This window comes from Microbacterium sp. 10L49 (assembly GCF_056395125.1).
This window is the reverse complement of sequence record NZ_JBFTIW010000002.1, coordinates 515,141-630,483: the sequence shown is the minus strand read 5'-3', so window position 1 is coordinate 630,483 and position 115,343 is coordinate 515,141. Positions and strand designations below refer to the sequence as shown.

98 protein-coding genes (2 of these 98 running past the window's edge) are annotated in these 115,343 nt (G+C 70.2%); 67 read left to right on the top strand and 31 right to left on the bottom strand.

Annotated elements, in window-relative coordinates:
• Positions 1-348: the 5' end (the start) of a hypothetical protein gene (locus tag AC1DCT_RS07420; protein ID WP_477428332.1), read on the bottom strand. 792 nt of this gene lie to the left of the window's left edge; only the first 348 of its 1,140 coding nucleotides appear in the window; its start codon is at positions 346-348; its stop codon lies beyond the left edge, outside the window.
• 84 nt (positions 349-432) lie between these two features.
• On the opposite strand from AC1DCT_RS07420, the gene AC1DCT_RS07415 reads away from it, so the two are divergent.
• From AC1DCT_RS07415 to AC1DCT_RS07400, 4 genes are all read left to right on the top strand, one after another.
• Positions 433-1,725, top strand: a complete 1,293-nt coding sequence (locus AC1DCT_RS07415) for a nucleotide sugar dehydrogenase (RefSeq protein ID WP_477428330.1) — start codon at positions 433-435, stop codon at positions 1,723-1,725.
• Positions 1,726-1,838: 113 nt separating this feature from the next.
• Positions 1,839-2,936, top strand: a complete 1,098-nt coding sequence (locus AC1DCT_RS07410; RefSeq protein ID WP_477428328.1) for a DegT/DnrJ/EryC1/StrS family aminotransferase — start codon at positions 1,839-1,841, stop codon at positions 2,934-2,936.
• A complete protein-coding gene (locus AC1DCT_RS07405) occupies positions 2,933-3,922 on the top strand; it encodes a Gfo/Idh/MocA family oxidoreductase (RefSeq protein WP_477428447.1) in 990 nt (329 codons plus the stop codon). Before AC1DCT_RS07410 ends, AC1DCT_RS07405 begins: the two co-directional genes overlap by 4 nt.
• A gap of 213 nt (positions 3,923-4,135) precedes the next feature.
• Positions 4,136-5,836 (top strand): DUF4012 domain-containing protein, encoded by a 1,701-nt coding sequence (locus AC1DCT_RS07400; RefSeq protein ID WP_477428326.1) that lies wholly within the window; start codon positions 4,136-4,138, stop codon positions 5,834-5,836.
• Positions 5,837-5,845: 9 nt separating this feature from the next.
• Here AC1DCT_RS07400 and AC1DCT_RS07395 read toward each other — a convergent pair whose 3' ends face one another.
• The 6 genes from AC1DCT_RS07395 to rplM form a co-directional block, all read right to left on the bottom strand.
• Positions 5,846-6,949: a glycosyltransferase gene (locus tag AC1DCT_RS07395; protein ID WP_477428324.1), complete on the bottom strand. Its 1,104-nt coding sequence runs from the start codon at positions 6,947-6,949 to the stop codon at positions 5,846-5,848.
• Positions 6,950-6,966: 17 nt separating this feature from the next.
• A complete protein-coding gene (locus tag AC1DCT_RS07390) occupies positions 6,967-8,403 on the bottom strand; it encodes a sugar transferase (protein WP_477428322.1) in 1,437 nt (478 codons plus the stop codon).
• A 245-nt stretch (positions 8,404-8,648) separates the two neighbouring features.
• Positions 8,649-9,095, bottom strand: coding sequence for a VanZ family protein (locus tag AC1DCT_RS07385; RefSeq protein WP_477428320.1), 447 nt, complete (start codon positions 9,093-9,095; stop codon positions 8,649-8,651).
• 95 nt (positions 9,096-9,190) lie between these two features.
• The gene (gene glmM / locus AC1DCT_RS07380; protein ID WP_477229645.1) at positions 9,191-10,546 is read right to left on the bottom strand and encodes a phosphoglucosamine mutase; all 1,356 of its coding nucleotides are present in this window, start codon (positions 10,544-10,546) and stop codon (positions 9,191-9,193) included.
• A gap of 15 nt (positions 10,547-10,561) precedes the next feature.
• Positions 10,562-11,044 (bottom strand): 30S ribosomal protein S9, encoded by a 483-nt coding sequence (gene rpsI, locus AC1DCT_RS07375; protein WP_477428318.1) that lies wholly within the window; start codon positions 11,042-11,044, stop codon positions 10,562-10,564.
• 26 nt (positions 11,045-11,070) lie between these two features.
• Positions 11,071-11,517, bottom strand: a complete 447-nt coding sequence (rplM, locus tag AC1DCT_RS07370; protein WP_441977615.1) for a 50S ribosomal protein L13 — start codon at positions 11,515-11,517, stop codon at positions 11,071-11,073.
• Positions 11,518-11,872: 355 nt separating this feature from the next.
• Between rplM and AC1DCT_RS07365 the strand changes: the two genes are divergently transcribed.
• The 5 genes from AC1DCT_RS07365 to AC1DCT_RS07345 all read left to right on the top strand — a co-directional run bounded on the left by AC1DCT_RS07365 (position 11,873) and on the right by AC1DCT_RS07345 (position 18,645).
• Complete coding sequence (locus AC1DCT_RS07365) at positions 11,873-13,093, top strand: glycosyltransferase (RefSeq protein WP_477428316.1); 1,221 nt, start codon at positions 11,873-11,875, stop codon at positions 13,091-13,093.
• Positions 13,094-13,279: 186 nt separating this feature from the next.
• Positions 13,280-14,728: an O-antigen ligase family protein gene (locus tag AC1DCT_RS07360; protein ID WP_477428315.1), complete on the top strand. Its 1,449-nt coding sequence runs from the start codon at positions 13,280-13,282 to the stop codon at positions 14,726-14,728.
• A gap of 1 nt (position 14,729) precedes the next feature.
• Positions 14,730-16,532 (top strand): tyrosine-protein kinase domain-containing protein, encoded by a 1,803-nt coding sequence (locus tag AC1DCT_RS07355; protein ID WP_477428313.1) that lies wholly within the window; start codon positions 14,730-14,732, stop codon positions 16,530-16,532.
• Complete coding sequence (locus AC1DCT_RS07350; RefSeq protein ID WP_477428311.1) at positions 16,529-17,761, top strand: glycosyltransferase family 4 protein; 1,233 nt, start codon at positions 16,529-16,531, stop codon at positions 17,759-17,761. Before AC1DCT_RS07355 ends, AC1DCT_RS07350 begins: the two co-directional genes overlap by 4 nt.
• Positions 17,758-18,645 carry a glycosyltransferase family protein gene (locus AC1DCT_RS07345; RefSeq protein ID WP_477428309.1) on the top strand — a complete coding sequence of 296 codons (888 nt, stop codon included), beginning with the start codon at positions 17,758-17,760 and terminating at the stop codon, positions 18,643-18,645. The genes AC1DCT_RS07350 and AC1DCT_RS07345 overlap by 4 nt, the downstream gene beginning before the upstream one ends.
• A gap of 229 nt (positions 18,646-18,874) precedes the next feature.
• On the opposite strand, the gene AC1DCT_RS07340 is transcribed toward AC1DCT_RS07345, so the two are convergent.
• Positions 18,875-19,936, bottom strand: a complete 1,062-nt coding sequence (locus tag AC1DCT_RS07340) for a glycosyltransferase family 4 protein (RefSeq protein WP_477428308.1) — start codon at positions 19,934-19,936, stop codon at positions 18,875-18,877.
• Positions 19,933-21,243 (bottom strand): glycosyltransferase family 4 protein, encoded by a 1,311-nt coding sequence (locus AC1DCT_RS07335; protein WP_477428306.1) that lies wholly within the window; start codon positions 21,241-21,243, stop codon positions 19,933-19,935. Before AC1DCT_RS07335 ends, AC1DCT_RS07340 begins: the two co-directional genes overlap by 4 nt.
• Before the next feature lie 255 nt (positions 21,244-21,498).
• Between AC1DCT_RS07335 and AC1DCT_RS07330 the strand changes: the two genes are divergently transcribed.
• Positions 21,499-22,461 (top strand): glycosyltransferase family 2 protein, encoded by a 963-nt coding sequence (locus AC1DCT_RS07330; protein ID WP_477428304.1) that lies wholly within the window; start codon positions 21,499-21,501, stop codon positions 22,459-22,461.
• A gap of 120 nt (positions 22,462-22,581) precedes the next feature.
• Here the strand turns inward: AC1DCT_RS07330 and AC1DCT_RS07325 are convergent, their stop codons facing one another.
• Entirely contained in the window at positions 22,582-23,733 is a 1,152-nt protein-coding gene (locus AC1DCT_RS07325) for a glycosyltransferase family 4 protein (protein WP_477428302.1), read from the bottom strand.
• A gap of 317 nt (positions 23,734-24,050) precedes the next feature.
• On the opposite strand from AC1DCT_RS07325, the gene AC1DCT_RS07320 reads away from it, so the two are divergent.
• Positions 24,051-25,385: an HNH endonuclease gene (locus tag AC1DCT_RS07320; RefSeq protein ID WP_477428300.1), complete on the top strand. Its 1,335-nt coding sequence runs from the start codon at positions 24,051-24,053 to the stop codon at positions 25,383-25,385.
• A gap of 160 nt (positions 25,386-25,545) precedes the next feature.
• Here AC1DCT_RS07320 and AC1DCT_RS07315 read toward each other — a convergent pair whose 3' ends face one another.
• Positions 25,546-26,892: a glycosyltransferase gene (locus tag AC1DCT_RS07315; RefSeq protein WP_477428298.1), complete on the bottom strand. Its 1,347-nt coding sequence runs from the start codon at positions 26,890-26,892 to the stop codon at positions 25,546-25,548.
• A gap of 107 nt (positions 26,893-26,999) precedes the next feature.
• Between AC1DCT_RS07315 and AC1DCT_RS07310 the strand changes: the two genes are divergently transcribed.
• Positions 27,000-28,349: a polysaccharide pyruvyl transferase family protein gene (locus tag AC1DCT_RS07310; RefSeq protein WP_477428297.1), complete on the top strand. Its 1,350-nt coding sequence runs from the start codon at positions 27,000-27,002 to the stop codon at positions 28,347-28,349.
• A 27-nt stretch (positions 28,350-28,376) separates the two neighbouring features.
• Here AC1DCT_RS07310 and AC1DCT_RS07305 read toward each other — a convergent pair whose 3' ends face one another.
• Entirely contained in the window at positions 28,377-30,200 is a 1,824-nt protein-coding gene (locus AC1DCT_RS07305) for an ABC transporter ATP-binding protein (protein WP_477428295.1), read from the bottom strand.
• Positions 30,201-30,333: 133 nt separating this feature from the next.
• Here AC1DCT_RS07305 and AC1DCT_RS07300 point away from each other — a divergent pair, with 133 nt between their 5' ends.
• Both AC1DCT_RS07300 and AC1DCT_RS07295 read left to right on the top strand, forming a co-directional pair.
• On the top strand, positions 30,334-30,891 hold the full coding sequence (locus AC1DCT_RS07300; protein ID WP_477428293.1) for a hypothetical protein: 558 nt from the start codon (positions 30,334-30,336) through the stop codon (positions 30,889-30,891).
• Positions 30,892-30,977: 86 nt separating this feature from the next.
• Positions 30,978-32,060, top strand: coding sequence for a MauE/DoxX family redox-associated membrane protein (locus AC1DCT_RS07295; protein ID WP_477428291.1), 1,083 nt, complete (start codon positions 30,978-30,980; stop codon positions 32,058-32,060).
• Positions 32,061-32,094: 34 nt separating this feature from the next.
• On the opposite strand, the gene AC1DCT_RS07290 is transcribed toward AC1DCT_RS07295, so the two are convergent.
• The 4 genes from AC1DCT_RS07290 to AC1DCT_RS07275 all read right to left on the bottom strand — a co-directional run bounded on the left by AC1DCT_RS07290 (position 32,095) and on the right by AC1DCT_RS07275 (position 39,163).
• Positions 32,095-33,357, bottom strand: a complete 1,263-nt coding sequence (locus AC1DCT_RS07290) for a glycosyltransferase family 39 protein (protein WP_477428289.1) — start codon at positions 33,355-33,357, stop codon at positions 32,095-32,097.
• Positions 33,354-34,580: a glycosyltransferase gene (locus AC1DCT_RS07285; RefSeq protein WP_477428287.1), complete on the bottom strand. Its 1,227-nt coding sequence runs from the start codon at positions 34,578-34,580 to the stop codon at positions 33,354-33,356. The genes AC1DCT_RS07290 and AC1DCT_RS07285 overlap by 4 nt, the downstream gene beginning before the upstream one ends.
• Positions 34,577-36,982 (bottom strand): glycosyltransferase, encoded by a 2,406-nt coding sequence (locus AC1DCT_RS07280; RefSeq protein ID WP_477428285.1) that lies wholly within the window; start codon positions 36,980-36,982, stop codon positions 34,577-34,579. The genes AC1DCT_RS07285 and AC1DCT_RS07280 overlap by 4 nt, the downstream gene beginning before the upstream one ends.
• 72 nt (positions 36,983-37,054) lie before the next feature.
• Complete coding sequence (locus tag AC1DCT_RS07275) at positions 37,055-39,163, bottom strand: glycosyltransferase (protein ID WP_477428284.1); 2,109 nt, start codon at positions 39,161-39,163, stop codon at positions 37,055-37,057.
• A 176-nt stretch (positions 39,164-39,339) separates the two neighbouring features.
• Here AC1DCT_RS07275 and AC1DCT_RS07270 point away from each other — a divergent pair, with 176 nt between their 5' ends.
• Positions 39,340-40,461: a glycosyltransferase family 4 protein gene (locus AC1DCT_RS07270; RefSeq protein WP_477428282.1), complete on the top strand. Its 1,122-nt coding sequence runs from the start codon at positions 39,340-39,342 to the stop codon at positions 40,459-40,461.
• A gap of 280 nt (positions 40,462-40,741) precedes the next feature.
• Here AC1DCT_RS07270 and AC1DCT_RS07265 read toward each other — a convergent pair whose 3' ends face one another.
• Both AC1DCT_RS07265 and AC1DCT_RS07260 read right to left on the bottom strand, forming a co-directional pair.
• Entirely contained in the window at positions 40,742-42,547 is a 1,806-nt protein-coding gene (locus tag AC1DCT_RS07265) for a sigma-70 family RNA polymerase sigma factor (protein ID WP_477428280.1), read from the bottom strand.
• A 195-nt stretch (positions 42,548-42,742) separates the two neighbouring features.
• On the bottom strand, positions 42,743-43,786 hold the full coding sequence (locus tag AC1DCT_RS07260; protein WP_477428278.1) for a Cys-Gln thioester bond-forming surface protein: 1,044 nt from the start codon (positions 43,784-43,786) through the stop codon (positions 42,743-42,745).
• A 236-nt stretch (positions 43,787-44,022) separates the two neighbouring features.
• On the opposite strand from AC1DCT_RS07260, the gene AC1DCT_RS07255 reads away from it, so the two are divergent.
• The 5 genes from AC1DCT_RS07255 (at position 44,023) to AC1DCT_RS07235 (ending at position 48,462) form a co-directional block, all read left to right on the top strand.
• Complete coding sequence (locus AC1DCT_RS07255; protein WP_477229623.1) at positions 44,023-44,976, top strand: nucleotidyltransferase family protein; 954 nt, start codon at positions 44,023-44,025, stop codon at positions 44,974-44,976.
• Complete coding sequence (locus tag AC1DCT_RS07250; RefSeq protein WP_477229622.1) at positions 44,973-45,299, top strand: hypothetical protein; 327 nt, start codon at positions 44,973-44,975, stop codon at positions 45,297-45,299. Before AC1DCT_RS07255 ends, AC1DCT_RS07250 begins: the two co-directional genes overlap by 4 nt.
• Positions 45,300-45,376: 77 nt before the next feature.
• On the top strand, positions 45,377-46,876 hold the full coding sequence (locus AC1DCT_RS07245; protein WP_477428276.1) for a helix-turn-helix transcriptional regulator: 1,500 nt from the start codon (positions 45,377-45,379) through the stop codon (positions 46,874-46,876).
• Between the two features lie 209 nt (positions 46,877-47,085).
• A complete protein-coding gene (locus tag AC1DCT_RS07240; protein ID WP_440733963.1) occupies positions 47,086-47,316 on the top strand; it encodes a hypothetical protein in 231 nt (76 codons plus the stop codon).
• 87 nt (positions 47,317-47,403) lie between these two features.
• On the top strand, positions 47,404-48,462 hold the full coding sequence (locus AC1DCT_RS07235) for a DUF418 domain-containing protein (protein WP_477428274.1): 1,059 nt from the start codon (positions 47,404-47,406) through the stop codon (positions 48,460-48,462).
• Here AC1DCT_RS07235 and lepB read toward each other — a convergent pair.
• Positions 48,440-49,183 carry a signal peptidase I gene (gene lepB, locus AC1DCT_RS07230; RefSeq protein WP_477428272.1) on the bottom strand — a complete coding sequence of 248 codons (744 nt, stop codon included), beginning with the start codon at positions 49,181-49,183 and terminating at the stop codon, positions 48,440-48,442. The genes AC1DCT_RS07235 and lepB overlap by 23 nt on opposite strands.
• A gap of 220 nt (positions 49,184-49,403) precedes the next feature.
• On the opposite strand from lepB, the gene AC1DCT_RS07225 reads away from it, so the two are divergent.
• The 4 genes from AC1DCT_RS07225 (at position 49,404) to AC1DCT_RS07210 (ending at position 53,335) form a co-directional block, all read left to right on the top strand.
• Positions 49,404-50,189: a hypothetical protein gene (locus AC1DCT_RS07225; RefSeq protein WP_477428270.1), complete on the top strand. Its 786-nt coding sequence runs from the start codon at positions 49,404-49,406 to the stop codon at positions 50,187-50,189.
• A gap of 23 nt (positions 50,190-50,212) precedes the next feature.
• The gene (locus tag AC1DCT_RS07220) at positions 50,213-50,659 is read left to right on the top strand and encodes a TlpA family protein disulfide reductase (protein WP_477428268.1); all 447 of its coding nucleotides are present in this window, start codon (positions 50,213-50,215) and stop codon (positions 50,657-50,659) included.
• 112 nt (positions 50,660-50,771) lie between these two features.
• Entirely contained in the window at positions 50,772-52,250 is a 1,479-nt protein-coding gene (locus AC1DCT_RS07215) for a tyrosine-protein kinase domain-containing protein (protein ID WP_477428266.1), read from the top strand.
• Positions 52,247-53,335 carry a hypothetical protein gene (locus AC1DCT_RS07210; RefSeq protein ID WP_477428264.1) on the top strand — a complete coding sequence of 363 codons (1,089 nt, stop codon included), beginning with the start codon at positions 52,247-52,249 and terminating at the stop codon, positions 53,333-53,335. The genes AC1DCT_RS07215 and AC1DCT_RS07210 overlap by 4 nt, the downstream gene beginning before the upstream one ends.
• 20 nt (positions 53,336-53,355) lie before the next feature.
• On the opposite strand, the gene AC1DCT_RS07205 is transcribed toward AC1DCT_RS07210, so the two are convergent.
• Positions 53,356-54,192 carry a helix-turn-helix domain-containing protein gene (locus AC1DCT_RS07205; protein WP_477428262.1) on the bottom strand — a complete coding sequence of 279 codons (837 nt, stop codon included), beginning with the start codon at positions 54,190-54,192 and terminating at the stop codon, positions 53,356-53,358.
• A 238-nt stretch (positions 54,193-54,430) separates the two neighbouring features.
• Between AC1DCT_RS07205 and AC1DCT_RS07200 the strand changes: the two genes are divergently transcribed.
• Positions 54,431-55,216, top strand: coding sequence for a hypothetical protein (locus tag AC1DCT_RS07200; RefSeq protein WP_477428260.1), 786 nt, complete (start codon positions 54,431-54,433; stop codon positions 55,214-55,216).
• 63 nt (positions 55,217-55,279) lie between these two features.
• Here AC1DCT_RS07200 and AC1DCT_RS07195 read toward each other — a convergent pair whose 3' ends face one another.
• From AC1DCT_RS07195 to AC1DCT_RS07185, 3 genes are all read right to left on the bottom strand, one after another.
• Positions 55,280-56,155, bottom strand: a complete 876-nt coding sequence (locus AC1DCT_RS07195; protein ID WP_477428258.1) for an arsenate reductase/protein-tyrosine-phosphatase family protein — start codon at positions 56,153-56,155, stop codon at positions 55,280-55,282.
• A 43-nt stretch (positions 56,156-56,198) separates the two neighbouring features.
• The gene (locus AC1DCT_RS07190; protein WP_477428256.1) at positions 56,199-57,140 is read right to left on the bottom strand and encodes a Ppx/GppA phosphatase family protein; all 942 of its coding nucleotides are present in this window, start codon (positions 57,138-57,140) and stop codon (positions 56,199-56,201) included.
• A 121-nt stretch (positions 57,141-57,261) separates the two neighbouring features.
• Positions 57,262-57,768 (bottom strand): hypothetical protein, encoded by a 507-nt coding sequence (locus AC1DCT_RS07185; protein WP_477428254.1) that lies wholly within the window; start codon positions 57,766-57,768, stop codon positions 57,262-57,264.
• Between the two features lie 249 nt (positions 57,769-58,017).
• On the opposite strand from AC1DCT_RS07185, the gene coaA reads away from it, so the two are divergent.
• From coaA to AC1DCT_RS07160, 5 genes are all read left to right on the top strand, one after another.
• Positions 58,018-58,983, top strand: coding sequence for a type I pantothenate kinase (gene coaA / locus AC1DCT_RS07180; RefSeq protein ID WP_477428252.1), 966 nt, complete (start codon positions 58,018-58,020; stop codon positions 58,981-58,983).
• 39 nt (positions 58,984-59,022) lie between these two features.
• Positions 59,023-60,054: a MauE/DoxX family redox-associated membrane protein gene (locus AC1DCT_RS07175; RefSeq protein ID WP_477428250.1), complete on the top strand. Its 1,032-nt coding sequence runs from the start codon at positions 59,023-59,025 to the stop codon at positions 60,052-60,054.
• A gap of 175 nt (positions 60,055-60,229) precedes the next feature.
• Positions 60,230-61,075 (top strand): helix-turn-helix domain-containing protein, encoded by an 846-nt coding sequence (locus AC1DCT_RS07170; RefSeq protein WP_477428248.1) that lies wholly within the window; start codon positions 60,230-60,232, stop codon positions 61,073-61,075.
• A gap of 215 nt (positions 61,076-61,290) precedes the next feature.
• Positions 61,291-61,863, top strand: coding sequence for a hypothetical protein (locus tag AC1DCT_RS07165; protein WP_477229609.1), 573 nt, complete (start codon positions 61,291-61,293; stop codon positions 61,861-61,863).
• Between the two features lie 206 nt (positions 61,864-62,069).
• Positions 62,070-62,942 (top strand): helix-turn-helix domain-containing protein, encoded by an 873-nt coding sequence (locus AC1DCT_RS07160; protein WP_477428246.1) that lies wholly within the window; start codon positions 62,070-62,072, stop codon positions 62,940-62,942.
• Positions 62,943-62,967: 25 nt separating this feature from the next.
• Here the strand turns inward: AC1DCT_RS07160 and AC1DCT_RS07155 are convergent, their stop codons facing one another.
• Complete coding sequence (locus AC1DCT_RS07155) at positions 62,968-63,114, bottom strand: hypothetical protein (protein ID WP_440733947.1); 147 nt, start codon at positions 63,112-63,114, stop codon at positions 62,968-62,970.
• A gap of 171 nt (positions 63,115-63,285) precedes the next feature.
• Between AC1DCT_RS07155 and glmS the strand changes: the two genes are divergently transcribed.
• Positions 63,286-65,136: a glutamine--fructose-6-phosphate transaminase (isomerizing) gene (gene glmS / locus AC1DCT_RS07150; RefSeq protein ID WP_477428244.1), complete on the top strand. Its 1,851-nt coding sequence runs from the start codon at positions 63,286-63,288 to the stop codon at positions 65,134-65,136.
• 164 nt (positions 65,137-65,300) lie between these two features.
• Here the strand turns inward: glmS and AC1DCT_RS07145 are convergent, their stop codons facing one another.
• Complete coding sequence (locus AC1DCT_RS07145; protein WP_477428242.1) at positions 65,301-66,128, bottom strand: endonuclease domain-containing protein; 828 nt, start codon at positions 66,126-66,128, stop codon at positions 65,301-65,303.
• Positions 66,129-66,472: 344 nt separating this feature from the next.
• Between AC1DCT_RS07145 and AC1DCT_RS07140 the strand changes: the two genes are divergently transcribed.
• The 4 genes from AC1DCT_RS07140 (at position 66,473) to AC1DCT_RS07125 (ending at position 69,463) form a co-directional block, all read left to right on the top strand.
• On the top strand, positions 66,473-66,847 hold the full coding sequence (locus tag AC1DCT_RS07140; protein ID WP_440733944.1) for a holo-ACP synthase: 375 nt from the start codon (positions 66,473-66,475) through the stop codon (positions 66,845-66,847).
• Positions 66,844-67,953, top strand: a complete 1,110-nt coding sequence (alr, locus tag AC1DCT_RS07135) for an alanine racemase (RefSeq protein WP_477428240.1) — start codon at positions 66,844-66,846, stop codon at positions 67,951-67,953. Before AC1DCT_RS07140 ends, alr begins: the two co-directional genes overlap by 4 nt.
• Positions 67,950-68,438 (top strand): tRNA (adenosine(37)-N6)-threonylcarbamoyltransferase complex ATPase subunit type 1 TsaE, encoded by a 489-nt coding sequence (gene tsaE / locus AC1DCT_RS07130; protein WP_477384057.1) that lies wholly within the window; start codon positions 67,950-67,952, stop codon positions 68,436-68,438. Before alr ends, tsaE begins: the two co-directional genes overlap by 4 nt.
• A gap of 122 nt (positions 68,439-68,560) precedes the next feature.
• The gene (locus tag AC1DCT_RS07125) at positions 68,561-69,463 is read left to right on the top strand and encodes a response regulator transcription factor (RefSeq protein ID WP_477428238.1); all 903 of its coding nucleotides are present in this window, start codon (positions 68,561-68,563) and stop codon (positions 69,461-69,463) included.
• Between the two features lie 293 nt (positions 69,464-69,756).
• On the opposite strand, the gene AC1DCT_RS07120 is transcribed toward AC1DCT_RS07125, so the two are convergent.
• Positions 69,757-70,974 carry a chitinase gene (locus AC1DCT_RS07120; RefSeq protein WP_477428236.1) on the bottom strand — a complete coding sequence of 406 codons (1,218 nt, stop codon included), beginning with the start codon at positions 70,972-70,974 and terminating at the stop codon, positions 69,757-69,759.
• 237 nt (positions 70,975-71,211) lie between these two features.
• Here AC1DCT_RS07120 and AC1DCT_RS07115 point away from each other — a divergent pair, with 237 nt between their 5' ends.
• The 7 genes from AC1DCT_RS07115 to AC1DCT_RS07085 all read left to right on the top strand — a co-directional run bounded on the left by AC1DCT_RS07115 (position 71,212) and on the right by AC1DCT_RS07085 (position 77,893).
• On the top strand, positions 71,212-72,807 hold the full coding sequence (locus AC1DCT_RS07115) for a sensor histidine kinase (RefSeq protein WP_441977739.1): 1,596 nt from the start codon (positions 71,212-71,214) through the stop codon (positions 72,805-72,807).
• A complete protein-coding gene (locus tag AC1DCT_RS07110) occupies positions 72,804-73,961 on the top strand; it encodes a hypothetical protein (RefSeq protein WP_477428234.1) in 1,158 nt (385 codons plus the stop codon). The genes AC1DCT_RS07115 and AC1DCT_RS07110 overlap by 4 nt, the downstream gene beginning before the upstream one ends.
• Positions 73,962-74,026: 65 nt before the next feature.
• The gene (gene tsaB / locus AC1DCT_RS07105; RefSeq protein ID WP_441977737.1) at positions 74,027-74,674 is read left to right on the top strand and encodes a tRNA (adenosine(37)-N6)-threonylcarbamoyltransferase complex dimerization subunit type 1 TsaB; all 648 of its coding nucleotides are present in this window, start codon (positions 74,027-74,029) and stop codon (positions 74,672-74,674) included.
• A gap of 35 nt (positions 74,675-74,709) precedes the next feature.
• The gene (gene rimI, locus AC1DCT_RS07100) at positions 74,710-75,153 is read left to right on the top strand and encodes a ribosomal protein S18-alanine N-acetyltransferase (RefSeq protein WP_477428445.1); all 444 of its coding nucleotides are present in this window, start codon (positions 74,710-74,712) and stop codon (positions 75,151-75,153) included.
• Positions 75,146-76,252, top strand: a complete 1,107-nt coding sequence (gene tsaD / locus AC1DCT_RS07095) for a tRNA (adenosine(37)-N6)-threonylcarbamoyltransferase complex transferase subunit TsaD (protein WP_441977736.1) — start codon at positions 75,146-75,148, stop codon at positions 76,250-76,252. The genes rimI and tsaD overlap by 8 nt, the downstream gene beginning before the upstream one ends.
• Entirely contained in the window at positions 76,252-76,695 is a 444-nt protein-coding gene (locus tag AC1DCT_RS07090) for a hypothetical protein (RefSeq protein WP_440733935.1), read from the top strand. The genes tsaD and AC1DCT_RS07090 overlap by 1 nt, the downstream gene beginning before the upstream one ends.
• A gap of 244 nt (positions 76,696-76,939) precedes the next feature.
• On the top strand, positions 76,940-77,893 hold the full coding sequence (locus tag AC1DCT_RS07085; protein WP_477428232.1) for a hypothetical protein: 954 nt from the start codon (positions 76,940-76,942) through the stop codon (positions 77,891-77,893).
• 6 nt (positions 77,894-77,899) lie between these two features.
• Here the strand turns inward: AC1DCT_RS07085 and AC1DCT_RS07080 are convergent, their stop codons facing one another.
• A complete protein-coding gene (locus AC1DCT_RS07080; protein WP_477428230.1) occupies positions 77,900-79,150 on the bottom strand; it encodes a class I SAM-dependent methyltransferase in 1,251 nt (416 codons plus the stop codon).
• 250 nt (positions 79,151-79,400) lie between these two features.
• Here AC1DCT_RS07080 and groES point away from each other — a divergent pair, with 250 nt between their 5' ends.
• The 5 genes from groES (at position 79,401) to guaB (ending at position 84,439) form a co-directional block, all read left to right on the top strand.
• A complete protein-coding gene (groES, locus tag AC1DCT_RS07075; RefSeq protein WP_440733932.1) occupies positions 79,401-79,697 on the top strand; it encodes a co-chaperone GroES in 297 nt (98 codons plus the stop codon).
• A gap of 138 nt (positions 79,698-79,835) precedes the next feature.
• Positions 79,836-80,795, top strand: coding sequence for an EamA family transporter RarD (gene rarD / locus AC1DCT_RS07070; protein ID WP_441977733.1), 960 nt, complete (start codon positions 79,836-79,838; stop codon positions 80,793-80,795).
• A 370-nt stretch (positions 80,796-81,165) separates the two neighbouring features.
• Positions 81,166-82,101 carry a helix-turn-helix domain-containing protein gene (locus AC1DCT_RS07065; protein ID WP_477428228.1) on the top strand — a complete coding sequence of 312 codons (936 nt, stop codon included), beginning with the start codon at positions 81,166-81,168 and terminating at the stop codon, positions 82,099-82,101.
• A 157-nt stretch (positions 82,102-82,258) separates the two neighbouring features.
• The gene (locus AC1DCT_RS07060; RefSeq protein WP_477428226.1) at positions 82,259-82,738 is read left to right on the top strand and encodes a hypothetical protein; all 480 of its coding nucleotides are present in this window, start codon (positions 82,259-82,261) and stop codon (positions 82,736-82,738) included.
• 198 nt (positions 82,739-82,936) lie between these two features.
• Positions 82,937-84,439, top strand: a complete 1,503-nt coding sequence (gene guaB, locus AC1DCT_RS07055; protein ID WP_477428224.1) for an IMP dehydrogenase — start codon at positions 82,937-82,939, stop codon at positions 84,437-84,439.
• Between the two features lie 135 nt (positions 84,440-84,574).
• Here guaB and AC1DCT_RS07050 read toward each other — a convergent pair whose 3' ends face one another.
• Positions 84,575-86,065 (bottom strand): DHA2 family efflux MFS transporter permease subunit, encoded by a 1,491-nt coding sequence (locus AC1DCT_RS07050; RefSeq protein WP_477428222.1) that lies wholly within the window; start codon positions 86,063-86,065, stop codon positions 84,575-84,577.
• A gap of 97 nt (positions 86,066-86,162) precedes the next feature.
• Between AC1DCT_RS07050 and AC1DCT_RS07045 the strand changes: the two genes are divergently transcribed.
• From AC1DCT_RS07045 to AC1DCT_RS07025, 5 genes are all read left to right on the top strand, one after another.
• Positions 86,163-86,807 (top strand): TetR/AcrR family transcriptional regulator, encoded by a 645-nt coding sequence (locus AC1DCT_RS07045; RefSeq protein WP_441977730.1) that lies wholly within the window; start codon positions 86,163-86,165, stop codon positions 86,805-86,807.
• A 71-nt stretch (positions 86,808-86,878) separates the two neighbouring features.
• Entirely contained in the window at positions 86,879-88,567 is a 1,689-nt protein-coding gene (locus tag AC1DCT_RS07040; protein WP_477428220.1) for an ABC-F family ATP-binding cassette domain-containing protein, read from the top strand.
• 33 nt (positions 88,568-88,600) lie between these two features.
• Positions 88,601-89,722 carry a GuaB3 family IMP dehydrogenase-related protein gene (locus AC1DCT_RS07035; RefSeq protein WP_477428218.1) on the top strand — a complete coding sequence of 374 codons (1,122 nt, stop codon included), beginning with the start codon at positions 88,601-88,603 and terminating at the stop codon, positions 89,720-89,722.
• A gap of 88 nt (positions 89,723-89,810) precedes the next feature.
• Positions 89,811-90,581 carry an SURF1 family protein gene (locus tag AC1DCT_RS07030; RefSeq protein ID WP_477428443.1) on the top strand — a complete coding sequence of 257 codons (771 nt, stop codon included), beginning with the start codon at positions 89,811-89,813 and terminating at the stop codon, positions 90,579-90,581.
• A gap of 368 nt (positions 90,582-90,949) precedes the next feature.
• Positions 90,950-95,653 carry an ExeM/NucH family extracellular endonuclease gene (locus tag AC1DCT_RS07025; RefSeq protein WP_477428216.1) on the top strand — a complete coding sequence of 1,568 codons (4,704 nt, stop codon included), beginning with the start codon at positions 90,950-90,952 and terminating at the stop codon, positions 95,651-95,653.
• 107 nt (positions 95,654-95,760) lie between these two features.
• Here the strand turns inward: AC1DCT_RS07025 and AC1DCT_RS07020 are convergent, their stop codons facing one another.
• Entirely contained in the window at positions 95,761-96,756 is a 996-nt protein-coding gene (locus tag AC1DCT_RS07020) for a LacI family DNA-binding transcriptional regulator (RefSeq protein WP_440733922.1), read from the bottom strand.
• Between the two features lie 153 nt (positions 96,757-96,909).
• Between AC1DCT_RS07020 and AC1DCT_RS07015 the strand changes: the two genes are divergently transcribed.
• The 6 genes from AC1DCT_RS07015 (at position 96,910) to guaA (ending at position 103,380) form a co-directional block, all read left to right on the top strand.
• On the top strand, positions 96,910-98,196 hold the full coding sequence (locus tag AC1DCT_RS07015; protein ID WP_477428214.1) for an extracellular solute-binding protein: 1,287 nt from the start codon (positions 96,910-96,912) through the stop codon (positions 98,194-98,196).
• A complete protein-coding gene (locus tag AC1DCT_RS07010) occupies positions 98,193-99,113 on the top strand; it encodes a carbohydrate ABC transporter permease (RefSeq protein ID WP_477428212.1) in 921 nt (306 codons plus the stop codon). Before AC1DCT_RS07015 ends, AC1DCT_RS07010 begins: the two co-directional genes overlap by 4 nt.
• Positions 99,114-99,115: 2 nt before the next feature.
• Positions 99,116-99,967 (top strand): carbohydrate ABC transporter permease, encoded by an 852-nt coding sequence (locus tag AC1DCT_RS07005; RefSeq protein ID WP_441977726.1) that lies wholly within the window; start codon positions 99,116-99,118, stop codon positions 99,965-99,967.
• Positions 99,968-100,007: 40 nt separating this feature from the next.
• A complete protein-coding gene (locus AC1DCT_RS07000) occupies positions 100,008-101,201 on the top strand; it encodes a glycoside hydrolase family 1 protein (RefSeq protein ID WP_477428210.1) in 1,194 nt (397 codons plus the stop codon).
• A gap of 107 nt (positions 101,202-101,308) precedes the next feature.
• Positions 101,309-101,797 (top strand): DUF3817 domain-containing protein, encoded by a 489-nt coding sequence (locus AC1DCT_RS06995; RefSeq protein WP_477428208.1) that lies wholly within the window; start codon positions 101,309-101,311, stop codon positions 101,795-101,797.
• 5 nt (positions 101,798-101,802) lie between these two features.
• Complete coding sequence (guaA, locus tag AC1DCT_RS06990) at positions 101,803-103,380, top strand: glutamine-hydrolyzing GMP synthase (protein WP_477428442.1); 1,578 nt, start codon at positions 101,803-101,805, stop codon at positions 103,378-103,380.
• A 236-nt stretch (positions 103,381-103,616) separates the two neighbouring features.
• On the opposite strand, the gene AC1DCT_RS06985 is transcribed toward guaA, so the two are convergent.
• Complete coding sequence (locus AC1DCT_RS06985) at positions 103,617-104,258, bottom strand: DNA alkylation repair protein (protein WP_477428206.1); 642 nt, start codon at positions 104,256-104,258, stop codon at positions 103,617-103,619.
• Between the two features lie 117 nt (positions 104,259-104,375).
• Here AC1DCT_RS06985 and AC1DCT_RS06980 point away from each other — a divergent pair, with 117 nt between their 5' ends.
• Together AC1DCT_RS06980 and AC1DCT_RS06975 are read left to right on the top strand one after the other, a co-directional pair.
• Positions 104,376-104,801: a YciI family protein gene (locus AC1DCT_RS06980; RefSeq protein WP_477428204.1), complete on the top strand. Its 426-nt coding sequence runs from the start codon at positions 104,376-104,378 to the stop codon at positions 104,799-104,801.
• A gap of 5 nt (positions 104,802-104,806) precedes the next feature.
• A complete protein-coding gene (locus AC1DCT_RS06975; RefSeq protein WP_441977721.1) occupies positions 104,807-106,081 on the top strand; it encodes an RNA polymerase sigma factor in 1,275 nt (424 codons plus the stop codon).
• A gap of 54 nt (positions 106,082-106,135) precedes the next feature.
• On the opposite strand, the gene AC1DCT_RS06970 is transcribed toward AC1DCT_RS06975, so the two are convergent.
• Positions 106,136-107,095 carry a Bax inhibitor-1/YccA family protein gene (locus tag AC1DCT_RS06970; RefSeq protein ID WP_477428202.1) on the bottom strand — a complete coding sequence of 320 codons (960 nt, stop codon included), beginning with the start codon at positions 107,093-107,095 and terminating at the stop codon, positions 106,136-106,138.
• A gap of 87 nt (positions 107,096-107,182) precedes the next feature.
• Between AC1DCT_RS06970 and AC1DCT_RS06965 the strand changes: the two genes are divergently transcribed.
• The 7 genes from AC1DCT_RS06965 to AC1DCT_RS06935 all read left to right on the top strand — a co-directional run.
• Positions 107,183-108,184, top strand: coding sequence for a glycerophosphodiester phosphodiesterase family protein (locus tag AC1DCT_RS06965; RefSeq protein WP_441977720.1), 1,002 nt, complete (start codon positions 107,183-107,185; stop codon positions 108,182-108,184).
• A 101-nt stretch (positions 108,185-108,285) separates the two neighbouring features.
• Entirely contained in the window at positions 108,286-109,275 is a 990-nt protein-coding gene (locus AC1DCT_RS06960) for an ABC transporter ATP-binding protein (RefSeq protein WP_477428200.1), read from the top strand.
• A complete protein-coding gene (locus AC1DCT_RS06955) occupies positions 109,272-110,297 on the top strand; it encodes an ABC transporter permease (RefSeq protein WP_477428198.1) in 1,026 nt (341 codons plus the stop codon). Before AC1DCT_RS06960 ends, AC1DCT_RS06955 begins: the two co-directional genes overlap by 4 nt.
• Before the next feature lie 77 nt (positions 110,298-110,374).
• The gene (locus AC1DCT_RS06950; RefSeq protein ID WP_477428196.1) at positions 110,375-112,870 is read left to right on the top strand and encodes an ATP-dependent helicase; all 2,496 of its coding nucleotides are present in this window, start codon (positions 110,375-110,377) and stop codon (positions 112,868-112,870) included.
• A 66-nt stretch (positions 112,871-112,936) separates the two neighbouring features.
• Positions 112,937-114,073 carry an SseB family protein gene (locus AC1DCT_RS06945; RefSeq protein WP_477428194.1) on the top strand — a complete coding sequence of 379 codons (1,137 nt, stop codon included), beginning with the start codon at positions 112,937-112,939 and terminating at the stop codon, positions 114,071-114,073.
• A 162-nt stretch (positions 114,074-114,235) separates the two neighbouring features.
• Positions 114,236-114,859 carry a SipW-dependent-type signal peptide-containing protein gene (locus AC1DCT_RS06940; protein ID WP_477428192.1) on the top strand — a complete coding sequence of 208 codons (624 nt, stop codon included), beginning with the start codon at positions 114,236-114,238 and terminating at the stop codon, positions 114,857-114,859.
• Positions 114,860-114,869: 10 nt separating this feature from the next.
• Positions 114,870-115,343 carry the 5' portion of a SipW-dependent-type signal peptide-containing protein gene (locus tag AC1DCT_RS06935; RefSeq protein ID WP_441977714.1) on the top strand. It continues 150 nt past the right edge of the window, so 474 of the gene's 624 nt are visible here — the first part of the coding sequence; the start codon lies at positions 114,870-114,872; its stop codon lies beyond the right edge, outside the window.

Sequence of the window (115,343 nt, the reverse complement as noted above, 5' to 3'; positions counted from 1 at the left end):
GATGTCGCTTTGTTCGGCGACGTGCGCGAGCAGTGCGTAGACGAGTTCATGATGCGCGGAGATCAACCAGGGTTCTGTCACCTTGTGGATCCGAGCGGGATGCCTCAGATCGCTCGATGCCAGCCCAAGCTCTTCCATCTCGCGAACAACTCTTCGGCGGTCCATAGTAAGGGAGTCGTCGGGGACTGGTCCGTTCAACAACTGCTGCCACAACGCCGCACCCTCGCCGAACAGAATGCGCGGGGAAGACGGAAGCACCGGCGTGATCACGTACTCGGAGTCGGCGGTGCTGACGTCGTCGCCGGGCACGGTCAAGGCGCCAAAGCCGACGGCGACCCAAGAAGTCATGCTCATATTCTGTCAGCAGAGGCTCGTCCCGGACCGCGATTGTCACGCGATTCAAGCTTCTCCCTATGCGCCTAGAGTTGACCCATGCGTATCGCCGTCGTGGCCCTGGGAAAGATCGGGCTTCCCCTCGCTGTCCAGTTCGCGTCGTCCGGCCACGACGTGATCGGCGTCGATGTCAACCAGAAGACCGTCGACACGATCAACGCGGGGCTGGAGCCGTTTCCCGGTGAGGCGCACTTGCAGGAGAAGCTCGCCGGACTGATCCAGTCGGGTCGTCTGCACGCGACCACGGACTACTCCGAAGCGATCCCCGGTGCGGACGCTGTCGTCCTCGTGGCCCCGGTCCTCGTGAATGATGAGACATGGGAGCCCGACTTCAGATACATGGATATGGCGACCGCGTCTCTGGCTGAGCACCTCACGGCGGGCACGCTCGTCTCATATGAGACGACCTTGCCCGTCGGCACCACGCGCAATCGGTGGAAGCCCATGCTCGAGGATGGCTCCGGTCTGACGGAGAGTGTCGACTTCCACCTGGCGTACTCGCCGGAGCGAGTACTGACCGGGCGCGTGTTCGAGGACCTGCGAAAGTACCCCAAGCTGATCGGCGCGCTCTCGCCGGAGGGCAACCGACGTGCGCGCGAGTTCTACGAGGCGGTGCTCCAGTTCGACGAGCGCCCTGACCTCCCGCGTCCCAACGGGGTGTGGGATCTCGGGACGACGGAAGCGTCCGAGATGGCGAAGCTCGCCGAGACGACCTATCGCGATGTGAACATCGGCCTGGCGAACCAGTTCGGGCTCTTCGCCGCAGCCAACGGGATCGACGTCTACAAGGTGATCGAGGCGTGCAACTCGCAGCCGTACAGCCACATCCATCGTCCCGGCATCGCTGTGGGTGGGCACTGCATCCCGGTGTACCCGCGGCTCTACCTGACGACTGACCCCGGGGCAGACATCATTCGCGCGTCGAGACAGCTCAATGCCTCGATGCCGGAGCGGCTCATCGCACAGGCCGAGACGTTGCTGGGGTCGTTGTCGGGCTTGACGGCCGTTGTATTGGGGGCGGCGTACCGCGGCGGCGTGAAGGAGACGGCGTTCTCCGGAGTGTTCCCCACCGTCCAAGCGCTGCGCCAGCGCGGTGCAGACGTGCGGGTGCACGACCCGCTCTACACGGACGACGAGTTGCGCGGGCTTGGGTTCGAGCCGTTCGCGATCGGCGAAGCGGCGGATGTCGCCGTGCTGCAGACGGATCATGCGGACTACCGGACGCTCGCTCCCGAGCAGATTCCAGGTGTACGACTTCTGGTCGATGGGCGCGCCGCGAGTGATGCCGCACTCTGGGCGGGAACACCTCGAATCGTCGTCGGGTCGGCGTGACCTCTGTCATCGCTCCGCAGCGCGATCGGACCCGTTGACTGCTCGGCGAGCCGGAATCCCGCAGCGCAACACAATCTACTGTGAACAGAAAGCACCTTGACGAAGGAGAACGCGTGAGCGACTTCATTCCCCCCGCCAAGCCGATCATCGGCGACGACGAGCGTGAAGCCGTCGATCGAGTCCTCCGCAGCGGCATGGTCGCGCAGGGGCCCGAGGTCGCGGCTTTCGAGGCCGAGTTCTCTGCGCACTTCGTGCAGGGCCGTCCGGCCGTTGCCGTGAACTCCGGAACGGCGGGCCTTCACCTCGGTCTGCTCGCTGCCGGGGTTGGTCCCGGCGACGAGGTCATCGTGCCGTCCTTCACCTTCGCCGCGACGGGCAATTCCGTCGCGCTCACCGGGGCGACTCCGGTCTTCGTCGACATCGAGCCCGACACGTTCACGCTCGACCCGGATGCGGTTGCCGCGGCGGTCACGTCGAAGACGAAGGGTGTGCTGCCGGTTCATCTCTACGGACACCCCGCCCGCATGCGTGAGCTGGAGGCGCTTGCTGCCGAGAGCGGCATCGCGTTGTACGAGGACGCGGCACAGGCACATGGCGCTGCACTCGATGGACGGCCCGTCGGGACCTTTGGCGAGTTCGCGATGTTCAGCCTCTACCCGACCAAGAATATGACCAGCGGTGAGGGCGGGATGGTCTCGACCGCGACCGATGAGATCGCACGTATGGTCAAGCTGCTGCGGAACCAGGGTATGGAGCGTCAGTACGAGAACGAGGTCATCGGGTTCAACGCGCGCATGACCGACATCCACGCGGCGATCGGTCGCGTGCAGCTGACGAAGGTCGGCGCCTGGACGAAGACGCGCCAGGAGAACGCCGCGTACCTCGACGCCAACTTGCAGGGCGTGGTCGTTCCACCTGTGGCCGAAGGTGCGGTGCACGTGTATCACCAGTACACGGTTCGCGTTCCGGAGGACCGGGACGGGTTTGTGAAAGCGCTCAAGGAGGAGCACGGGGTAGGCGCGGGGGTCTATTACCCGATCCCGAACCACCGTCTGCCGTCGCTGACGCGTTTCGCGCCGGGGCTGGAGTTGCCCGAGACCGAGCGCGCGGCGCGCGAAGTCGTCTCCTTGCCGGTCCATCCGTCGCTGTCGCAGAACGACCTCGAGCGCATCGTGGCCGCGGTGAACGCCGTCGCAGGGGCGGGCGCCTGATGGCGCTGCGCGCCGGCCTGCTCGGCGTCGGCATGATGGGACGGCACCACGCCCGCGTGTTGCGCGAGATCGACGGTGTCGAGCTCGTCGCGATCGCGGACCCGGGCGGGGATCCGCACGGAGTGGCCGGTGATCTGGAGATCCTGCCTGATATCGACGCCCTGATCGACGCGGGTCTCGACACCGCCGTCGTGGCGGTGCCGACTCGATTCCACGAGGAGGCGGCGCTCAAGCTCGCGGCAGCCGGCGTACACGCTCTCGTCGAGAAGCCGATTGCGCACACCATCGACGCCGGGCGTCGCATGGTCGATGCGTTCTCGCAGGCCGGTCTGGTCGGGGCAGTGGGGCACATCGAGCGCTTCAACCCCGCTTTGCAGGAGCTGCGCCGGCGGCTCGAAGCGGGCGAGCTGGGTGCGGTCTACCAGGTGGTCACGCGGCGTCAGGGCCCCTTCCCGTCTCGGATCGCGGACGTCGGCGTTGCCAAGGACCTCGCGTCGCACGACGTGGACCTGACGGCATGGGTCGTGCAGTCCGACTATGAGCGCGTGTTCGCGCAGACCGCGTTCAAGAGCGGTCGTGAGCACGAGGACATGATCACCATCACGGGCCGCACCGAGAGCGGTGTGATCGTGAACAACATCGTGAACTGGCTGAGTCCCATGAAGGAGCGCGTGACGGTTGTCACGGGGGAGAAGGGCGCGTTCGTCGCGGACACCGCGACCGGCGACCTCACGTTCTTCGCGAACGGGACCATTCCGCTCGAGTGGGAGTCGGTGTCGAGCTTCCGCGGCGTCTCCGAAGGAGACGTCGTCCGGTATGCGTTCACCAAGCGGGAGCCGCTTCGGGTGGAGCATGAGGCCTTCCGGGATGCGGTGCTGGGTGAGCGTTCCGACGTGGTGACCATGGAGCAGGGGCTCCGCACGCTCGCCGTTGTGGAGGCGGCGTTGGAGTCGGCCAGGCTGATGGAGACTGTCAAGATCGGCTAGTTCGCATCGTCGTGGGTCTCGTCATCGAGAGGAAAGCGAAAGCACGCGGTCCTGCTTGCTGTGAATCCGTGGCCAAAGCGCTTCTGCTCGTGATGGTTGGATGTAGTCATGAGTAGCACGCCTTCCTCGCGCCGTGAGCTCCGCGATCGCAAGGCGGAACGCCGCGAGGCCAAGCCCCGACGCCGTCGGATCTGGCCCTGGATCGTGGGCGGTGTGTTCCTCGTCGTCGTCGTGATGGCGGTCGTCGGCGGGATCATCGGCAAGCAGGTCTACGACAAGGCGATGTCCGCTCGCAGCCACCTCGAAGCGGCGATGACCGGCGTGCAGCAGGTGCAGAAATCGGTGCTCGCCGGTGACCTCGACGCCGCGGCGAAGAGCTCAGCAACCGTGTCGTCCCAGACTGCAGCCGCGGTCGCGGCGACGAAGGGCTGGCAGTGGAGCTTCGCAGAGAAGCTCCCCGTCATCGGTTCCAACCTCTCGGCGGTCCGCACCGTCGCTGAGGTGACGGACGGGTTGGCGACCGACGTCGTCCGGCCCGCGGCGAGCGTGAAGCTGAGCGATCTGAACATCGCCAACGGGCGCATCGACCCCGCGTCGATCACCGCGCTCGCGAAGACCTTCGATTCGGTCGACGCGGGGATCCAGAAGGCGACCACGGATCTGCGCAAAGTCGACAAGGCCCAGCTTGTCGGTCCTGTCGCCGACGGCGTCGCCAAGCTCGATTCCGAGCTGACGAAGCTGAAGCCGACCATGAGCACCGCGCGAGAGGTGCTGAGCGTTCTGCCGGATGCCCTCGGGGCGAAGGGCCCCCGCACCTACCTGCTGATGTTCCAGGGCAACTCCGAAGCGCGGAGCCTCGGCGGGAATGCCGCGCAGTTCCTGCCGATCACCGTCGACAACGGTACGATCACCCGCGGCACCGTCGTGAGCAGTGCGGACTTCAAGCAAAGGCGCCCTGATCCTGTCACGGCGCTGGACCCTCAGGCCGCCAATATCTTCGGTGACAAGATCGGCCGCTACACGCCAGACTTCACGATGGTGCCGAATCTCCCCGATGCGGTCCGGATCCTGCGTGCCTGGTGGGCCGAGGGCGTTGGGACCAACTTCGATGCGGTGCTGTCGATCGACCCGGTCACGCTCTCTTACATCCTTGAGGCGACAGGTCCGGTGACTCTGGCAACTGGCGATCAGCTGAACGCGCAAAACGCAGTGCCGCTGCTTCTCAATGAGGTGTACTTCAGATATCCGACAGGACCCGAACAGGATGCGTTCTTCGCGTCCGCCGCGGACACCATCTTCAGCGCTGTCACGTCGGGCAAGGCGTCGCCGGTGAAGCTGATCCAGGCCCTGTTCCGCGCATCCGACGAAGGCCGGCTGCTCTACTTGAGCAACGACCCGCAACAGACCCAGCTGGTCGATAACTCGCGGATGAGCGGCATCATGCCGACGGACGACAAGGAACAGAGCGTTCTTGGTGTCTACCTGAACGACAACACCGGGTCGAAGAAGAGCTACTACCTCGACATGAAGATCGACGCGTGCCGCACCGATCAGGTCGTCAAAGGCTCGATGACGCTGACATCGAGCCTGACCGAGGATGCAGCCGCCGGTCTGCCCTATTACATCAAGGGCCCGTACTTCGCAGCGGGTGACATCAGCAGCTATGTCGTGTTCTACGGTCCGGCCGGCGGCTCGCTCGCGAGTATCACCGTCGACGGCCAGCCCGTGACGCCGATGAGCCAGGGCGAACACCTCGGGCGGCCTGCAGTGAAGATCGAGGTCCTCAGTCACTTCGCCGACACGCACACGGTGAACGTCGAGTTCACCGCACCGGGTCCGGGCGGCCCGATCAAGGTCTGGACGACACCGATGTCTCGCGCGACGCCGACAACTGTCGAGCCGACCTGCAAGTAGCGCGCACGCTCAGGCCTGGACGAACTCCCGAAGCTCGCGTGCGAACCGATCGGGGCCGAACCGCTCACTCAGGATTCGCGAGTCGAACGGCGCGAGGTGCAGCGCGGCCTCGATGCCGGCGGCCAGATCGTTCGGATCCGCGGACGCGGCGATCACCCCGGAGACGCCCGGGACGATCGTCTCGATCTGACCGCCGACCGGTCCCGTGACGACGGGAGTGCCGGCCGCCTGGGCTTCGACCGGCACGATCCCGAAATCCTCGATGGGAGGGAAGACCAGTACCGAGCTCTGCTGCATCAGGGCGTACATGAGGGCATCCGAGGGCCCGATCACGAACTCGACGGGGACCCGGGCTTCTGCGGCGCGCGCCCGCAGACGCAGCTCATCCGGCCCGCGCCCGACGATGACCGCGGGCAGTCCGACCCGGTCGGCCGCGTCGATGACGAGATCCAGCGCCTTGTACGGGGTGAATCGAGACGCCCCCATGACGAAGGTCTGCGGCAGTCGCTCGAGGATCCGACGTTCGTCGGCATCGACGACCTGCGTGCGCCAGTCAGGCTGTGCGCGGATCGCTTCGACGGCGACGGGCGGGTGGATCACCACGGCGTCGCGATTCCACGCCCGGGCGATCCTGTCCCGCACGAACCGGCTGTTCGCGGCGATCGTCGTGGCCTCCTGCGCCCGACGGCGATCGATCCCGCGGAACAGGGGCGAGACCGCGCGGACGAGCGCATGCCGGCCGCGTTCGTCCGACTCCGGGTCCCAGAGGTACCGGGCGGGACTATGCGCGTAGACGAACTTCGGCACGGACGGATCCGGCACCCGCACGTGATGGGCGAAGACGTACGAACTGGCCAGGACCCAGTCGAGATCGTCCCGCACGGCGACGCGACGCCACGTCGCATCCAACAGCGGGAGCGCCGCCGCCTTGTGCTTGCGGAACGGCGTCCGCGAGAGCCACGACTGCGAGACACGCCCCTTCGCGAAGCGTTCGGGGGCGTCGTCCCACAGGCAGAAGATCTCCGAGTCGGGAAAGACCTCGCCCATGGCGTCCAGAACCCGCTCCGCCCCACCGGAGGGTTCGATCCACTCGGTGACGATCAACCCCGACACGTCGCGCGCCTCGGCATTCAGTAGGCGCCGACGCCCGACGACACCACTCGCAGCGTCCGCCACAGGATGATCAGGTCGCCCGTGAGCGACCAGTTCTCGACATAGAACAGGTCGAGTCGCACGCTGTCATCCCAGGAGAGGTCGGAGCGGCCGTTCACCTGCCAGAGGCCGGTGAGGCCGGGGCGCACCAGGAAGCGGCGCTGCATCCGGTAGTCGTAGTGCTCGACCTCGCTCGCCAGCGGCGGACGGGGGCCGACCAGCGACATGTTGCCACGCAGCACGTTGACCAGCTGCGGAAGCTCGTCGAGGCTGTGCCGGCGCAGCAAGCGTCCCAGAGGAGTCACCCGCGGATCGTGCCGCATCTTGAAGAGCACGCCATTGCCGTCGGTGTGATCGAGCAGCGTCGGCAGCCGGTCCTCCGCGTCGACGACCATGGTGCGGAACTTCAGCATCTCGAAGCGCCGGCCGTCGACGCCGATGCGCTGCTGCCGGAACAGCGCACTGCCGCCGTCCTGACGCACCAGCAGGGCGATGATCGCGAACAGCGGGCTCAGCACGACCAGAGCGAGGCTGGACGCGACGATGTCGAGCGTGCGCTTGGCCACGTACTTCATGCCCTCGAAGGTCGGATAGTCGACCTGGATGAGCGGCAGACCCGGCGTCGGGTTCGAGTGCAGGCGCGGGCCCGCGACGCCCGTGAGGGCAGGGGCGACCAGCAGCTCGATCTTCGCCTCCTCGAGCTCCCAGCCGAGCTCCTGCAGCGCTTCGGGACTGATCCGATCGGACCCGCTGTATACGACGGTGTCGGCGCCCGACGCACGGATCGCGTCGATCGCGTGGTCGAACCCGCCGAGCACCGGCACGTCGGGGAGCAGGTCCCGATCGCTTCCGTTCTCGGTGATGGCCCCCAGCAGCCGCACCCCCAGGCCCGGCTCGCGCAGGATCGATGCCCCGACGTGCCGCGACTTCTCGCGCTCACCGAGCAGCACCGCATGGTGAGCGTACTGGCCGGCGGTGCGCTGCCGCAGAAGCCAGCGGCGCCATTGCCAGCGGCCGAGGAACAGCAGTCCCAGCCCGATCGGGAACGCGACCAGCACGTAGCCGCGCGCGATCTGCAGCTGGAATCCGAACGCGAGGATCGCGAGCACGCCGAACAGGCGCACGCTGGCGTCCATGACGCGCTTGTACTCCAGTGATCCGCCGCCGACGAGCTTCGGATTGCGCGATCCAGTCAGCCGCAACGACAGCATCCAGGCGAGGGCGAGCCCGATCGAGAACATCGAGTATCCGAGCTCGGTGTCGAGAAGATTCAGTCCGACGACCTGCGAGTCACCGAATCCGAATCTCACGACCTGCGCGATCATCACGGACGCGAACACGACGACCGTGTCCGTGATGGCGAGACGTGTGGCGTACGAGCGACGCCACTGCGCGACGGTATGAGCCGTCGCCACAAGTTCAATTTTTTCGAACACTCCCCAGAACTCCCCAGAACCGTTCCCACAACGGTGGATGGCGCTCGCCATCCTCCCCAGAGCATCGGCTTCCCAGGGCCGACGTCGCTCACCGACTCAAGGCTGATCTTTCGGGTCGAACAGCCGCGGAGCCGCCGCTCGCACCCTCCCAAAGGGTGCGGACGTGGCTTCATGCTAACCCGGAGTCGGCGGAGAATCCAGACCGTGGAATATCGGAAGTCCGCTCAGGCGCGGTCGGGCCGCACAATTCTGCGGGATCGGCGCCGGGACGCGTCGATCAGCTCGACGATGAGGAGTCCGAAGGCCGTGCCCGCGGTGTTGGCCAGGATGTCGAGCACGGAGTCGCTGCGGGACATCAGAAAGAGGCCCTGAACGGTCTCGATCGTCACGGTGGTGACGAAGCCGATCGGGAGCACGAGGTATCGGCGTCGCGGGAGGAACACGGACAGGAAGATGCCGAACGGCACGAACATCGCGATGTTCGCGATGAACTCGGCGCGGACCGGCGTGAGTCCGGGGATCACCGCTCCGATCCTGTGGATCAGCGGATCGAACACGGAGAGGAACGGATACGGGGAGAACACGATGACGGCGACGACGGCGCCGTAGACCAGGGCCCACGTGGTCAGCCGATGCCAGAACGGCACCGCGGTCGGCGGGGAGTCGCTCACGCCTTCACCCCCAGGATCCTCAACGCGGCAGAACGTTCATTGTGCCAGAACGGCCGCACGGGAATCCTGTGCGGCCGTTCTGGATGGTGCGGGTGTCAGAGCGCGAGGCGCTCGCGCACGACCTCGGCGAGCTGGTGCGCGTACTCGTGGGCCGACTTCTCGTCGGCGGCCTCGACCATCACACGCACGAGCTGCTCGGTGCCCGAGGGACGCAGCAGCACGCGGCCGCTGTCGCCGAGCTCGGCCTCGACGGCCTTGACGGCCTTCTGCACGTGCTCGTCATCGGTCCTGGTGCGGTCGACGCCCTTGACGTTCACGAGCTTCTGCGGGTAGACGGTCATGATCGACGCGAGCTCGGCCAGGGTCTTCTTCTGGCGCGCCATCTCGGCGACCAGGTGCAGACCCGTGAGCACTCCGTCGCCCGTGGTGGCGAAGTCGCTCATGATGACGTGGCCCGACTGCTCTCCGCCCAGGGAGTAGCCGCCGGCGTTCATGTCCTCGAGCACGTAGCGATCGCCGACTGCGGTCTGGCGCAGGGTGATGCCGTGCTCGCGCATGGCGACGTGCAGGCCGAGGTTGCTCATCACCGTGGCGACGAGGGTGTTCTCGGCGAGGCGCCCGCGGTCCTTCATCGCGACCGCGAGGATCGCCATGATCTGGTCGCCGTCGACGATGGTGCCGTCGGCGTCGACCGCGAGGCAGCGGTCCGCGTCGCCGTCGTGCGCGATGCCCACGTCGGCCCCGACGCGCACGACCTCGGCGGCCAGCTTGTCGAGATGCGTGGATCCGACGCCGTCGTTGATGTTGATGCCGTCGGGATCCGCACCGATCACGGTGACCCTCGCGCCGGCGTTGCGGAACACCTCGGGGGAGGCCCCGCTCGCGGCGCCGTGCGCGCAGTCGAGCACCACGTGGATGCCGTCGAGCCGGTGCGGCAGCGACGCCAGCAGGTGCATGACGTAGCGGTCCTCGGCGTCGGAGAAACGGCTGACCCGCCCGACGTCGGCGCCGGTGGGTCGCAGCTTCTCGCCGGCCATGGCCTCTTCGATGCGCTGCTCGACCACGTCGGGCAGCTTCACACCACCGCGGGCGAAGATCTTGATGCCGTTGTCGGGCGCCGGGTTGTGCGACGCCGAGATCATCACGCCGAAGTCGGCGTCGATGTCGGCGATGAGGAACGCCGCGGCCGGGGTCGGCAACGTGCCCGCATCGAGCACGTCCACACCGGAGGAGGCGAGACCCGCCTCGACGGCGGCGCTGAGGAAGTGCCCGGAGATGCGCGGGTCGCGGGCGACCACGGCGGTGAGGCGCTTGCCTGCGGCCTTGCGAGCTGCGGCAATACGGCCCTGGCCCAGGACGACAGCAGTCGCCTGGGCCAGGGTGAGCGCGATATCGGCGGTGAGGGGGCCGTTGGCCAGCCCCCGCACCCCGTCCGTACCGAACAGAGCCATAGAGGACTGTAAGGTTTAGCGCTTCGAGTACTGAGGCGCCTTGCGGGCCTTCTTGAGACCAGCCTTCTTGCGCTCCTTGACGCGAGCGTCGCGCGAGAGGAAGCCGGCCTTCTTCAGGGTCGGGCGGTTGTTCTCGGCGTCGATCTCGTTCAGCGAACGTGCGATGCCCAGGCGCAGCGCACCGGCCTGGCCCGAGGGGCCACCGCCGGAGATGCGGGCGATCACGTCGTACGCACCCGCGAGGTTCAGCACCGTGAACGGGTCGTTGATCAGCTGCTGGTGCAGCTTGTTCGGGAAGTAGTCCTCGATCGTGCGGCCGTTCACCGTGATGGTGCCGGAGCCGGGGACGAGGCGCACGCGGGCGATGGCCTGCTTGCGACGACCCACGGCAGCGCCGGGGACGTTGAGAACGGGGCGCGGAGCGGTCTCGACGGCGGCGGCCTCAGGGGTCTCCGTCGAGAAGTTCTGCGGGAATTCGGTGGTTTCGGTGTCAGCCACGAGTATGTCCTTATTCGTAACGGCGCTTACTGGGCGACCTGGTCGAGGGTGTACGTCTTGGGCTGCTGAGCGGCGTGCGGGTGCTCGGAGCCCGTGTAGACCTTGAGCTTCGTCAGCTGCTGGCGGCCGAGGCTGTTCTTCGGGAGCATGCCGCGGATGGCCTTCTCCACAGCGCGGACCGGGTTCTTCTCGAGCAGCTCGGAGTAGGCGACGGCCTTGAGCCCGCCCGGGTAACCCGAGTGGCGGTAGGCGATCTTCTTCTGGAGCTTCTGACCCGTGAGCGCGACCTTGTCGGCGTTCACGATGATGACGAAGTCACCCGAGTCGAGGTGGTTGACGAAGGTGGCCTTGTGCTTGCCGCGCAGGAGCGCTGCGGCGTGCGAGGCGAGGCGGCCGAGAACGACGTCGGTGGCGTCGATGACGACCCAGTCACGCTGGATCTCGCCGGCCTTCGGGGTGTAAGTGCGCGTCACAATAGTGCTGCTTTCTTGATCGAACGGAGAGGTTCGTGAATCCCACTCCGGGGTGGTTCCCTCCCGAGGGAGAGGAACACGCCAGTGGAGGGCTCACGTTCGCGGGTGCGACCAGCAGTGATCGCACACCAAAGAGAAAGCTTACGGCATCGAGTCGGATCCGCCAAAACGGCAAAGGTCCCGGGGCTCGTTGACGCGATGGGCTCCGGCTGCGGTCGCGTCGTGATCGTGTCATCTGCGGCTTTGCTGAAGACGCTTTCGGACGCCTGCGTTCTGACGTATCGTGCGGAGTGCAGCCCACCCGAGGCTGCGGTGCCTGTGGGAGGCATCTTCTGTGCCACTTGGGGAGGCACCGATGAGTGACGCTGCACGACCGCTTCACACGGTCGGAACACCGGGGATCGACGAGCCGGTCGAGGAGCGCGGCCGCGCGATCCTCACGCCGCTGCTCGAGCCCGCCGACACCTGGGCGCTCGCCGAAGGCGCGAGCTGGGCTGTGCGCCGGGATCCGGCCCGCTTCGAGCGGGTCTTCCTCGCCGCGGACAGCGGCGACCTCGGCGGGGCGGAGGTCATGCTGCTGCGCATGGCCGATGCGCTGCGCGAGCTCGGCGTCGATGTCACCGTGGTGGTGCCCGCGCCGTCGCCCCTGCTGGACGAGGCCGTGCGCCGGAGGCTGCCCGTGATCGGGCTCGCCGCCCGCAACCGGTACCTGTGGATGTGGGCGCTGCGCCGATGGGACCGCGAGCGTCCCGACGGCCTGCTCTGGTGCAACGGCCTGGTGCCGTCGCTGGCCACAGTCCGTCGCGCCAGACGGCTGGTGCACCTGCATCAGGAGCCGACCGGCATCCGGTGGATCCTGTCGCCGCTGGCCCGTCGCGGCGCCGTCGCGACCCTCGTGCCGTCGCGGGCGATGCTGGAGGCCGTGCCCGACGCGCGCGTGCTGCCGAACTGGACGGATCGGATCCGCCGGGCGAAGCCGGATCCCGACACGAACGGACGGATCCGCATCGGCTTCCTCGGGCAACTCGGACTGGAGAAGGGCGTGCATGTGCTCGCCGACGCCGTAGCCCTGCTCGAGGAGCGCATGCCGGACCGGTTCCGGCTCGTGCTCGCGGGGGAGCCGGAAGCCGTGCGCGAGGAGGACCTCGTGGTGATGGAGGACGCGCTCGGAGCGGTCGCCCGACTCACGCATCGCGCAGGCTGGGTCGACGCGGCCGACTTCTTCGACACGATCGACCTGCTCGTGGTGCCGTCGGTGGTCCCGGAGTCGTTCGGGTTGGTCGCTGCCGAGGCGATGGCGGCCAGGGTTCCGCTGATCGTCAGCGATGCGGGCGCGCTGCCCGAGGTGGTCGGCGGCGCTGCGCAGGTCGTGCCCGCCGGCGACGCCGCGGCGCTGGCCGACCGCATCGCCGACGTGGTGACGGGGGCGATCTCTCCGCACCGGGGGCCGCTGTTCGAGCGCTGGTTCGCGGAGTTCTCGCCGGTCGCGGGCGAGGCGCGGATGCGGGAGCTGGTGGACGCGCTGGGCGTGCGCCGGGGCGAGCGGGCGCGTGTAGACGCACAGATAACCGTGTAGACGCACAGATAGCAATGTGCGGCCGGGCTCTTCTCGTCGCGAGCCCGGCGCCCGTCGGCATGCCGGATCGATGTCGCGCACCGGGGGGCCTGCTTCGGGGGAGGTCTCTTCAGGAGCTTCAGGGTCCGCAGGCCTGGGGCCGGCGGGGTGTGCGTGGGATAATGTGCGGCTACGGAGGTGCGGGTCATGGGGACAGGCGCGAAGGTCGTATCGCGCCTTCGTGACGCCCTCCCCGGAGCATGGGCAGCCACCTGGCGCTGGGTGGTCATCGCCGTCGGCGTGGTGATCGCGGCCTATCTGTTGCTGGAGCACGCGACCACCGGATCCGTGCTGACGGCCGCGGCACTCGCGGCGCTCGTCGTCGGCGCCGTGCTCACGTGGTCGACGCCGCTCGCCATCGCGCTGATGGCCGCGCCGGTCGCGTTCGTCACCGAGCGGCTCGCGGTCGGCGGGGCGGATCTGACGGTGTCGGATGCGGCGATCGCGGCGGGTTTCGGGGCTGTCGTGCTGCTGGGCAGCCGGGACTTCAGCCCGCCGATGCGGGCGATGCTGTGGCTGAACGCGATCTATCAGTTCAGCACGGTCTTCACGGTGATCGTGAACCCGTTCCCGCAGAACACGGTGGAGTGGTTCCACGCGTGGCTGCTGATCTCCGCGGCCCTCGTGCTGGGCTGGGGGCTGGGGCGTGCGGGATACGCCTGGCTGTCGGTGATCCTGCTGCTGGGCATGCTGGTGCTGATCGCCGCCGGCACCTACCTCACGGCCGCGATCAACGCCGTGCAGGGCCAACTGTTCGATGCCGTCTATCCGCTCTGGCCATGGGCGATGCACAAGAACGCCGCGGGCGGCGCCCTCGCGCTCGGCGTCTTCCTGGCGTACGCGAGACCGGACTGGCTCGGGCTCACCCGCCGCTGGACCGTGCCGCTCGTGTTCGTCTTCGGTGCGGCGCTGCTGCTCACGCAGTCGCGGCAGGCGGTCGCGGGACTGCTCGCCGCCCTGTTCGTCCTGATCATCCGCCGCGGCGCGGCCGGGCATGCGGTCTTCATCACACTGCTCGCCATCCCGGCGGTGCTGCTCATCGTGCAGAGCGTGATCGAGCAGTTCGCATCGGGCAATCAGTTCAACTCGGCCTACGCCCGGCTGGACTGGATGCGCGAGGTGTACGCGCTGTGGAAGCTGTCGCCGATCTTCGGCCACGGCCTGCGGTACTGGTACGTGCATCCGTGGGCGCACTTCCAGCCGCCGCAGGCCGAGCTCGAGGTCGCCGCCTCGGCCGGCGTGGTCGGGCTCCTCGGGTTCGGGATCATGTGGCTCGGCTTCATCATCGTGCTGTGGCGGACGGCCCCCCGCTACGGCGCCATCGCGCTGGGCGCGGTCGTGCTGCGCATCACGGCGGCACAGTTCGATCTGTTCTGGGTCGCCGCCCAGGTGTCCGTCCCGTTCCTGGTCGCGGGGATCTGCCTGGGAGCCCAGGCGCTCGCGATCTCGAAGGGCGAGGGACAGTACTGGGCGCCCCCGAAGGACGCGAGGCAGACTTCGGCGGAACGCCGTGCCGCCGAACGTCGTACCGAGGCCCGCAGCCCGCGGGACCCCCGTTTGTATGATCGTGCTTACTCCTCCACCCCGAAGGGCTGACATGGACATCCGCGACTATCTCCGGGCGCTGCGGCGCAACTGGATCGCGATCATCCTGATGACCGTCGTCGGCCTCGGCGCAGCCTACGGGTGGGTCAAGATCCAGACACCGGTGTATGAGGCCTCCGTGAGCGGGCTGGTGAAGAGCCGGACGACGCCGACGGACCCGGAGCAGCAGCTCGCGCAGTCGGGCGACACCTACGGGCGTGCCAAGGTGCCGACCTACCTGGTGATGGCCGGCTGGCGCAACGTCGGCGTGAACGCGGCGGCCACGCTCCACCTCTCCGACAGCCCGGAAGCGCTCGTGAAGCGCATCACGGTGACCAACCCGGAGAACACCAACATCATCAACGTCGCTGCCACGGCGTCGTCGCCGAAGGCCGCGCAGGAGCTCGCCGACGCCTGGATGCAGGGGCTCATCTCGGTGATCGATGACACGGACGGCATCGATCGCAAGCCCGGCACCTCGCCGGTCATGATCTACGTCGCCCAGACCGCGGCGCTGCCGGAGGCGCCGATCTTCCCGAGCGTTCCCACGGCGCTGCTGGTCGGTGGGCTGCTGGGACTCGGCGGAGGGATCGCGTTCGCGATGATCCGCGCCATCTCGGATCGCCGGGTGCGCGGCACGGACGACGTGGAGCAGCGTCTGGGGGTGCCCGTCGTCGGCACCATCCCGAAGGTCGACGCCGTGGCCGCCGAACGCCGGATCGTCGCCGAGGACGAGACGCGCGCCGACTCGCGTACGGATTTCGCGGTGCGTGAGTCGCTGCGCGCGCTGCGCACCAACCTGCAGTTCATGGATGTGGACCACCCGCCGCGCACGATCGTGGTGACGAGCGCGCTGCCCGGGGAGGGCAAGTCGACGGTCGCGGCGAATCTCGCGATGACACTGGCGGCGGCCGGCACGAATGTGGTGCTCGTGGACGGCGATCTGCGCCGCCCGACGGTCGCCTCGACGCTCGGCCTCGTCGCCGGAGCCGGGCTCACCGACGTGCTCGCGGGCAGGGCCAAGCTCACCGACGTGGCGCAGACCGCGCCCGACTTCCCCAACCTGGCGGTGCTGACGGCCGGCACGATCCCGCCGAACCCGAGCGAGGTGCTCGGATCCGAGCGCATGCGCCAGCTCGTGAAGGACCTCACCAAGCACGCGACCGTCATCATCGACGCACCCCCCGTGCTCGCCGTCACCGACGGCGCCGTGCTCACGAATCAGGCCGACGGAGCCCTCATCGTGGTGGCGGCGGGCAAGACCACGTACGAGGTGGTGGACAAGGCGCTGAACACGCTCGAGAAGGCGCGCGGTCGCGTGCTCGGCGTGGTGATGAACCGCGTGCCCGTGACCGGACGGCAGGCGGGCTACGCCTACGACTACCGGGAGAAGGTGGAGCCCGCGCCGAAGTCGGGCAGTACCAAATCCGGTGGGGCGAAGTCCGGTGCGAAGTCGGGTGGTGCGGAGCCGGAGGACGCCACCCCGGCTGGACCGAAGCGCACAGGGATCTCCTCCGCGCCCGTCCACCTGCCGATGCCGATCGTGCCGGCGAACCAGGACGCGGCGGAATCCGCCGCGGGGCCGCTGCCGGAGGACCCCGAGACGACGGCGACCCCCATCGCGAAACCGCGCAGGGCCTCGGCGTCCGCACGATCCGCGGCTCGCGCCGCCACGGCCGCTGCCGCACCCGCCGAGGGGCGTGAGGAATCGGACGACTCCGCGGATCCGGAGGTCAGCGACTTCGACTCCCTGCTCGGCGACTTCATCGCCGACGACGCCACCGGCGGACCGCGCCGCCAGCGCGGACGGTCGTGAGCACGCGGCGCGTCGCACTGATCACCTCGTCGTACGCGCCGCACGTCGGCGGCGTCGAGACGCACGTCGCCGAGGTCGCCCGGGCGCTGACCGCGCAGGGCGTCCTGGTCGAGGTGTGGACCGTCGACCGCGGCGCCCGTGTCGGCGACGCCGGGGTGGAGCCCGCCCACGCTGACGGGTTCGCGGTGCGGTATCTGCCGACGCCACTGCCGGCCCGGCACGCGGCCTCGCTCGCCCGGTTCGCCTGGCGCGCGCCCGGCGCCTGGTCGCAGTGGACGCGTGCGCACCGCCGGTTCCGGCCCGACGAGCTGCACGTGCATTGCTTCGGCCCGAACGGCCTGTACGCGCTCGCCTTGCATCGCCGGTTCGGCACCCCGCTGGTCGTCACCTCGCATGGCGAGACCACAGGCGATGACGACAACGTGTTCGCCCAGTCCGCGCTGCTGCGGCGCGGCCTTCGCGACGCGCTTGCCCGAGCTGCGGCGGTCACCGCACCCTCGGAGTACGTGCTGCGCGACCTGCGCGCCAGGTTCGGGCTGAACGGCGGGGTGGTCGTCCCGAACGGGGTCGCGCTCGACGTGCCGCAGGACGACGGGATCCGCGACCGGCTCCCGCGCGGTCCGTACCTCGCCGCGGTCGGACGGCTCGGCCGGATGAAGGGCTTCGATCTCCTCCTCGATGCGTTCGCGCGCGTGCGGGACGGGGAGGGGGCGGCATTGGAGGTGGATCCGGCACTTGAGGCGGATCCGAAAGGTGCGGCGGGCCCGGCCGGTGCGGAGGCGCGGCTGGTGATCGCCGGCGACGGTCCCGAACGGGCGGCACTGCAGGAGCAGGTCGCCGCGCGCGGGCTCGAGGGCGTCGTCGACTTCCTCGGCTGGTGCTCGCCTGCCCAGGTCGCGACCGTGCTGGCCGGATCCGAGGCGCTCGTGGTGCCGAGCCGTTCCGAGGCGTTCGGCATCGCCGCGCTCGAGGCGTGGCGGGCGGCGACCGCCCTGGTGATGACGAACCGCGGCGGCGCGGGGGAGTTCGTGCGCGACGGAGGGGACGGCATCCTCGTCGATCCGGAGGACGTGGACGCGCTCGCGGCGGCGATCGCGCGCGTGTTGGCGGATCCGCCCCTGCGCGAGAGGCTGGCGACGGCGGGCTCAGAGCGCGTCGCCGAGTTCACGTGGGAGCGCGTGGTCGAGCGGTATCTGCAGGTCTACGCGCAGGCGGAGGCCGTGGGGTGACCGAGGTGTGGCGGTACGAGGGCCCGCTGCGGCGTCGCCTGCGACAGGCGCGCCGACTGGCGGGAGCCGCGCCGGCCGTCGGTGCCCATGGTGTGGTCGTGCCGGCGTTCTGGTGGGACGGTCATCCGAACTTCGGCGACGCGCTGACGCCGTTGCTGCTGCCGCGGTACGGCATCGTGCCGCAGCATCGCGAACCCGACCGGGCGCGGCTCGTCGGCGTCGGCAGCCTCATCCAGTTCCTGCCCGCCGACTTCGACGGCGCGATCTGGGGATCCGGATCGATCGACGACGCCGAGCGACCGCTTCCCGATGCTCGAGTGCTCGCCGTGCGCGGTCCGCTCACCGCGGAGCGGATCGGATCCGGCGAGGTCGCGTACGGGGATCCGGGATTGCTGGTCGCGCGTCACCTGCGGCGTCCCGGATCCGATGGACGCGTCGCGCTCGTCGCGCACGGACACCATCGCGGCGATGAGGAGTTCCGCGCGCTGGCCGGGCTGGACGGCGTGCGCGCCGTCAACGTGCACCGCGCCGCGCCCCCCGTCGTGCGGGAGATCGCCTCGGCGGGCGCGGTGCTGACGACGTCGCTGCACGGGCTTGTCACGGCGGATGCGTACGGCATCCCGGCGGTATGGACGACGCGCGAGCCCGCCCTCATCGGCGGCGACTTCAAGTTCCGCGACTACGAGGCCGCGGTCACCCCCGGGCGCAGCCGCTTCGCGCACTTCGACGACGTGCGCACCCCCGACGACGTGGTGCGCCGCGCGAGCCGTGCGGACGCGGGCCGGGTGGCGGAGCTGTGCGACGGGCTGGAGGCGGCGCTGCGGCGTCTTCCCGCGGTGCTGGGCCCGCTGCCACGGTATCCGGCGGGACTGCTGCGGCGCTGACGCTGCAGGCGGACCGCTTCGGGGTGCGGCGGTCCCTGGCTGGTGTGCCCTCGCCGGCGTTCGCTGGCTGGTGTGCCCTCGCCGGCGTTCGCTGGTCGCAGATTGCGGGTATTCGGGCGGCAGAGCCGCAATTCGCGACCAGTGAGCGGGGCAGGGCGGGGGCAGGGCAGGGCGGAGCGGGAGAACTCTCAGGCGGATCCGGCTGGAGCGCGCTGTCACCGCGCTCAGATCACCGCAGGGCAGCCCAGACTTTCGCGTGCCCCTGTGCGGAGCGCTCCCAGGTGAACTCCGCGGCGCGGGCGCGGCCGGCCGCGATCAGCCCGTCGACGGCGGGGTCGCCCGAGGTCGCTGCCAGCACCCCGTCGGCCACGCAGTCGGCGGTGGGCTCGACGATCAGGGCCGCTCCGCCGGCCACCTCGGGCAGGCTGCTCGTGTTCGCCGCGACCACGGGCACGCGCGCCGCCATCGCCTCGAGCACGGGCAACCCGAAACCCTCGTAGAGCGAGGGCACGACCACGGTCCGGGCTGCGGCGACGAGGCCCGGCATGAGCTCGTCCGGCAGACGTCCGAGCAGGCGCACCCCTGGCATGCCGGAGAACAGCTCGGTGCGGCGGGGGTGCGGCGGACCGGCGAGCGCCAGTAGCAGGTCGGGGCGTTCGCGATGGATCCGCGGCCAGGCGGCGGCCAGCGCCTCGAGGTTCTTGCGTCGTGCCGCGCCGCCCGCGTGCAGCACGTACGGCCGGTCGAGGCCGAGAGCCGCACGCGCCTCGGCGGACAGGGGCGCGGCGTCGAAGTAACGCGGATCCACTCCGTTCGGGACGACGTGCGGATCCGTCACGCCGAGGAAGTCCACGGCCTCGGAGGCGGTGAACGCCGACACGCAGATCACAGCGGCGGCCCGCCGCGCCTCGGCTGCGGCCGCGGCGACGGGCGCCGATTCGTCGGGGAAGCGCCAGGACACCACGTCGTGCAGGGTGATCACGTCGGCATGCGGGGAGGGCGGCAGCTCCAGCGCCATCCGGTGCGACACGGTGTCGCCGGCGTACAGCGCGCGGCCCAGCGCAGCGCGCGCGGCCTCCGACGCCTGCGCCACGCGACCGAGCGGAAGGCGACGGTTGCCGGCGAGCGGCGAGCGCAGCGAGCGGAACACCAGGGGGCGAACTGTCCACGGCTCGGGTGAGGCCTGCGCCAGCGCCGCCGGCGCGCGCTCGCCGATCTGCTGCTGGTAGGCCTGAGCGCCCATCGGAACCTCTGTCGCGATGGTCGCCAAGGACAGCCGCGGGCGCGTCATGCCGTCTCCTGCTCGGCAGTCGGCGCGACGGTTCCGTGACCAGCGACAAAGCCGGGCTCCTCGCCGGGCTGCGCGCCGGGCGCCGGGCTGACCGATCTGCCGTCCGGGGTGGAAGCCGAGGCGGAGCCGGGCACTGCGCCGGGCTCCTCGCCGCGCACCGCCCGGGCGTGCGTCCGCAGCCAGTCCTCGATCGGGGCGACGCATTCCGCCCAGGTCCGTTCCGCGAGCACCTGCGCCCGCTCAGGGGCAGGCGTGGGGTCCGCGTCCCGGCGCGCGAGACGCTCCGCGATCCACCCCGCCCATGCCTCCGGATCCGCCGAGACCTGCGCGAGCGAGCTGGGGAAGGCGCTGGCGGCATCGGGGGTCGCGATCACGGCCGCGCCCGTGGCCAGCGCCTCGGCGAACTTCATGGCCGCGCCGACGCCGTCGATCACGGGCACCGCGACGACCGTCGCCTCCGCCGTGAAGTCGACGAGGCTCGGCACCTTTCCGACGAACTCCACGCCCGAGGGCAGGGCCACCGCGGCGTCGAGCCCGGTGCCGGCGATCCGGCACTGCGCATCGGGAGCCAGCGCGGCGAGCCGCGGCCAGACCTCGCCGAGGAACCAGTCCAGGCCGCGCCGGTTCGGCTCCCATCCCCAGCCCCCGAAGAGCGCGACCAGCGGAGCGCTGCGGGAGTACTCCCGCTCGGGCCACTCCTCGGGGTCGATGCCGAGGGGAGCGGTGAAGGTGCGGGACGCCGCGTCCGGGTGCTGCTCGATCAGCCGGATCCGCTCCGTGTCGGAGCATGTGCTCACGCCGTCCGCGCGCGCGATCGCCCGCTCCTCCAGCCGCCGATGCTGGGCGGCCTGCTCGGGGAGGCCGCGGGAGAGGAGCCAGGCGCTCATCGCGTTGTGCACGTCGAGCAGCACAGGGGCGCCGACGCCCTCCGGTAGCAGCCAGACCGAGTCCTGGTGCGACAGGACGATCGCCTCCCAGCGGGGACTGCGCACGAGGCGCGCGAGTCGTCGGGCCGCGCCTGGCACGGCCTTCCCCTTGAGGTGCAGCCGTGGCCGGACGACCTCGGTGAGCGCCGCGATCGAGGAGTCGTCCTGAGGCCCGGCGGGGCTGACCACGACGATCCGGCGGCCGAGCTCGCGCAGGGCGGCGATCTGGTGGTACTGCCGGCGCTGCCCGCCCTGTCCGAACAGGTCGGGCACCTCGACGCTCAGCCAGAGGACGGCGCCCTGCACCGGCGGCGCGGATGCCGCCGGGGCGTGCGTCGCCCGGCGACCGACCGATCCGCGCGGGGCTCGGGCTCGCGCCATCTCGCCTCCTGTCCGTGTGCGGTTCCAGTATGCCCGCGCGGGATCCGGCTCGTCCCGCACTGCGGGAGGTCCGCGCGGATCCGGCTCGCCCATACGCAGACGGCCGCGCGCGGATCCCGCAGGCTGCCGCCATCGGACGAACATCGCGCGGATCCCGCCGGCCCCCATGGCCGAACGCGCACCCGTGGATCGCGCTGGCTATCATCGAGTCGAGGTGGCACATCCGAGTCGTGGGCGACCGACACAGGAGCGCACGTGACCGCAGGGCGAGACGGCGAGGCGACGATCGGGGTCATCATCCCGCTCTACAACGGCGCCCGCCACATCACCGAGACGCTGCGGTCGGTGCTGACGCAGACCCATACCGCGCTGCAGGTCGTCGTGCTCGACGACGGATCCTCCGACGACGGCGCCGAGATCGTCCGCCCGATGCTCCACGATCCGCGACTGACGCTCGTGCAGAAGAGCAACGAGGGCATCGCCCGCACCCGCAACGCCGGTCTCGCGCTGCTCGGTGCCGACGTCGCCTACGTGGTCTTCATGGATCACGACGACCTCGTGGCTCCCGACCTGTATGAGCGGCTGCTGCGCGTGCTCGCCCGGCGACCCGACGCAGTCGGCGCGTATGCGGTCGCGGACTGGATCGACGCCGACTCCGCCCCGCTCGGAGAAGGGGAGTTCGCCCGCTTCATGCGGGACCGCCAGGCGGTGCGCGGAGGGCGAGTGGTGCCGCTCGCGCCCGACGTGGATGCCACGCTGCCCGAGCTGTTCCTCGCCAACCACCTCTACCCGCCGAGCGGGATCCTGCTGCGCCGCAAGGCGGTCGACGCGATCGGCGGATTCGACCCGTCGTACCGGGTCGCCGACGACTGGGACGCATTGGTCCGCCTGTCCCGGCGTGGTCCGATCGTGCCCCTCGACGAGATCCTGGTCGGATATCGCCGCCACGGCGCAAACGCCTCAGGCAACGCTGCGCTGAACGTGCGCGAGAGCCGGGCGGTGTGGGCGCGTACATACTTCTCCGCCGACAACTCCGCCGCCGATCGGCAGGCGCTGCGGGTTGCATGGCGAGGCATGCAGCGGCACAAGTTCCGGATCAAGTCGGCGGCCGCGCGCCGCGCACTGCGCGCACGACGTGTGGGCGACGCGTTCCGGTGCCAGCTGGACGCCCTTGCGCACCTTGCCCTGGTGCGCCCGCTGCGGCGCTGGAGTCGCTGAGTGGGATCACAGCCGCGGGGCCGCTGAACGGATCAGCGCTGCCTGGTCGCTGGCAGCGATGGGCTCCTGCGGGCACTGATCCCGTTCAGCGCCGCTGAGCCGCTGGGCTGCGGCACGGGATCAGAGCCGATCGAGCAGTGCGCGCAGCTGCGTCCACGCCCACTCAGGATCCCGCTGTCTTGCCCGGCGCAAGCCGGCCTCGCCGCGCCGGATCCTCTCCGCGGGATCCGCGATGAGGTCGCGAAGGGCGGCGGCCAGGGCGTCGGGGTCGTTCGGCGGCACGAGCACGGCGACGTCGCCGACCACGCTCGGGATGCCGCCGGTGCGGGAGGCGACGATCGGCAGGCCGCTCGCCATGCCCTCGCCGAGGATCAGCCCGCTGGGTTCGGCCCACACCGAGGGCACCACGAGCACGTCGGCGTCGCGGTAGAGGGCGGGGAGCGCATCCCGGTCGGCGAACGGCAGGAAGGTCGCGGTGGCGCGACTCGCCCTGGCGAGCTCGCGCACCTCCCGTTCGTACGCGGTGGCAGGCGCGTTCGGATCGAACTCGTGACTGCCCACGAACACGAACTCGGCCTCGTCCGGCCCGAACGCCTGTGCCGCCCTGGCCAGCACGGCGGGGCCCTTCGAGGGGATCATCCGCCCGACATACAGCACACGGACCGGGCGGAGGTCGGCGGACCGCGGCTCGGGCGGGGTGAACCGGAAGGTGTCGACCGGGTTCTCCACGACCGCCACCTTCGATCGCTGCGCACGCGGAAGCAGGCCCCTGGTCTCGTCGGCCAGCGCCTCACTCACGCAGATGACCGCTGCGGCCTCTCCGACGATGCGGTCCGCCTCGCGGCGCCCATACGTGCGGAACAGCTGGTTGTGCGCATAGATCGACACCCGGTGCCCGCTGCCGCGGAGCAGCCGGGGCAGGATCGGCGCGTTGTGCGCGAGCACATCGGCCGCGGGCAATCCGCGCACCGCATCCGCGAGCGGGGCGAACCACCGCGCGACCCGCGGCCGCATCAGGCCGAGGCGCCCCACCGCCGCATCGAGGTACTGACCGCTGCGCGTCACACCGGGCGCGCGGTCGTACTCGATCAGGTCGACGCCCTCGTAGCGAGGGGACATGGTGGTGCGGTCCAGGATCACGCCGTGCCGGGCGTCTCCCGCGCGCACGGCAGCATCGGCGAGCAGATGCACCACGGTCGGAACCGCGGATCCGGTGCGAGGGGAGAAATGGTCGCCCGGCGTGATGGCGTGGATGACGCGGCGCTCGCCCATGGGGTCAGCTTAGAGCGGCCGGTGGGGGAGCCCGTTGAGGTGGCGCGGTGACGGGATGCGGACTGGCGGTCGGAGGTTGCGGCGGGCCGCGCGGGTTGTGTCGGGTGATGGATCCACTGAGCACGAGGGGTCGATCGCGGGCGATGGTGCGGGGTGTCTGTGGATCGCTCGCCTTCGTTCGACCGACCCCATGCGCGACGCCCCGACTATCGAAGCTTGACCTTCTTCTTCTTCTTCCAGGGAATTCGCAGGTCAGGAGCGGGAATTGGTTGTGGGAAAGTCTAGAACATAGCTTCGATTCTTGGTAGGATCGGGGCATGACCAGCACCCTTGATCCGCTCTTGGAAGCCACTCGGCTTCTGGTAGATGCGTGGGGTGACGCCGCCTCCGGTATGGACCTGTCACGGGCGCAGCTGGTGGCCGTGAACGATGCGATCGGGCTGGTGAAACGAACCGCGGACGCGGTGCATGCCGAGGTCGCGGCGGGCATCGCCCGGGAGTCGCGGCGAGAGCTCGGGCCGGACAGTCTGGCGAAGCAGCAGGGGTATCGGAACTCGGCGCAGTTGATCGCCACGACCACGGGGACCTCGACCGGGGATGCGGCCCGGCTGGTTAAGGTCGGGGAAGCCACGGCGCCGCGCGCGAACCTGCTCGGGGAGGCGCTGCCGGCGAAGTTCCCCGCCATCCGGGAAGCACTGGCTGCGGGGCGGATCGGTGCCGCCGCAGCGGGCATGCTCGTGACGTTCCTCGACCGGATGATCGTGAAAGTCGGGCGCGCGAGGGCAGCCGAGGCTGAGACCGCTCTGGTCGGTCTCACACCGGGCCTATCGCTGGACGAGATCCGCCGGGCGATGACCCGGTTGGAGGCGTATCTGGATCCGGACGGTGTCGCACCCCGCGAAGACGAGTTGCGGGCGCGGGCATCGCTGAGCATGTTCGAGCGGGACGGGATGCTGCACCTGAACGCGGTCCTGGACCCGGAACGAGCAGCGTCCGTGAAGACCGCGATCGAAGGGTACGTGTCCGCGCAGTTCGCCGCCCGCCGCGATCGCGACCCGGCCCTCGGGGACGCGGACCGGCGCACCGTCGGACAGATCCAGGCCGACGCGCTCGCGCACTTCGCCGAGCACGCGTTGACCTGTCTGCGGAACAAGAGCCTGAACGGGGCGACGGTGATCGTCCGTGTGGACGCCACCGACCTCGCGAACAGCACCGGATACGGCCTCATCGACGGGCTCGACCAGCCCATCAGCATCCACACCGTCCGCCGCATCGCCGGCAGCGGCATCGTGCAGGACTGGCTCTGCGGACGAGACGGGGAGATCCTGCACTGGGGCCGCAAGAAACGGCTGTTCACCGAAGCCCAGAAACTCGCTCTCCGGGAACGCGACGGCGGCTGCGCATTCTGCGGACTCCCACCCGGAATGACCAAAGCCCACCACCTGAAGTGGTGGAAACGCGACCACGGCACCACCGACATGAACAACGGTGTACTGCTGTGCGAGACCTGCCACCACCTCATCCACGACAACCACTGGACCATCCGCATCGACGGCACCGGAACCCGAGCCAACGTCTGGTTCCTGCCCCCAACCGGCATCGGCGGACCACCCCGCCTCGGAGGACGCGCCCGCACCGAACTCATCGCGTGAGCCGCCGCGAGAGCGCGCGCGTGTCGTCTGGGTCGCGCTGCGCGCTCCTCGCTCAACGACCCGAGGTGACGACGGCTCGGGCGCCCGCTGCGCTCGCTCGATGCGGGCTGGGGAGAGGAGACGTGTGCCCGGAGGACCGCGTCTTCGCCGCAGAGTGAGCTCAGTGCGGGGAGCGCGCGCCCAGCCCAGCGATCAGCTCGGCCAACTGGCGCGCGTAGCGGTCCGCGCCGTATTTCGAGCGTGCCCATTCGGTCAGCGCGGGATCCTGTGCTGACGAGGCTCCGAGCACGGCGACCACTGCTGCGGCGAACTCGCGCGGATCGTCGGTCACGGGGAACGGGAATCGGCCGTCGTCGTTCGTGATCCCTTCCGCGCCGACCCTGGTGGTGACCACCGGGAGGCCGCGCAGCAGTGCGTCGACCGTCTTGAACTTCACGCCCGCTCCCGAATGCAGCGGGACGAGCGCAGCCGAGGCTGTGCGGTACACCTCGTCGAGGTCGTCCACATAGCCCGTGACGGTCACTCCCGAGGTCAGCGCGGCGCGGGCGTACAGCGACTCCGGGGGATGGACGCCGACGAGCGACAGCGCGGCCTCGGGCAGCACTGCGCGCACGGAGGGCCACACCTCGTCCAGCAGCCAGACGGCCGCCTCCACGTTCTCGCGCCGGTCGAACGCCGCGACGAACACCGCAGGTCCGCCACGCGGCACGGTCGCTCCGCCGCTCGGCGTGGACGATCCGCCAAGCAGCGGGGCCGAGTCGCTGCCCGGTGCGGCCGATCCGACAAGCGGCACGGCCGATCCACCAGGCGATGCGGCCTCTCCACCAGGCGATGCAGCCGATCCGCCGACGGAGGGGACCGGATGCTCGGCCGGATCCCACAGCGGCGGGTCGATCGCGACCACGCGGGGATGGCGGCCGGCCCCACGCACCTGGCGGGCGTCCTTGTCGCTCAGCACGATCACGACATCGGCACTGCGGAACGACGCCGGCTGCGTGACAGCGACCACGAGCGCACGCCACGACCGCCACACGACCTTCCTGGTGGCGCTCTGCGCACGGGCGGACCGCAGCCATCTCAGTTCGCGCTGCAGCGACACATCGTGGGCGACCAGCGCGGTCGGTCGAGACCTTGCCGCACCGCGCAGCAGGAACGCCGTCTCCTCCCACTGCGCCTCCACGAACTCCGCCCGTCGCAGCGCCTCGCGCACGACGGGGCTGCGCCGCAGCGCCCTGCGGCGGCTGGGCGCGAGCCAGTGCGGCACCACGATCGCCGCGAGATGATCGAGGACCTTCATCCCGGGGGAGTCGTCACCCGCGACCAGGATCACGCGGTCGGGATCCGGCGTACGCGCGAGGCCGATCCGATTGAGCTCGGTGTCGGGGGCGACGACGGTGACCTCGTGGCCGAGGGCGTTCAGAACTCCGAGATGGCGGCGGTAGTACTCGCCGCCCGCATGCGGAATGCCCGGGTAGGGCACGACGAGGGAGAAGCTGACGATCCTCATGCCCGGGGGCCGGATCCGCCGCGTGACGACGGGGTCGGGTGAACCACGACCCAGGTATATCATCGCGCGGTCACAGGCAATAGCATCGCGGCGGAGGACCCATGCCGATGACGAAGGCTGGCGAGTCGGCGCCCACCGACGCCCGCGTGCAGCCGCCCACCGCCGCGCGCGTGAAGCGCGCAACGCAGCTCAGGCGCGGTCTGTACGCGCGCGCCAGGCGGGCGCTTCTCTCCGACACCGGACTGCGCCTGGCGCATGCCGTGGAGCGAACGCGGGTCCTGGCACACCTCCGGCGCAGCGGCTCCCGCCCCGGTCCGCGTCCCGCTCCCGGTGAGCTGGACGCGGTAATGCTCCCGGCGGGCGGCGGCAACATCGGGGATCAGGCGATGTTCGAGGCGTATCTCGTGAACACTCCGGGCGAGGTCCTGGCCGTGATGCGCGACGCCGGCGCCTACATCGTCCCCGATGAGGACCAAGCCCGGGTACGGGTGCTGAGCGCGCCGCTGCTCAGCGGCGGCACCCTGCGCGGACGCTGGGGCGAGGTCCGTGCGCTCGCCGACGAGCTTCGGGTGGCGCGGTCGTTCGCCGTGATCGGCGCCGACATCATGGACGGCGGATACAACCGCGCGGAGGCGGTGACCCGCGCCGAGATGCTCCGGCTGGCGCGGCGGCTCGGCGCCGGCGCTCGCGTGCTGGGCTTCAGCTGGGGCGAGCACGTCGACGCCGCCGCATCCCGAGCGCTGGCACGAGCAGCGTGCAAGGCGCGGCTGTTCGTGCGCGATCCGATCTCGGCCGAGCGTCTGGACCGTGCGGGGATCCCAGCGCTCGAGTCCGCCGACCTTGTGTTCACGGCCGACGGCGAGCGGGAGCCGGCGGACCTCGCGGCCTGGGTGACGCGGCTTCCGGATCCGGTCGTCATCGTCAATCTCAGCGGCCTCATCGAACGCAGGACGGACCTCGTGCCCGAGTTCGTCGCGCTCATCGATCGGCTGACGGCGGATGGCATGCGCGTGGTGCTGCTCCCGCACTGCCTGCGCGACGGCGACGACGACCTGGCGGTGTGCCGGCGCGCGGGGGAGGCGGCCGCTCGGCCGGACAGAGTGCTGCTGGTGGAGCGGGCGCTGCGCCCCGCCGAGGTGCGCTGGCTCACGGCGCGCGCGGCGGCGGTCGTCACCGGCCGTATGCACCTGTCGATCCTCGCTCTGACGCAGGGCACCCCGGTCGCCGTGCTGCGCACGCGCGGCAAGGTCGACGGCCTGGCGCGGATGTTCGATCTGGAGCGGTACGCCCTCGACCCCGTGCCGGGCATCGGCGGCGAGGTCGGACGAGCGCTCGCCGACCTGTTCGCCGACACGACGCTGCGCGAGCGGATCGAGGCGCGGCTGCCGCACGTACGCGCGCTCGCGCAGCGGCAGTTCGTGCAGGAAGGGCCGGAGCCCACCGCCACTCCGCGCTGATCGGAGGCGCTCAGGCTCGGAGTCGAGTCACTCCAGCCGGCCGAGCTGCACGAGGCGTGCGAACTCGGGATCCTGCTCCCGCACCTCGTCGAACGTGCCCTGTGCGGCGATGCCGCCGTCGCGCAGGTGCACCAGGTGATCGACGCTCCGGACCGTCGAGAGCCGGTGCGCGACGATGACGATGGTCATGGTGCCCTGCAAGGACTGCAGCGTCTGCGCGATCTCGTGCTCGGTGGCATTGTCGAGCGCGCTGGTCGCCTCGTCGAGCACGAGCACCCGCGGGCGCAGGTACAGGGCGCGCGCCAGGCCGACGCGCTGGCGCTGACCTCCGGAGAGGCGGGTGCCGCGCTCTCCGACGATGGTGTCGATGCCGTCCGGCAGATCCGTCACGAGGTCACTGAGCTGCGCCTGAGCGAGAGCGGTGAGCACGCGATCCCGGTCGATGTCGGCGGCTTCCACGCCGAAGGCGACGTTGCGCGCGATCGTCCCGCTGAGCAGGTACACGTCCTGAGGCACGACGCCGATCTCCGAGTACCACGTGGCCAGGTCGTCGGAGATGGAACGACCGCCGCAGCGCACGACGCCGGACGTGGGCGAGAACAGCCCGAGGATCAGGTCGACCACGGTGGTCTTGCCGGCACCGCTGCCGCCGGTGAACGCGACCGTGCGGTTCTCCCCGATGGTGAGCGAGAGCCCGTTCAGCACCGTCGCATCCGAGTCCGGGTACCGGAATGTGACGTCGTCGAGCACGATGTCGCCGCGATACGGCTCATCGCTGCGCGGCTGTTCGTCGTACAGCTCGGTCGGATCCAGCTCGGCCAGCGCATCGACCATGATGTTCAGTCCCACGCCGCCGACCCGGCTCGTCGCGAGGTTCGCCGAGACTCTGGTCAGGGTCGGCAGGGCGCGCAGCGCGGCCGTCGCGAACAGTCCCAGCACCGGGATCACCTGAGCGGCGGATCCGACCGCGAACATGAGGACCGAGATGCCCACGATCGCGATGATGAACGCGATCTCGAGGATGTGGCGCGGCACGTCGCTCATGAAGCTCAGCTCGCGACCGGCGCGGGCGCTGCGCAGCCGGGACTCGCGGAAGTCTCGGACGAAGGCCGAGCCCCGCGAGCTCAGCCGGGTCTCGCGGAAGCCCTCGAGTCCGGGCATGAGCGCCTGCCAGGCCTCCAGGCCCGACTGCGCGATCGTCTCGCCGATGCGCAGCTGGCGCCGGCGCAGGGCGAACTGCACCCCGCCGACGATGCCGCCGAACAGCACGATGGTGAACAGCGTGGCACCGGGTGCGGCGAGGGCGAGCACGGCCATGATCGCGACCAGCACGAGCACGTCCGAGCACATCGTGACCACGGCCATGAGCACGCTCGCCGCCTGATTGGTCGCGTCGTTGATGTTGCGGTAGACGACGCTGAGCGTGCGTGCGCGATGGGCCGCATACGGCGCCTGCACGTAGCGCTTCATGAGCTCGGTCGCGGCGAGCGCGGTGATCCGCGTCGTGCGGCCCAGCAGCCACCATCGGAACAGCAGCGACCCTGCGGTCTTGATCAGGAACACGAGCGCGATGAAGCCGCCCAGGAGCGGGATCAGCACGGACAGCGCCGAGCTTCCCGCCGTCGCGGCGACCCACTCCAGGACGGAGCCCTGAGGTTTCCCGGTGGTGATCAGGCTCATGAGGGGCAGCATCGCGGCGACGCCCGCCATGTCGAGCAGTGCGAGCACGACCGAGGCGGCCACCGTGGTCAGGATCCACTGGCGCGGACGGGCGCCCGTGACGCGGAGCAGGGTGCCGAGTTGCGGCAGCAGCGCCCGCGGCGTGGTCGTGCGGGCTGCATCCCGTGCCATTGCGCGTGTCCTCCCGCGAAATCATCGCAAATCCCGTATCGGAATATTGGGTCATACGCTAACATCGGTCTTGTCCGCGTTATGCCGTCATCTGGGGTCGCATAACGTCTTGCATTCGACTGGGGAAACGCATATGTCTGAGAACGACGAGTCGGCCGGCATCAGCCGCCGCACTGTGACCAAAGCCATGGCCTGGGTCGTGCCCGCCGTGGCTGTCGCCGCGACCGTGCCGATCGTGGCCGCGAGCGCCTGTAACGACTTCAATCCGGAGAATCCGTGTCCGATCACGCTGTCGGGCACGGGCTGCAAGCTCCCGGGCAACTCCAATTCCATCTACAAGGGTTATGCGTTCCGGCTTGTGATCGCGAACCCGACCGGTGCGACGATCACCGTCAACGTGACCTCCGCGACGCTGGACGGCAACAGCTTGGGCGGCATCCGCGTGGTGAACCTCAGCAACGGCTCGAGCCAGGGCAACCCGTTCACGGTGCCGCCGCACACGACGTACACCGCCGCCCTGCTGACGCAGAACGCGCCGAACAGCTCGAACGGCGCGCTGAGCATCACCTACACGGTCAACGGCGGCGCGCCCATGGTGGCGAACGCGACCATCCCGTCGGCTCCGCCGATCAACGGCAACTCGTGCTCGACCTTCAACTCCACCGAGAAGGGCTACATCACGGCGCAGTGATGCCCGGTGAATCTCTGACGAAGGCCCTGCTTCGGCGGGGTCTTCCTCGTATCCCGGACTGGCCGCCCGCTGGATAGCATCGCACCATGCCCGTTCCGTTCGCCGTCACGCTGCCGCTGCTGCTCGCCGGGGTGCTCCTGGCCAGCGCCGTGGCGAAGCTGCGCACGCCCGGCGACCTGCGCGAATGGGAAACGCTCGGCGTGCCCCCGGCGTTGCGGCGCACCGCGCTGCTGCGGCTGCACCCGTGGGCGGAAGGTGCTCTCGGCATCGCCGTGGCCGCGCTCGGCGGATGGGTCGGCGCCGTCGCCGGCATCGTCGCCGTGGTGCTGATGCTCGGCTACACCGCGCTGGTCGCGCGCGCGGCCTCTGGCGGGGGAGCATCCTGCACCTGCTTCGGCGCTCCGGCCCCGGTGACCGGCGCGACCGTGGTGCGCAACGCCTGGCTGACCGCGCTCGCCGCCGGCGCCACGGTCGGCGCCGCGAGCACGCCGCTCCTGGGCGGCGCGCTGGCCGCAGGGATCGCGCACCTGCCCTGGCTGCTCGCGGCGGCGATCACCGTGGTCACGACTGCGCTCGTGCTGTGGCGGGCGCCCGAACGCCGGGTGCCTGCGGCGGCGCCCGGGGTGCCGGTGGTGCGTGGTTCCGCGGCGGCTTCGCACGATGGCTCGCCGGACGAGCCGGACGCACTGGAGGGATCCGCGAGCGGTGACGAGGTCGAGTACGTGCGGCGCCGCACGCCGGCGGTGCCCGTGACGTTCGCGGACGGCACCGAGGTGAATCTGCGTGCGCTCGCGACGAAGAAGCCGCTCCTGCTGCTCGCGCTGTCGTCGATGTGCGGACCGTGCGAGATGATCCGGGATCGGCGGGCGCACTACCGCGCTCTGCTGCCCGAGGTCGACGTGCGACTGCTGCTGGTGGAACCGACATCGAGCCGCTGGGCCGAGCTCGAGGAGCCGCAGTCGCTGCACGACCTCGGCGACTACGTCGCGGGCTCGATCGAGGAATGGGCGACGCCGTCGGCCGTGCTGCTCGGCGCCGACGGCCTGCTCGCGGGCGGACCGGTCACCGGCGACCTCGCCGTCGAGGCCTTCGTCGGCGACGTGTACGAAGCCCTGCACGGGCAGCGGCCGCCGACGGACCCGTTCGCGGGTTCCGCGGCAGCCGGGTGAGGGCGGCCGGCACCAGTCCTGGATCGCGTGCGGGTCAGAGCCGCAGCATCACACGGTCACCGACAGCGGCGACCTGCACGCCCGTCCACGCGCACAGCACCAGCAGCATCAGCACGAGCACCGCGCACAGGGCCCACCCCGTGCGGCGTCCGCGGAACCACATCGTCGCGGATCCGAACGCCAGTGCGGCCAGGGGCAGCATGCCGTACGCGGTGCGGAACGCGACGTGCCAGCCCAGCCCGACCTGCAGCAGCCAGGCGGCGACGCTCGCGACACCGGTGACCAGGAGCAGCGCGAGGGGCACCGGTCGCACGCGGTCGCGGGCGACGGTGAGCAGAGCGACCGCGCCGACCAGGAGCACCGCTCCCGCCAGTACGGCGAGCGCATCGACCCACCCGGGGGCCGTGAACACGTTGCGGAGGTACTCGTTCGGCAGGCTCAGGTAGGTGAGCACCTCGCGGGCGAGCGCGAACGGCGAGGTCGTGCCGGACTGGAAGTGGTAGCCGGCGGCGTCCACGCCGGCCTGACCGGTGAGATCGCCGTAGAGCGCGAGATTGCGCAGCACCCACCAGGCGCAGCCCGCCACGACGACGATCGACGCCACCAGGGCTTCGCGCCAGCGGCGGCGCGCGAGCAGCATGAGGAGCAGTCCGATCACCAGCGGGGCGATGCTGATCTTCACCATGATCGCCACCGCGCAGAGCGCACCGATCATCAGCCCCCGCAGCCAGGGCCTCGCGCCGGGACCGCCGAGTGCGACGAGGACGGCCGCGAACCCGGCCACGAGCGACCAGGTGTCGTTCTGCACCGAGGCCGACATCACGATCAGCATCGGGTTCAGCGCCACGAACGCCGTACCGCTCACGACGGCCGCGGCCTGCCCGGGAATCGTACGGAGCAGGATCCGGGCGACCAGCCAGGCGAGCAGGATCGCGCCCAGCACGCCGAGCAGCCGCACGCCGAGGAAGCCGGTCTCGCCGGATCCGAGCAGGCGGATGATCCCGGCCGCGGCGAGATAGAAGAGCGGCGCCTGCTGCCCCTCGTAGGTCACGCCCGGTTCGCCGAGTACGGGGAGGGTTCCGTGCTCCGCGACGGAGACGGCGTTCGCCCAGTGCGCGGGCTCGTCGTAGGGCAGGCCCGCGGGCACGGCGAACGCGGCGATCGTGCCGAGGGCCGCGGTCGCGACGCACAGGGCGGCGGTGAGGGCGACGGCTTGCGCGTCGGCGCTCCCCGCGAGCCTTTGCGGTGCGACCCGCCGTTCGTCCCGAGCGGCGGGGACCTGGCGCGAGGCGCTCATGACCCCGAGGCCGCGGTCAGCACGGCCTGCATCTCGGCGACCCGCAGCGACCAGTCGGCGGAGAGGGCCGGATCCGGATCAGGCTGTGTCGCAGGCGATTCGTCGGCCGTCCGCGGCAGCCCTTCGGCCTCGGCCAGTGTCTGCCGCACGGCCTCGGGGAAGTCCTCGGCATCCGCGATCCGGATCAGCGGGTCGTCCGCATCCCGGAATCCCGCCACCGGCGTGGACACGACCGGACGCCCCACGGCCTGGTACTCGTAGAGCTTGAGCGGATCCAGGCTCTCGGTGAACGCGGTCACGACGTGCGGGACCAGCAGCGCATCGGCGTTCTGCAGATAGCCGATCACCGCCTCGCGCGGGCGGGCGCCGAGCACCACCACGCCGGCGTCGCGGAGCCGGGCGGTGTCGGCCTCGTCGAGCGCATTCGGGCCCACGAGTACGACCGTGCCGGCGGTGCCTTGGTCGCCGGCGCTCACAGTGGTCTTGCCCGCGACGCTCGTACTGACGTTGCCCTGGTCTCCGGCTCGGTCGCCGGCGCTCAGCGCGACAGCGGTCTGCACGCACAGTGCCACGTCGAGGCGGTCGCGGTGCAGGGTGCCAAGGTAGAGCGCGACGGGTCCGGACGGTAGGTCCGCCGGGCGCGGCTGCGGGGCACGGTAGGCGTCGACGTCGACCCCGTTGCGCACCAGGGAGATGTCGGGGCGCTGGGGGCTCTTGCGCCGCACCAGCTCGGGGGAGCAGGCCACCACAGCGGCGGCGTGGGCGAGCAGCCACGCCTCGCCCTCGCCGATACGGCGCATCTCGGCGGCGGGCCGGTCGGCGGCCATCCAGTCGTCGGTGAGGTCATAGAGCGCCCGCCACCCGGTGCGCCGCGCGAGCCCGGCCAAGCGCGGGTCGTTGACCCACAACAGCGGATCCATCATGTCCAGCCGCGCCGCGGCGCCGACGATCGCGCGCTCGATCCGCGCGTCCGCGCCCGGGTCGATCCGGCGCGGCAGCCACTTCACCGGGCGGACCGCGTGCAGCCGCTCGGCGATCGGACGCACGCCCTGCCCGAACTGCGGTCGGGCGCCTCGCCGCAGGGCATGCAGCGGGTCGTCCGGAGGCTCGACGAAGAGCACGCGGAGGTCTGGATCCTGCTGCAGCAGGCCCGAGACCAGGTGCTGATTGCGTCGCCACACCTCGTCCCAGCGCTCCAGGGAGAGCACGACCAGATCGCTCATCGCCGGGTCTCGCCCTCGCGCGCCCCGCGCGTGCCGGCGTGCCGGGCGATCGCCTCGCGATACACGGCATCCGTTCCGGCGGCCTGCGCGTCCAGCGAGAACTCGGCGCGCTGGCGCTGCTGCGCGGCAGTCGCAAGCCGTTCCCGTGCCTCCGGATCCGCGGCGAGCAGGCGCAGGCGCGTTCCCGCTGTCGCGGTGTCGCCCGGCGGGAAGAGCGCGTGCGGCTCCAGCCCCTCGAGCAGATCGAGGTGCCCGCCTGCCCCGGCGGCGACCACGGGGAGCCCCGTCTGCATCGCCTCCAGGACGGTCAGCCCGAGGCCCTCGCGCGGACAGGGCGCGAGCAAGAGCCCCGCCTGCGCCATCAGTGCGGCGACATCGGACCGGTATCCGAGGAAACGTGCGTTGCCGGTGAGGCCGAGCCGGGCGACCTGGACTTCGAGGTCCTCGCGGCGGGCGCCCTCGCCGGCGATCCACAGCTGCCAGCCCTCGGCGGCCAGGCCGGATGCCGCGAACGCATCGATCGCCACGTCGGTCGCCTTCTCCGCCTCGAGGCGCTGCGCGACGAGCACGACCCGCTCCCGCGACGGCGGCGATGCGTCGGGCTCCGACGGGCGCAGCCCCGAGTGCACGACCGTGGAGGCGACGCCGATCTCGGCGGCCACGGCCCGGCTGATCGCGATCTCCGCATCGACGACGCGTGCGGCGACCGTGTTCATGTGCACCGTGGCATGGCGCCGCCGCGGCTGTGCGAAATGCCGGGTCGCCACGACCGCGGGCCGGCGGCGGCGCCCGAACGCGAGCGCGGCGGCGGCCTCGGCCGCGGTCATGTGCACGTTCACCACGTCGGCGTCGGCGCGCACAGCCCGCAGCGCGCGGCGCACGCCGAGGTTGCCGCGAGCGGGGATGAACCCGACACCGGTGCCGGCGAGCGCGGCCGACATGCGTGCAGGGTCGCCGCCGATCACGCGCACCCGTGCGCCGGCGGCGCACTGGGCGCCGGCGAGCCGCACGATGAAGCGCTCCACGCCGGCGAAGCCATCCGAGCTGACCGCGTGCACGATGTCGAGAGGCTCGAGGCGGGCGGTGCCGTCGTCGGCGGGATCCGGATCCGTGACCTCCTGACCGCGAGACTGCATCTCCGTACCGAGACTGCGTGAATTTTCTGCAGTCTCGGTACGGAGATGCAGTCTTGCGGGCGTGGGGGCGGGTTCGGGTGTGGGTGCGGGTGCGGGAGTAGGGGCGGGTGTAGGGCCCGGCGACGACGGTCCTGCCGCGTCCGGGAATCCCCCCACGTCCGGGCGCACGGACGCCAGCAGCGCGAGGTAGCGGGCTGCGATCCGGTCCCAGCCGAGGTGCTCGACGCTGCGACGGCATGCGTCCCGCCAGGCGGCGACATCGGTGGCCGCGACCTGCTCGAGCCGGGTGGCGATGTCCCTCGGATCCGGATCCACGAGGTAACCGTTCACGCCGTCCTCGACCAGATCGACGGCACACCCTTGTCGTGTCGCGATCACGGGCAGGCCTGAGGCCAGGGCCTCGGAGATCACCATCCCGTAGGGCTCGTAGAGGGTGGGGAAGACGAACATGTCCGCCGCCGCGAACACCGCGGACAGGTCGGTCTTCACTCCGGCGAAGTGCACGCGGTCGACGACTCCCGCCCGCTCCGCCCGGCGCAGCATCAGGGGGATCGTCTCGGAGTCGCCGCCGATCACCAGCAGCATCACGGTCGGCGCGTGCACGAGGGCGTCGATGGCGAGCGGCACTCCCTTCCAGCGCAGCTCGTGCCCGACGAACAGGGCGACCCGATGTTCGTCGTCGAGGCCGAGGGCGGCCCGCGCGGACTCCCGTTCGGCCGTCGTGGGAGGGTGGAACCGTTCGAGATCCACGCCGTTGGGGATCACCTGCACCGGAGGAGCCACCACGCCGTAGCAGCGCTCCAGCTCGGCGACCTCGGCCGAGGTGAGTGCGACGATCGCGCGGTGCGTGCGACCGCGATAGCGGATCCGGTCCACGACGTGGGCGAACGGGACCATCGGATTGCGCAGCACCCGCCACAGCCCTCGCCCGCGGGCGCGGACCGCCGCGATCGTGATCACGTGGTTCACGAACACGTCGCCGGCCAGCACCATCCCGTGGCAGAGCGCGACCGCATCCGGCCGTTCGGCGAGATACCGTCGAGCGCGGGCGCTGCCGCGCACGACGAGGCGGAACTGGGCGCTGACCATCGACAGTCGGCGGCGCCAGGCAGCGCGCTGGGTGCGCGGCGGCACCCTCACCAGCTGCGGCGTGGTGAGGGATTCCACGGTGTGCCCGGCGGCACGGAACGCGCGTTCGAGCTCCCACGCGACACCCGAGATGCCGGCGCCGGGTGCGACGCTCGGTGCGATCTGCACGATCCTCATCACGGTCTGATCCCCTACGCAGCCCATCGGCGCGTGGACCCGGCGCGCCGCTGACTCAGCGTAGCGCGCGGGTCACGCCGGCAGGGCGCGAGAATCGGCCTCCGCCTCGGCGCGCACCGGCCCGCGGCGGTACAGCGCGGCACGTCGCGCGGCGGCCCGTCCGCGTTCGCCCGGCAGCGCGATGCCGCGGACGGTGGCGCCGACCAGCTGCGCGGTGCGGGCGAGCGCCCAGCCCCCCGCGCCGAAGTGCTTGCGGTAATACCGTTCCTGGCTGGCGTGGAAATGCCGTTCGCGGCGGCTCGGATCCGTGCTGGTCCCGGCGCCTGCGTGCGTCGCGACCGCCTCGGGCACCACGGCGTGCCGCCAGCCGAGCAGATGCGCGCGGTATGCCCAATCGGTCTCCTCGGCATACAGGAAGAAGCGTTCATCGAAGCCGCCGACGTGGTCCAGCGCCTCCGCGCGCAGCAGCAGCACGGATCCGATCACGAAGTGCGGCCCGCGGATGAGGCGGCCGAGCCCCACTGCTTCCAGCCACGCGCGGCCGGGAGAGGGGAACACCCACTCGGCCTGAGCGGCGACGCCCTGTTCGTCGTGCTGGGCCGGCCCCACACTCGCGAGCGCCGGATCGGCGGCGAGGCCGCGCTGCAGCGCGCGGATGCCCTCCGGGGCGATCACCGCGTCGGGGTTCAGCAGCAGCACGTCGGCCTCTGGAAGCAAGCGGTCTTCGAGCGCGCGATTCACCCCGGCGCCGAAGCCGAGGTTGGCTCCCGGATCCAGGTATCGCACACCGAACTCGGTGCACAGCGCGGCGATCTCCGGCATCGAGGAGTTGTCGACCACGGTGACGACCAGATGCCGCACCGGCTCCAGCGCGCGCCGCAGCATGTCGGGTGCGCCGTACGCCACGACCACGATCTCGGGGTCGTCGAGTTCTCCCGGCTCCCCGGCCTCGGTGGCCCCGCGAGGCGTGCCGAACTCAGTCGATTCGCCCTGGTGCGCCGGGTTTGCGGGGGTTCGGCCTTCGGATCGACTGAGTCCGGAACGCCGGGGCGCGAGCACCGTGTCGTACATCCGCTGGTACTGCTCCGCGACGGCGGGCCAGGAGCACTCGGCGGCGCGCACCAGGCCCGCCGCGACGAGCTCGTCGCGGCGGGGGCCGGCCGCCTCCCGCACGGCGGCGGCGAGGGCGTGCGCGTCGCCGCGGGGTACGACGATGCCGGCGCCGCCGACGACGTCGGGAAGCGCGCCCGCATCGCTCGACACCACGGGCACGCCCGCGGCCATCGCCTCCACCGCGACGCGGCCGAACTGCTCGGTCCAGCGGGGCGTGGGCAGCGAGGGCACGGCGAGCACGTCGATCGACGCGTAGAACCCGGCGACCGCATCGGGATCCACCCCGCCGAGGAACACGACCCGGTCCGCGACTCCGCGTCGCGCCGCCTCCTCGTGGATCGTGGCGGCCAGAGGGCCGGTGCCCGCGATCCGGGCGTACAGCGAGGGGGCTTCGACGAGGGCGTCGAGCAGCAGCGGCACGCCCTTCTCCGGCACGAGCCGGCCGAGCAGCCCGACGACGACGTGATCGCCGGATCCGTCGGCCGGATCCATCCCGGCGGGGGTCACCGGATCCACCCCGACCGGGGGCACCGGATCCACACCGAGGGGGGTCACCGGATCCACGCCGAGGGGGATCACCCGCGCGCGCCCCGGGAAGCCCTTGAGCTCGGCGATCGCGGCGGCCGCGGCGTTGCAGGCGGAGATCCCTCCGGCGTGGCGCAGGGACAGGCGCTCGAACCATCCGAACGGGAAGGGGTACCGCTTGTGCAGGTTCTGCGCGGTGTACAGCGTGTAGGGGGCGCGCTGACGGCGCAGCGCCCGCAGCAGGAGCGTCTCCGCGGTGCTGAGCGCGAACGGCTCCTCATGGATGTCGACGAGATCCCAGCGCTCGCCCAGAGCACGCCAGAGCGGTCGCGGGTCGTAGACGAAGAGAGCCGGATGCGTGCCCCACGTCCCCACGCCGACGACATCCTCGTCCGGGGCGGCATCGAGTGCGACGGGCACGCCGCCGGCGTCGCTGCGGTTCGCGGTCAGCAGGCGCACATCGAGTCCGCGCTCTCGCAGTGCCCTTTCACGCCCCCGCCACGCGCGCACGGTCGCGCTGTGCGAGATCCGCAGCACCCGCATGGCACCCCCTGTATCGTGGTCAGCTAACGATAGCCCGCGAGCGTCGCCGCCAGCGGGGTCGCCCTGGCTGCGTCGCTGCGCACGGGATCCGCCTTCAGGAGGGGAGTGATCCGCTGTCCGTTCCCGAGGGTCCGATCACATCCGCACCGCGGGTCGCCCACCTGGCGCACACGACGGTGGCGGGGGGCGCCGAGCTGGGGCTCGCGCGCATGCTGCGTGCGGATCCGCCCTGGTCGGCAAGCGTGCTGCTCCCGCCGGATCCGGCAGAGGACGGAGCCTTCGCTGGCCTCCCGGTATCCATCCCGATCCATCGGATCGGCGTCGCGCAGCCGTACGGCGCCAGCGGTGCGTCCCCGACCAGCGCGTTCGCGGTGGGGGCGCGGCTCCTGGCGCAGGCGGTGGCGACGCGGAGGCATCGGTCCTTCCGTGACGCGGATCTCGTGGTCGCGAACAGCACCCGTGCCGCCGCATACGGAGCGCTCGCCGTGACCGGTTCGCGCAAGCCGTTCCTCGTCTACCTGCACGACATCATGGACCGGGAGACCCTCGGCGGCTTCGGGCTGCGGATGATGACTACGGTGGTGCTCCCGCGGGCGGATGGCGTCATCGCGAACTCGCAGGCGACACTGGCCAGCGCCGAACCTCATCTTCGTCGGGGCGCAGTCCGCGAGGTGATGGCGGGAGCGTCCGGCCTGACCGGCCGCCGGCGCGGCGCGCGGGATCCGGGACCGCTGCGCGTGGGCATGCTCGCGCGCATCGACCCGTGGAAGGGCCAGCTGCTGCTGCTGGACGCCTTCGCGCGCGCGTTCGGTGACGGCGACGAGATCCTCGAATTCGCCGGGGGCGCGCCGTTCGGGCACGCGGACTACGCCGATGCGGTGCGCGATCGTGCCGCGGCGCTGGGGCTCTCCGACCGGGTGCGCCTGCTCGGTCACGTCGACGACGTCGCGTCGCTGCTGCGCCGGTGGGACGTGGGCGTGCAGGCGTCGATGCGTGCGGAGCCGCTCGGCTTCAACGTGCTCGAGTATCTCGATTCGGGTCTGGCCACGGTGGTCGCGGCGGAGGGCGGACCCGTCGAGTGGGTGCGCGACGGCGTCAACGGGCTCGCGGTCGCCCCGCGTGACGCCGAGGCGCTCGCCGCGGCGCTGCGCCGACTCGGCGCCGATGACGCGCTGCGTGCGCGCCTGAGCGAGGCCGCGCAGAAGACGCCGGGGCTCGCCACCGACCATGCGGTCGCCGAGTCGCATGCGGGGGCGTACCGCCGGGTGATCGCGCACCGTCTCGGCCACCGCGGCTGAGGTCGGCGCGGGTCGCAGGATCCGCCTCGGCAGCCGCGCCAGGGCCATGACGCACGGGGCGGAGGACCGGGCGCACCACCCCGTCGCTCGGGTGCGTCGGCACGAGGGCGGTGCGGTCCGGGCCACGGGCCCAATGAGCGCGCAGGTCCCCAGTCCTGACTCTCCTCCGTAGCCGGACCACACCGGTTCGGGATGCTGAAGACGGGGAGGGCCTCAGCATCCTCACTGACAAAGGAGTCGTGGCAGAGCGGGAAGTGACGCGGTCATCGCTGCCGTGGGCTCAGGGGACCACGAACTGGAAGGTCATGTCCTCCGGCGCGGGACCCATCGGGTCGTACGCGGCGGTCGGGTCGTAGACGTCCAGGTTGTGCTCCCAGAGCGGGCCCCAGTAGCCGTCGTCATCGATGTAGCGCATGGTGAACCAATACCAGCCGTACGAGTTCACGAGCATCCGCCGCTGGGCATAGCCGTTGGCGTCGAGCGCGACGAAGCCGGTGTTGCCCTCCATCGTGGTGACGTAGATGATTCCATCGGCGGGGCCATGGAACTCCACGAGGAGTCCGGTCGTCTTGGCGTCGGCCGCGGTGATGTCTTCGAATCCGGTGACGTCTTCGAACCCGTGCACCTCGATGGGCAGCACCGTGAATGCGCCCTCGACTGCCGGCGAAGATGCCGCGTCGGTGTAGGCCCATACCTCGTAGGTGTAGTCGCCGGCGTTGAGCTCGATTCCTCGGGCGTCGAAGGTCCAGGATCCATCGGGCGCGACCGCGGGAGTGTAGCGCTCTGTGCCGAGCTGTACGGCGACGTTGCTGCCCGGGGTCGCGTTCCCGGTGATCGCCGGGGCGAGGTAGCCCGTGGTGCTCGTCGGGCCGGTGACGCCGGGGGAGAGCGCAGGGGTGCTGGGCTCCGTGCGTGTCGGCGTGGGGCCGGGGGTGGGAGTCGGGCCAGTAGGAGAACCGGGGCCCGAAGCGGGGGCGGGGTCGGGGACGCCGTTCGCGGGGGCGGGCCGAGGCTGATACTCCAGCGTGTAGCGGTCGGTGATGCCCTGATCGGCCGGATCGACCTGCCCGGGGACCGCGATCGGCTCGGCGGGCCCGGGAGGCCCCGACGAGTCACTGGCCTCGACGGGAACGGACGCCGCCGGTGTCGGGGGCGGCGTCTGCACCTGGGGCACGTCCGGCGCCGCTTCAGCGGGGCCGACCGTGAAGAATGAGGTGATCACGAGACTGCCCGCGGTGACGGCGGCCACTCCTCCGCCGATGAGCCACGTGGCGACTCCCGCGCCTGCAGCGATGGCGATCGCCGTTGCGGTCGTGGCCGACGACAAGGTGGCCGTGGCGGTGCCGATGCCCGCGGTGCCCAGCAGTACGGCCAGCGTGCTGCCGCCCATCCGAGCCGCAGCCCCGCGCGTCTCGTGCAACAGCGTCCGGCAGGGCGTGCAGTCGGCGATGTGCAGATTCACCTCGGTCGAGACCGCGACGTTGGCGGGCTCGGTCAGATACTGCGGGAAGAGGCGCGCGGCGTGGGCCTGATCGTCACGGAGGGCGGGCGGCACCTGCAGGGTGAGCCATTGGTACTTCAGCCCGGTCCGTGCCCGGCGCTGCAGAGCCGACACCGCGTTGGGCTTGATCTTCAGCTCACGCGCGATCTCAGGGCGCCCTGCCTCGGCCACCTCGGCGAGCCATAGCACGCGCTGCCAGCGTTCCGGCAAGGCCTGCAGAGCCGCGAGGACGTCGCCGGCGTCGCTGTCGGACTCGGCGATTGTCAGGGCATCGCGATCGTCGACCGCATCGATCTCTTCCGCAAGCATGAGCTGGTCCGCATCTTTGGACCAGCGGATCGCCGTGTTGCGCAGCACGGTCTTCAGATAAGACCGGAAGGCGAACTGCGGCCCCGCGTCGGTCGTGGTCACCTGCTGGTAGATCGCGAGGAACGACTCCGAAACCAGGTCATCGGCGCGTGAAGGCGCGAGGCGGTGCGCATAGCGCCGTGCGGCGGGGGAGTGGCGTTGCCAGAGCGCGGCGTAGGCGCGCTTGTCCCCGGAGCGGAGTGCGCGCAGCAACTCGGCATCAGTGCGTGCGTCCACGCGCCCCTCCTAAAGGAACCTGCCTCGACCGGCGCCGGTCCCGAGGCACTGGTGGCGGATCTGCGCGTCGAGTGAGCGCATGATCTGGCCAGGCTATCGAATCGATCCGGGTGGGCACCCGGAGCACGAGAGAACCGCTGGTCCGGGGAGCTCTGCTGCTCCCAGGACCAGCGGCGGGTCCGATTCGCGCGTCGATCAGGCCGGCACCACCAGGATCTGGCACTGCGCGTGGTCGCCACCGGTCGGTATGCCGCAGACCGTCCTCGCTTCCGACGTGATCAGTCCCGTGATGCCGCTCTGCGTGCCGCGCTGGCCGGCGTTGATCTGGCCGATCAGATACCAGTACGCCGCCGCGCTGTTGGGCGTCTGGAAGTTCCAGTTCGCGTCGAAGGTCAGGTCGGTGTAGCGCCAGATCGCGTACTGGGCGGCCTCGATCGCGTCGTTCGCGCTGAGAGGGGCTGTGAACGGTCGCGGCGGGTTGGCCGCGGCCGCATCCGCCGCGACAGCAGCGGAGAACGCGCTGAGCGTGATCCCCGGGTAGCTGTTCTGGATGATCCAGAGCACTTTGCTGTAGATGTCGGCGCTGCCCGCGAGGTAGTTGCTGCCCAGGTAGGTGCCGAGGTCGCCCGCGGTCGCCGCCATGTCCGACTTCGCCGTGACGTTGTGCTCGACGCAGTACGAGTAGTAGTCCGGGGTGCCGGGGTTGTTCAGATCGGCGGGTGTGCTGGTGAAGACCGCGTGAATGCCCGTGCCGCCGTAGCCCTGGAGACGCCCCATCCACAAGCCGGAGACCATGACCTGGATGCTCGATGTCGCCCCGTTCGGAGAGACCTGGCCGAACACCGTGTAGGTGCCGGGCGTCGAGCTGGTCACGATGTGGTTCGTCAGATCCACGACGCCGTTCGCGTCCGACACGAACGTCTTCGGCGCGGTGCTGTTGTCATCCCAGTGGAACGATGACTGCCCGGTCGGCGCGGCAGGAGGGAGGGTGACGAGGATCGCCTGATTGGCGACGGGTGCGCCGTTGTTCGTGATCGTGAAGCTGATGTTGCCCACCGGCGTGCAGACGCCCGTCGGAACCGGTTGGCTGCCCGGATTGATCACGACGCCGTTCGATGCGGCGTAGGCGGGCACCGCGACCGCCGCGGCGACGACGGGCAGCGACCATGCTGCCCCCTTGACGATCGTGCGCCGCGACAGGCCCTTCGCTGGACCCTTCTCGTTGCCGAGCTCTTCCATGGTGCTACTCCCCAGATCTCGCGGTGGCTGGTCGCCACCGTCCCCATCAAGGAAGGAGTACGCGTGCGCGAGAAGGTGACGCGTGAGTCGGGAGATTTTCTCCACAGGCCGGATCCGCCGACATGGGGTGGGGTCCGGCGCAGCCCGGAATGACAGCTGATCCGCGCACCGCGGACTCGATGCGCACGTGCGTCGGGCACCTTGGGCGGGTGGGACGGGTGCCGTAGGCTGGCGCCGTGTCAGCGGAGATCGTCGAGCGGATCCCGCCGGGTGTGCGCTTGGAGATGTCGCGCGCCGGTGTGCAGGTGATCGCCGATCGCGTAGGGGCGCGCCTCCTGCACATCAAGGGCAGCATGACCGACCCCGTGCTGCTCGGCCCGCGCTTTGAGGGCACCGATGTCGACGTGCTGGTCGACCCGGCCGGCATCCCGGCACTGCACCGCGCCCTGCTCGCCCAGGGCTGGCAGGTGTACAGCACTTTCCGGAACAATTCGTCGTTCGAGCACGCGCAGACCTACTTCCACCCCGACTGGGGGCATCTCGATCTGCATCGGCGCTTTCCCGGCATCGGGATCACCGATGACCGTGCGTTCGAGGTGCTCTGGGCCGATCGTGCTGAGGTGAGGGCTGCCGGGCTGCCCTGCGCGGTGCCGGCGCTCACGGCGCAGGCCGTGCTGCTGACGCTGAACGCCGCACGCGCCGCGGGAATGGGAGACACGGCGGCGCGAGTCTGGGATGCGCTCGACGAGCCCGCGCGCCGCGACTGCCTCGCGCTGGTCGAACGGCTGGACGCCGCCGTGGCCTTCGCCGCCGCGCACGGCGACCTGGAACGCTATGCCCACCGGCGCGAGTACCTGTTGTGGAAGGTGGCTTCGCAGGGTGGGACGCGCACGGAGGACTGGCTCGGCAGGGTGCGCGCAGGCCGCACCCTGCGGGACAGGATCGGGCTGGTGCTGCGGGCGCCGCTCGTGAACACCGAACGTCTCACGCACAAGCTGGGCCGCACGCCGCGGCCGGCGGAGGTCGTGCGCGAGTTCCTGATGCGCAGCGCACAGGGCGCAGGCGAGGTGACCCGCGCGGCCGGGAACCGATTCCGCCGGGAATCGGCATCGACGGCGAGAGACGCCACGCCCGACTCCGCCGCGCGTTCGCCGACGGATCTTGGGCGGCAGAACCGGGGCGAGGCGTGATCCGCTATCGACCGGCGGCCGACGTCGGCGTGATCGTCCATGACGATGCCGTGTACGTGGCTCGGCTTCCGCAGGGACCGATCGTCGTGCTGGCGGGCACCGCAGCTGTGGTCTGGCGCGCGGCGTGCGGCGAGGGGGAGGGCACGGTCGCCGAACGCGCCGCGGGAAGCGTTGACCGCGACAGTTCTGCGATCGCCGAAGCCGTGGACGGGTTCGTCGCCGATCTCGTCGCCCGTGGTCTGCTCGTTCGAGCGCAGGAGGCCCCCGCCACCGCACCATCTGAGCGGGATCCCCGGCACGAACCCCAAGAATTCACGTCCTAGCGCGCCATTACTGCACACCATCCGGTTTTCGGATCGTATGCTCGTCACACGGGGGTCAGTAACGGGGATGGTGCCGGATGACGGATATCGCGCAGAGGATTCGCGATGCCGAAGCGGCGGGCGATCACGCGACGGTCGTCCATCTGCTCGCCACCCATCCCGTCGAGGCATGGTTCACTCTGCCGGTCGATGAGCTCACCGCGATCATCGTGGGGCTGCCCGCCGACGCCGTCCGTGCGAGCGCGGAAGTGGCGCTTGTCGCCCGAATGCTCGCCCCGGAGGGTTCCGAGGCGCTCACCGAGGACCGGGCGCTGTCGCGTTCGCCGTATCTGCCCTCGCACCTTCGGCGCTGGCTGGTCGTGACGGATGCGTGGCACGCGCGGCTGAAAGGGGACGCTGCCCGTGCTTACGACGTGCTGATCCGGTTGCCGGAGATCGAAGCCGCGATCCCCTCGGTGCTGGATCCGACGAACGGCATCCGCAGCCTGTTCCTCACCCAGGCGGCCGTCACCGCGCTGCTGCTCGGGCGGTTCGGCGAGGCGCTCGCCCTGTACGGCCGCACGCTGCGCGTGCCGACGCCCTCGGCGCTGCGGTTCTATCTCCGCGAGGCGCACCTGCGTTCGGCGCTCATCCACGTCCTGTACGGAGACCCGGCGGCGGCGCGCGCGCACCTGGCCGAGGCGCGCAGCACGCCGCGTACGGAGAGCTGGATGGAACTGCAGCTCGACCCCGAGCAGGCGCTGGTCGAGGCGCTCGTCTCCGACGACGATCCGGACGAAGCCTTCACCCGGATCCTGCAGTTGACGTACGGATCCATGGGGGAGTTGTGGCCGCTGTATCTTCTCGGCTTGCAGCGCCTGGGAGTGCTCGCTGAGCGGCGTCTCGATGTCAGGGAGCGCCTCGAAGCGCTCGTCTCCGCAGGCATGGGGGCGAACGGCACAGCCCTCAACTCCTCCATCCCGCAGGTGCTGCTCGCGTTCGAGTGGCTGCTCAGCGGCAACGTGCCTCGGGCCAAGGAGCAGATGAAAACCGTTCAGGACCGCAGCTGGCCCGCGGTGATCATCGGATGCATGATCCGCATCGCCTGCGGGGCGTCGAAGTCGGCGATCCGCGAGCTCAACGCCGCCAGACCGCTGACCGAGGGGCTGAAGCAGGCTGAGCGGCAGCGCAGGCTGGTCCTGGGCCTCGCACACCATCTCCGCGGCGATTCGGCGGCCTCGATGGCCGCCGTGGATCAGCTCGGGGAGCTCAACCGTCCGTCGAGTCCGCATGAGATCGCCGTGACGCGCATCCTCACCCCGAGTCTGCTGGAACTGGTCGCCCAGCGGATCCCGGAGCTGCGACCAGAGGTCACGCGACCCGGCGACCGGGGCGTCCTCGACACTCCGTCGCTCACGGCGAGCGAGCTCGCGGTGCTGGTGCGCCTCGCCCAGGGCGAGACCAGGGACCAGATCGCGAAGGCGCTCTTCCGCTCGCCGAATACAGTGAAAAGTCACCAGACCTCGCTGTATCGCAAGCTCGGCGTCTCTGCCGCAGGGGATGCCGTGCGCCTCGCCACCGAGGCCGGATACCTCTGAGCCGGCGGAATCGCGGCTCTCGCTTCGGGTGACGCGAAGGGTGAATTCTTCTGGATCAGGGCAAGCTCTCAGACTTCGTGCGTTGAATAAGTTGTCGGCGACGACCCGAAAGTCGTCGGCATCGAATTCATCGTGCGCGTTCCGGTTCCCGGCGCGCCGCGGTGAATCCCCTGGGGAGGGGATGTGTTGAGGGGAAGTCTGGGTTGCTGATGAAGATGAACGCGGACGATCGTCGTGCCGATGAACTGGGGCGGACCGACGACGAGCCGGCACGAACGGACGACGAGCCGGATCCGACCACCGGCCGGGATGAGTCCGATGAAGAGCTGCCTCCACGGAGACTGCGACTGGGCGCCGCGTGGCGCCTGCCCGTGATCCTCTCCGCGGCCGCGGAGATGGACCAGGCGGAGACGGGCGACGAGCAGCCCGACGGGCACTGAGAACCCGGGAATCTCACCGGTCCGCATCGGACGTGCGAGGTCGCCGTTCCGGCGATGCGGTAGCGTGCCGTCGGAGGAGGCGACGCGATGCCTGTGACCCGGTCCGAGCGGCTGATCGTTCCCGACGTGCTGCGTGGCGTCGCGATCGTGGCCATGCTGATCGCGCACGCCAATCCGCTCCTTCCTCAGCTGCCTTCGGCGGTGCGATTCGTCATCGGCAACGTCAACGACCTCGCGTCTCCGTTGTTCGCGTTGGTGATGGGCATGTCGGCGCAGCTGGTGTGGAACAGCTCGCGACGGGTCGGTGCGACCGTGCTCCAGCAGACGATCCGCGGCATCGTGCTCATCGCGTTGGGGCTGTGGATGTCGACGTGGGGATCATGGGTGATGATCGTGCTGCCCCAGCTCGGTCTGCTCCTCGTCGTCGGGGTGCCCATGCTGCTGCTCCGTTCTCGCGCGCTCGTCGTGGTGCTCGCAGTCGTCGTCGTCATCGGTGCGCCGTTGAACGAGCTCGCGCGGGGTCAGGTCCTGCAGATCATGACGCAGAACATCCTCGTGCAGTGGCTGGCCGACTGGACGGTGCTCGGGCACTCCTATCGGCTCACGAACCTGCTGCCGTTCTTCCTGCTCGGTGCGCTGCTGCTGCGTGGCGGACTGCGCCGTGACCGGACGATGTGGATCATGCTCGCGGTCGCGCCGCTCGCGTACGTCGTTCTCCCCGTGCTCGAGAAGGGACTGCATGTGGCGGGCATCGTCTCCGGGACGTATCCCGACACGCTTCATGATGTCGGGCTCGTGTTCGTGACGTACGCGGTCATCGTGATCCTGACGACGCTTCCGGGGCGGCAGCCCGTCGTCGAGGCGATCTTCGCCCCCCTGCGCGTGTGGGGCCGGCTTGCGCTCAGCCTGTATCTGCTGCACGTGTGGATCGTGTCGCTGTGGATGCACGGGATCGGTGGCTACCCCGCGCAGAACATTCCGATCGGCTGGGCGACGATCGTCGTCCTCCCTCTCGTCGTCGCCTGGTTGTGGGGACGCTTCGTCGGGACCGGTCCGGTCGAGTGGATCATGGGCGCCGTCTCCGGCCGCCCCAAGCCATTGATCGCGCGCCGGCGCGCGTCGATCACAGTCCCGACCAGCGGTTGACCGGCCAGAGGATCACGACGGCTTTGCCGACGATGTCCTCGGAGCGGGCCCAGCGCCAGCAGCCGGCATCCGGAGCGGTGCGGCCACGGCATTGGATCGCACCGTCTGACGAGTTCGAGCGGTGGTCGCCCATCACGAGGTAGGAGTCCTTCGGCACCGTCACCTCGGGAAGGCACCGCGCCGATGCCGGTGTCGTCGTGCAGTCGAGCGAACCGGCCTGGAACGGGAAGTCCTGGAACACGTAGGGCTCGTTCAACGGCTTGCCGTCCACGATGAGCTTGCCGTCGGCGCTGCAGCACTTCACGGTTTGTCCGGGGCCGGCGATCACGCGCTTGATGAGCGTGTGCGGGCCTGACGGGCCGAACCCGGTCACCTCGCCGATCCAGCGCAGCGCCGCCCTGATCGGGTTCTCGGGTGCGCGTGCTCCACCGTCCCAGGCCTCGTCCGCGTCGAACACGACGATGTCGCCCGTGTGCGGTGCGGCACCTCCGACAAAGGCGAGCCGATTCACCAGCACGCGATCGCCGACCTGCAGGGTCTCCTCCATGGATCCGGACGGGACCCAGTAGGGCTTCGCGATGAACGAGAGGATGAGCCCGAAGACGACGAACGCCGCGCACAGCTGGAACAGGAAGCTGCCGGTGATCCGTCGCCACAGCGGGCGGCGCCCGTCATGCGTGCGCCCAGGTTCGGGCTCGGGGGCCGCGGTGTCGGATGCCATGCGTCCATCATGCCCGGCGGGCGGCGCGGCCCCCGGGGTGCGGGGGTCGATCGGCATTCGTTTTCGTCGGTTCGACGACGCCTTTGCGCGTTCTCGCGACGTCACCCTGCGAGAACCCTGAGCGACTCGACAGTCTCGAGTTGCGGTCACGAAGCAGTGCACGAGAAGGCGCAGATGCCTCGGGCCGCTCCGAATCTACTCGTCACTTCTGGGGGGACGCATGTCCGAGATCGAGACCACCAAGCAGGTCGGCCGCCGCACCGTTCTGAAGGGTGCCGCATGGTCGGTGCCCGTCGTCGCGGCCGCCGTCGCCACGCCGTTCGCCTCAGCCAGCGTCAACCAGCAACTTGATGTCGGCGTGTTCGGCTACTGCTCGGGCCAGTACGACATCACGAAGCTGCAAGCGGCTCTCGCGAGCGTGAGTCTGGTCGGCCTCCCCATCGGCATCGTGGCGTCACAGCTCGTCGACATCGTCAAGGCGGCGCTCGCCGCCATCGGAATCAATGATGGCGCCAAGCGCGGCTTCACGATCACGGTGAAGGGTGCGCCCCTGCCTGCGGGTGCGAAGTTCGATCTCACGACGACGCCGGGCACGCTGATCGACCTCAACCTGCAGCTGCCTGTGGTCAGCCTCATCAACGCCCAGGGGACGTTCCTCGCGAACGTCAACGGAACGGGCGTCACACTCACGACGCAGGCGGCCATCCCCGCGAACGGCAGTGCGGATGTGCAGCTCACGGAAGGCCTACTGGACGTCGATGCACTGACGACCACGCATCTCACGTTCAACCCGGCAACTGACAAGACCACGACCCCTGAGGATCCGGACACCGGCTCGTTCACCACTGTCGTCGGCACGCCGGTGAACCTCGGGACGCTCAACCTGCTGCCTGCGATCAATGCCCTACTGGCCGCGACCTTCCCCGTCGATCTGCGCCCGGCGCTCGGGACTGCGCTCTCGCTGCTCCTCACGGGCAAGACCCTCCGCGTGCAGCTCTGCTCGTGACGAGGGGTACGGGCTCGGGCGGCATGGTCCTGCTTGATTGGCCGGCGAGCGGCGTGGCAGGCCACGGGGATCCGATCCCCGAGGTGGAGCTCGTGAGCGCCTCGGGTGCGACCTACTCACTCAGAACGCTGGCGAATGGGCGCCCGCTGCTGCTGGTCTTCGGTTCTGCGGAGTGCGGATCCTGTGTGCCGGTCCTGGAGAGCCTCGAGCGCTGGCAGCGCGAACTGGGGGACGTGACGGTCCGCTTGGCCACCTCGTCTCATCCCAAAGCGATTCGACACGTCGCGCCGACGGCAGAGCCCTTCGCGAGATACGGCGCGCGATCGGCGCGCAGGGAGCTGGGCGTCGAACGCACCCCCGCAGCGCTGCTGCTGGGTGGCATCGACAACCCCGTGGTGTCGTCAGAGATCGCGCACGGCCTGGATGAGATCAACGCCCTGGTCGAACGAGCACGCGGTCTCACTCACTGATGCCTCACCTCCCGTAGGCCAGGTCGCGCCTGGGAATGCGCTTCCGGTAGCATCGAGAGGCCGTTGACTTATCGCCCTCGCAGGGTGAGCGGAGCGAGGGGGAACAGTCCGTATGGATCTGCGTGAGTATCTTCGGGTCTTCCGGGCGCACTGGCTCGGGATGGTCCTCATCACGCTCCTCGGCGTCGCCGTCGCCTTCGGGTGGACCCTGCTGCAGCCGAAGGTCTACACGGCCGACGCCTCCGCGATCGTGCAGGCGAACACCGCCGGCGACACCGGGGACAGCAGCCTCAGCTCCGCCATGCTCGGCAATTCGCTCACCTCTGGCCGCGTGAAGACCTACGTCGCGCTCGGGGCCTCGCGCGCGGTGGCGGATGGCGTGATCAAGGATCTGAGCCTCGACACGAGCGCCGACCAGCTCGTGAAGCAGGTCACCGTCACCAACACCGTCGACACGACCACGCTCAAGGTCAGCGCGAACGCGGCGACCCCCGAGAAGGCGCGTGACGTGGCCGAGGCCTGGGTGCGCTCGATGGGCGCCGAGGTCAACCGGCTCGAGACCGCCGACCCGTCCAAGAAGGGCGCGGTCTTCCTCAGCCCGATCGACTCCGCACGCCTGCCGGATGCGCCGTCCTCGCCGAACACCAAGCTCGCGCTCGCTCTCGGTGGCCTGATCGGTCTCGCGCTCGCCGTCGGATACGGTCTGCTGCGCTACACCCTCGATCGCCGGATCCGCTCGGTCGAGCAGGTCGAGCGCGAGACCGGGAAGCCTGTCGTCGGCACCATCCCTGAGGAGAAGACCTTCACGGCCGACAACCGCCTGCTGCCGTTCGACGGCGGCACGAGCAGCGGGAGCGACAACGCGCACCTGTTCGGCATCGGCGAGGCCATGCGCGAGCTTCGCACCAACCTGCAGTACATGGACGTCGACAACCCGCCGCGCATCATCGTCGTGACGAGCCCGCTGCCCGGTGACGGCAAGTCGACGATCTCCTCCAACCTCGCCGTCACGCTGGCCTCCAGCGGACAGCCGGTCGTCCTGATCGACGGCGATCTGCGCCGCCCCATGATCGACACCGTGTTCGGCCTGCCCAAGGGCGCCGGCATCTCCGATGTGCTCGCCGGCCGTGCCACGATCGCCGAGGTCGCGCAGCGCTTCGGCAACGGCCAGCTGCTCGTCGTCGCGGCGGGCAAGGTGCCGCCGAACCCGAGCGAGGTGCTCGGATCCGCCCGCATGCGCGAACTGCTGAAGTCGATCGCCCGCGAGGCCATCGTCATCATCGACGCGCCCCCGCTCATCCCCGTCACCGACGCCGCCGTGCTCGCGCACAGCGCCGACGGCGCCGTCATCGTCGGCACGGTCGGCAAGACCACCTACGAAGTGCTCGGCAAGGCGATCGGCAATCTCGAGCGCGCCGGCGCCCGCACGCTCGGCCTTGTGCTGAACCGCGTGCCCCGCCGCGGCAGCGGCGCTGCCTACTACGGCTACCAGTACCAGGGTGACTACTACCGCAGCGACGAGCAGGAGCTGCCGACCGGCGCCGTGCGCGGTGACAAGCCCCGCCGTCGGGGGGACGCGGAGGCGGCGTGACTGCGTCCGCAGCGAGTGCGCAGGAGAACGCCGCGCGCACCCCGCTCGACGTCAGCGCCCTCGGCGCCCGCATCCGGCTGACCTTCGCGAACGAGCTGGACGACGCGACGGTCGATGCGATCCGCGCCTCCTGGCAGGGTGCGTGGCTGCCGTTCGATGCGACGATCGACCCCGATGACACCGTGCCCGTGTCGGGCGCGCTCGATCCCGACCAGCTCGCAGAGTCGCTGACCGTGCAGGTGACCCTTGCGGCTCTGGGGCGGCGCAGCGGCGAGATGCTCCTGTTCCATGCCTGCGGCGTCGCGGATCCGGCCGGTCGCGTCGCGGCCTTCGTCGGGCCTTCCGGCCGCGGCAAGACAACGCTCAGCCGTGCGTTGGGCGCCCAGCATGGCTACGTGTCGGACGAGACGATCGCGCTTCGCACAGACCTGTCCGTCGAGCCCTACCGCAAGCCGCTGTCGGTGGTCCGGGAAGGGCGGCCCAAGGCGCAGGTCTCCCCGGATGTCGCAGGCCTCAAGCCGCTCCCGGACGCGCCCCTCGCCCTCACCGCGCTCGTGCTGATCACGCGCGATGCCGAGCACCCGTCGCCGAGCATCGAGCAGGTGGCGTTCCCTGAGGCGATCGCCGAACTGGCTCCGCAGATGAGCTACCTCGCCGAACTGCCGCGCCCGCTGCAGACGGTCGCGGAGCTGTGCGATCGCATCGGCGGTGTCGTGCGGCTGACCTATCCCGACGCGTCCACTGTGCCGCCGATCGTGCCGCAGCTGCTCGATCACACCCGGGCGCACGAACAGTGGGAGCCGGCCGTCGCCGGCGGGGGGAACCCCGAGTTCGACCTGTCCGCCGTGTCCGACGCCATCCGCTGCGGCGACCGTGTGGTGGTGCTCGCCCAGCGATGGGTGCACGTGCTCGACGGCATCGCCCCGACCATCTGGGACTCGCTGCGCGCGGGTCGCGGCCTCGACGGGGTCGTCGACGACGTCATCGCCGAGTTCGGCCGCCCGGAGAAGGGGGATCCGCGGGAGCTGGTCCTCTCCGCCATCGACCAGCTGATCGAGTCCGGAGTGCTGAGCCGCAGGGCCTGACGGCGCGGATCCGGCGCATCTCAGCGGTGCGGGCGGATCATGGTCGGCGACGGCATGCCCTCGGCACGCAGCGCGCGACGCAGCTGCAGGGCACTCGAGAAGCCCGAGTGCGCGGCGATCTCCTCGATCGTGAGCACGGTGTAGTCGGGATTGCGCAACAGCGACTCCGCGAACTCCACGCGCAGCCGGCGCAGGGCGTCGCCCGGGGTGGTGCCGACCTTGGCGAAGGCCCGCTGCAGGTGCCGCAGGGACACGTGCAGTTCGGTCGCGAGCTCTGCGATCGTGAACTGCGGATCCTCCCGATGCAGCAGCATCGCGGAGCGCGCCCTGTCCACGAGCGGAGGCTGCCCGCGCTCGGGCAGATCCGCGGAGTACAGCTCCAGCAGGGTGCTGAACACCATCTCGGCGAGCAGCCGCTCGATCGCGTACCGCGAGATCGATGTGGTGTCCTCCGCGTTGCGTGCGATCGCCAGGGTGAACGCCCGGAATGCCAGGACCATCGGCGTCGGCTGCAGCACGAGCGGTCGCAGCGGGCCGCCGTGGACGAAGTCCCGCAGCGTCTCGACGGGCACCCACACCGCCACGACGTCGTTCGACCTGCTCCACTCGATGGTCTCGTCGGCCTGCGGAGGGACGAACCGTCCGATCGGCAGCGGGGATCCGTCGGGACCCTCACCGCTCGGGAACAGTACGACGGCGTGCGGATCGGCGGGTTCGACAGCCGGCCACGTCCACTCCAGGCGCTGCGGTCGATGCACGGTGACGTAGATCGAGCGGAAGGTGCGCGTGCTGATCAATCCGGCGTGGTGCGACGTGAGACCCAGATGGGACTCGAGCAGGCGGGGAGGGGATGACACGAGCGATTAGTGCCCTTTCGAACGTGAAAGTGCCGACATGGTACCGCCCCCTGCAGACCAGTATGGCGGGTCTGCGCATAGGCGTCGAACCGAGGCGGCGGTGTCGTCCAGGGGTGCGATATCGCCGCCGACGGAGTTCAGGGCGCCCGCGTCACTTTTCGCGAACCGCGCACTCCTTTCTGATCAGGGACGGTGGCACCCCGGCCGCTGTCGAATCGGGGAGAACAGGAAGAACAGCATGGAAGAAATCGACACTGGACGAAGCCCGTCTCATGGCCTCTCGCGTCGCACGATCGTCAAGTCCGCTGCATGGTCGATTCCCGTCGTGGCCGCAGCGGCGGCGACGCCGATGTCGGCTGCGTCCACGGCGTGTACCAAGGTTCTCAGCACCGAGACCGCCGCCTATGTGCGTGCCGATGCCACGGCGGCCCAGTTCACGTGGACCAACGTGTTCGGTGACGGCAAGGATCTCACCTTGACCCTCGGCGCTGCGCACATCGGCGTGGCCGAGATAGGAATCAACACTGCGAGCAACTTGGTTCAGGACGTCGACATGCATGGCGGGGAGGCCAAAGCGAGCGTGCACCTTGCGCTGAGCACCCTCGGACTCATCAACAACGGCGGTGGCGAGCGGGTGACATTCGCCTTCGCTTTGGGAGGTGCGGCCACGACCGTCGCCAACCTGTCCTACAAGATCAAAGACATCGACGGCTTCATGGCGCTTGACGGCAACGGCGGCGCGGAGCGGGTTTCCGTGACGGCGGGCACCGGCACCTATGACTCCAACTGGCTCCAGGGCGCCGGTACGGGAACCAACCGGTGGCGTCTTTCCACCAGCGCGCCGAACGTCGAAGTCGATGCCAGCAGCAGCGCGGGCAACGTGAACGTCACCGCCGCGTCGGTGAGTGCCTTCTCCCTCGACTTCATCGTGAACAATTCGGGTCGTTCTGCCAACGACCGCCCGCCGCAGAACATCTGGGTCGGGCCGTTCACCTTCGAGGTGTCCGGTATCTGCCAGCCGTGACCGGAGATTGAATCGGCCGGCAGATCCGTCGCGTACGGATCTGCCGGCCGGTCTCTTCCGTGGCTACGCCAGCGCCGCCCTGATGACGCGCTCCACCTCGGCGAGGGCGGGGGTCAGTTGTGCCGCCGACTCCTCGTACACCTCGAGCGAGCGCCGGTAGGGGTCGATCACGTCCTCGTCCTTCGGTGCCGATCCGCCCCGGCGGTCGGCGATCGTCTCGACGACCGCGACCAGTCGCCGACGCGGATCCGATCCCGCACGGTCGGCGATCGCGCGCACCTGAGCGTCGGTGACGCCGTCAGCGAGACGGGCGAACTCGCGCACGGGGAAAACCCGGTGCAGGCGCCGCGGCAGCATCTGCACCGCGTAGTCGCGCTGCTCCGAGGTCATCGTGAGCACCAGGTCGGCGTCGTCGAGAAGCGGTTCGGTGAGAAGCCGCGCGTGATGCGCGGCAGTGACGGCGGCGTCGACCCCGCGATCGAGCGCCAGCCTCTGGGCAGGCTCGGTCATCGCATGCCCGACCAGGGCCTGCGTGCCGGCGCTGTGCACGCGCAGATCGAGGCCTGCGAGCCGGGTGCGCAGCAGCGACTCGGCGAGCGGCGAGCGGCAGATGTTCCCCGTGCAGACGGTCAGCACGGTGGGCTGCGGCGACGACTCCTCCGCGGCCGCAGCGAACATGCCGGCGAGCGATCCGAACGAGACGCCGCCCGGAGGGGTCGTGGGCTCATCCGGCGTCGCGTGTTCGGCCGGGGCCGCCGCCGCGGCGGAATCTGCGATGTGCGGTGCCTGGGACTGCTCGGCGGCGTCCGTGGCCTGATCGACGCGTGCACCGGACGCCCCGGCGATCGCGGCAGCCTCGCGACGCTGTCGCAGCTCTCTTCGGGAGAGCGGCATCGGCGATTCGCCGCGCGGTGTCCCCAGATTCCTCGCGTCGTCCATGACACCAGGGTAGGGGATGCCGTTCCGCCGGGGATGCTGCTTCTCAGACGTCGGCGTCGCGGGCGCGGTCCTCGATGTAGCGCAGCAGCACACCCTCGCGGAGAGCCCACGGCGAGACCTCGAGTTCGTCGACGTTCATCGCGGTCATCGCGGTATGCAGCACCACGGCGGCCGCCACGATCTGGAAGGTGCGGTCCGGGGTGATGCCGGGCAGCTCCTGCCGCGCGGACGCGGGCAGGCGCGCGAGACGGGGGATCCAGGATCCGAGGGACTGGCGCGGCAGCAGCATCCGTTCGGATCCAGCCCAGCCCGGCGCCGGGTAGCCGACCAGCCGGGCCAGGGAGCGGATGGCCTTGGATGAGCCGACCACGTGCTCGGGACGGGGAAGCGTCGAGAACCGGGCGGCGACCGGGGCGAACACGTCCGTGGCGTGCGCGCGCAGCCGCTCCACGGAGTCCTCGCCGGGCGGGTCGTCGGGAAGGAACATCAGCGTCGAGCGCCCCGCGCCGAGCGGCACCGAGGCGGCGATGTCGGGGAGCTCCTCGGATCCCGCTGCCATCTCGAAGGATCCGCCGCCGATGTCGAACAGCAGGATCTGCCCCGCTGCCCAGCCGAACCAGCGCCGTACCGCGAGGAACGTCAGCCGCGCTTCGGTCTCGCCGTCGAGCACCTGCAGCGGCTGGCCGAGTGCGGCTTCGACCCGGGCGATCACCTCTGCGCCGTTCGCCGCTTCGCGGACCGCGCTCGTCGCCGTCGCGAGAAGCGCGTCGACCCGCTGCTGTTCGGCCACTTCTCGCGCCTGTATGACGGCGGCCTCGAGCGCCCGCACGCCCTCCTCGCTGATCGCGCCGGACGGCGTGAGGAACCGCATGAGCCGCAGCACTGTGCGGTCGCTCGTGGTCGCGAGCGGCCGACCGCCGGGATGCACGTCGGCGGCGAGCAGATGGACGGTGTTGGATCCGATGTCGAGCACTCCGAGACGCACGGACGAAGGATACCCGGTGCGTGTGAATCAATGACCGTCCAGGCCCGGCACCGCAACGCGAAGGGGGCCGGATACGAGACCCGGCCCCCTTCGCCGGCTGGAGCCGACGAGACTACTGCGATCAGCTGGCGCTGCAGAGCACCAGCGTCGAGCTGACGCCACCGGTCTGCTTGGCGCCGGCGCCGGCGACGAAGCCGCTGGGCAGCGTGGTGGTGGCGGACAGCGTGAACGCGACCGTGATCGACAGGGTCGTGCGGAAGGCGATGGTGGCGCCGGCCGGGACCGGCGCGGTCAGCGTGATCTGGCGCGACGTCCCCGAGAGCACGTTGACGGTTGCGGTGCCGCCGGTGACCGAGAACACACCGACGTTCGCGACTCCGCCGCCGGTGATGTTGACGATCGTGCCCACGGGCAGCGGGGCCGAGCCGGCCGTGAGGGTGAAGCCGGGGCCAAGGAGGCCGAGGGTGCCGCACGAGCCGTTGAGCGCGAAGTTGCCGACGTTGGTGGCCGTCGAGGCGGCAGCGAAGGGGGTGGCGGCGGCGACGGCGATCACGGGCACCGACCAGGCTGCGCCCTTCACGAGGGTGCGACGGCTGACGCTGCGGGTGGGGGAGGTGGTGTCTTCCATGCGTAACTCCGGTGTCTAGATGCGGGGACTCTGCCTCCCGGGAAGAGAGCCCCTCCCCAGGGAGCACGACGGCGTCAGCGCGGGGATGGCGCCTCCGGTCGGGTGTTGCTAGCCTCAGACTGGTGGCGCCGGAATGATCGTGTGGCCGCGGGGTCGCGAAGTGATCCGCGATGGTCGTGATCTGATCAGGGGTGCGGCGTCGTCACCGGCGACGGGCTCACCCGAACATCGTGCCGCTGCGCCGATACGATGGAGCGCGTGAGCTCCGATCCCCTCGCATCGCAGACGTTGCCGTCGCTGTCGCCGTACCGCCGCATCGACCGTGCGGACTGGGCGCGCCTCGCGGCAGACCTCGACCAGCCGCTCAGCGAGACCGAGGTCGTGGAGATCCGCGGCATCGGCGACCGGCTCGACCCCACCGAGGTCAAGGAGGTCTACCTGCCGCTCAGCCGTCTGCTGAGCCTGTACGCCACCTCGACCAAGCGCCTCGGCGAGGCCACGAACCAGTTCCTCCGCGAGGACGACGACACCACGCCCTTCGTCGTCGGCGTGGCCGGATCCGTCGCGGTCGGCAAATCGACCATCGCCCGTCTGCTGCGTGAGCTCATGAGCCGCTGGCCCGGAACACCACGGGTCGAGCTGGTCACCACCGACGGCTTCCTGTATCCGAACGCGGAGCTCGAGCGCCGCGGCATCATGGACCGCAAGGGCTTCCCGGAGTCATACGACCGGCGGGCGCTGATCGAGTTCCTCACGAAGGTGAAGAGCGGCGCCGCCGAGGTGCGTGCACCGTTCTATTCGCACATCCGCTACGACATCGTGCCCGACGCGCACGTCGTGGTGCGCCGGCCCGATGTCGTGATCGTCGAGGGCCTGAACGTGCTGCAGCCGCCGCCCGCACCGAACGACGTCGCCGTGAGCGACCTGTTCGACTTCTCGATCTACGTCGACGCCGAGCTCGACCACATCGCCCAGTGGTACGTCGACCGGTTCCTCGCCCTGCGGCAGGGGGCGTTCACGAATCCGTCGTCGTACTTCAACGTGTTCGCGCACCTCACCGACGAGGAGGCCGTCACCACGGCCATGGGGTACTGGAACGAGATCAACCTGCCCAACCTCATCGAGAACGTGATGCCCACCAAGCACCGCGCCACCCTCGTACTGAACAAGGGCGCCTCGCACGCCGTGGAGTCGGTGCTGCTGCGAAAGCTCTGAACGCACCTCGACGCTCGCCGCGACTGGGATACTGACAGCATGGGGACCGCTCTCTTCGCCTTCCTGCTCCCGGCGACGGCCTTGGCGTCGACGCTCATCCTCGTCGGAGTGCTCATCGTGAGCGCGATCGCCAAGTTCCGCACGCCCGACGACGCCGCCGGCTGGGAGGCCCTGGGGATCCCCGCGGCGCTGCGCCAGGACTGGCTGATCCGCCTGCACCCGATCGCCGAGCTCGCGCTCGCCGCGGCGCTGCTGCTGCTCGGCGGGGTGCTCGGCATCGCCGCGGCGATCGTCGCCGTGCTGCTGTTCGCGGTCTATCTCGCCATGGTCTGGCGGGCGAGGCGGCAGACGCCCGACGCATCTTGCGCGTGCTTCGGTGAGCGTCGCCCGATCACCGGTCGCACGTTGCTGCGCAACGCCTGGCTGGTGCTGCTGGCTGTGCTCGTCGCTGTCACGATCGGTGCTCTTCCGCTGTGGGGCGGGGTCGCGACACTCGCCGTCGCGCTGTGGCCGTGGACGCTCGCCCTCGCCGCCGTCGCCGTGACATTCGTACTCGTACAGGAGAACGGATCCGCAGACGTCGGCGACGGCGGATCCGCGGGCGTTCCGGCCATCGATCGAACCGATGACGACCTCGATGACTACCTGCGTTCGCGCACTCCCGCTGTGCCCGTGCAACTCGCCGACGGCCAGACGACCACCTTGCGCATCCTCTCCGAACGTCAGCCCGTGCTGCTGCTGGCCGTCTCGGAGACCTGCGGATCCTGCACGCCGGTGATCGAGAGCATCGACACTTACCGCGCGCTGCTGCCCGAGGTGTCGGTGCGCTTCCTGCTGCAGACCGCGCCGGAGAACAGCAGCCTCGCCTCGACCGAGGAGCCGCAGACCTTGCACGACCCGAACCGGTACGTCGGCCCATCGCTCGCGGACCACTGGTTCACGCCGAGCGCCGTCCTGCTCGGTGCCGACGGAATGCTCGCGGGCGGGCCCGTAGCCGGCACGAAGACGATCGCCGAGTTCGTGGACGACATCTACGAGAGCCTGCACGGAGAGCGCCCGCCCGCGCGCTGAGCACCGCGCGACCGTGTGGACCGACGCGGCGCATGCTCCTCGCCGCGAGATCCATCTGCACCGCGTCCGTGGCTGGGCGTCCGCATTCGGAAGAAGCGGGTAACGTGGCCCTCGGCTCCGGCGAGTCGTAGCGATGGGGAGTCGCGCTCGCGGGGCTGGACATGGGGATGTCTACATGGGGATTGTCATCGACGCTCGTGCTGCCCTGCGGCAACTGGGGACCGAACAGGAGCGACCGCTCGCGCTGCTCCGCTGCGCCGGCGCGCTGATCAGCCGCCACCTGCTCGAGCCGGGGCGGCCGTGGCTCTGGGACGCGCAGGAACCACGCGGCGATGAGCTGCTCGTGATCTGCTTCGCCGAGGTTCCGCTGCGGCTGCGCTTCGAGGAGGGTCGCGTCGTGGAGGTCCCGGCGGGTGCGGCCTGCCTGCTGCACCTGCACCAGATGACGACCGTGTCGTCGGCGCAGGTCACCACTGTGACCGCCGTGTGGGTGCGCCACGACGCGGTCGCGCAGGCTGCGGGCCGGTTCGACGGGTCAGGAACGGTGCTGTCGGACGGGGCGGTCGCCCGCAGCCTGCGGGCCTTCCTGCTCGGCTTGCTGTCGGATCCTGCCAGCGCGACCGCGGGAAGCCTGGCCGAGACGCTCATCGTCGGCGCGGTCGACCTTGTCCTCTCGGATGCGATGCCGTCGGTCCGTGTTCCCCGCGGGGTCGACCGCGCACGCGGCATCATCCGGTTGCGCCGCACGGATCCGGCTTTCGACGTGGACGCGCTCGCGGTGGCGCTGCACCTGTCGCGACGCCAGCTGCAGCGGATGTTCGCGCGCGAGGGCACCACCCCGCTGGCGGAACTGCGCGCCCAGCGCGTCCAGGATGCCCGCAGGCTGATGGACGACCGCGTCGAGAGTCTGGATGCCGTCGCCGCGCAGTCGGGCTTCCGCGACGTCGCCGGGATGCGCCGCGCATTCCTGCGGGAGGGCCTGCCCACCCCGCGTCATCTGCGCGCTGACGCTCTGCTCTGACGAGGCCGAGGCTCGGTACGACATGTCGGGCCGGGATCCGACGTCGTTGATGCCCTCACGGTCGCGAACGTCGCATTCGCGCCCTGGTTCGTGACGTTTGCGACCCCGGCTCGGTCGTCGAATCCGGAATATCGGCAGAGTCGAGGTCTTGTGCATGCGGCTGGGGAACACGCCGCGCACGGACGACAGCAGAGCGATGTCTGGGGAGGCATGCAATGTCAGCAAAGACCGTGACCGGCGCACACGAGCACACGCTCACCCGGCGAACGGTGATCCGAGGAGCGGCGTGGAGCCTGCCCGTGATCGCGGTCGCCGTGGCGACACCGTTCGCGAGCGCGTCGACCAACGGCGGCACCGACGGCGGCACGCCGGGAACAGGGGGCACCACGCCGATCGTCCCGTCGTACCAGACTGGATCCTTCTGCAAGCACCCGGGCAACCCGAAGTACTACCACGGCACGTTCTTCTTCGAGAACACGACCTCCGCGCCGATCACGCTCGCGCTGACCTCCATGCTCGTGAACGGGCAGTCGCGGGCTGCGAAGTTCTCGGCGAACAACCGTCTGGTGTCCACCTACACGGTGCCGGCGAAGACCAAGATCGGCCTGTACGTCGATGCGGGGCTCTTCGACGATTCGGCCAACGGCACCGCCACCCTGTCCTTCACCTACGACGACGCAGGCAAGGCGCGCAGCGGTTCGGTGACCGCACCGCTCGGATCCCTGCCCCCGTGCTCCGGTGACGTGAAGGGTACGCCCGCGCACTCGCACTCCGGACCGGCGCTGTAGTTCGCCCGCACCCGGCGAGACGTTTGGCGGGCCTGCTCCTCCCGCGGACATCGGGACGCGCGGCGTGGCGGCGGTCCGGCGACGGAACCACGGCTGATGTCGCGAAACCGATGCTCACCATGACGCGTTTCTTCGCGTATGCTGACCCCCAAGCGGGCTGATGCAGCTGGGGAGTTGCACCCGTGAGGCCTTTGGGGAGGTCGTCAATGGTGATCGTCATCGACGCTCGCACCGCCATGCGCCTGCTGGGGGAACGGAACGAGCATCCACTGGTCGCCCGCCGGTATCGCAGCGTGCTGGCGACCCAGCACGCCCTGGAACCCGCGACGTCGTGGACCTGGTCCGCGCAGCCGGCGGACGGTGACGAGGTCGCGGTGATGCTGATCGCCGCGGTGCCGGTCACCATCCTCGACAGCGATGGCGAGGTGAAGGACGTGCCGCCGGGCGCGCTGTGCTTCCTGCATCCGCACCGCGATATGAAGCTCGCTGCGGCCGGATCCGGCACCGCGATGTGCGCGTGGGTGCCCTGGTACGCCGTCGACGAGATCCAATCGGGGGTGGGTGCGCCGAGTGCGATCGTCGCGAGCAGTGTGCTGGGGCGCGGCCTGCAGGCGTTCCTCACCTCGCTTCTCACGCAGCCGTCGGATCCGACTGTCTACACCGACTATCTGGTCGAGCGCCTGATCGTCGAGATGGTGTTCAGCGTGCTGGTCGAGGCCGCCCCGCGCGTCGCCGTCGAGGGACGCAAGGGCTCAGGGATCGACCGGGCGCGATCGCTCATGCTGGTGCGGCGCGGTGAGCGCGACTTCGATGTCGCGGCGCTGGCCCGCGACATGCACATGTCGGTGCGGCAGCTGCAGCGGCTGTTCGCGGCCGAGGGCAGCGCTCCCGCCGAGGAGCTGCGCCGGATCCGCGTCGAGCTCGCCCGAGAGCTCATGAGCGATGCCGACTACGCACCGCTCGGAATCGCGGAGATCGCGGAGCACTCCGGCTTCGCGGACGCCGCCGGGCTTCGCCGGGCGTTCGCGCTCGCGGGGCTGCCCTCGCCGCGTCTCGTGCGCCGCGCGATCCGGGCCTGATCGGGCGCCGGCCGTCGCCTCGGAGTTAGTGGTGCAGGAGGGCGATGGCCCCGACGCCGGCGATGACGATGCCGACCGCGATCATCGCCCAGACCGGCGCACCGTAGAACTCTCGAAGGATCCACGGCGTGCGGTAGTCCCGGGCGATGTCACCTCGACGGCGTCGGCTCATGCGATCGGCCCCATCCGGTCGAGGAGCGAGGATGCGTCTGCGATAGCCATCGGTCCAGCCGAACACCCGAGGCTGCGTCCCGGCTGACCTCTGCCTAGGGCCCGGCTGAGTGCCGCGCGCCGACGGGTTCGTTCAGCATCCGCGCAAAACGAGCCCTCTACCCTGGAACGCATGTGTGGAATCGTCGGATACGTGGGGCCGCGCCCCAGCCAGGACATCCTGCTCGCGGGCCTCGCCCGCCTCGAATACCGCGGGTACGACTCGGCCGGCATCGCCGTCATCGATGAGGCCGGATCACTCGGCATGCGCAAGAAGGCCGGCAAGCTGCAGATGCTGCGCGACTCCCTCGCGGACGCCGCGCTCGCCGATGGCAGCACCGGCATCGGGCACACCCGGTGGGCCACGCACGGCGGACCGACCGATGTGAACGCGCACCCGCACCTCGCCGACGACGACAAGCTGGCACTGATCCACAACGGCATCATCGAGAACTTCGCTGCCCTGCGCGCCGAGCTCGAGACCGAGGGTGTGACGTTCCGCAGCGAGACCGACACCGAGGTCGCCGCCGCTCTCGTCGGCCGCGAGTACCGCCGCACGGGTGATCTCCAGGAGGCGTTCCGTGCCGTCGTGAACCGCCTCGAGGGCGCCTTCACACTCCTCGCCGTGCACCAGGACGAGCCGGGCCTCGTCGTCGCCGCGCGCCGCAACTCGCCGCTCGTGATCGGCCTCGGCGACGGAGAGAACTTCCTCGGATCCGATGTCGCCGCCTTCGTCGAGCACACCCGTCGTGCGCTCGCGATCGGCCAGGACGAGATCGTCGCGATCACGCCGTCCGAGGTCACGGTCACGGACTTCGCGGGCAACACGGTGACCCCGGAGCCGTTCGAGGTCTCCTGGGACGCCACCTCCGCCGAGAAGGGCGGCTGGCCGAGCTTCATGGCCAAGGAGGTCGCGGAGGAGCCCGACGCCGTCGCCAACACGATCCGCGGCCGGGTGCGGGACGGCGCCGTCGTGATTCCGGAGCTGGACGGATCCGATGACCTGTTCCGCGGCATCGACCGCATCATCATCACGGCCTGCGGCACCGCGTCGTACGCGGCCATGGTCGGCAAGTATGCGCTGGAGCAGTGGGCCCGGGTGCCCGTCGATGTCGAGCTCGCTCACGAGTTCCGCTACCGGGACCCGGTGATCGGCGCGAACACGCTGGTCGTGTCGATCAGTCAGTCCGGCGAGACCATGGACACGCTCATGGCGGTCAAGTACGCCCGCGAGCGCGGTGCGCGCACCCTCTCGATCTGCAACACGCAGGGCGCGACCATCCCGCGCGAGTCCGACGCGGTCGTCTACACGCACGCCGGTCCCGAGGTCGCGGTCGCATCGACCAAGGCCTTCGTCGCGCAGATCACGGCGCTGCTGCTGCTCGGCCTGCACGCGGGCCGGGTGCGCGAGACGCTCTCCGCGGCCGACGGCGCGGCAGCCGTGGCCGAGCTCGAGGCGCTGCCGGCCAAGATCTCCGAGGTGCTGACCGAGGAGCAGGCGCACGTCACGCAGCTCGCCGGCTGGATGGCCGACACCCGCTCCGTGCTGTTCCTCGGTCGCCACGTGGGCTACCCGATCGCGCTCGAGGGTGCGCTCAAGCTCAAGGAGATCTCCTACATCCACGCCGAGGGCTTCGCCGCCGGCGAGCTCAAGCACGGCCCGATCGCCCTGATCGAGCCCGGCCAGCCGGTGTTCGTGCTGGTGCCGTCGCCGCGGCACTCCGCCCTGCTGCACGCCAAGGTCGTCTCCAACATCCAGGAGATCCGCGCCCGCGGCGCGCGCGTGATCGTGATCGCCGAGGAGGGCGACGCGGCCGTGCTGCCGTTCGCCGACGAGGTCATCCGGATCCCGCTCGCGGAGGCGCTGTTCGAGCCGGTCCTGGCGGTCGTGCCGCTGCAGATCTTCGCCATGGCCCTCGCGACCGCGAAGGGCCTGGATGTGGACCAGCCCCGAAACCTGGCCAAGTCCGTCACTGTGGAGTGAGCCAAGTCTCGCAAGGATCCGGCGCGGGGCTGGACCTCGCCCATTCGGCTGACGGGTTCCCGATGGGCGGGAGTTCTTGGGCCGGATCCTCAGCCAGGCGTGCGGGGCTCAGCCGGATGGCCGGGGACGGGGCAGACCCGGAGAACGGGGCGTTCCGGAACTGGTCAGGCCCGGGAACGACTGAGTGCGGCCAGGATGGCGTCGACGACGACGTCCCAGTGGTGGATGATCATCGCGTAGTCGAAGCGAAGCGTCTCGTAGCCGAGGCGGGATGCGACGGCGTCACGCCACAGGTCGCGGTGCCGCCGCGCACGGCCTCCGTGGTTGTCTTCGCCGTCGGCTTCGAGGATGATCCGTCCGCCGACCACGAAGTCGACCCGCCCCACCTCGGGGATCGGCACCTGGCATTCCAGGCGGAGCCCGATCAGGTGGAGCCTCAGCCGTAGGATCGACTCGAGACCGCTCTGCGCGTCCGGGCGAGCGAGGTCTACCAACCACTCCGCGGTCGCCGGGAGGACGGCGCGGATGCGGGCCCGCGCTGCGGCCCCGATGAGCCGCTTGTTCCATGCCGACTCGTATGCGGCGAAGAAGAGCTCGTCGCCGTGGCAGTGAAACGCATGCACGAGCGCGTGTTCCACGGGCGCGACGCCCAGACGCATGCGGCCGGGCCGGTAGTGCGCCATGCAGGCACAGTCGGGATGGTCGTGGGATCTGCCGCCGATGCCGAGCCAGACGTGTGGCTGCACGTCCTCGCTCAGCGTCCAGATCCCGTGCACCCGCAGCCCGAGCGCGCAGGTGAGGGCCCCGCCGTGCATCGCCGCGGTCACGACGGCGTCCGGCGCGTCGATCGAAGCGTAGACCCCGTCGCGCACCTTGCCGATCGCCCCGCGGGCGGCTGCTGCGGCGAGGTTCTTACGGGTGCAGCCGAACGCTGACAGCTCGATGCCGCGGGCGACGAGGCGGGTTTTCAGGAGCACGGCCGGATCCGACATCCTCCGATCCTGAGGTCCCCGCGGCGATGGTAGAGGACGAATCCCGCAATCGGTGCGGAAACCGACCAAGACCACGCATGTGAGGATCCATTGTCTCGGGCTGCGCGGACGTTCCGCTGAGACGATCTCAGGACGTTCGGCTGAGGCGATCACGTCAGGCGGAGGTCTCGGGCGGATCTGGTCAGCCAACCGTGCGTCGTTCAGCCATCTCGCCCCGAGGGAGAACCTGAGTTCGCCTCCGCCACACGGCGCATGCCGCGGTCCCGGACCGGGCCGGTCCACGCGCGCGGAGGTGGACCGCTGACGGATCCGGCCCCGCGGATCCTGCCAGGTAGGCTGAATCGGTGATCATCGGCACCGGCATCGACCTCGTGGACATCCCGCGGTTCGAGCGGACCGTCGCCCGCACGCCCCGTCTGATGCAGCGGCTGTTCGCCCCGTCGGAGCAGGCGCTGCGGTTGCCGTCGCTCGCCGCGCGGTACGCGGCGAAGGAGGCGCTGATCAAGGCACTGGGCGGATCTGACGGCGTGCACTGGACCGAGATCGAGATCGCGTCGGAGCCGTCGGGCCGGCCCTACTTCGTGCTGAGCGGCAGCACCCAGGCCGCTGTCGCAGAGCGCGGCATCACCACGCTGCACCTCTCCCTCACGCACGATGCGGGCCTCGCCGCGGCGTACGTGGTGGCGGAGGCTCGTGCGACGGGGGAGGACCAGGCATGACCGCCCCGTTCCGCGAGGCCACGATCGACCTCGACGCGATCAGCGACAACACCCGCCACCTGCGCCGGCTGACGGGCGTCGAGGTCATCGGTGTCGTCAAGGCGAACGCCTACGGCCACGGTGCGGCTGACGCCGCGGTCGCCGCGCTCGCAGGCGGCGCCGGCAGCCTCGGCGTCGCCACGGTCGAGGAGGGGCTCGAGCTGCGCCGCCAGGGCATCAACGCCAGGATCCTGGCATGGCTGCACGCCCCGGGCCGCCGCTTCGATGACGCCGCCGCGAGCAGCCTCGACCTGGGCATCTCGAGCCTCGAGCAGCTGCTCGCCGCCGCCGAAGCCGGGCGGGGGGCGGATCCGGTCCGGGTGCACCTCAAGTTCGAGACGGGCCTGAGCCGCAACGGCATCGCGCCCGCCGACCGCTCTCGCCTGCTCGCCGAAGCCGCGCGTCTCGAGCGGATCGGCCGTGTGCGCATCGTCGGACTGTTCAGCCATGTGTCCAACACCTCGCCCGAGGACGACCGAGCCGCCCTCGCCGCCTTCGAGGAGGCGTGCGCCGAGGCCTCGGCGAACGGGATCCACCCCGAGGTGCGCCACCTCGCCGCGACGGCTGCGGCCATCGACCTGCCTGAGACCCGGCTCGATGCGGTGCGCATCGGGATCGGCCTGTACGGCGTCAGCCCGTTCGACGACCGCAGCCCGAGCGATCTCGGACTGCGCCCCGCGATGACTCTGCGCGGGGCGGTCGCCGCCGTGCGGCGGGTGCCCGCGGGCACGGGCGTCTCGTACGGCTACACGCACCGCACCGAGTCGGAGACCACGCTGGCGCTGGTCCCGCTGGGCTATGCGGACGGCGTGCCCCGGCAGGCTTCCGGGCGCGGTCCGGTGCAGATCGGCGGCCGCCGCTACACGGTCGCCGGCCGCATCGCGATGGACCAGTTCCTGGTCGACGTCGGCGACGATCCGGTCGCCGTGGGCGACGAGGTGGTGCTGTTCGGCGACCCCACGCTCGGGGTGCCCTCCGCTCGGGACTGGGGGAACGCGGCGGACACGATCGACTACGAGATCGTGACGAGGATCGGCCCGCGTGTGCCGCGCCGGAGCGTGTCATGACCGCCCTGGACGAGCTCGCGGGCCAGCATGAGATCCGCACTGCCGAGGCCATGGAGGAGCTCGGCCGCCGGATCGGATCCGACCTGGTCGCGGGCGACGTGCTGATCCTCACCGGCCCGCTCGGGGCGGGCAAGACCACGTTCACGCGCGGGCTGGCGGAGGGGCTCGGCGTGCGCGGTCCGGTGCAGAGCCCGACGTTCGTGATCGCCCGTACGCACCCGTCCCTGGTCGGCCGCGCGCCGCTCGTGCACATGGACGCGTACCGGCTCGGATCCGCCGCCGAGCTGGACGATCTCGACGTCGACGTGCCCGGATCCGTCGTCGTGGTCGAGTGGGGTCGCGGCATGGCCGAGGAGCTCTCCGACGCCTGGTGGGACATCGAGCTGGAGCGCCCGGTCGGCGCGGGCGTCGATGACCTCTCCGCGGAAGAGCTCGACGCCGACGCACCCCGCGTCGTGACCATCACTCGCGAGACAGCCCGCTGAGACGGGGATCGGTGACCGGAGCGCTCCGGGACCGCCGACGGAGTCCGGACAGGGATCCGACCGCCGGGACGCGCGTCGCGAGCATATCGATATGATGCTGACGACCGAGTGCAGGGAAGAGCATGCCTGAAGACGACACGAAGACCGCCGTCATCATCGAGGATGATCCGGACGTCCGCTCCCTGCTCGACGAGGTGTTCCGTTCCGCCGGATTCCACACGGTGCTCGCCGGCACCGGGCTGGAGGGCGTCGCCGCGGTCGCCGAGCACGAGCCGATCATCACGACGCTCGACATCAACCTCCCCGGCATAGACGGCTTCGAGGCGGCCCGGCGGATCCGCGCCGTCAGCGCAACGTTCATCATCATGCTGTCCGCCCTCGGCGAGGAGTCCGACGTCGTGCTCGGGCTCACCTCCGGTGCCGACGAGTACCTCGTCAAGCCGTTCCGCCCCCGTGAGCTCCGCGCCCGCATCGAGGCGTTGCTGCGTCGCCCGCGCAACGCGCACCCGGCAGCGACGGATCCCGCTGGGACGGCCCACGCCGGGACGGGCGCGGCCCCGCAGCCTGTGCGCGGCACGGGTCAGACACCCGCGCACGGGACCCCCGCCGACGGCCAGCAGGCCCCGGCACGCAACCCCTCGCTCACGCCTGCGATCGCGCTCCCCGGCACGGCGGGCCAGTGGCGCGTGCACCGCGACATCAGCCTCGATCCGGTGACGCACACGGTGGTCGTGGCGCAGCGCGAGGTCGATCTGACCCCCACCGAGTTCGATCTGCTCGCGACCCTGCTCGAGTCGAAGCGCCGGGTGCGCAGCAAAGCGGATCTGGCACTCGTGCTGCGCGGGGAGGCGTTCGGATCCGCGTCGTACGTGGGCGAGCCGGACAAGCGGGCGATCGAGGCGCACATGGCCAATCTCCGGCGCAAGATCGGCGACAGCACCGCGGATCCGCGCTACATCGAGACCGTGCGCGGGGTGGGCTACCGGCTCACCGCGCACGCGGACGAGGCATCCGCCGAGGTCTGACCGGCCCTGCCCGACGGGGTACCCGCAGCTCCGGCGAGCGAGGATCGGCGGGCGGCATGACGGAGGCGCCGATCCCGATGTCGGCGCCCCGTCGGCGATCCCGTTGATCGCCTCCGTACGGCGCGGGTTCCGAACCCGCGCCTTCCGTGGAGCCCCGGGCGCCGATCCCCACCGGCACCCGAGCTCCGCGTCCCGCCACCGAGTCCCCATCGGTGTCGGGTTCCCGCTCCCGGGCAGGGGCCCGGGAGCGGGATGGCGCCCTGTCCCCGGGGCGCCGCCCACTCCGTCCCGGATTACGGGTCCCTGGTCGGAGTGGGAGTCGATGCCGGCGGTGGTGCCGGCGAGCCGGTGAAGGGCGCTGAGGCGCTGCCCGACAGGGATGCGGTCGGCCCCGGGGTCGCCAGGAGCGTGGGGGCGACCGCGAAACCGCGGCCCAGCACCGCCGCGAATGCCGCGTCTCCCTGCGCGACTCCGCTGCAGGAGTCGGACGCGGCGGCAGGATCCTGGTGGTCCGCATCGCAGGCGCGGTCGCGGTTGAGCGACCACATCGAGACGCGGGCGAGCCGTTGCTTCTGGGCGAAGGCGTTCAGGGTCGCGGCGTCGTCGAGCGCGAACACCTCGTCGCGCACGTCGTTGTGGCCGATCATCGGCGTCGCGCCCATGATCGCCCATGCTCCGCCCGCGGGGAGCGCCAGGTGCAGGTCGTCGTAGAGCCGGCCGAGCTGGTCGTGCACGGCCGTGAGCGATGTGATCGCGGCGGCCGCCATCGACCGGCCTGCGAGCGGTGCGCCGTCGTCCATCGTCATCGCGTTGACCCCGGAGAGCTGCACGCCCGCCTGCAGCAGCTGGCGGATCGAGCGCAGTCCGTCGGTGCCGAGCCCGTCCTGCCCGGCGGGCAGCGTGAGCCACACCGACAGCTCCGAGCCCTTCGCCCGCTGCCGTTCCTGCAGTCGGGCCACGGCCTCCGCGCGGCGGTCGCCGGCGAGCACGTCGCTGAGGGCGGGGCGCTCCAGGTCGAGGTCGATCGTGGTGACCGTGTAGCGCTCCAGCACCGCCGCGTAGGCGTTCATCAGGTCGCCGATCGACGCGCATGCTCCGGCGAGCTCGGTGCCCCTGGAGCCGCCGAACGACACGGTCACCGGGGCCCCGGACTGCTGCTTCTGCGCGATCCGGTGGTCCAGGTCGAGCGCATCGCCCGCCTCGGCGAGCGAGTACACCCCGCCCCAGGTCGGACGGCAGGCGTCGCCGGGCGCCGCGGTGACGAACGCCAGGACGACCGCATCGGATCCGGATCCTGGCAGCACGTCCGCCGGGGGATCCGTCGCGGTGACGTCGTAGTAGCCGCCGAACCAGCGCGGGCCCGTCGCCGCTCCGGGCGCCGCTTCGTCGCGCAGCAGGAACCACGGCACCACGACGATGCCTGCCACCACGGTGAGGGCGACGAGCACGCCCACCAGCACGCGCCAGACGGACAGGCGTCCGCCGGACGGGGGTGCAGAGGGGCCGGTCATCGCAGCACGCTCGCTTTCTGCCCGTCGACGGCGGTATGCGGATCCGATGCGACGGCAGCGGGTCCGGTCGGGTGGAGGACCTTCGATGTTGCGATGCTAGGCGTGGCGATATATCCGTTGAAGTGCCTTGGGTCCTTCTTTGGATAACCTTGCGGAAGCGTTGAGCGTCAGGGTCTCCGCCCGGGTCGCGTGACGCGTCCCGCAGCGGTTCCGTGCCGCGTCGGAGAGAGGATCGGCATGTCCCGCAGGGCGTCGATCTGGCGTTGGCAGCTCATCTTCGTCAGCACCACGGTCGCGGTCGCGGTGCTCGTGGCAGCACTCAAGCCGACGGTGTTCGCGACCCCGCTGTTCACCGCCGGCCTCGCGCTGTCCGTGCTGACCACGGCGGCGGTGCTGGTGGTGCCGTGGGACCGCATCCCGCCCGCGGGGATCCTCCTCGTCCCGATGATCGACATCTGCGCGATCGGCCTCACGACGCAGGCCCCGGACATCCGGCTCGGGTTCCTCTGGGTGATTCCCATCACGTGGATCGCCACGTACTACTCGATGATCGCCGTGTTCGGCGGCATCGCCCTGATCACTGCCTTCCTGTTCACCGTCGCGAACCAGACCGGTCTGATCTCGGATGTGGTGCTGCGGGTGCTCATCACGGCGTTCGCGCTCGGGTTCCTCGGCACCACGATCCGGATCGGGGTGCAGCGCTCGCGCGCCTCCCGGCGCCTGCTGCGGCGCCGGTCCGAGCAGATCGACCGGGTGGCGCGGCGGGCCGAGACGCACGAGCGCCGGGTGACCCAGATCATCGACGCGCTGGACACGGCGCTCGCCGCGGTCGGCGAGGACGGCACGATCCTGAAGGTGAACGACGCCTACCGGCGCCTTTACGGCCTGGACGCGGATGGTCTCGCACTGCCCGCGCTCGCGGTGGAGTACGACGATCGGGAGGGGGAGCCCGTCCCCGTGGATCGGACGGTGATGGCCCGGGCGGCGCGTGGCGAGCACCTCGCCGGCGAGCGGGTGTGGCTGTACGGCACCGACGGCGAGTGGCGGGCGCTCGAGGTCGATACGCAGCCGATCGCCAGCGACGCCGATCAGGGCGCTGTCGTGCTGGTCAAGATCGACGACGTCACCGCCCGGCTCGCGGCGGCCGAGGAGCGCCGGCTGCTGTCGGCGATCCTCACGCACGAGCTGCGCAACCCGCTCACGGCGATCGTGGGCCACGTCGATCTGCTTCTCGAGCGTGAGGATCTGCCGGCGCGCGCGGCGGACCAGCTGGGCGTGGTCGCGGGGGCTGCCGAGCGGATGCAGGATCTGGTCACGACGGCGTTGGACGCCTCCCGTCCTCGCCATCGGGTGCTGTCGGAACCGGTCGATCTGCACCCCCTGGTGCAGGCCTCGGTGTCGTCGTTCCTGCCGACCGCCACGGCGAACCGGCTGCGGGTCGAGGTGACGGGGGAGCCGACCCTGCTCATCTACGGCGACGCGTTCCGGCTGCGGCAGGTGGTCGACAACCTGCTCAGCAACGCGGTCAAGTACACCGCGCCCGGCGGCTCGATCCTGCTCTCGCTGGGCGTCGCCGACGACGCACGCGCGGAACTCGTCGTCGCGGACACCGGATCCGGCATGGTCCCCGCCGATGTGGAGCAGCTCTTCCAGCCGTACTTCCGCGGCGAGCGGGCAGAGCTCAGCGGGGTGCCTGGCACAGGCCTGGGCCTCGTGGCGGTCCGCGACATCGTGACCGCCCATCACGGCACCATCGACGTCAGCAGCAGGCTCGGCGAGGGCACGCGCATGCGCGTGCTCCTGCCTCGGCGTCCCGAGAGGAACGACGCATGATCACCCTCACCGCACCCATCGGCATCACCGTGAACACCTCCGTCACGCTGGTGGCGCTGGTGACGCTGTCCGCCGCGCTGGTGTTCGGGCTGGCTCTCATGCCGCGCCCGAGCAGGGCCACCATCACGTGGTCGGTCGGATTCGGCGTCGCCATGCTCGCGACCTACGTGTGGGTGGCCGCGAACCAGTTCGACAGCGCGCCGCTGCGCGCGCTGTCTTCGGGCCTGATCGTGTGCTTCGAACCGCTGCTGTGGCTCGGCATACGCGCCTATGCGGGAAAGCGACCGCTCTGGCCGGCGGCAGTGGCGTTCGTCGTGGTCGCGCCGGCGCTGCTGACGGCGACCAGCACCACCGCCGTGTACCCGACGATGTTCCGTGTCGTGTTCACGGCGGCGGCGGTGTTCGCCGGTCTCGCGGCGTGGGAGCTGTTCCGGCTGCGGATCAGTGCCCGTGACGTGGTGCTGCCGCTGGCACTGGTGTCATCGGCGTTCGTCGTGGTGGCGGTGTTCGGCGTCATCGCCGGACTCGCGGGCGTCGGATCCTCTCCCGGCGACGAGCTGCGCATGCTGCGCGACATCAACGGCGTCGGAATCCTGCTGACCAGCCAGTGCGCGGCGATCACGATCGTGCTCCTCGCCCGCGGCGAGGCACTGCTGCGCGGTGGCGGACGCAACAGTGCGGACGGCACCGCCACCAGCGCAGCGCTGCGGGCGCGCCTGGCCCGTGCTCAGCAGGCGCAGGAGCCGGCGTGGTCGCTGCTGGACATCCGCTTGGACGATCCCGCAGACCTGGCGGAGGCCTCGGGCCCGGCCGTGTTCGCCAGCATCGTGGAGGCGTTCCACGCGCACGTGCTCGACGCGCTGCCCGCCGCGGCCGACGTCGAGCGGGTCTCGGACGTGCGCGTGCTGGCTCTGCTGCCGGGTGGTGAGGACGCGGTGCGGCGCGAACTGCGGGCGCTGCTGCAGCGGGTCTCCACGATCGAGGACTCCGGGCCCCGCGCGTCCGTGCGCGTGTCGGCGAGCGTGGGCTGGGCCGGCGCGCCCGCCGCGGAGTACGACCTCGATGCGCTGGCAGCCGTCGCGGCCGAAGCCGCAGCCCTCGCGCAGGATCGCGGCGGCGACCGCTGGGAGCGTGCCGGGGTCTCCACGCGCTGACCGACGGATCAGGGACGGACCGCTCGCAGGGACCGGTCGGCGGCCGTGGCGGCTACCCTGGAAGGGTGATTCTCGGCGTGGACACCTCACTCGGCTCGGCCGTCGGCCTGATCGGTCGCGACGGGCGCACCCTCGCCGATGTGGCACAGGCAGGGCATCTCGGGCACGCCGAGGCGATCGGCTCCCTGTTGGAGCAGGTCCTCGCGGCCGCGCCGGCGGAGGGGTCCGAAGAGGTGCCGGATCCGCTCACGCACGTCGCCGCGGGCATGGGGCCCGGTCCGTTCACGGGACTGCGGATCGGCATCGCCGCCGCACGCGCATTCGCGCTCGGGCGAGGCATTCCGGTGATCGCCGTGCCCAGCCACCACGCCGCCGCGCTCGCCGTGATCGAGGGCGAGCATCCGCCGCAGCACCCCTTCGCGATCCTCACCGACGCCCGCCGCCGCGAGACCGCGGTGACCGTGTACGAGGGGATCGACGTGGACGGCATCCCGCACGCCGTGGTCGACACGGTGCTCGTGCCGCAGGGCGACGTCGATCGCAAGCTGGGGGCGCTGCGTCGCTTCGAGGTCGCCGCGATCTCGGGAGCTGCCGTCGCGCGTGTCGCCCGCCGCGCAGTCGCCGCCGGACGCACCCTGACCGGATCCGAGCCGCTCTACCTGCGCGCTCCGGACGCCCGCGTGCCCTCGGCGCCGAAGCGGGTGGGGTCGTGATCCGCGCCGCGACGGCGGCCGACCTCGATGCGATCATGCTCATCGAACGGCGCTCGTTCCCGACCGACGCGTGGAGCGTCGAGCTGATGGCGGCTGAACTCGCGAGCCCGCACGGCCGCTACTTCGTCGACGTGGAGAACGGTGCAGAGCAGGCCGAGGGCGAGCACGTGGTCGGTTACGGGGGCGTGCGCGCACTGCGCGGATCCGCCGACAGCGACATCCAGACCATCGCCTTCGATGCCGAGCACCGCGGATCCGGCCGCGGCAGAGCGCTGCTGCGGGCGCTGCTCGCAGAAGCGGCGGAGCGCGGCGCACGCGAGGTGTTCCTCGAGGTGCGCGCCGACAACCCGGTCGCCCAGGGGCTGTACCTCTCGGAGGGGTTCGCCGAGATCGGCCGGCGGGCCGGCTACTACCAGCCCGACGACGTGGATGCCGTGATCATGAAGCTCGACCTGCGCGGGAAGGGATCCGATGACTGACCAGCCCCTCGTGCTCGGGATCGAGACGAGCTGCGACGAGACCGGGATCGGGATCGTCCGCGGCCGGACCCTGCTGTCCAACACGATCTCGTCGAGCATGGACGAGCACGCCCGCTACGGCGGTGTCGTGCCCGAGGTCGCGGCCAGGGCGCACCTCGAGGAGATGCAGCCGGCGATCGAGCGGGCCCTCGCCGAGGCGCAGGTGCGACTGGAAGACCTCGACGCAATCGCAGTGACCAGCGGGCCAGGACTCGCGGGTGCGCTCATGGTCGGCATCGGTGCGGCGAAGGGTCTGGCGGTGTCGCTCGGCAAGCCGCTGTACGCCGTGAACCACCTCGTCGGGCACATCGCCGCTGACATCCTCACACCCGACTCCGTGCCCCTGGAGTACCCCACGATCGCGCTGCTCGTCTCGGGCGGGCACACCTCGCTCCTGCACGTGCGCGACCTCACCACCGACGTCGAACTGCTCGGCGAGACCGTCGACGACGCCGCCGGCGAGGCGTTCGACAAGGTCGCCCGCATCCTCGGCCTGCCGTATCCCGGAGGGCCGGAGATCGACCGTGCGGCGGTGGACGGGGATCCCGCCGCGATCCGGTTCCCGCGAGGGCTGTCGCGTGCGTCGGATCTGGACAAGCACCGCTACGACTTCTCCTTCTCCGGGCTGAAGACCGCGGTCGCCCGCTGGATCGAGCGGGAGGAGGCCGCGGGCAACCCGATCCCCGTGGCAGACGTCGCCGCGAGCTTCCGCGAGGCCGTGGTCGACGTGCTCGTGACAAAGGCGCTGGCGGCCTGCGCCGACCGCGGCGTGCCTCGGCTGCTGCTCGGCGGCGGCGTCATCGCGAACCGCCGGCTGCGCGACGTCGCGCTCGCCCGTGCAGCGGAGGCGGGAGTGACGGTGCGGATTCCGCCGCTGTCGCTCTGCACCGACAACGGCGCCATGATCGCCGGGCTCGCGGCGGAGCTGATCGCCTCCGGCCGGCGCCCCTCCACGCTCGCGTTCGGCGCCGATTCGACGCTGCCGGTGACCGAGATCCAGGTCGCAGAGGACTCCTCCGCAGCGGCGGACGCTCGCGTCCGCGTGGGCGCCGAGGTCTGATGATGGCGACCACGGACGGGAAGGATCCGCAGCGCTACACCCGGCTGCCGACGGCTCCCGTGCCCGTGGGTGTGGAGAGCGGGCCGCAGCTGGACGGCGGGGTCGAGATCGAGGATCTCGAGCTCGACCGGGACGGCGCGACGGTGGCACACGAGGAGTGGCACCCCACGGACGGGACCGAGGCCCCGACGCCGGCGCCCGCCGAGCCGCGGCTGGCGCCATGGGCGCTGCTGTCCGCGATCGTGGCTCTGTTCGCCTCGCTGTTCGTCGGCTGGGGGATCCCGGTCGCGATCGTCTCGGTGATCGCCGCGATCATGTCGCTGCGCCGGCCGGAGGAGAGTCGTGCCCTGGCGGTCTGGGCGCTCGTGCTCGGGAGCGTGGCAACGCTGTACAGCGCGGGATGGCTGCTCTGGGCCGCCTACCGGTTCGGCTGGTTCGGATAGCGCCATGGCGGATCCGGAACCGGGCGAGGAACGTCGCGAGCTGGAGCGCCGTGCCTTCGGCCGGGACGGATCCGGCCTGAGTCCGGCCGAGGCCGCGCAGCTGACGGAGCTGCGGCGCGCGGATGCCGCCGCGCCGGGCCCGGAGCCTGCCGAAGGGACGCTCCCCACGTCAGGCGCCCAACCTGTTCCGGGGCGAGCGCACCGAGACGAAGGCTCCCCACCGCTCGCGCCCGATCCGCCGACGATGTCCCGTCTCGCTGACGGATCCGGCGTGATCGTCGGTGGAACGGGACGGAGTCGGCCGTTCGGGACAGCTCGTGAACGGGTAGTCGCCTGGTTCGCCACCGGCCGCGGGAAGCGCCCTCGCTACCTCATCGGCACAGCGGCGGCGTTGATCCTCGTCGGTCTGCTGATCGGCTGGGCCATCCCGCGCCCGCCCGACGTGGGGCTCGCCCTCCGGTCCGGCGAGGCTGAGCGGCGGGACACGCTCCTCCACGACGCGAAGTACGACCCCGGGAGCGTACTGCTGCTCGATCGGCAGGCGGATGCCCTGTTGTGGACCTGGACGGAGGTGGGTGGACAACTGCGCTGCGCCGCGCTGGACGTGCCGGGGTTGCCGATGGAGCGGCAGTGCCAGCGGATCGAGGACCTCAAGAAGAATCCGTACTCCCTTCAGGTGAACACGACCGTTGCTCCGGCTTCGGGCCGCAACGTGCAGGTCGGCTACGGAGGGGTCGTGTTCCTCGCGGGACGAGGGTTCCCCGGCGGGGCCATCCAGCGCTGGGAGGCCGAGTCGCGGACGATGAACCAGGGGATGAGCGACGCGGAGATCGCGGCGACGGCGAGGATCTCGGCCGAGCAGCAGCTCGAGGGGCTGTCCATCGTCGGGCGCTGGCGGGGGCTGACGATCTGGCGCGGCTACGCGGACAGCGGAACATCCCAATGCCTGATCGTCGAGGCCCCCGAAACGCAGCGGGCGTGCGGATCGGATGGCAGCACGTATGACGGCTCGTCGAAGGTTCTCAGTTTCACCGAGCCTGTGGATCCCCGCGGGACGGTGGTCAGGCTAGAGCTGGCCGCGACGCGGGACCGGCCCTCCGCGATCATCGAGATGCGCTTCGCCGTGTACGCCGTGCCGTATCTCATCATCACGGAGAACGCCGATGTCGGGGTCGAGGGACTCCTCACGGCGCCATGACGGCTCTCAGACCCGGTCCGCGAGGATCGCATGCCGCCTGTCGCCGATGCGCACGAGGATCAGGGTCGCCTCCGCGGAGCCGCGCAGGTTCAGCTTCTTGCGGAACGCGGCCGGATCCACGTCCACGCCGCGCTTCTTGATCTCCAGGCGTCCGATGCCCGACTTCTTGAGGGCGGATCCGATCGCCTTCGGGTTCATCGGCAGCACTTCGCGCACCCGGAACGATGCGGCGAACGGGCTGTCGGCAGGAGCATCGGAGGTCAGATACGCGATGTGCGGATCCAGCATGCCCGCGTCGAGGCTGCGCGCCAGGTCGCCGATCAGGCGGGCGCGGATCACGGCGCCGTCGGGCTCGTGCACATAGGCGCCGAGCTCCCGCACCTCGGCGTCCTCCGTGTCGGCAGGGGCGGTCAGCTCGTGGGCGCGGTCGCCGCGCATCACGAGCGCAGCCCGCCGAACACCTTCGCGCGCCAGTTCGCCCGACCACAGCACCAGCTCGACGACGTCACCATCCGCGCTCACCCACTGCGCCTCGACGTCGGTGGGGATCGTGTCCCGGTCATGGGCGGGCCCGAGCTTGATTCCGGTGGGGATGCGCGCGGCGAGCGCGAATGCCCAGTCCAGCGAGGGGGAGTAGTCGTCTGCGGAGACGCGACGGGTCTCGGAATGCCCCGCGCTGCGCCGTGCCGGATCCAGCCACACCGCCTCGGTCGCCCCTCCGGGGTCGTTGAGCGAGGACGCCGAAGGCGACCGAGACGAAACGTCGTCTCCAGCGGTCGAGGGCGCGTGATCCTCCGCGAACCCGTGCCGCACCTCGGCGTCGGATCCGAACGGTGCGAGGTTGTACGCCGCCAGCGCGGCCGTGACCTCGTCGGCGTCCACGGCCGTGACCCGCAGCCCCGCGCCGGCGAACGCCAGCGCGTCGCCGCCGATCCCGCAGCCGAGGTCGGAGACGTGCGCGATCCCGGCCGCGCGGATCCGTCCGGCATGACGCGCGGCGACGCCGAGCCGGGTCGCCTGCTCGAGGCCGGCGCGGGTGAACAGCATCCGGTCCGCGAACTCGCCGAACTTCGCCGCCCCCTTCGTGCGCAGTCGCGCCTGGCCGACCACGGCGGACACGAACTCGGGCGAGTGCCCCTCCGCCCGCAGGCGCATGACCGCGCGGGCGGCCGCATCCGTGGATCCGATCTCGCCGAGCTCGTCGATCGCCCGCAGCGCCTCGGGCGTCAGCAGGGTTCGCAGTTCGCTCATATCCACGCGGTCCAGGCTATCCGTCCGCCATGCGCGGACCGGCCCGTCGGGTGCACGCGCTGTCGGCGAGGGCACACGTTCTTCGCGCCAACACGCCGTGCAGTCGGCGAGCGCGTGTGCTCTCGGCGCGGGGGCGGACGGCAGGGGCAGGTTGGCACTCTGATTGCATGAGTGCCAGCGATGTGCCTAGACTGTCGTTAGCACTCTCAGGCTGAGGGTGCTAATCAGTCTTGAACCGTCAAGAAAGAGGTAGACCGTGTCGGTTTCCATCAAGCCGCTCGAGGACCGCATCGTCATCAAGCAGGTCGAGGCCGAGCAGACCACCGCGAGTGGCCTGGTCATCCCTGACACCGCCAAGGAGAAGCCCCAGGAGGGCGAGGTCGTGGCCGTGGGCCCCGGCCGCATCGATGACAACGGCAACCGCGTCCCGCTCGACGTCAACGTCGGCGACCGCGTGCTCTACAGCAAGTACGGCGGCACCGAGGTGAAGTTCGGCGGCGACGAGTTCCTCGTGCTGTCCGCGCGCGACGTGCTCGCCGTCGTGGTGCGCTGAGCGTCCACTGACGTCTCGAAGGCCCGGATGCCCTGCGCATCCGGGCCTTCGTCGTGTGTTGGAGACGGATCGGGATCCGTGGGCCTTGCATCTCGCACAGCGGCCTGCCTCGTCGCCGCACGGCAATAGGGTGGATCGGTGACCACCACCCCCCGCAGCGCCCAGACCGTGGGCGTCGCCTCCGCGATCGGCGCCTATCTGCTGTGGGGCGTGCTGCCGCTGTACTTCCTGCTGCTCGCGCCGACGGGCCCGTGGGAACTGGTGGCCTGGCGGGTCGCGCTCTCGTTCGTGTTCTGCCTCATCCTGCTGGCGATCACCCGAGGCTGGAAGCCGCTGATGACGATCGTCCGGCAGCCGCGACTGCTGGCGCTGACGGCGCTCGCCGGGGTGCTGATCTACATCAACTGGCAGGTGTTCGTCCTCGCCACCCTGAACGGCGAGATCGTCGAGACCAGCCTCGGCTATTTCATCAACCCGATCGGCACCATGCTGCTGGGCGTGTTCGTGCTCAAGGAGAAGCTGCGCCGGCTGCAGTGGGTCGCGATCGGGATCGCGACCGTCGCGGTGCTGGTGATCGTCTTCGCCCACGGCACCTTCCCATGGATCGCGCTCTCGCTGACCGCCTCGTTCGGCATCTACGGACTCGTCAAGAAGAAGATCGGTCCCTCGGTCGACGCCGTGAGCGGTCTCACCCTGGAGTCGTTCTGGCTGCTGCCGGTCGCCGTCGTGCAGTTGATCGCCGTGGGACTCACCACCGGCATCACGATGGGCGCGAACGGCCCGCTCCATGCGAGCCTGCTGGCCTTCGCGGGCATCGCCACCGCCGTGCCGCTGCTGCTGTTCGCCGCAGGCACCCGCAGGATCGGGCTGACCGTGATCGGCATGATCCAGTTCATCACCCCGATCATGCAGTTCCTGGTCGGCGTGCTCGTCATGCACGAACCGATGCCGACCGAGCGGTGGATCGGCTTCGCGATCGTCTGGGTCGCGATCGCCGTGTTCCTGATCGACCTCGCGCTCGCCGCCCGCCGGATCCGATCCGGCCGAGGAACGGTCGAGGCGTCGAACCCCGGCACCGACACGATCCCCGTGCCCTGACCCTCTCGCGGCGGCCGGCTTCGGAATCGGGGTCGACCGGATCCGGGTCTGCTGGATCCCGCGTCTGCGGGATCCGCGTCTGCGGGATCCGCGTCCTCTAGATCCGGGTCTGCGCGACGATGGCGCAGCGAGCAGGGTCGCTGAGCGCCCGGCCCCAGTGGCCCGCAGAGCCGGCCCCGCGCGCGCCCGAGGCCTCGCTGTGGCCAGGTCCGCCTCCTTACGCCGAGTGCGTGCGACCCCGCTTGTGATCGGCGCGCGCGTCACCTCCTCCCGGTCGCCGACTCCTTCCTCTGTGGCGAGTCGAGGTCCGGATGCCCGAAAGGCTCGCCGCATATCGGAACGGCTCGTGGGGAGCCATGGGGAGGCAAGCGTGCTGGTTCAGCAACTTCCGTCCGGGGACGTCGTCGCCCGGCTGGCCAGCGTCCGAGATCGGCCGAGTGCCACGAGCACGGGGGCTCTCCGTGCGGCGGGGGCTCCGGCCGCGTCCGCGCCGCCGAAGAACCTGGTGTTCGGCGCGGTGACCATCTCGGTCCATGAGCACGACGCCGGCTCCGACCGCGCCTCCGGTGTCGCCGCCGGACGCCTGAGACTGTTCCTGGTGCGCGGGGGATCCGTCGAGATCCCCACCCGCGACGGCCGGCAGGTGATCCGCGATGGCCAGGGGATTGTGGTGACCGGAACGGCCTCGGTGCGCATATCATCCTCATCCTCCGGTGAGATGATCGGCATCGGCATGCCCCTGGACGAGATCCCGCAGTTCTCGCTGCCGAGGAATGCGGCGATCCCCATCGAGGACGCGGCGCTGCTCCGGCCCATCGGAGCGTTCGTGCACACTCTGCACGGCGACGACGAGATCGATGTACTCTCGCGCGGGCGCTTCTCGCAGATCCTGCGCGACATGCTCCTGGTGGCGATCCGGCGGGCGACCATCGGCGTCGGGCCTGCGACCGTGCCCTCCATCCATCAGCGCGCCGCCGCGATCCTGCGGCAACGTCATGCGGACGCGGGGCTCAGCCCCGCGGAGGTGGCGGCCGAGGTGAATGTGTCGCTGCGCCAGCTGGAGCGCGAGTTCCAGTCGTCGGGCCGGACGATCCGACAGGAGATCCGGCGCATTCGCGTGGCCGCCGCCGTGGCCCTGCTGCAGGAGGAGGGCCAGCCGCCGCAGACGATCGACGCGATCGCCGTGCAGGTCGGTCTGAGCAACGGGTCGAGTCTGGCGCGGGCGATGGCGGCCGAGGACCTGCCGTCGCCTGCACGCCTGCGTGCGGCGGCACGATCCGGCCTGTCAGGCCGTAGTCATACCTGACACGACCGGTTTCGCACGCGGGTCGACGGGGTGGAACGCTCGGTGCTCCCGAGGGAGGATCCGCGGGTTGGATGACGGAGGACCACCGCCCCCGGCACCCGCGGGGAGCGGTCTCACCGCCTCCGCCCCGACGGACGCAGACAGAACTGGAGCAGTCATGCCCGATACCCTTCCCGCACGCCAGGTACCCCGCCGCGCCATCGTCAAGGGTGCCGCGTGGTCGCTGCCGGTCATCGCCGCGGCGGTGGCGACGCCGCTCGCGGCGGCCAGCGAGACGGCGCCCGTGGCGAACTACGCCGAAGTGACCGCGACGGCGAACCCGAAGGTCGGCACGAACCCGAACTTCAAGATCCAGGGCCAGTACACCGACGGCGCGAACTACGTCGACGGCTCCCTCAAGGCCGGCACCCTCGTCACCTTCACATTCGCGAACGGCGCGACGGCCGCCTCGTACTCGGGCCTGTCCGGCCTGAGTTTCGTCAGCGGCGACCCTGCGGCCGGCGGGCCGGCCATCTTCCAGGTGACGGCGTCGACGACCGCGCAGGTCAAGGTGACGTTCAACAACGTCGCGCCGGTGGGTGGCGCCATCACCGCCGAGGTTCTCGGCGGCACGGGCACTGCGACCATCACGGCCTGATCCGGCGGCGGGACCGGGATCGGCCCCGTTCTCCTCTTCGCCCGCGGCCGCCGTCATCCCCCTGTGACGGCGGCCGCTCGCATGCGCCGCGGATGAGCGCCCCTGAGCGTCCACTCCACGAGTCCGTTCCTGGGAATACCGCACCCCACGCGGCACTTAGAATCGATACACGCGCGCAGAAGAGGAGCCCCGCAACCCATGGAGCAGCACGACCCGTTCGGTTTTGTCGGATTGACCTACGATGACGTCCTGCTCCTGCCCGGGCACACGGACGTGATCCCGAGCGAGGCGGACACCTCCTCGCGTGTGACGCGCCGGATCTCGGTCGCCACACCTCTGCTCTCCAGTGCGATGGACACCGTGACCGAGGCGCGCATGGCGATCGCCATGGCGCGCGAGGGCGGCCTGGGTATCCTGCACCGCAACCTCTCCATCGCCGATCAGGCCGCGCAGGTCGACCGCGTCAAGCGCAGCGAGTCCGGCATGATCACGGATCCGATCACCACGACCCCCGACGCGACGATCGCGGAGGTCGACGCGATGTGCGCGAAGTACCGCATCTCGGGTCTGCCCGTGGTCGACCCCGACGGCCGCCTGGTCGGCATCGTCACGAACCGCGACATGCGCTTCGTCTCCGGATCGGCCAAGCAGACCACACTCGCGCGCGACGTGATGACGAGCGAGAACCTCGTGACCGCGCCCGTCGGCGTCGAGGCCGCACAGGTCATCGCGCTCTTCGCGAAGCACCGCGTCGAGAAGCTGCCGCTCATCGACAAGGACGGCAAGCTCGCCGGCCTCATCACCATCAAGGACTTCGACAAGAGCGAGAAGTACCCGCTCGCCACCAAGGACGACCAGGGCCGGCTGCGCGTCGGCGCTGCGATCGGCTTTTTCGGCGACGCCTGGGAGCGCGCCGAGGCGCTGCGCGACAAGGGTGTGGACGTGCTCGTCGTCGACACCGCCAACGGCCAGTCGCAGGGCGTGATCGACCTCGTCAAGCGACTCAAGGCGGATCCGTCCTTCGCGCACATCGACATCATCGGCGGCAACGTCGCGACCCGCGAGGGCGCGCAGGCGCTCGTCGACGCCGGAGTGGACGCCGTCAAGGTCGGCGTCGGCCCTGGCTCGATCTGCACCACCCGCATCGTCGCCGGTGTGGGCGTGCCGCAGGTAACGGCCGTGTACGAGGCGTCGCTCGCCGCGCGCCCGGCCGGCATCCCGGTCATCGCAGACGGCGGCCTGCAGTACTCCGGCGACATCGCCAAGGCGCTCGTCGCCGGTGCCGACGCCGTGATGCTCGGATCCCTGCTCGCCGGTACCGAGGAGTCCCCGGGCGAGATCGTGTTCCAGGGCGGCAAGCAGTTCAAGCTGTACCGCGGAATGGGCTCGCTCGGCGCGATGCAGACCCGCGGCAAGCAGACGTCCTACTCGAAGGACCGCTACTTCCAGGCCGACGTGCCCAGCGACGACAAGCTCATCCCCGAGGGCATCGAGGGCCAGGTTCCCTACCGCGGCCCGCTGTCCGCCGTCGCGTACCAGCTGGTCGGCGGCCTGCGCCAGTCGATGTTCTACGTCGGCGCGCGCACGATCGAGGAGCTCAAGACGCGCGGCAAGTTCGTGCGCATCACGGCGGCCGGGCTCAAGGAGTCGCACCCGCACGACGTGCAGATCGTGGTCGAGGCGCCGAACTACAAGCGCTGAGATCTCCGAAGGCCCGGATCCTGAAATCGGATCCGGGCCTTCGTCGTCCACCTGGCCCTGCTCGCTGGTCGCGTATTGCGGTCATTCCTGCCGTGGAACCGCAATCTGCGACCAGCGAGCAGGGAGGGGGCGGGATCAGCGACCCGCGGCGAGAGCCTCCGGAATGGCGGCCTCCGCCTCGACGTCGATCCCATCCTCCGCGTGCCCGCCGCGCCCAGCCGGCAGCCAGAGCGCGATGACGGCGGCGACCAGCAGTACCGCGGCGCCGGTGAACACGGCGGGGCGAGCGGCGTCGACGTAGTGGTCGGGCAGCAGCTGGCCGCCGGCGCCCACGAAGATCGCCGTCATCACGGCGGTGCCAAGGGCGACGCCCAGCTCGCGGAGCGTGGAGTTCACTCCCGACGCCTTCGCGTGGTCGATCAGGCCGAGCGTGGCGAGCAGTGCCGTCGCCGAGGGGGCGAAGACGAGGCCCATGCCGATGCCGGCGAGGACGAAGGGTGCGACGAGAGCGGCGTAGGGCACGTCTGTGGCGAGCTGGGCGGCCAGCCAGCCCAGGGCGACGCCTTGCAGCAGCAGGCCGGTGACGAGCAGCACCCTCGTGCCCACGCGCGGCGCGATCAGGCCCGCGAGCGGCGCCACGATCATCGGCGCGAGCGTCCACGGCGTCGTCTGCACGGCGGCCTCGAGCGGGGTCGCGCCCTGCACGACCTGCAGGAACTGGATCAGGATGAACACGGATCCGAAGGTGCCGAAGCTGAACGCGAAGCCGACGACGTTCGTGATCGAGAACGACCGGTCGCGGAACAGCCGCAGCGGCATGAGCGGCGCGGCCGAACGCAGCTGCCAGGCGAGGAACGCGATCAGGAGCGCGCCGCCCAGGGCGAGCTCGGCGATCACGCCGATCGTGTCCCAGCCGTCGTCGTTGCCGCGCACGATCGCGTGGACGAGGGCCAGCACGCCGCCGGCGGCGAGCACCGCGCCCGGCACGTCGATACGCACGCGGGCGCCGAAGTCGTTGGCGAGCACCATCAGGGCCAGCGGGATCGCGATCACGGCGATGGGCACGTTGATCCAGAAGATCGCCTGCCAGTTCCAGCCCTCCATGATGGCGCCGCCGATGAGCGGTCCGACGGCGACGCCGAGCCCGGAGACACCGCCCCAGATGCCGATCGCGAGCGGGCGCCGCGCGGCGGGCACCGCGCCGGTGAGGAGGGCGAGCGACAGCGGCATGACGGCGGCCGCACCCAGCCCCTGCACGGCGCGGGCGGCGATGAGCTGGCCCGGGTCTGTGCTGAGCGCCGCGAACAATGAGCCGGCCCCGAACAGGGCGATGCCGAGCGCGAACACCGTGCGGCGGCCGAACCGATCGCCGAGCGCGGAGGCGACGAGGATCGCGCCGGCGAAGGCCAGCGTGTACGCGTTCACGAACCACTGCAGCTGCTCGATCGTGGCGCCCATCTCGCGGTGCAGCACGGGGAGGGCATTGGTCATGACGAGGTTGTCGAGGGTCGCCATGAACATTGGCAGGGAGGCGGCGGCGATGACGAGCGCGACCGGGCGCGATGGCCGGGGCACGAGGCTGTTGCGGCTCCGGCGAGCGGCTGCGGCGGGCGAGGGAACGGTCATGGGAAGCTCCAGTTGTAATTGAATGATTACTAGCGCTGGAGTCAATGTAGTAATCGAATGATTACAAAGTCAAGTCATTCGCTGATAACCTTTCGGCATGACATCGGCAGCGCCCACGGACACCGCCCACGGCGACGACTCCGGCCGCCGTCTCTCCTCCCCGGAGCGGCGCGCGCAGATCATCCTCGCCGCGCTCACGGTCTTCGGCTCGCGCGGCTACGAGGGGGCCACGACCGACCAGGTCGCGCGCGCCGCGGGCGTCAGTCAGCCCTATGTCGTGCGCCTGTTCGGATCCAAGGAGAACCTCTTCCTCGCGACGATCGAGTTCTCGCTCGACCGCCTGCTGTCGGTCTTCCGCGAGGCGCTCGCCGCGTCGGACGAGGGCGGTGAGCAGCCCGTCGGCAAGCGCATCGGGGAGGCCTACGTCGACCTCATCGAGGTGCGGGGTCTGCACCAGACGCTCGCGCACGCCTACCTCCTCGGCAGCAATCCGGCCATCGGAGCTGCGGCCCGCCAGGGGTTCGCGAGGGTCTGGCGCTTCTTCCGCGACGAGGTGGGCCTCGAGGCCGACGAGGCGCGCAGCTTCCTCGCCGAGGGCATGCTCATCAGCACCATGATCGGACTGCGGATCGTGGACGACTACGGATCCGATCCGCAGATCACCGAACTGTTCCGGGCGTGCTTCCCGAACAAGCTGCCGCATGTGCTCGAGGTGCTGCCGCGCAACGAGCACCGGCTGTAGCCGGCCGCTGTTCCTGATAGCCTGGTCGGCTCGCTGTCGCGCAAGAGGTCGCGGGCGAAAGGACCACCACCGTGGGATACATCGATGTCGCCGGCGTCTCGCTCACCCTGTCCGACGGCCGCCCCCTGCTCGATGAGGCCTCGTTCCGCGTCGGCGCCGGATCCACGAGCGCCCTGATCGGGCCGAACGGCGCCGGCAAGTCCACGATCCTGCGGATCATCCGCGGCGACCAGGCTCCGGACGCCGGGGTCGTGACGATCGACGGATCCCTCGGCGTGATGGACCAGTTCGTGGGCCATGGTCGCGCGGGGCAGACCGTGCACGAGCTGCTCATCGCGGTTGCGCCCTCGCGGATCAGGGTGGCGGCCGAGGCGCTCGAGTCCGCCGAGAACGCCCTGATCGAGGACGACACCGAGCCCACACAGATGCGGTATGCGACCGCGATCGCCGAATACGCGGACGCCGGCGGATACGAGCACGAGACGGTCTGGGACCAGTGCACGGTCGCCGCTCTCGGCGTCCCTTTCGAGCGGGCGCGGTTCCGTGATCTCGCGACGCTCTCGGGAGGCGAGCAGAAGCGGCTCGCGCTCGAGGCGCTGCTGCGCGGCCCGGATGACGTGCTGCTGCTCGACGAGCCGGACAACTACCTCGACGTGCCAGGCAAGCGCTGGCTCGAGGAGCGGCTGCGCGAGACGCCGAAGACGGTGCTGCTCGTGTCGCACGACCGCGAGTTGCTCGCCAGGGCGGCCGATCGCATCGTCACGCTCGAGCCGGGCGGCGCGGGCGCCACGGCGTGGGTGCACGGTGGAGGGTTCGGCACCTACCATCAGGCGCGGATCGATCGGCTGGACCGGCTCGATGAGCTGCGCCGGCGCTGGAACGAGCAGCACGAGAAGCTGAAGACTCTCGTCGCGAACCTCAAGGTCAAGGCGTCCGCGAACGACGGCTTCGCCTCCCGCTATCAGGCCGCGCAGACCAGATTGCGCAAGTTCGAGGAGGCGGGACCGCCCGAGGAGCGCCCGCCTGCGCAGGACTTCGACATGCGACTGCGCGGTGCACGCACGGGCAAGCGCGCGATCGTGTGCACCGACCTCGAGCTGACCGGTCTCATGCGGCCCTTCGATGCCGAGCTCTGGTTCGGCGACCGTGTGGCCGTGCTGGGCTCGAACGGATCCGGGAAATCTCACTTCCTGCGGCTGCTGGCCCGCGGCGGCAGCGATCCCGATGCGACGCTCGGACATCTCACCGGCGCGGGGGAGCGGCTCGACGAGGTCGCCCACTCCGGCACCGCAGTGCTCGGCGCCCGCGTCGTGCCAGGCCTGTTCGCGCAGACCCACGCGCATCCGGAGTTCGCCGGACGCACGCTGCTCGAGATCCTGCACCGCGGCGACGACCGCAGGGCGGGGATGCCCCGGGATGCGGCCAGCTCGGCCCTGGACCGCTACGGGCTGGTGCGCCAGGCGCAGCAGGAGTTCTCGCAGCTCTCCGGCGGGCAGCAGGCACGGTTCCAGGTGCTGCTGCTCGAGCTGTCCGGTGCGACCCTGCTCCTGCTCGACGAGCCCACGGACAACCTCGACCTCGAGTCGGCCGAGGCGCTCGAGGACGCGATCGCGAGGTTCGAGGGCACCGTCGTCGCGGTCACCCACGACCGCTGGTTCGCGCGCTCGTTCGACCGCTTCCTCGTGTTCGGCGAGGACGGCGGCGTGTACGAGTCGGACGCGCCGGTGTGGGACGAGCGCCGGGTCGCGCGCACCCGCTGAGGGCGGCAGAGGCAACCCGGGTAGGCTGGGGTCGTGACTCAGGAGATCGAGCTCGGCCGAGGCAAGCGCGCGCGTCGCGCATACACGTTCGACGACATCGCGGTGGTGCCGTCGCGGCGCACCCGCAACCCGGAGGACGTCTCCACCGCGTGGACGATCGATGCGTTCCCGTTCGAGATCCCCGTGCTCGGCGCCCCGATGGATTCGGTGATCAGCCCTCGCACGGCCATCATGCTGGGCCAGCTCGGCGGCCTGGGTGTGCTCGACCTCGAGGGCCTGTGGACCCGCTACGAGGATCCGCAGCCGCTGCTCACCGAGATCGCCGGTCTCGACGAGGCCACCGCCACGTCGCGCATGCAGGAGCTCTACGCCGAGCCGATCAAGCCCGAGCTGATCAAGGCGCGTCTGGCCGAGATCCGTGAGGCCGGGGTCACGGTCGCCGGATCCCTCACGCCGCAGCGTACCCAGGAGCTGTACCAGACCGTCGTGGAGGCGGGCGTCGACCTGTTCATCATCCGGGGCACGACCGTCTCGGCCGAGCACGTGTCGAGCGTCGCCGAGCCGCTGAACCTGAAGAAGTTCATCTACGACCTCGATGTCCCCGTGATCGTGGGCGGTGCCGCCACCTACACCGCGGCCCTGCACCTCATGCGCACCGGCGCGGCGGGCGTGCTGGTCGGCTTCGGTGGGGGAGCGGCCTCCACCACCCGCGCCACGCTGGGCATCCACGCGCCGATGGCCACGGCCGTCTCCGACGTCGCCGCAGCGCGCCGTGACTACCTCGATGAGTCGGGCGGCCGCTACGTGCACGTGATCGCCGACGGCGGCGTGGGCACCTCGGGCGACATCGTCAAGGCGCTCGCGATGGGCGCCGACGCGGTCATGCTCGGCGTCGCGCTCGCGCGAGCCACCGACGCTCCCGGCCAGGGCTTCCACTGGGGTCCCGAGGCGCACCACCCGAAGCTGCCGCGCGGCCGGCGCGTGGCGGTCGACGGCGTCGCGACGCTCGAGGAGATCCTGTACGGTCCCGCCCCCGTCGCAGACGGCACCGCCAACCTCATCGGCGCCCTGCGCAAGTCGATGGCGACCACGGGCTACTCCGACCTCAAGGAGTTCCAGCGCGTCGAGGTCGTGCTCTCCCCGTACGAGTCCTGAACGTCCGCCGTTCTTGAACCGTCCCGTGTCCTCTCCGCAGCACTCCGCCGTTCCGACCCCGGAGTTCCCGCCGACCCTGCGCGAGGTCATGCTGCGCGGCCGGTGGATCGGCATGCTGCTGCTGTGCCTCGTGGTGGCCGGCGTGTTCGCCTGGCTCGGCCAGTGGCAGCTCGGCCGCGCCATCGACACGAACCCGCCGCCGCCCGGGGCCACCGAGAAGGTGCTGCCGATCGACCAGGTCGTGAAGCCGGGCGCCTACCTGGACGCACCTCTGGTGGGTCAGCGCGCCGAGACCAGCGGATCCTGGGTCCCCGATGACTTCCTCATCGTCGCCTCGCGTTTCAATGACGGTGCCGAGGGCTATTGGGTGACCGGGCAGCTGCGCATCGCCGGCACCGCGGAGCCCACCTCGCTGGCGGTCGCGATCGGCTGGGCCCCCGATGAGAAGGCCGCCAAGGCCGCTGTGCAGCGCCTGGAGCAGACCGCCGACGGATCCGTCGTCTCTGTGACCGGTCGACTCATCTCCGATGAGGGGCCCGTGGCCCCGCCGCAGGATCAGCCGACCCGCATGGACCGGATGTCGCCGGCCGCGCTGCTCGGGTTCTGGCACGACACCGCCGAGCTGAACGTCTACCGGCCGTACCTCGCTTCCGCCACCCCGCTCGGCGGACTCGACACGATCTCCTCGCCGGCGCCGGAGGAGCACTCCTCGGTCAACTGGCTGAACATCTTCTACGCCGTCGAGTGGGCGATCTTCGCGGGTTTCGCGTTCTACCTCTGGTACCGCCTGGCGAAGGATGCCTGGGAGCGCGAGGTCGAGGACTTCGACGAGCGGCACGGCACCGCCGCCGCCGGCTGAGTCCCGCACTCGGCTGCGAGTTGAGTCCCGGCGCGCCACCGTGGGCCGCGGCCTGACCCCTCGCGTCGGAGATGTGCGCTTCGCTCGGAGGGATTCCCGGATCCGGTCCGAGGATGGCGTACATCTCCGAAAGAGACGACCGCGAACCTCCCGCTCGTACGAGCAAGGAGCGCGTCTGCCCTGCACCTTCGCGCGCCATCCGGTGAAGATCCGTTGTCCTGACAGTGAACTCCTCTCAGCGCGCCCCTAAGGTCCTTGAAGCCCACGCATAGCCTCGCTTAGGGTCGGGTCGTATGCGCCGTCCCCAGGCGGCGCCGTCGGCGGTCCCACGAGGCGGCCGGCGCCCCACCCCGCGAGGAGACAGCACCTTGACGAACGCCCCTGCCGACGAGAACCGCGCGGTTCCCGTCGTGAATCGCAGAAGGCGGGTGCGCCTGTGCGCGCTCGCCGTCACCACCATCAGCGCCGTCGGCGCCGGCGCCCTCGTGGCGCTCCCGGCCTTCGCCGACACCTCCGGAACCGGGGTGGTGATCAACGAGGCGTATCTGTCCGGCGGCAGCGCCGGCGCGGCGTTCACGAACAAGTTCGTGGAGCTCTACAACCCCACCGACGCGGCGATCGCGCTCGACGGCACCTCGATCCAGTACCGCTCGGCGACCGGAACCGGCGCCTCGAGCGGCGTCGTGCCACTCGTCGGATCCATCCCGGCGCACGGGTACTACCTGGTGCAGGGCGGCAGTAACGGCACCAATGGCGCCGCGCTGCCCGCGGCTGACGCGACCGGCGGCCTGAACCCCAGCGGCAGCTCCGGCACGCTCGCGCTGGTCAAGGGCGCGTCCGCGATCACCCTGCCGACCGGATCCGTCGCCGGCGGCACCGTCAGCCCCGACGTGATCGATCTGCTCGGCTACGGCACGTCCAACACGTTCGAGAGCGCCCCGGCCTCGGCTCCGGCCGGCAACACCGACGTGAAGTCGCTGAACCGCACGAACGGCGCCGACAGCGATGCCAACGGCACCGACTTCACCCTCTCGGCGAGCATCACGCCGACGAACACGAAGAACAACGGCACCGACCCGGGTCCCGACCCCGAGCCGACGCCGACCCCGACCCCGACGGACACCCCCGCTCCCGGTGCGGCGAAGGCCATCGCCGAGGTGCAGGGCACCGGCGACACCTCGCCGTTCGTCGACCAGACCGTCACCGTGCAGGGCGTCGTCACCGGCGACTACCGCACCGGCGGCTACAAGGGCGTCACGATCCAGACCGCCGGCACCGGTGGCGACGTCAAGACGGCAGGCGCCTCGGACGGCATCTTCGTCTACCTGAACGCGCTCGCCCCGTCCGTGGCGCGCGGCGACCTCGTCTCGGTGATGGGCAAGGTGTCGGAGTACTTCGGCCAGACGCAGATCACCCCGGCCACGGTGGGCGACATCTCCGTGGTGACGGCCGGCGCGGGCCTGCCGCAGCCGGTCGCGCTGCCCGACAGCGTGCGCGGCGCCGACCGTGAGGCGTACGAGAACATGCTTGTCGCGCCCACCGGTACGTACAAGCTCTCCTCCAGCCACCAGCTGTACAACTACGGCACGCTGTGGCTCAACGCCGGTGACAAGCTCAACGTCAAGGCGACCGAGCTCGCTCGCCCCGGTGCCGAAGCAGACGCGATCACCGCCGCCAACCGCGCGAACCGGATCCTGCTCGACGACGGCTGGTCGTCGCAGATCGGCAAGGGCGGACACACCGGCGGTCAGCCGTACTTCACGAAGGACACGGTCGTGCGCAACGGCGACACCGTGAGCTTCCCCGCCGAGGGCGAGGTCCTGCAGTACGGCTTCGACGACTGGCGGCTGCAGCCGGTGGTGCCGATCTCGGGTACGAGCGACGCCTCGCACAAGCCGACGTTCGGCAACGAGAACCCGCGCACGGACGCCCCGCCGGCGACCGGCGGCGACGTGAAGGTGGCGTCGTTCAACGTCTACAACTTCTTCACGACGCTCTCCAGCGAGAACGCCGACGCGCGTGGCGCGAAGACGGCGGCGCAGTTCCAGATCCAGCGCTCGAAGATCGTCTCGGCGATCAACGGACTGGGCGCCGACGTGGTCGGTCTCATGGAGGTCGAGAACGGGCCGAAGTTCGGACTCCCTCTCGACGCGCCGCTGCAGAACCTCGTGCAGGGGCTCAACGACGCGGCCGGATCCGATGTGTGGGACTACGTCCGCACGCCGCAGGCGCTGAACGACGCGTCCATCACCGACGCGATCACCACCGCGATCATCTACAAGAGGGCGTCCGTCACGCTCAAGGGCGATGCCTCGACCATCGTCGATGAGACCGTGTTCGGCAACGCGCGCGAGCCGATCGCGCAGACGTTCCAGACCGCCCAGGGTCGCGTGCTCTCGGTCGTCACGACGCACCTGAAGTCGAAGTCCCCGCCGCAGAATGCGGGACCGGAGCCGGCCGACGGCCAGGGCTTCTTCAACGCCGACCGCGTCGCGCAGGCCAAGGCCGAACTGGCCTTCGCGCAGAAGGTGCAGAACGACTCGGGCAGCGGCGACGTGTTCCTGGTCGGAGACTTCAACGCCTACGGCAAGGAGGATCCGATCGACGTGTTCACCCAGGCCGGTTGGACCGACGTCGAGCCGACGCACGCGGCGGGGCAGTACACCTACTCCTTCGACGGTGAGCTCGGATCCCTCGACCACGTGATCGCGTCGCCGTCCGCGGCGAAGGCCATCACCGGCGCCGGCGTGTGGAACATCAACTCGCCGGAGTGGAGCGACCGCGGCTACGCGTTCGCCGCCACCGAGGCGGGCACGCCGTACCGCTCCAGCGACCACGACCCGATCGTCGTCGGGCTCAAGGGCGCAGCGGATCCGGTCGACATCAACATCGCGACGATCAATGACTTCCACGGACGCATCGAGGCCGACGGCGCCGCCGCCGGTGCAGCGGTCGTGGCGGGCGCGGTCGAGCAGTTCCGCAAGCAGAACCCGAACACGATCTTCGCGGCTGCCGGTGACCTCATCGGCGCCTCCACGTTCACGTCGTTCATCCAGCAGGACAACCCCACGATCGACGCGCTGAACGCCGCCGGCCTCGACGTGAGCGCGGCCGGCAACCACGAGTTCGACCAGGGCTACGCCGACCTCCGCGACCGGGTCATCCCGCGTGCGGACTGGACGTACCTCAGCTCGAACGTGTTCCTCACCGCCGACGGCAAGCCGGCCCTCACCCCGGCGTGGGTGAAGGACGTGCAGGGCATCAAGGTGGGCTTCATCGGCGCGGTGACCGAGGATCTGCCGACCCTCGTCTCGCCGGACGGCATGAAGGGCCTCGAGGTGCGCGACATCGCCACCTCGGTGAACCAGGTGGCTGCCACGCTGAAGGACGGCGATGAGTCCAACGGCGAGGCCGATGTGATCATCCTGCTCGTGCACGAGGGCGCGACCACCACCGATGTGGCCAGCATCACGCCCGAGTCGCGTCTGGGCGAGATCGTGAAGGGCGTCGACAAGAGCGTGAACGCGATCGTCTCGGCGCACACGCACCTCGCATACAACCACGTGATCGACGGACGCCCGGTGGTCTCCGCCGGCCAGTACGGCGAGAACATGGGCCTGATGGACCTCAAGGTCGACCCCGCCACGAAGAAGCTGCTCTCGATCACCAACGAGATCAAGCCGCTCACCGTCAACAAGGTGCCGCAGTACCCGGCCGACCCCGCGGTGCAGGCGATCATCGACGCGGCGAAGAAGAAGGCGGACGAGCTGGGTGCTGTGAAGCTCGGCGACATCACCGCCGACTTCAACCGCGCACGGCAGAGCGACGGCAAGACGGAGAACCGCGGTGGCGAGTCCAGCCTGGGCAACTTCGTCGCCGACGTGCAGAAGTGGTCCACCGGAGCCGACTTCGCGGTGATGAACCCGGGTGGTCTGCGCGCCAACCTCACCTACGCGTCCAACGGCGCGGGGGATGCGGACGGCAGCGTCAGTTACCGGGAGGCGGCGACGGTGCAGCCGTTCGCCAACACCCTGATGACGGTGAAGCTCACCGGCGCCCAGGTGAAGCAGGTGCTCGAGCAGCAGTGGCAGCCCGCGGGTTCCGCGCGTCCGTTCCTCAAGGTCGGCGTCTCCAAGGAGCTGACCTACACGTACGACCCGGCCGCTGCGGCGGGGTCGCACATCACGGGCATCTTCGTGAACGGCGCACCGATCGATGCGGCCGCGACTTACACGGTGGGGGCCAACGCCTTCCTCGCGGCAGGCGGCGACGCGTTCACGGCGTTCCAGCAGGGCACCGGCAAGAAGGACACCGGCAAGGTGGACCTGCAGTCGATGGTCGACTGGTTCGCCGCGAACAAGACCGCGACCCCGGATCTCGCTCAGCGCGCGGTCGGTGCGGTGCTGTCCGCTCCGACGGATGCGGCCGGCTACAAGCCGGGAGAGAGCGTCACCCTGAACCTCACCTCGCTCGCGTTCACCGCGGGGGAGCAGGCTCCGGGCGGTGTCACGGTCTCGCTCGGCGGTTCGCCGCTCGCGACGTCCGCGGTCGATGGGGCCATGACGCTCGACGCGTACGACGAGGCGGGCAAGGCCACGCTGACGTTCGCGATCCCCGCGGGCCTCAACGGCGCGCAGACGCTGCACGTCGCGGTCGCCGGCACGGGCACCGTCGTCGACCTGCCGATCACGGTGGCAGGTCAGACCGGGCCGTTCCAGGGGACCGTCGAGGTCGCCGGCAACGGCAAGGTGCAGGCCGGCGGTCCGGTGGCGATCCGTGGGGCGAAGTTCACCCCGGGTCAGACCGTGACGCTGGAGTTGCGCGGCAAGAAGGGCGAGGTCGTCGCACTGGGTACGGCGGTGGTCGGTGTGGACGGTGCGTTCTCGGCGGCACCCGTCGTGCCGAAGAGCACGCAGCCCGGCAAGTACACCCTCGCGGTCGTGCAGGCCGACGGCAACCAGGCCACCGCAGCCGTGCAGGTCAGCCGCGGCAACGGCCACGGCGGCGTGCTCGAGGTGATCGGCGCGGTCTTCGGCTGGGTGTGGGATCTGCTGAAGTCCTTCTTCGGCTGATCCGCCACGGTGCGATCAACGGAGGCCGTCGGGTTCGCCCGGCGGCCTCCGTCGTCCGTGCTGCCCTACCGGCCCTGTCGGGTCGGTAGGGCGAGCCGGCCCCTCGGTCAGGCCTGATCTGTTCGAGGCGAGGCCGTCGAGGATCGTACGACCAGGGTCGTCGACAGCTCCGTGCGGGCTGCAGGGGTGCGGCCGAGTCGAAGCTGGACGAGTGCGTCCACGGCGGCAGCGCCCATCTGCGCTAGAGGCTGGCGGATGGTGGTCAGCGGCGGATCCGTCCAGCCCGCAGGCGGCAGATCATCGAAGCCGATCACCGAGATGTCGTCGGGGATGCGCAACCCCTGCTCGTGAAGGGCGTGGATCGCCCCGATCGCGGTGTCGTCGCTCGCGGCGAAGATCGCTGTGGGCGGCTGGGCGAGCGCCAGCAGGGTGTTCGTCGCGGCGAGTCCTTGATCCATGCCGTAATGCGCGCGAACGACGAGGTCGTCGTCGACGCGGAGCCCGGCCTGCAGCATCGCCGCCTGGAAGCCCGCAAGGCGCGCGATCGCGTTGTCCTGGTCGAGCGATCCCGTGATCGTGGCGATGCGCCGGTGACCGAGCGCCAGCAGATGCTGGGCGGCGTCGAAAGCGCCTTGGAAATTCGTGGCGGCGATCGACAGTGTGCCCTCGGGGGCCCGGTGCAGCGGATCCACCACGACGAGGGGGACGCCGGCCTCGGCAAGAGCGCGACGTGCGTCATCGCTCGGCACGGCGACGACGCTCAACAACCCGTCGGTGCCCCGGGCCAGCGCGTGCCGCACCCAGTCATCGCAGTCGTCGGGTGACGGCTCCACGGCGAGCACGACGTCCTTGCCGTGCGTTCGTGCGGCCTCGACCGCGCCGCGCACGACGGCCTCGGACCATGCTCCATCGAGGCTGACGACGCGGACATCCAGGAAACCCGTGGTCGCTCGGGGGCGGATCGCATAGCCGTGCCTTTCGAGCACCGCGGTGACGCGCTCCCGCGTGGCGAGGGCGACGTCGGGGCGCGAATTCAGGACCTTCGAGACGGTGGGAACGGAGACTCCGGCCTCCGAAGCGATCAAGTCGAGGTGGACTGCCATGGTTCCCTTCATCGGACTTTCCGAAAACACTATCGCACGCTCCGGCAGAAGAAAAGCGATTCTGGCAGTAGACGGATCGAGCTTTGCGCCCTAATATTTCGACAACAGCAGTCAAAATTTCGTAAAGACATGTCGAAACACGAAGGAGTGCGCATGCGAAGGTTGCGAGCCACCACGATCACGGCGATGGCGCTCGGCGCCGTCCTGATCCTCTCGGGATGCGGGCGCGGGGCGGCCGGCGAGGCCGGTGGGCAGGGGTCCGCCGGACCGGCCGCCGAGGGCAAGGCCGATGGCGTCGTCGAAGTCTGGACGGCCGGCGGCCACGCCGACAATCTCAAGCTTCTCGCGAAGCCGTGGCTGGAGGCGAATCCGCACGCCACCCTGAAGGTCACGGATGTGCCCTGGGATCAGGTGATCACGAAGGTCCAGACCGCGACGGCGGCGGGGAAGGGCCCGGACATCATCATGACCGGCAGCGATCAAACGGCCACCGCGATCGGCATGGGTGCCTTCGAGCGGGTGCCGGACGGCGTCTACGACACCAAGGACTTCTATCCGGCCGCGGTGGACTCGGTGACCGGCCAGGACGGTTCTTACGCGATGCCCTGGTACGTCGAGACCCGCTTCCTGTTCTATCGGAAGGACATCGCGGCCCAGCTCGGCCTGTCGGCGCCGAAGACCTGGGCGGACATCGAGACGATGGCTGCCGCTTTCAAGGCCCGCCCCGGAGGGACCTACGGCATCAGCCTGCCGCGACCGGTCGAGCAGCCCGCGCAGGTCATCGTGCCGTTCGACTCGCAGGCCGGAGGAAAACTGACGGACGGGAAGAAGTGGACCATCGACACGCCGGAGCTGATCTCGGCGCTGGACTTCTACGCCGGCTTCTTCGCGCGTCACGAGGCGCCTCTGGAGACGACCGACGCCACGTTCGAGAACGGCGGCACGCCGATGTTCATCTCGGGACCGTGGATGCTCGATGTCTTCTCGCAGGCGATCAAGACCGGCACAGCGCCAGCCGACTTCACCATGGACGCGGTCGGCTACACCGTGTTCCCGACCGGTCCCGGCGGCAACAACAACCAGTACATCGGCGGGGGCAACCTCGGCGTCTTCGCCTCGGCGAAGAACAAGGCGTCGGCATGGTCGCTGCTGTCGTGGATGGGGAAGAAGACGCAGCAGGAGGAATGGTTCGGCCTGCAGAAGGAGCTCCCCGCGAACATCGCCGCCGGTGAGATCCCGTCGATCCAGGACAATCCCGTGACGAAGGTGCTCATGCAGCAGATGAAGGACACCGTCGCGATGCCGAACTATCCGGCGTGGTCGCAGATCGCGGATCTCCTCGGCAAATACTCGGAGCAGGTCGCCAGCGGGCAGATCACGAGTGCGCAGGCCGCGAAGGAGATCCAGGCCAAGGCGGACGGGATCGGGCTCGGGTGGTGAACAGCACGCCGAAGCGGCCGGGGAAGACTTCTTCCCTGGCCGCGCAGCGCCGCCGCTCGGCGCTCATCGCGTGGATCTTCGTCGCGCCGTTCGTGCTGACGTTCGGTGTGTTCGGCATGATCCCGCTCGTGAGCTCGCTGGCGATGTCGTTCACCGACCTCAGGGCGCGCGACATCCGCAACCCGTTCAACGTCGATTTCGTCGGGTTCGCGAACTTCGTCACGGTCCTCACCGACGAGTCGTTCCTGCACGCGCTGCGCAACACGCTGTTGTTCGTCGTGATCGGGGTGCCCGCCACGACGTTCATCGCGTTGGTCCTCGCGGTCCTGCTGAACTCGCTGAGCCGCCGGGTGGCGACGTTCTTCCGCGTCGGCTACTACATGCCGGTGATCACCACGATCGTCGCCGTCGCGATCGTGTGGCGCCTGATGTACCAGGACACCGGGGTCATCAACACGATCCTCGGCTGGATCGGGATCAACGGACCGAACTGGCTGAGCGATCCGCACACGGCGCTCCTCGCCATCACGGTGATGGCGATCTGGCGGAACATCGGCGGATCGATGGTCATCTTCCTTGCGGGGCTGCAGAGCATCCCGTCGGAGATCAACGAGGCGGCGTCGATCGATGGGGCCGACGCCAGGCAGAAGTTCTTCCGGGTGACCATCCCGATGATGATGCCGACGATCCTCCTCAACACGATCCTCATCACCACCGGGTACATGCAGTTCTTCGACGAGCCGTTCGTGATGACGAACGGCGGCCCGCTGGACTCGACGACCTCGATCGCATTGCAGGTCTACAACCAGTTCAAATACGGGAACTATTCGGTCGGGGCAGCAGGCGCGTACGTCCTGTTCGTGCTCGTCGGCATCCTGGCGATCGTCCAGTTCCGCTTCTTTCGGCAGAGGACCTGACCATGACCGTTACGCGCACGCATCGGCCCCCGCTCCGCTGGGGCAATCTCCTGGTGATGATCGTCCTCTCGATCGGCCTCGCCGCCACGATCCTGCCGTTCGTGTGGATGGTGCTCGGAGCGTTCAAGACGAATGCCGAGATCATGGCACGACCGGTCACGTGGTGGCCCGAGCATCCGACGCTGGACAACTTCACGGCATGGCTCTTCGAGTTCGACATCGTCCGACCGTTCGTCAACTCGGTGATCCTGGCCGGCGCCACCGTCGCGACGACCCTGCTGTTCTCATCGATGGTCGGCTGGGCGCTGGCGAAGATGAGCTTCCCCGGGAAGAACGTGATCATCGTCGTGGTCCTGTCCACCATGTTCGTCCCCGGGATCGTCACCCTGATCCCGCAGTTCGTTCTGATCGCGAATCTGGGCATGGTGAACACCTATTGGGGGCTGATCCTCCCAGGCATGGTCGGAGCGTTCGGCGTCTTCCTGATGAGGCAGTTCATGCTCGAGATCCCCGACTCCCTGCTGGATGCCGCCCGGATCGACGGAGCAGGGGAGTTCAGGACGTTCTTCCAGATCGTCCTGCCGCTGTGCAAGGCGCCGCTGGCGACGCTCGCGATCTTCACGTTCATGGGGTCGTGGAACAGCTTCCTCTGGCCGCTGATCATCTCTCAGGACGATTCGATGTACACGCTCCCGGTATCGCTGGCGCTGTTCTCGTCGGATGCCGGCGGACACGGGACGGAGTTCGGACTGCAGATGGCCGGATCGTTCCTCATCGTGATCCCGGTGCTCGTGCTTTTCATCGCGATGCAGAAGCACTTCGTCCAGGGCATCGCCATGACCGGCATCAAATGACCGCACCTCTTCACAATCCATCCGAAGGGATCCACACCATATGACTGCATTCACCCCCGCGCCCGACCGATTCCTGTGGGGCGCCGCGACGGCGGCGCATCAGGTCGAGGGAGGCAACGTCAACACGGGGCACTGGGAGCTCGAGTACGCACCGGGGACCACTGTCCCGGAGCCGTCGGGCGACGCCTGCGATTCCTACCACCGCTTCCCCGAAGACATCGGGCTGCTGGCGGAAGCCGGACTCAATGCGTACCGGTTCTCGGTGGAGTGGGCACGCATCGAACCCGAGGAGGGGGTCGTGTCGCGTGCCCAGCTGGATCACTACCGACGCATGATCGACACGTGCCGAGATCGCGGCATCGACCCCGTCGTGACGCTGCATCACTTCACGTTCCCGCGCTGGTGGGAGCATGACGGCGGCTGGTACTCGGACCGCAGCACCGACAGGTTCCGCAGGTTCACCGAGATCTGCACGAGCGTCCTCGACGACGTGGACCGGGTGATCACGATCAACGAGCCGAACATGATGGTCAATCAGACCGAGGCTCGTATCGACACCGAGAACGGCGTCAACTTCCCCGGCCCCTCGCCGTACGTCGCCCGCGCGATCGCGGCCGCGCACCACGCGTCGACCGAGGTGCTGCGTGAGTTCGGCGGGGTGCGATCGGGGTGGTCCGTGGCGAACCAGGTGTTCCAAGCGGTACCGGGCTGGGAGGCGCAGCGCGACGAGTGGCAGTACTGGCGGGAGGACTTCTTCCTCGAGCAGGCCCGAGGAGACGACTTCATCGGCGTGCAGTCCTACTTGCGCACGATCATCGGGCCCACCGATGACGCGGACGGGTTCGGCCCGCAGCCCTGGCCCGAAGGCACGGAGCGGACGCTGACCGGGTGGGAGTACTACCCCGAGGCGCTGGGTCATGCGCTGAGGCACACCCGCGACGTGACCGGCGGCGTCCCGATGATGGTCACGGAGAACGGTATCGCCACCGCCGACGATCGCCGACGCATCCAGTACACGACGGGCGCGTTGTCGGCGATGGCCGAGGCGATGGCCGACGGGTGCGACGTCCGGGGCTACCTGCACTGGTCGCTTCTCGACAACTACGAGTGGGGCTCGTTCCATCCGACCTTCGGGCTGATCGCCGTGGATCGCGACACGTTCGCCCGCACCCCGAAGCCGAGCCTGTCCTGGCTCGGCGGGCTCGCTCAGCGCAACGTCATTCCGCGGGCCTAGCCGCTCGCCCGTTCGCCGGGATCGGGCGTCACCTCCGGCCGCTCGATCCCGGCCCGACCGCTCCTGGACCGGAATCGGGAGGAACATCCGGCGATTAGACTGGAGGCATGCCCGAACCGAAAGCCGCGAGCTTCCCGGCCATCCGCGGGGCGCTGAAGTTCTACCAGATCGCTTCCGTGATCACCGGCGTCATGCTCCTGCTCCTGGTCACGGAGATGATCCTCAAGTACACCCCCATCCATCTCGAGCTCTTCGCGGGCGGATCCGGCGGCTTCCTCTGGTTCGCCCCGGTCGTCGAGGGCGTGCACGGAGGGCTGGAGTCCACCGGCAACGGCCTGAACCTCTCGATGGGGATCCTGGTCGCGCACGGCTGGTTCTATGTCGTGTACCTGTTCGCGTGCTTCCGCGTGTGGAGCCTGATGCGCTGGCCGTTCCTGCGCTTCATCATGCTCGCGCTCGGCGGCGTCGTGCCGTTCCTCTCCTTCATCATGGAGACCCGTGTCGCCCGCGAGGTGAAGGCGTACCTCGTCCGCCGCGAAGCCGCCGTCGCCGACCAGTCCTCCCCGACCACTCCCGCCACGGAAGGTGCCCGTTGACCGACATCACTCCCGACACCGAGCAGCGTCCCGCCCTCGTCGTCGACTTCGGTGCGCAGTACGCGCAGCTGATCGCCCGCCGCGTGCGCGAGGCCGGCGTCTACAGCGAGATCGTGCCGCACACCGCGACCGCCGCTGAGATCGCGGCCAAGAACCCGGTCGCACTGATCCTCTCCGGCGGTCCGTCCTCGGTGTACGAGGAGGGCGCGCCCCAGCTCGACCCCGCCGTGTTCGAACTCGGCGTCCCGACCCTGGGCATCTGCTACGGCTTCCAGTACATGGCGCGCACGCTCGGCGGTGAGGTCGCGAACACGGGCCTGCGCGAGTACGGCGCGACCGACGCGATGATCCCGGTCAACGACTCCACCCTGCTGGGCGGTCAGCCCGCGGAGCAGAACGTGTGGATGAGTCACGGCGACCAGGTCGCCAAGGCGCCGGAGGGCTTCGAGGTCCTCGCCTCGACCGGGTCCACCAAGGTCGCCGCGTTCGCCGACGAGGAGCGCAAGCTCTACGGCGTGCAGTGGCACCCCGAGGTGAAGCACTCCGACCACGGTCAGGAGATCATCGAGAACTTCCTGCACAAGGGCGCGGGACTGCCTGCCGACTGGAACAGCGACAACGTCATCGCCGAGCAGGTCGAGCGCATCCGCGCCCAGGTCGGCGACGCCCGGGTGATCTCTGCGATGTCCGGCGGCGTCGACTCCGCCGTCTCGACCGCGCTCGTGCACAAGGCGATCGGCGACCAGCTCACCGCGGTGTTCGTCGACCACGGACTGCTGCGCAAGGGCGAGCGCGAGCAGGTCGAGCGCGATTACGTCGCCTCGACCGGCGTGCGCCTGATCACCGTCGACGCGGCCGACACCTTCCTCGGTCACCTCGCCGGCGTGACGGATCCGGAGACCAAGCGCAAGATCATCGGCCGCGAGTTCATCCGCACGTTCGAGCAGGTGCAGCGCGACCTCGTCGAGGAGGCCAAGGCCTCGGGGGAGAACGTCAAGTTCCTGGTGCAGGGCACGCTGTACCCCGACGTCGTCGAGTCCGGCGGCGGCGCGGGCACCGCGAACATCAAGTCGCACCACAACGTCGGGGGCCTCCCCGACGACCTCGACTTCGACCTGATCGAGCCGCTGCGCACCCTGTTCAAGGACGAGGTGCGCGCGATCGGCCGCGAGCTCGGGATCCCCGACGCGATCGTCGGCCGCCAGCCGTTCCCCGGCCCCGGCCTCGGGATCCGGATCATCGGCGAGGTCACCCGCGAGCGCCTGGACATCCTGCGCGAAGCCGACGCGATCGCCCGCGAGGAGCTCACTCTCGCCGGACTCGACCAGACCATCTGGCAGTGCCCGGTGGTACTGCTTGCGGACGTGCGCTCGGTCGGCGTGCAGGGCGACGGCCGCACCTACGGCCACCCGGTCGTGCTGCGCCCCGTCTCCAGCGAGGACGCGATGACCGCCGACTGGACCCGCCTGCCGTACGACGTGCTCGCGAAGATCTCGAACCGCATCACGAACGAGGTGCGCGAGATCAACCGCGTCGTGCTCGACGTGACGTCGAAGCCGCCGGCAACCATCGAGTGGGAGTGACGCAGGAGCTCCCGTTGAAACGTCGAGAGGGCGCGGGCTTCGGTCCGCGCCCTCTCCGCGTCTCGGCGTCTTCGCACCGCCGCTCACCGGTCCTTCTGCTCCTGATCGGGCCGTAGTTCCGTTCACTGGTCGCATATTGCGGGTTTGAGCGCGCCAATGTCGCAGTTTGCGACCAGCGAGCGAAGTAGGTGCAGCCTCGGCAGGTCAGCCCAGGTGCTTCAGCGCCTCGCGCCGGCTCAGCGGGGAGAGGTCGGGGTGCGCCTCACGAAAGCGCGGACCCAGTCCGGATCCGCCCGGGCGTGATCGCGCAGCGCCCAGCCGATCGCTTTGCGGATGAAGAACTCGTCCTCGCCGAGGTTGGCCTCGATCACGTCCGAGAGCAGGGCGTGATCGACGCGGTCCTTGCGCTGCAGCTGCGCGATGATCGCGGCGCGGCGGATCCAGAAGTCCTCGTCATCCGCCCACACGCGCAGTTCCACGGTCAGTTCGACCGGATGCGTGTCGAGGAGATCGGCGAGGCGGTGCGCGACCTCGTCGACGTGATCCCACCAGGCGCCGGAGCGGATCATCTCCTCGTGCACGTCCAGCAGATCCAGCCGCCCGCGCAGCGGCCGCAGCGCCATCAGCGCCTGCGCCGCATAGCGCTCCTCGCGGTGCTCGGCTCCGCGCCACAGATCGAGCGCCGCTTCGCGCAGCTCGTCCGCATCCGTGACGCCCCGCGCGGCCTCCCGGCTGAGGCGACGCACGTCGGGCACCCGCACCCCGAGGAACGGCATGGCCGACTTCATGTAGGCCTGCTGACCGGGGGCGAGGGCCGGATCCGCTGCGTCGCGGAGGGCCTCCCGGACGGCGGCTGCGAGCGGAGAAGAGGACGTCACATCCGGAGTCTAGAAAATCTTCGAAGAATCTTCGACGGAGTGTCGATCCGGCGTCTTCTCGTTCGACGTCCTGAATGAGAGGGTCGAGACACGACCCCCGAAGAGGAGACAGAGATCATGAAGTTCATGCTGATCATGCGCGCGGACGACCAGGGTGTGCGGGCGTACCAGGACATGCCGTTCGAAGAGGTCATCGCGGCGATGGGCCGGTACAACGAGTCGATGATCAAGGCGGGCGTGCTGCTCGCAGGCGAGGGCCTCACCGACGCCGCCGAGGGCTTCGTGGTGGACTTCTCGGGCGAGACGCCGCTGGTGACGGACGGCCCCTACGGCGAGACGAAGGAGCTGTTCAACGGCTTCTGGATCATCGAGGTGTCCACCCGCGAGGAGGCGGCGGAATGGGCCAAGCGTGCTCCGCTGACCCCCGGCGCCTACCTCGAGGTGCGCCGCGTCACCGAGATGGAGGACTTCCCGGCCGACAACGAGTGGATCCAGAAGGAGGCCGGCTGGCGCGAGGAGGCGGCCGCCCGCGCGGCCGAGTGAGGCCGATGTCAGCATCCGATTCCGCGGCGACGGCGGGCTCCACGACGGAGCGCGCCGTCGCCGCGGTGTGGCGCATCGAGTCGGCGCGGATCGTCGCGACCCTGACCCGGTTCACCGGCGACTTCGGCCTCGCCGAGGACCTCGCCCAGGACGCGCTGCTGGAGGCGCTCGCGCAGTGGCCCCGTGACGGTGTGCCCGCCAACCCCGCCGCCTGGCTGACCGCGGTCGCCAAGCGCCGCGCGATCGACGGCTGGCGGCGCCGCGAGCGCTACGATGACCGCCTCGCCGTCATCGCGCACGATCTGGAACGCGAGCAGGATGCCGCGCTCGACGCACCACCGTGGGATCCGGACGCGATCGACGACGACGTGCTGCGCCTGGTCTTCATCGCCTGCCATCCTGTGCTGTCGCGCGAAGCACGCGTGGCGCTCACGCTGCGGGTTGTCGGCGGCCTCACCACGGAGCAGATCGCACGGGCGTTCCTCGTGCCGACCGCCACAGTGCAGCAGCGGATCGTGCGCGCCAAGAAGACCCTCGCTGCCGCGAAGGCTCCGTTCGAGGTGCCTCCGCGGCAGGAGCTGCCGGAGCGGCTCAGCGCCGTGCTGGGCGTCCTGTATCTCGTGTTCAACGAGGCGCACGCGGCGACGGCGGGGGAGGACCTGCTGCGTCCCGACCTGGGGCGCGAGGCGATCCGGCTCGCGCGGGTGCTCACCGCCCTGCTGCCGGCCGAGCCCGACGTGCACGCGCTGCTCGCGCTCATGGAGCTCACCGCGGCCCGGTTCCCGGCCCGGGTCGACGCGCAGGGGGATCCGGTCCTCCTCGCGGATCAGGATCGTCGCCTGTGGGATCGCGGCAGGATCGCGCGTGGACGCGCGGCGCTGGCCCGCGCGGACGCGTTCGGCCGGGGCCGGGGCGCCTACGCGCTGCAGGCCGCCATCGCGGAATGCCATGCGGTGGCTCCATCGGTCGAGGCGACCGACTGGCCCACTATCGTGCTGCTGTACGAGGCGCTCGGACGGATCGCGCCGTCGCCGGTCGTGGAGCTCAACCGGGCCGCCGCCGTCGCGATGGCCACGGGCCCCGCCTCGGCGCTGCGCATCATCGACGCCCTCGCCGAAGGCGGCGCACTGCGCGGCTACCATCTGCTGCCCGCCACCCGCGGCGAACTGCTGCTGCGGCTCGGGCGCGCGGACGAGGCACGGTCGGAGTTCGCGGTGGCCGCCGCGCTCGCGGGCAACGACCGGGAGCGCGCGCTGCTCGAGCAGAAGGCGCGCGGCTGAAACGACGAAGGCCGCCCTCCGAGGAGAGCGGCCTTCGTGCGGATCCGGTCCGCGTCAGTTGTTGCCGCGGGCGATCGCGATCATGCGCAGGATCTCGACGTACAGCCAGACGACGGTGACCATGATGCCGAAGCCGCCGAGCCAGCCGTAGACGCGCGGGGCGCCGTTGCGCACACCCTGCTGGATCTGGTCGAAGTCCATCACCAGCGAGTACGCGGCGAGGAACACGACGAGCACGCCGATGATGAGGCCGAGCGGAATGCCGGCGATCTTGGCGCTGTAGAGGCCGAACATCATGTCCTGCGGCAGCACGTTGAAGAGCATGAGCCCGACGTTGAGCAGCGAGAAGACCAGGTAGCCGAGCATCGCGATCATCACGATCTTGGTCATCTTCGCCGAGGCGCGCACCTTGCCGCTGGCGAACAGGGCCAGGGTGACGGCGACGACGGCGATGGTGGCGAGGCTGGCCTGCAGCACGATGCCGGGCCACATCACCTCGAAGAACGCGGAGATGCCGCCGACGAACAGGCCCTCGAACGCCGCGTACGCGAAGATCAGTGCGGGGCGCACCTTCTTGCGCGAGGTGAAGCTGACGACCATCGCGAGCACGAAGCCGCCGAGCGCGCCGACGAGCCAGGGCCACAGGGCGATCTTGCTCATCGCGGCGGCGCGCACGTACGGGTCGGTGGTGTCGGGCACCGCGGCGCCGCCGAGGGTGAAGAACCAGCCGATCACTGCGAAGACGAGCAGGATGCCGAACAGGCCCGCGGTCTTCCACACGGTGTCCTCGACGGTCATCCGATCGGTCTCGATCGCGCCCGCGGACGGAGCCGCGTACATCCCCTCCAGGTTCGCGTTGACGGCGGCCTGCTGGGCCGCGGCGAACTGGCCGGCGGGCGGCGGCGGGGCGTACTGCCCGTTCTGGGCACCTGCCTGGGGGCCTCCCGGATAGGTCGCGACAGAGCGCGGATCCTTCTCCTTGAACGCCGGGTTGTTGAACACGAAGTTGCTCATGGTCGGCCTCACTCCTCAGAAGTGGTGGTCATCTTCCCTCTACGATAGCGGCGGATCCTACGAGAGGCACTGCCGTACGCTGAGAGCGTGACCCGACGGATCCCGCTCGACGTCCCCCTGCTCATCGGCCATCGCGGTGCCCCCGGCTATCGGCCCGAGCACACCGCCTCCTCCTACCGCCTGGCGTTCGCGATGGGCGCGGATGCGGTCGAGCCCGATGTCGTCGCCACGGGCGACGGCGTGCTGGTGATCCGGCACGAGAACGAGATCTCCGGCACCACCGACGTCGCGGATCATCCCGAGTTCGCGGATCGGCGCACCACGAAGCGCATCGACGGCGTGCTGCTCACGGGCTGGTTCACCGAGGACTTCACCTGGGACGAGCTGGCCACGCTGCGCTGCCGGGAGCGGATTCCCGCGCTGCGACCCACGTCCGCGGGCTTCGACGACACCGAGCCGATCCTGCGGCTGTCCGATCTGCTGGCGCTCGTCGCCGAGGCCACGGCCGAGCACGGCCGTGAGCTCGGCATCGTGCTGGAGATCAAGCACGCCACGTTCTTCGCCGGGATCGGGCACGACCTGGCAGCGCTGGTCGAGCGCGACCTGCGAGCCGCGGGCTGGGGGTCGGGCGAGCATCCGCTGTGGATCGAGTCGTTCGAGCAGACCGTGCTCGGTGACCTGCGCGGGCGCGGCGTGCAGGGGACGTACGTCTATCTTCTGGAGGCCGAGGGAGCCCCCGCCGACCTCGTCGCGCGGGACGGCGCGGTCGCGTCGGCCTACGCGGAATGCCTCACCCCGACCGGGTTGGACGGCCTGGCCGAGGTCGTCGACGGCATCAGCGTGGACAAGCTGATCCTGCTGCGCAGCACGGGGTGCGAGCTCGTCGCGGAGGCGCATGTGCGCGGACTCGTGGCGTTCACCTGGACTTGCCGCCCCGAGAACGCCTTCCTCGACCGGCGCTACCGTGCAGGCGGCGGCAAGGCCGCATTCGGGGACTACCGCGCGGAGTGGGCGGCGATCGCCGCGACCGGCGTCGACGGCGTTTTCGTGGACCACCCGGACATCGGCCTGGCCGCGTTCCGGGAGTGAGCGAAGGGCATTCCCGGGCGCAGATCCCGTGAGCGGGGCGCGTAGGAACAGAGCGATTCGCGTAACCGGTCACTTTCCTGGGAGTCTCCTATGCTGACCGGATGGACGGAATCGTCGCGGAGGGGATCGGCCGGTCGTTCGGGGGCGTGCACGCGGTGCGCGAGGCGACGTTCCGGGCAGAGCCGGGCAGAGTCACGGGGCTCGTGGGTCCCAACGGAGCCGGGAAGACGACGTTGCTGCTGATGCTCGCGTCGCTGCTCGCGCCGGATCGCGGCCGCATCCGCGTCGGCGGGGTCGATCCGATCGTGGATCCGACCGCGGCGCGTCAGGTGCTGGGCTGGATGCCCGACGCGCTGGGCGCCTGGCCCTCGTTGACCGTGCACGAGAGCATCGTGACCACCGCGCGCCTGCACGGCCTTCCCCGTGCGGACGCGCAGCGCCGGGCGGCGGAGCTGCTGGGCCTCGTGGGACTGGATCCGCTCGCGGCGACCCCGGCCAAGGTGCTCTCCCGCGGGCAGAAGCAGAAGCTCGGTCTCGCGCGCGCTCTCGTGCACGATCCGCAGGTGCTGCTGCTCGACGAGCCGGCCTCGGGCCTCGACCCGGAAGCGCGCGTGCAGTTGCGGGTGCTGTTGCGCCGGCTCGCCGCGGAAGGTCGCACCGTCCTCATCTCCAGCCACGTGCTTTCTGAGCTCGAGGAGGTCGTCGACGACACGGTGTTCCTCGTCGCAGGAACGGTCGTGGATGCGCCTGTGGTGCAGGCGCGGGCGTGGCGGATCCGCATCCTCTCCGACCGGATCCCCGACTCTCCCGAAGGGGGGAGCGCGGCGACCGAAGGGGGGAGCGCGACGACGGCCTGCCCGGATCGTCGCGCGAGCGTCGCGGCCGCTCTCGGCGTGGTTCCCGAGTCCCTCGGCATCGATCGAGGCGACGTGCTCGCCGTCTTCGCGGACGACCGGGACGCAGCGGCGGGGCTCGCCCGTCTGGTGGGACAGGGGCTCGCGGTGAGCGCGTTCGCGCCCGCGCAGAGCGAACTGGAGCAGGCGTTCCTCTCCCTCGGAGAGCCGCCGCACGATGGGGGGAGCGCCCGATGAACGCATCGCGCGTCTGGACCATCGCCCGCCTCGAGCTCACGCAGCGGCTGCGCAGCCCTGGCTGGTACATCCTGCTCGGCGTGTTCGCACTCGTCCTGCTCATCGTCACCGTCCTCGCGCTCATGGCGTTCTCCTTCACTCCGACCGTCGGATCCGGCGCCTACTCCGTGATCGTCATGCTGGTGCTGCTGCTCGTGATGCTGATCTCGCCGACGCTCAGCGGATCGTCGATCAACGGGGATCGTGAAGCGGCGACGCTGGCGAGCCTGCAGATCACTCTCGCCAGCACCGGCGACATCATGCTGGGCAAGCTCCTGGCGGCGATCATCACGGGCGCGGCGTTCCTCGTCGTGGCCGTGCCGTTCCTCGTGGTCTCGATGCTCGTGGGGGCCGTGCGCCCCGACGTGCTGCTGGTGTCGCTGCTCGTGCTCGCCGCGGAGATCGTGATCGTGGCGGCGATCGGCGTCGGCTGGAGCGGGCTGGTCGCACGGCCGCTGTTCTCCGTCGCGAACACGTATCTCGTGGTGGCCGCGCTGTGCGTCGGCACCCTGCTCGCCTTCGGTCTGGCAGGATCCGTGATCCGCACGGATGTCGAGGTGCGCACCCGCGTCTGGGATTCGCAGGACGGGCCGGACTGCGACCGCTGGGAGACGCAGACCGTACAGCAGCCGCGCTTCGACTATGTGTGGGGACTCCTCGCGGCGAATCCGTTCGTCGTGCTCGCCGACGCCACGCCGACGACCTATTCGGCATATGGCTCACCGAATGACATGTTCGGCGGGATCAAGCTCTCGGTGCGCTCTGCGCAGCTTCCTCCGCAGACGCTGAACACCTACGACCCGTGCCTGGCGAGCCCTGACGGCGGACGGCCGACGGCCGAGGAGATCATCGAATCCACCACGCCGAGCTGGTTCGTCGGGCTCGGGATCCAGATCGTGATCGCCGCGGGCCTCTTCGCGGGAGCGTGGGCGCGCACGCGCACCCCGGCGCGGCGGCTGCCGCCCGGAACCCGGATCGCCTGAGCAGCGCCTCTTCGAGGGAAGGGGCGCCGCGCTCGGCCGGGATCGATGTCGCCGGTCGGACCTAGACTTGTGAGGTCATGAGCGAAGCCCCTTCCCCCGTCATCATTCCGCCCGGATCCTCGTTCGGAGGGGTACGCGGAGCGGCCTCCAGCGCGGCCGACGACCTGCTCGCGGGGCTCAACCCGCAGCAGCTCGACGCCGTCACCTACCGGGGTCAGGCGCTGCTCATCGTCGCCGGCGCGGGGTCGGGAAAGACCAGCGTGCTCACCCGTCGCATCGCCCTGCTGCTGCGCCAGCGCGAGGCCTGGCCCAGCCAGATCCTCGCGATCACCTTCACGAACAAGGCCGCGGGCGAGATGCGCGAGCGCGTGGAGCAGCTCGTCGGGGATTCCGCGCGCGGAATGTGGATCTCGACGTTCCACTCGGCGTGCGTGCGCATCCTGCGCCGTGAAGCGGAGCAGTTCGGCTTCACGAAGTCCTTCACGATCTACGACTCCGGAGACTCGCGTGCGCTGATCAAGCGGCTCGTCAAGGAGCACGAGGCCGACGCGTTCGGCTTCACCCCCGCGGCGATGCAGTCCCGGATCTCCAAGCTCAAGAACGAGCTGCAGGACGCGGAGTCCTACGCCCGGCAGGCGAACATGTCGGATCCGGCGGAGCGCGTCTTCGTCGAGGTGTTCGCCGATTATCAGCGCCAGCTGCAGAAGGCCAACGCCTTCGACTTCGACGACCTGATCGGACAGACCGTGTATCTGTTCCGCGCCTTCCCGCAGGTCGCCGACACCTACCGGCGCCGCTTCCGGCACATCCTCGTCGACGAGTACCAGGACACCAACGCCGCCCAGTATGCGCTGATCCACGAACTCACCCGGCCCGTGCAGGGCAACGCGCCGGAGCCGTATGCCTCCAACGGCATGATGATCTTCGAGCCGGATCCGCACCAGGCGGGCGGTGGGGAGCCCGGTGCGTCGCTCACCGTCGTCGGAGACTCCGATCAGTCGATCTACGCCTTCCGTGGCGCCGACATCCGCAACATCAGCGAGTTCGAGCGCGACTTCCCCGGCGCGAAGGTCGTGCTGCTGGAGCAGAACTACCGCTCCACGCAGAACATCCTGTCGGCGGCCAACGCCGTGATCAGCAACAACTTCGACCGCAAGGACAAGAAGCTCTGGAGCGACAAGGGATCCGGCGACGCGATCGTCGGTTTCACCGGCTACTCGCAGCACGACGAAGCGCAGTTCGTCGCGGATGAGGTCGAGGCCCTGCGCCGTGCCGGCATGCCGTACGGCGAGATGGCGGTCTTCTACCGCACCAACTCGCAGTCCCGCGCGCTGGAGGAGATCTTCATCCGCTCCGCTGTGCCGTACAAGATCATGGGCGGCACGAAGTTCTACGAGCGCGCCGAGATCAAGGACGCGCTCGCCTACCTCGTCGCTGTCGCGAACTCGGCCGACGAGATGGCCGTGCGGCGGATCCTGAACAAGCCGCGCCGCGGCATCGGTGACGTCACCGAGACCTCGATCGCCCGCTTCGCCGAGGAGCACGGTCTGAGCTTCCGTGACGCGCTCGCCCACCCGACCCAGCTCGGCGTGGGCCCGAAGATCCAGGCGGGCATCGCTCAGCTCGACGCCGTGCTGCGCGAAGCCACGGAGATCATGCTGCCCGCCTCCGGTGAGGTGGCGCCGCCCACCGCCGTCGCAGAGGGACTCACGCTGCTGCTGCAGCAGAGCGGCTACATGGATGCGCTGCGCGCGAGCCGCGACCCGCAGGATGAGGCGCGTCTGGAGAACCTCGACGAGCTCATCGCGGTGACCCGCGACTTCGCCCGCAACAACCCCGAGGGCACGATCGCCGACTTCCTCACCGAGGTCGCCCTCGTCTCCGACGCCGACGATCTCGAGGACGAGTCGGGTGTGGTCTCGCTCATGACGATGCACACCGCGAAGGGGCTCGAGTTCGACGCGGTGTTCGTGACGGGCGTGGAGGAGGACCTCATCCCGCACCGGATCTCCGCGAACGAGCCTGGCGGTCCGCAGGAGGAGCGCCGCCTCTTCTACGTCGGCATCACACGTGCCCGCAAGCGCCTGCACCTCTCGCTCGCGATGACCCGCGCCCAGTTCGGCGAGGTGTCGGTGGCGATGCCGAGCCGGTTCCTGCAGGAGATCCCCTCGGAGCTCATCGACTGGCGGCAGTCCCCGGGCGACGTGAACTCGCGTGGCGGAACGCAGTCCCGCGCGCTGAACGCCCGACGTCCGGGCGGATCCGGGTCGGGTGGCTTCGGTGGCGGATCAGGCTCCGGCGACCGGTTCGCTCCGCGGGCGCTGCCGAAGCGGGACGGGCTCAAGCCGCTGTCGACCGCGATGGACAAGTTCCCGAACCGGGTCACGGCGAAGGTGCGCGACAACGGCGACCTCGAGCTCGCCGCGGGAGATCGCATCCGTCACGACGACTTCGGCGAGGGCAAGGTCGAGGCGATCACCGGTGAGGGGGCGAAGCGGATCGCGCACGTGCGCTTCGACGCAGCCGGCCAGAAGAAGCTGCTCGTCAAGATCGCCCCGATCGAGAAGATCTGACCCGCTCAGGCCCGCTCCGCGCAGCGTCGGGTTCGACCGTGAGTGCTCCCGGTTTAGGCTGGGGCAATGGGCCTTTTCTCGCGCCGTAAGAAGCAGGACGACGACGTCACGCCGGAGTCCGCTCCCGCCGCTGCAGAGGATGTCGCTCAGCACGACTCGCCGAGCGCGGACGAGGTCGGGGCCGAGCCGTCGACCGACGCCACCGCCCCGGTCGTGAACGTCTCCGTGCAGGCCTTCCGCGGCCTGGGGTCGCCCTCCGGCCCTGCGGTCGCCCCTCCCGCCGAGACCCCCGACGCCGGCCACGACCTGATCGACCCCGTGGGCGACGAGACGCCGATCGTGCAGGCGCAGGCGCCGTCGGGGCGTCCGCCACTTCCGCTCGCCCCGGCTGACCCTCCCGAGCCGACAGAGTCGATCCCCGGCATGCCCGACAACGTGCTGCTGCGCGAGGCCCTCGCGATGCTCGGAGAGGATGCGAGTCAGGCCGAACTGCTCGGCGTGCTGCGCCAGTCGCTGCAGGGCAACCTGTTCCTGCGCGTGAGCGGAGACGCCGGTGAGCAGATCAAGGAGGGCAAGCCGCTGGCCATCGCGGTCGTCAACGACGGCGAGAACTCCTTCATGCTCGCGTTCAGCTCGGCCGCGGCCGTACGCGACTCCGTGCAGCAGGGCGACGAGGATCCGACGGAGACCTCGGCTGTCGTGCAGCCTGTGCAGGCGGTGTATCAGAACGTCGTCGACGGACCCTTCGCCGGCCTCATCATCGACAATGCCTCCGAGCCACACCGCGTGGTGTTCCCCTCGGAGATTCTGCAGAAGGCGCTGGAGGAGGCGGATCCCACCTTCGCGGTCAAGGCCCTGCTCGCGGCGCCCCGCGAGGCGGACTCCGAGGCTCGCGTGGCTGAGGCCCTCACCACCGCCCGGCTCTGGGTGGCGGTCAGCGATGTGGACGGCGACGGGCAGTACGGGGTGGCGGAGGCGCACACCGCGGACGGCGCACGTTACCTGCAGCTGTTCAGCCACCCGCTCGAGGTCATCGCGCTCGGCCGTGGCGATCAGCCGCTGCCGTTCACGGCCGAGCAGATCGGCGCCGTGCTCGTGCAGCAGCCCGAGATGAGCGGTGTGCTGGTCGATGCGGCGGGTCCCGCGATCGCGGTGAGCAGGGACGCGCTGGGACCCGTGATCGCCCTCGCGCCGGCGGAGTAGCGGCTGACGCAGAGTGCGTCCTGGCCTCGTTGCGGGCCTCCTCAAGGCCTCTCCTCAAGGTTGTGCAAAGGAAGCCTGAAGACCTGTTCAGTGGTCTTGTCAACCGGTATTCCGGAATCCAGTATGGGAGACATCAGGTCCCATACGACGCAAAGGATTCTCATGGACACCGTGACACCCACAACCCGCAACCGCCGGAAGGTCCTCGCTGTGCTCGCCGGTGGCCTGGTCCTCGGCGTCGGCGCGGCGATCACGCTCGCGGCCTGGAACGACTCCGAGTTCGCGACCGGCACCTTCACCGCCGGCTCCTTCAATCTGCAGGGGTCGACCGACGGCACCACCTATGCCGACCACGCCACGGCACCGGGAGCAGGCCTCACCTTCTCCGCGAACTTCGGCAACATGACGCCCGGCGACAGCGTGTACGCGTCGTATTGGCTGCAGCTCGACAAGAACACGACGAGCCCCGCGACGGTCACACCGGCTCTCGATGCCACGTCCGGCACGGGAACCAACGCATCGGCCATCTCGTACAAGGTCTACTCGGTCCCCAATGCGACCGCGTGCGACGTGAACGTGGCCACCACGGGCACGCTCATCCTGTCCGGAGCGAACCTCAGCACCGCCACCGGCGCGACCACGTTCCCGCTCGCCATGGGCACTCCGCCGACGACGGCCGGCGCCGCGCAGAAGCTGTGCTTCGTCGCGACCGCCGGAACCCAGGCGGTGCTGCAGCAGGGTGGCGCCGGAACAGCGGTCTGGAAGTTCACCGCGACCTCGAACTGAGCGCGCCGCGATGCTGACCCGCAGGGGGAGGCGAGCGGCACCGCGCGCCGGCGGGCGGCGGATCCGACTGCTGCGGATCCGCGCCCTGCTCGCCGGCGGGCTCGTGCTCGGCACAGGGGCGACCTCGACGCTGGCGAGCTGGAACGACGCGGAGTACGCGAACGGGACGTTCACGGCGGCGAGGTTCGGCGTCGAAGGGTCGCTCGACGGCACGAACTATTCGAAGCACACCAGTTCGAACGCGGCGGCTCTGAGCTTCAGCCCCGCCGTGACCGGGCTGTTCCCGGGTAACACGTCGTACGCGGCGTTCGCCGTCCGCGCGACGAGCGGCTCGATCGCGGGACACGTCCAGATCTCCGCCGGCACTCCGACGGGCGCTCTCTCGGACCTGCGCTACGGCGTACGGACCGTGAGCGCCATGGGGCAGTGCAACGCGGCGAGCTACGCCGGCGGCGGAGCGGTGATCCCGGACGGTTCCACGCTG

What these genes read in the sequence shown, in the direction of transcription:
- AC1DCT_RS07310 (WP_477428297.1), top strand. Translation starts at nt 27,000, where the DNA reads ATGACGAAGGCTGGCGAGTCGGCGCCCACCGACGCCCGCGTGCAGCCG.
- AC1DCT_RS06955 (WP_477428198.1), top strand. Translation starts at nt 109,272, where the DNA reads ATGAACGCATCGCGCGTCTGGACCATCGCCCGCCTCGAGCTCACGCAG.
- AC1DCT_RS07220 (WP_477428268.1), top strand. Translation starts at nt 50,213, where the DNA reads ATGGTCCTGCTTGATTGGCCGGCGAGCGGCGTGGCAGGCCACGGGGAT.
- AC1DCT_RS06995 (WP_477428208.1), top strand. Translation starts at nt 101,309, where the DNA reads ATGCCCGAACCGAAAGCCGCGAGCTTCCCGGCCATCCGCGGGGCGCTG.
- coaA (WP_477428252.1), top strand. Translation starts at nt 58,018, where the DNA reads ATGGAGCGCGTGAGCTCCGATCCCCTCGCATCGCAGACGTTGCCGTCG.
- AC1DCT_RS07170 (WP_477428248.1), top strand. Translation starts at nt 60,230, where the DNA reads ATGGGGATTGTCATCGACGCTCGTGCTGCCCTGCGGCAACTGGGGACC.
- lepB (WP_477428272.1), bottom strand. Translation starts at nt 49,183, where the DNA reads ATGGCATCCGACACCGCGGCCCCCGAGCCCGAACCTGGGCGCACGCAT.
- AC1DCT_RS07245 (WP_477428276.1), top strand. Translation starts at nt 45,377, where the DNA reads ATGACGGATATCGCGCAGAGGATTCGCGATGCCGAAGCGGCGGGCGAT.
- AC1DCT_RS06960 (WP_477428200.1), top strand. Translation starts at nt 108,286, where the DNA reads ATGGACGGAATCGTCGCGGAGGGGATCGGCCGGTCGTTCGGGGGCGTG.
- AC1DCT_RS07090 (WP_440733935.1), top strand. Translation starts at nt 76,252, where the DNA reads ATGATGGCGACCACGGACGGGAAGGATCCGCAGCGCTACACCCGGCTG.
- AC1DCT_RS07050 (WP_477428222.1), bottom strand. Translation starts at nt 86,065, where the DNA reads ATGACCGTTCCCTCGCCCGCCGCAGCCGCTCGCCGGAGCCGCAACAGC.
- AC1DCT_RS07280 (WP_477428285.1), bottom strand. Translation starts at nt 36,982, where the DNA reads ATGAGGATCGTGCAGATCGCACCGAGCGTCGCACCCGGCGCCGGCATC.
- AC1DCT_RS07235 (WP_477428274.1), top strand. Translation starts at nt 47,404, where the DNA reads ATGCCTGTGACCCGGTCCGAGCGGCTGATCGTTCCCGACGTGCTGCGT.
- AC1DCT_RS07285 (WP_477428287.1), bottom strand. Translation starts at nt 34,580, where the DNA reads ATGAGCGATCTGGTCGTGCTCTCCCTGGAGCGCTGGGACGAGGTGTGG.
- AC1DCT_RS07125 (WP_477428238.1), top strand. Translation starts at nt 68,561, where the DNA reads ATGCCTGAAGACGACACGAAGACCGCCGTCATCATCGAGGATGATCCG.
- AC1DCT_RS06950 (WP_477428196.1), top strand. Translation starts at nt 110,375, where the DNA reads ATGAGCGAAGCCCCTTCCCCCGTCATCATTCCGCCCGGATCCTCGTTC.
- guaB (WP_477428224.1), top strand. Translation starts at nt 82,937, where the DNA reads ATGGAGCAGCACGACCCGTTCGGTTTTGTCGGATTGACCTACGATGAC.
- AC1DCT_RS07120 (WP_477428236.1), bottom strand. Translation starts at nt 70,974, where the DNA reads ATGACCGGCCCCTCTGCACCCCCGTCCGGCGGACGCCTGTCCGTCTGG.
- AC1DCT_RS07290 (WP_477428289.1), bottom strand. Translation starts at nt 33,357, where the DNA reads ATGAGCGCCTCGCGCCAGGTCCCCGCCGCTCGGGACGAACGGCGGGTC.
- AC1DCT_RS07195 (WP_477428258.1), bottom strand. Translation starts at nt 56,155, where the DNA reads ATGGACGACGCGAGGAATCTGGGGACACCGCGCGGCGAATCGCCGATG.
- AC1DCT_RS07000 (WP_477428210.1), top strand. Translation starts at nt 100,008, where the DNA reads ATGACTGCATTCACCCCCGCGCCCGACCGATTCCTGTGGGGCGCCGCG.
- AC1DCT_RS07260 (WP_477428278.1), bottom strand. Translation starts at nt 43,786, where the DNA reads ATGGAAGAGCTCGGCAACGAGAAGGGTCCAGCGAAGGGCCTGTCGCGG.
- AC1DCT_RS06940 (WP_477428192.1), top strand. Translation starts at nt 114,236, where the DNA reads ATGGACACCGTGACACCCACAACCCGCAACCGCCGGAAGGTCCTCGCT.
- AC1DCT_RS07355 (WP_477428313.1), top strand. Translation starts at nt 14,730, where the DNA reads ATGGACATCCGCGACTATCTCCGGGCGCTGCGGCGCAACTGGATCGCG.
- AC1DCT_RS07365 (WP_477428316.1), top strand. Translation starts at nt 11,873, where the DNA reads ATGAGTGACGCTGCACGACCGCTTCACACGGTCGGAACACCGGGGATC.
- AC1DCT_RS06975 (WP_441977721.1), top strand. Translation starts at nt 104,807, where the DNA reads ATGTCAGCATCCGATTCCGCGGCGACGGCGGGCTCCACGACGGAGCGC.
- AC1DCT_RS07295 (WP_477428291.1), top strand. Translation starts at nt 30,978, where the DNA reads ATGCCCGTTCCGTTCGCCGTCACGCTGCCGCTGCTGCTCGCCGGGGTG.
- tsaD (WP_441977736.1), top strand. Translation starts at nt 75,146, where the DNA reads ATGACTGACCAGCCCCTCGTGCTCGGGATCGAGACGAGCTGCGACGAG.
- AC1DCT_RS07015 (WP_477428214.1), top strand. Translation starts at nt 96,910, where the DNA reads ATGCGAAGGTTGCGAGCCACCACGATCACGGCGATGGCGCTCGGCGCC.
- AC1DCT_RS06945 (WP_477428194.1), top strand. Translation starts at nt 112,937, where the DNA reads ATGGGCCTTTTCTCGCGCCGTAAGAAGCAGGACGACGACGTCACGCCG.
- AC1DCT_RS07005 (WP_441977726.1), top strand. Translation starts at nt 99,116, where the DNA reads ATGACCGTTACGCGCACGCATCGGCCCCCGCTCCGCTGGGGCAATCTC.
- glmM (WP_477229645.1), bottom strand. Translation starts at nt 10,546, where the DNA reads ATGGCTCTGTTCGGTACGGACGGGGTGCGGGGGCTGGCCAACGGCCCC.
- AC1DCT_RS07275 (WP_477428284.1), bottom strand. Translation starts at nt 39,163, where the DNA reads ATGCGGGTGCTGCGGATCTCGCACAGCGCGACCGTGCGCGCGTGGCGG.
- AC1DCT_RS07360 (WP_477428315.1), top strand. Translation starts at nt 13,280, where the DNA reads ATGGGGACAGGCGCGAAGGTCGTATCGCGCCTTCGTGACGCCCTCCCC.
- AC1DCT_RS07110 (WP_477428234.1), top strand. Translation starts at nt 72,804, where the DNA reads ATGATCACCCTCACCGCACCCATCGGCATCACCGTGAACACCTCCGTC.
- tsaE (WP_477384057.1), top strand. Translation starts at nt 67,950, where the DNA reads ATGACCGCCCTGGACGAGCTCGCGGGCCAGCATGAGATCCGCACTGCC.
- glmS (WP_477428244.1), top strand. Translation starts at nt 63,286, where the DNA reads ATGTGTGGAATCGTCGGATACGTGGGGCCGCGCCCCAGCCAGGACATC.
- AC1DCT_RS07315 (WP_477428298.1), bottom strand. Translation starts at nt 26,892, where the DNA reads ATGAGGATCGTCAGCTTCTCCCTCGTCGTGCCCTACCCGGGCATTCCG.
- AC1DCT_RS07415 (WP_477428330.1), top strand. Translation starts at nt 433, where the DNA reads ATGCGTATCGCCGTCGTGGCCCTGGGAAAGATCGGGCTTCCCCTCGCT.
- AC1DCT_RS07185 (WP_477428254.1), bottom strand. Translation starts at nt 57,768, where the DNA reads ATGGAAGACACCACCTCCCCCACCCGCAGCGTCAGCCGTCGCACCCTC.
- AC1DCT_RS07060 (WP_477428226.1), top strand. Translation starts at nt 82,259, where the DNA reads ATGCCCGATACCCTTCCCGCACGCCAGGTACCCCGCCGCGCCATCGTC.
- AC1DCT_RS07030 (WP_477428443.1), top strand. Translation starts at nt 89,811, where the DNA reads ATGCTGCGCGGCCGGTGGATCGGCATGCTGCTGCTGTGCCTCGTGGTG.
- AC1DCT_RS07305 (WP_477428295.1), bottom strand. Translation starts at nt 30,200, where the DNA reads ATGGCACGGGATGCAGCCCGCACGACCACGCCGCGGGCGCTGCTGCCG.
- AC1DCT_RS07335 (WP_477428306.1), bottom strand. Translation starts at nt 21,243, where the DNA reads ATGGCGCGAGCCCGAGCCCCGCGCGGATCGGTCGGTCGCCGGGCGACG.
- alr (WP_477428240.1), top strand. Translation starts at nt 66,844, where the DNA reads ATGACCGCCCCGTTCCGCGAGGCCACGATCGACCTCGACGCGATCAGC.
- AC1DCT_RS07165 (WP_477229609.1), top strand. Translation starts at nt 61,291, where the DNA reads ATGTCAGCAAAGACCGTGACCGGCGCACACGAGCACACGCTCACCCGG.
- AC1DCT_RS07045 (WP_441977730.1), top strand. Translation starts at nt 86,163, where the DNA reads ATGACATCGGCAGCGCCCACGGACACCGCCCACGGCGACGACTCCGGC.
- AC1DCT_RS06980 (WP_477428204.1), top strand. Translation starts at nt 104,376, where the DNA reads ATGAAGTTCATGCTGATCATGCGCGCGGACGACCAGGGTGTGCGGGCG.
- AC1DCT_RS07145 (WP_477428242.1), bottom strand. Translation starts at nt 66,128, where the DNA reads ATGTCGGATCCGGCCGTGCTCCTGAAAACCCGCCTCGTCGCCCGCGGC.
- AC1DCT_RS06970 (WP_477428202.1), bottom strand. Translation starts at nt 107,095, where the DNA reads ATGAGCAACTTCGTGTTCAACAACCCGGCGTTCAAGGAGAAGGATCCG.
- AC1DCT_RS07085 (WP_477428232.1), top strand. Translation starts at nt 76,940, where the DNA reads ATGTCCCGTCTCGCTGACGGATCCGGCGTGATCGTCGGTGGAACGGGA.
- AC1DCT_RS07340 (WP_477428308.1), bottom strand. Translation starts at nt 19,936, where the DNA reads ATGACGCGCCCGCGGCTGTCCTTGGCGACCATCGCGACAGAGGTTCCG.
- AC1DCT_RS07160 (WP_477428246.1), top strand. Translation starts at nt 62,070, where the DNA reads ATGGTGATCGTCATCGACGCTCGCACCGCCATGCGCCTGCTGGGGGAA.
- rimI (WP_477428445.1), top strand. Translation starts at nt 74,710, where the DNA reads ATGCTCATCGAACGGCGCTCGTTCCCGACCGACGCGTGGAGCGTCGAG.
- AC1DCT_RS07115 (WP_441977739.1), top strand. Translation starts at nt 71,212, where the DNA reads ATGTCCCGCAGGGCGTCGATCTGGCGTTGGCAGCTCATCTTCGTCAGC.
- AC1DCT_RS07155 (WP_440733947.1), bottom strand. Translation starts at nt 63,114, where the DNA reads ATGAGCCGACGCCGTCGAGGTGACATCGCCCGGGACTACCGCACGCCG.
- AC1DCT_RS07020 (WP_440733922.1), bottom strand. Translation starts at nt 96,756, where the DNA reads ATGGCAGTCCACCTCGACTTGATCGCTTCGGAGGCCGGAGTCTCCGTT.
- AC1DCT_RS07320 (WP_477428300.1), top strand. Translation starts at nt 24,051, where the DNA reads ATGACCAGCACCCTTGATCCGCTCTTGGAAGCCACTCGGCTTCTGGTA.
- AC1DCT_RS07175 (WP_477428250.1), top strand. Translation starts at nt 59,023, where the DNA reads ATGGGGACCGCTCTCTTCGCCTTCCTGCTCCCGGCGACGGCCTTGGCG.
- AC1DCT_RS07325 (WP_477428302.1), bottom strand. Translation starts at nt 23,733, where the DNA reads ATGGGCGAGCGCCGCGTCATCCACGCCATCACGCCGGGCGACCATTTC.
- AC1DCT_RS07215 (WP_477428266.1), top strand. Translation starts at nt 50,772, where the DNA reads ATGGATCTGCGTGAGTATCTTCGGGTCTTCCGGGCGCACTGGCTCGGG.
- AC1DCT_RS07225 (WP_477428270.1), top strand. Translation starts at nt 49,404, where the DNA reads ATGTCCGAGATCGAGACCACCAAGCAGGTCGGCCGCCGCACCGTTCTG.
- AC1DCT_RS07240 (WP_440733963.1), top strand. Translation starts at nt 47,086, where the DNA reads ATGAAGATGAACGCGGACGATCGTCGTGCCGATGAACTGGGGCGGACC.
- AC1DCT_RS07200 (WP_477428260.1), top strand. Translation starts at nt 54,431, where the DNA reads ATGGAAGAAATCGACACTGGACGAAGCCCGTCTCATGGCCTCTCGCGT.
- AC1DCT_RS07300 (WP_477428293.1), top strand. Translation starts at nt 30,334, where the DNA reads ATGTCTGAGAACGACGAGTCGGCCGGCATCAGCCGCCGCACTGTGACC.